The following is a 97,812-nucleotide window of genomic DNA, read 5'->3' on the forward strand; positions in this document are numbered from 1 at the left end:
ACACCATCGGCATCGCCGTCCCCGACCAGGTCGCCGAGCTGAGCGGCCTCGCGGTCGCGGCCGGGATCCCGCTCGAACGGATCGCCCACCACTTCCACGACACGCGCGGAACGGCCCTCGCGAACGTGTCGGCCGGGCTGGCCGCCGGCGTCCGCTGCTTCGACGCGTCGACCGGGGGGACTGGCGGCTGCCCGTACGCGCCGGGTGCGGCGGGCAACCTCGCGACGGAGGACCTCGTGTACTTCCTCGACGCCTCCGGCTGGGAGCACGAGGCTTCCCTCGCCGGCGTGCTCGACGCCGCCCGTTTCATCGCCGACGCGCTCGGCCGGCCGCTCGCCTCGAAAGTCGGCCAGGCCGGGGGCTGGGATGCCGCGACCGGCGCGGCGACGTTCCGCGCCTGATCGCGTCCGCCGGCCGTGCGGGGCCGGGGTTCTTGCTATCCTCCCGCCACGATGAACGGCGCCGTGCTCGTGCTGAACCAGAATTACGAGCCCCTGAACGTGTGCAACCTGCCGCGCGCCTTCCGGCTCCTGTTCGGCGAGAAAGCAGAGGTCATCGAGTTCAATCATCAGGAGATCCGGACGCCCCGTCAGGCGTTCCGGGCTCCGTCCGTCATCCGCCTCCAGCACCAGGTGCGCCGCCCGCGGCCGCGCGTCCGGCTCACCCGCCGCGAGGTGTTCGTCCGCGATCGCCACACCTGCCAGTACTGCGGCCGGCAGGCGACCGACCTCACCCTCGACCACATCGTCCCCCGCCATCGAGGCGGTGGCCACACGTGGGAGAACCTCGTCGCGGCCTGCAAGGGCTGCAACCATCGGAAGGGCGGCAAGACGCTCGACGAGGCGCACCTGCGCCTGCAGCGACCGCCGTTCGAACCGCGCAGCGACGTGTACTCGGTCTTCGTCCCGTACCTCGAAGACGTCCGGAACGAGGCCTGGCGGGATTACCTCTTCCTCGGTCGGAACTGAGGGTCGCGGCGATGACGCCGGCCGTGAGACTCGCGCTCGAGCCGGGCATGGACCCCGGCATCGGGCACGCGATCGACGCGGCGATTCCGCCGCACGTCGCGGCGATCCTCGAGCAGCTCCACGCCACCGGCCACGCGGCGTATGTCGTCGGCGGGAGCATCCGCGACGTCCTCCTCGGACGGGTGCCGGCGGACTGGGACATCGCGACGGACGCCCGTCCCGAGCGCCTTGCGACGATCTTCGCCGGCGCGCGCTCGGACAACCCCTTCGGGACCGTGTTCGTTCCGACGGGCGGCGGGCCGGTCGAGATCACGACCTTCCGCACGGACCGCGACTACGCCGACTTCCGCCGGCCGACCAGCGTGGAGTTCGGCGACCGGATCGAGGACGATCTCGCCCGCCGCGACTTCACGGTCAACGCGATCGCCTGGGGCGGCGCACCCGGCGCCGCGCCGGCGCTCCTCGATCCGTACGACGGCCGGGGCGACATCGGGCTGCGGCGGCTTCGCGCGGTCGGCGCTGCGGACCTCCGATTCCGGGAGGATGCGCTGCGAACGCTGCGGGCGGTCCGGCTCGCCGCGGTGCTCGGATTCGCGGTGGAGCCGGCGACGCTCGCCGCCATGCGGGACGCCGCGCCGCTCACCGCCCACCTCTCCGGCGAGCGCGTCGCGACCGAGATCGAGCGACTGCTCGCCGCGGCCAGGCCGTCGATCGGCCTGCGGCTGGCCTTCGAGACGGGCCTCCTCCCGTTCGTCGCTCCGCTCCTGGCGGCGGAGCGCGGCGTCGCCCAGAACAAGTTCCCGAACGAGGACCTCTGGGATCACACTCTGCGGACCGTCGACGCGGCAGCGACCGCGGATCGGTCGCCGATCGTACGGCTGGCCGCCCTCCTTCACGACGTCGGCAAGCCGGCGACCGCCGCGGACGGGCACTTCCACGGCCACGATGTTGTCGGGGCGGAGCAGGCCGCCGACCTCCTCCGGCGCTGGCATCGGCCGCGCGAGACGGTCGAACGGATCGCCCATCTCATCCGCCACCACATGTTCGCCTATGAGACCGCCTGGAGCGACGCCGCCGTCCGGCGCTTCATCGGGAAGGTGGGCCGGGGCGAGCTCGACGATCTGTTCGCGCTCCGGGCGGCCGACAACGTGGGGAGCGGTCGGCCGGCGGAGGCCGACGGCCTTGGCGAGCTCCGGCAGCGGGTCGCGCGGGAGCTCGCGGCGGACGTCGCGCTCGACCGGTCCGGCCTCGCCATCGACGGAGCCGATCTCGTGCGCGAGCTCGGCCTCGCTCCCGGGCCGGAGATCGGCCGGATCCTCGATCGGCTCGTCGCGCGGGTCATCGCCGACCCTGCGGTCAACGACCGCGATCGACTGCTCGGCATCGCGCGGGCGGTGCCCAGGCGATGATCGAGATCCTCCTCCAGGCCGAGCGGACGCTGTCCATGGGGCGCCTCGACGAGGCGGAGCGCCTGTACCGACTCGTCGCCGACGCGGATCCGCACGACGCGATCGCCCTCGTCGGCCTCGCCCGAGTCGCCGCCGAGCGGGCGGACGACGCCCGAGCGCTGGGCTACGCGCGACAGGCACTCGCGCTCGATTCCCAGAACCCTGCGGCGGCCAGGCTCGTCGAGCGCCTGACGGATCTTGCCGCCGAGCGGGCGCCGACCATCCCGCCCGCTGCGGGCAACGGCCCGGCCCCGGCCGCCGTCCCGGCCCCGGTCACCGCCCCGATCACCGCCCCGATCTCGGCCACCCTCCCGGCCTCGGCCCCGGATGCCGCCCCGGCCTCGGCGCGCAGCCGAGGATTCCTCGCCCGATTTCGCAGGAAGCCCTGATGCGCGTCCTCGTCACCGGTGGAGCGGGCTACGTGGGCTCGGTGAGTGTCGAGGCGCTCGTCGCCGCCGGTCACTCGGTGGTCGTCCTCGACGACTGCTCGACGGGACACGCCGGCGCGATTCCCCCGGGCATCGTCCACCTCCGCCAGGATTACACGGATGAGGCCGCGATGACGGCCGCGCTCCGCGAGCACGACATCGACACGATCCTCCACTGCGCGGCTCGCTCCCTCGTCGGCGAATCGATGCGCGATCCGGCCCGCTACTACCGCCAGAACGTCGCCGGCGGCATCGCCCTCCTCGACGCGGCTCGGGCCGCGAACGTCCGCCGCTTCGTCTTCAGCTCGACCGCAGCCGTCTACGGCATCCCGCTGACGACGCCGATCGACGAGGACGCACCGCTCCGGCCGATCAACCCGTACGGTGAGACGAAGCGCACGTTCGAAGGCGCGCTCGACTGGTACAGCCGCGCGTACGGCCTCCGAGCCGTCAGCCTCCGCTACTTCAACGTCGCTGGGGCGACCGAGGCGAACGGCGAGGACCACGACCCCGAGACGCACCTCATCCCGGCGATCCTCCGGGCGGCGGAAACATCCGGCGAGTTGACGATGTACGGGGATGACTACCCGACGCCGGACGGGACGCCCATCCGCGACTACATCGATGTCCGGGATCTCGCCGCTGCGCACCTCCTCGCGCTCGAGGCGACCGCCGACGCGCCGAGCGCGGCCGTGACGCCCGGCCTCCTGGCCTGCAACCTCGGTGTCGGTGACGGCTTCAGTGTCCGCCAGGTGATCGCCGCGACGGAGCGGGTCGTCGGCCGATCCATCCCGGTCAGGGTCGGCCCGCGGCGGGAGGGTGATCCGCCGGTCCTCGTCGCACGAGCGGATCGAGCGCGGGACACCCTCGGCTGGCGACCGCGTCACGACTCGCTCGAGGAGATGATCGGCTCCGCGTGGGCCTGGCGCCGCCGACACCCGGACGGCTACGGCGATCGAACGGGTGGTCGGTGATGGCGACCGTGCACGGCGACGACGTGATCCGAGGCGACGACGCGATCCGAAGCGACGACGCGATCCGCGGCGACTTCACTGATCGTGGCGAGTTCGCCGGGCGGGTCGCCCTTGTCACGGGTGCCGGGAGCGCCGGCGGCATCGGATTCGCCGCCGCGCGACTCCTCGCACGACGCGGAGCGACCGTGGCGATCGCCGCGACGACGGCCCGCATCCACGATCGGGTCGCGGAGCTCCGGGCCACCGGCTGCAGCGCATCCGGGCATGTCGGCAACCTCATCTCGGCGGGCGTCGCCGAGCGGGTCGTCGTCGAGGCGGTCGCCGCCCACGGCAGGCTCGACATCCTCGTCAACAACGCGGGGATGATCGCCGTCGGCGAGGACGAGGTGTCACGCGACTTCCTCGAACTCACCCACGAGGAGTGGGACCGTGGCATTGCCCAGAACCTCCGCATTCCGTTCGCGGTGACCCGGGCCGCGCTCCCGTCCATCGTCGCCGCAGGCGGCGGTCGCGTCGTCTTCGTCTCGTCCGTCACCGGCCCGCTCGTCAGCAATCCGGCCTCGACCGTGTACAGCGCGGCGAAGGCCGGCATCATGGGGCTGGTCCGCGGGCTCGCCATCGAGATGGGGCCGCAGGGCGTGACGGTGAACGCCGTCCTCCCCGGCTGGATCGCGTCCGGTTCGCAGCTCCCCGAAGAGGCGGTCGGCGGCGAGCACACCCCGCTCGGCCGGTCCGGGACCCCGGACGAGGTCGCCTCGGCCATCGTGTTCCTCGCCTCCACGGGGGCGAGCTACATCACCGGCCAGGGCATCGTCGTGGACGGCGGGAACACGATCCAGGAGTTCAAGGGGCCGAAGGCGGCGTGGTACTGATGCCCGGCGGCACGACACGACCCGGCGGACCGGCGACGGACAGACCGAGGCCGTCGGCGGAGAGACCGGGACCGGGACCGTCGGCCGACGGATCGACGCCCGGCCGGGTCGTCATCGTCACCGGCGGCGCGTCCGGGATCGGGCTCGCGACCGCGGAGCGATTCGCCGCGGACGAAGCCGCCGTCGCGCTCGTCGACCGCGACGCGGCCGGTCTGGACGTCGCCGTGGCCACGATCTCCGCCGCCGGAGGCACGGCGCTCGGGATCGTGGCGGACGTTCGGGTCGTGGCGGACTGCGAGCGGTCCGTCGCCGCAGCCGTCGACCGGTTCGGGCGGCTCGACGCCCTCGTCAACTCCGCTGGCGTCTGGGTCGAGGGACCGTCGGACACGATGACCGAGGACGATTGGGATCGCGTCGTCGACGTGAACCTCAAGGGCACATTCTTCATGTGCCGGCATGCGATCCCGGCGCTCGAGCGGACCGGCGGCTGTATCGTCAATGTCTCATCGGACGCCGGACTGTGGGGCAACAGGGAGGCCGCGATCTACTGCGCATCCAAGGGCGGCGTGACGGTCCTCACGAAGGCGCTCGCAGTCGAGCTCGCGCCCCGTGGCATCCGGGCGAACGCGGTCTGCCCGGGCGACGTCGACTCCCCGATGATCCGGTATCAGGCCGATACGTTCGGCGGGGGCGATCCGGACGCCTATCTCGCCGGCCTCCTCACCGCATATCCGCAGCGACCGGCGCGCTTCATCCGCCCGTCGGAGGTCGCCGAGCTCATCCACTACCTCGCTTCGCCGGCGGCGGCACCGATCACCGGCGCGGCGCTCTCGATCGACTTCGGGCTCACGGCGGGCTACTGATGACGCTCCGCACCGCCGACCTCGACGTCCGTGCCTGGCGGCCGCAATCCTTCGGACGGTCGCACGTCCGGAAGGTGGCAGACCCCCTGATCGAGCCCGTCTGGAGCGGCGACCGCGTGCTGCTCGTGGCCGGAGCGATCGTCCGGAGGCTCGACGTTCTCGCCGGCGGGGCCCACGCGGTCTTCTTCGACGACGAGGGCGAGGAGCTCGAGGGAGCGGCGCTCGACGCCGTCGCCGCCAACCTGCGCGATGCCCTTCGCGCCGAGTCGGTGATCCTCGACGGGTACCTGAGCCGGCAGCCGAACGCACCTCGCGACGCGACACCCGGCCTGGGACTGACGATCCCGACGACGACGCAGGTCATGGGCCAGATGCTCTTCGGCCGGCGGAGCGCCCGCGCCGCGCGAGCCCCGATCCCGGCCGCCGCCACTCCGGTGGACCCGGACGTTCCGCTCGCGTTCGTCGCCGTCGATCTCCTCGCCATCGACGATGACGCCCTGCTCGGCATCCCGCTGCTCGAACGAAAGCGCATCCTCGACACGGCGTTCGACGAGACGAGCCTGCTCCGCCGAAGTCCGTACGTTCGCCCGCCGGTGGACAGCTGGCTTGTCGCCTGGAGGGCGCTCGGTTTCCGCGAGCTCGCCTACAAGGCGGCGAACAGCCGCTATACACCGGGCGCCCCGAACGAGGCCTGGGCGCGGATCGCCATCCCGCTCGACTGAGGACCGAGGGCCGAGGGCGGGAGCGGGGCCGACCGCGGGCGGGAGCGGGGCCGACCGCGGGCGGGAGCGGGGCCGATCGCGGGCGGGCAGCCGGTCGACCACGGGCGGGAGCAAGGTCGACCGCGGATCCTGCCATCCGCTCTCCAGGAGGGCACTCGTCGGCGGAACGCTGCCATATGAGCCGTCGCTCGATCAACTGTCACGATCGATGGCGGTCCCCACGCTCGGAGGACCTGATGGCACGCCACCGATCGCGGACCAGTGCGCGCCTGACGCACATCTGACAGGAACGGCGGTCAGCGGCAGGAATGGCGGTCAGCGGCGCCCCCGCAGTACGCGGGCCGCCTCCGTGGCCGCACTGCGTCCGCACCTCGCCACAGCGCCACGGCCGCACCGCGGCCGCACCTGCCCACACGCGCCCACGGCACGCTGCGGCCACGCGAGTGGTACGGTGACGGCGATGCCCGCGTCCGTCCTCCCGCCGGCCGTTCGCGACGAGATCGCCCGGATCGGCCGTGCCGACATCATGGTCGGCATCCCGAGCTTCAAGAACGCGGCGACGATCGGTTACGTCGTGCGGGCGGCCCAGGCCGGGCTCGTCCAGTACTTCCCGGACCTCCACCCGATCCTCGTCAACGCGGACGCCGGCTCGCCCGACGGGACGGCCCGGGTCGTCGTCGAGACGGAACCGCCGGACTACATCGAGGAGATCCTCCTCGTCCAGCCGAGGAATCGGCTCGCCCGGATGAGTCTCACCTACCCGGAGATCGACGGCGTCGGCGGCAAGGGCGCGGCGCTCCGGACGATCTTCGAGATCGCGGCCGCGCTGCAGGTCAGCGCCCTCGTCGTCGTGGACAGCGACCTCCGCTCGATCCTGCCGGAGTGGGTCGAGCTGCTCGCCGGCCCGATCCTCAAGGGTGGCTACGACTTCGTCGCCCCGCTCTACGCTCGCTACAAGTACGACGGCACGATCACGAACACCGTCACCTACCCGCTCACCCGGGCTCTCTATGGGCACCGCATCCGTCAGCCGATCGGTGGCGACTTCGGGGTGAGCGGCGACCTCGTCCGGCACTACCTCGCCGCGGACGGCTGGACGAGCGACGTGAGCCGCTTCGGCATCGACATCTGGATGACGACGACGGCTCTCACCGGCGGCTTCGCCGTGTGCCAGGCTCGCCTCGGGGCGAAGGTCCACGACCCGAAGGATCCGGGCGCCGATCTTGGACCGATGTTCCGCCAGGTCGTCGGCACGATCCTTCGACTCGCTCGCGCGCATGCCGACGCCTGGCTTCCGATCCGCGGCTCCCATCCGATCCCCGCCTACGGCTTCGAGCGGCTCGCCGATCCGCCGCCGCTCGAGGTGAACACCCTGCGCCTCCTGTCCGAGTTCCACGCCGGTGCCCTCACGATGGCCGACTCGTGGGCCGCCATGCTCGCGACGATGAATCTCGAGGCCGTCCTCACGCTCGCCAACGAGGCGGGCGAGCTCGCCGCGGCCACCCAGAACCGCCTCGGCATCGGTGGCGGCGGTGAGGGGACCGGCTCGGCCGCCGAGGGGACCTCCACGCTCGAGCTCGCCGAGGCGCTCGCTGCGTTCCATTTCCCGGACGACCTCTGGGCCCGCATCGTCTACGACCTCGTGGTCGCCGCCAGACCGGCCGACGCGCCGATCGAGCGGTTCGTCGCGTCGCTCGTCCCGATCTACTTCGGGCGGGTCGGCAGCTTCATCATCGAGAACCGCCAGCAGACGGCCGAGCAGGCGGAGGAGCGGGTCGAACACCAGGCCCGCGAGTTCGAGCTGCTCAAGCCGTACCTCGTGGATCGCTGGAGTGGAGCGGACGCAGCCGCCGAGGGCACATGACGACCAGATCGCCGCTTCCGGTCCGCATCCTCATCCCGGTCGCGAATCCCGCGACGGCGGAGGAGCTCATCCGGCTCGGAGCCGGACTCCTCGAGCCGCGCGGCGGCGAGCTGACGGCGCTCGGCATCGTCGAGGTACCCGAGGGGATGCCCCTCTCGGAGGGCGCCACCCGGGCTCGCCACGCCCGCCGGCTCCTCCAGCGCGTCCTCGACTTCGCGCCGTCCGGCACGCCCATCCACCCGATCGTGCGGATCGGACGGCACGCCGCCGAGGGGATCGTGGAAGCGGCCGCCGAACAGGAGGCGGATCTCCTCATCTTCGGCTGGGGCGGCAAGGCGTCCGCCGGACGCGAGTCGCGCGCCACCCGCGCGGCCGCGATCGCCCGCGACGCGAGCGGCCAGAACGACGCGGCGGGCCCGAGCCCCGCGGCCGGCTCGCACAGCGGGTCGAACAGCCGCGACGCCCGCGGGACAGTCATCTCGCCGACGATCGACGAGGTCGTTCGTGAATCGCCGTGCGACATCGCGGTCGTCAAGCAGCGCGGCGCCGCCGAGATCCGACGAATCCTCGTGCCGGTCCGCGGCGGCCCCCACGCGGAGCTCGCCCTCCGCTTCGCCGACGCCCTCGCCCGCGGCCACGATGCCGAGGTCATCGCCCTCCACCTCGTCCCGCCCGGCATCACCCTCGCCGTCCGGGCCCAGGCGGAACGCGCCCTCACGGCGTTCGTCAGGCAGCACGTGTCCGGCCGCGTCGACGCCCGGCTCCGGGAGGCGGTCAACGTCCGGAACGCCATCCTCCGCGAGGCCGAGAGCGTGGACCTCGTGGTCATGGGCGCGTCGGCCGTCCCCGGCGCCGAGGGGGATGGCACGGCTCATCTCTTCGGCGCCCTCCCGGAGGCGATCGCCGCGCGCGCCCGGCCCACCGTCATCGTGGTCAAGACGCGCGAGCCCATCTCGCACGGGACGTTCGAGCAGCTCGCCGGTCGAGCCGAGTCGCTCGCGGCGGCGGATCGCGCCGCCGAGGAGGCCCGAGCCGTGCCCGCCCGCGTCGAGCGCTGGTTCGGCGAGTCGAACTTCCATCACGCCGAGTTCAGCGACCTGCGGCGGCTCGTGGCGCTCAAGGAGAAGCTCGGCGTGACGGTCAGCCTCGTCCTGCCGACGCTCGACGAGGAGGAGACGATCGGGCCGATCGTCCGCCGGGCGATCCGCGAGATGATGGGCCGCGTCCCGCTCCTCGACGAGCTCCTCGTCATCGACTCCGCGTCGACGGACCGGACCCGCGAGATCGCCGAGGCGGAGGGGGCGCGGGTCGTCCAGCATCCCGACGTCCTCGCCCGCTACGGCAGCTTTCGCGGCAAGGGCGAGGCCCTCTGGAAGTCGCTGTACGAGACGTCCGGCGACATCGTCGTCTGGGCGGACACGGATGTCCGCAACTGGCATCCGCGGATGGTGTACGGAACGCTCGGCCCGCTCCTCCACGAGTCTCGCCTGCAGTACGTGAAGGGCTACTACCAGCGCCCGATCGTCGAGGGCGGACAGCTCAAGGAGGGTGGTGGCGGACGGGTCACCGAGCTCGTCGCCCGACCGCTCATCAACCTCTTCTTCCCCGAGCTCTCCGGGCTCATCCAGCCGCTCGCCGGTGAATACGCCGGGCGGCGCTCGCTCCTCGAGACGATCCCGTTCTTCACCGGCTATGCCGTGGAGATCGGCCATCTCATCGACGTCGCCGAGCGCGTCGGCCTCGAGGGCCTCGGCCAGGTGGATCTCGAGCGGCGGATCCATCGGAACCAGGAGCTCGAGGGTCTGTCGCGGATGTCGTTCGTCATCCTCCAGGCGGTCATGAAGCGGCTCGAGGAACGGCGGAAGGCACGACTCTTCGCCGAGCTCGGGTCCACGATGAAGCTCCCTCGTTCGGGTCGCGGACGGCTCGGACTGGAGATCATCGAGCTCGCCGACCAGGAGCGCCCGCCGATGATCCGGATCCCCGAGTATCTCGAGCGACGACAGGCGGCTGGCGCAGCCGCACCGCTCGTCTCGACGCTGCGGTGACGACGGCGACGATCACCGGCGACCGCACCGTCCTCATCGCGCCGGACTCGTTCAAGGGGACCCTCACCTCCGTCGAGGTCGCGACGGCGCTCGCGACCGGATGGCGGAGCGTCCGACCGGACGATCGCGTCCTGCTCTCACCGCTCGCGGACGGCGGCGAGGGCACGCTCGAGGCGATCGCCGCGACGGGGGCATGGGCGTGGCGGGAAACCACGGCGCCGGACCCGCTCGGCCGCCCGGTGCGGGCTCGGTGGCTCACCACTGCCGACCGTGACGGCGGTCGCGCCGTCATCGAGCTGGCGGAGGCCTCCGGGCTCTCGCGGGTCGCAGCCGGCGAGCGCGACCCGTTCGTCGCGACCACCGCGGGGACCGGGCTTGTGCTGCGCGCCGTGCTCGACGCGGGGATCCGCGACATCGTCCTCGGCATCGGCGGCAGCGCCACCACGGACGGTGGGGCCGGGATCCTCCGCGCTCTCGGAGCGAGGGTGTCGCCGAACCTCGATTCGGTCGATCTCGCGGACCTCGATCCGCGGCTCGCCGGGGTCCGTCTGCGGATCGCCTGCGACGTGACCAATCCGCTCCTCGGCGAGCGGGGCGCGGCCGCGACGTACGGGCCCCAGAAGGGAGCCTCGCCGGCGGACGTCCGGGCGCTCGACGCGCGGCTCGCCGGATTCGCCGACGCGCTCGAACGTGCGACGGGCCGTCGCGAGCGCGACACCCCCGGGGCCGGCGCCGCCGGGGGGACGGGCTTCGGCATGCTCTGCCTGCGGGATCGATTCGCCTCGCTCGAGCTCGTTCCCGGTGTCGATCTCGTCATGGAGGCGACGGACTTCGCCGCCCGGCTCGCCAGCGCCGACATCGTCATCACCGGCGAGGGTCGGATCGACGCGCAGACGGCGTTCGGCAAGACCGCCTTCGGTGTCGCTCGCCGAGCGCGGCAGGCCGGCATCCGCTGCATCGCCGTCGGCGGCGGCGTGGAGGCCGCGGGGGTCGAGGCCCTCGAGCCACTCGGCGTCTCGGTCGTCGCGGTCCACGATGGGCCGATCGCGCTCGAGGAGGCGATCGCGCTCGCGGCAGCACCCCTCATCGCCTGCGGCGAGCGGCTCGCCCGCCTCGAGCGGACACCGCGGACTATTGACTACCCGATCGGACTAAGTCACCATCGCGACGTGACGACCACCGTCAACGTCCACGAGGCCAAGACCCACCTCTCGCGGCTTCTTGCGGCCGTCGAGCGGGGTGAACGAGTCGTCATCGCCCGCGCCGGCAAACCGGTTGCGACGCTCGAGCCGATCGAGGGTACGTTGGGACGCCGCGTGCCAGGCAACGATCGGATCGTGATTCACCCGGACTTCGACGATCCGCTGCCAGAGCTGGACCCCGACTACATGCACCCGGACGATCCTCTTCGAGACTGGCACGCGTGAGAGTTCTCCTCGATACACACGTGCTCCTGTGGTGGGCCTCGGGCGGTGGAGCGAGCCTTTCCACCACCGCTCGCGAGCTCATCGCGGACCCGTCAACGGAGGCACTCGTAAGCGCCGCTTCAGCCTACGAGATCGCGATCAAGTCGGGCGCAGGCCGGCTCGACCTCCCCGACGATTCCACGTCCTATGTCGAAGACCTGGTGCGTCGGCATCGCTTTGGTCCGATCGCGATCGATCTCCGGCATGCCCTGCAAGCCGGAGCGCTCCCCCGGATCCACCGCGACCCGTTCGATCGGATCCTCGTCGCCCAGGCGCAGATCGAGCGTGTGCCGATCGTCACGGCTGACCCGGTGATCTCGCGCTACGACGTCGAAACGATCTGGTGAGCCACCCGCGCGCCGATCCTCGCGCTGGCGCCGCGAAACGAACCGCGCCGCGGCGACGTCCCATGGACCCGGCGAAGGCGTGGGCACGGAGTCTCGCCCGGCGTCGGCCCGGCCTCGTCCCGTACGTCCTCGAGGCGCTCACCACGTTCCACGGTCTCCCGACCTGGCAGCGGCGCCTCGATCCGACGAGCGAGCTCGTCCTCACGATCCTCACCCAGAACAGCGCCGACATCAACGCCGAGCGAGCCTACGAACGGCTCCGCGAGGCGTACCCGACGGGCGGAGCTGCCGTCGCGACGGAGCTCGGCGGCGGCTGGGGCGGCACGGGCCTGCGGCCGGGCGTCACTCCCGACTGGCCGGCGGTCGAAGCCGCGCCGCTCCCCGAGTTGGTCGACGTCATCCGGCCTGGCGGCCTCGCGCCGCAGAAGGCGCCCCGGATCCAGGCCGCCCTCCGCCGGATCCGCGAGGAGCGCGGCGACCATGCCCTCGAGTTCCTCGGCGAGATGACGCCGCTCGACGCCCGCGCCTGGCTCACCGCGATCGACGGAGTCGGCCCGAAGACCGCCTCGATCGTCCTCCTCTTCGGCTTCGGGATGCCGCTCATGCCCGTCGACCGGCACGTCGAGCGGGTCTCGAAGCGGATCGGCCTCATCCCACCGAAGGCGACCGCGGACCAGGCGCACGAGCTCTACCTCGCCCTCCTCGGACCGGCCGAGCCATATGCGGCGCACGTCCTCCTCATCCGGCACGGTAGGCTCGTCTGCCACGCTCGCAATCCCGAGTGCGGTCGCTGCCCGGTCGCACCCCGCTGCCGCCATGTCGATCGACGGGCACCATGAACGGCCGCCGCTCACGATCTGCGCCCCTGCACCGCCGACCTGCCCTCGTCGTTCCCCCCACCGCCGTGCCCACCAGGCGTTCGACCCTCCGCCTCCGCCGCCGCGCCCGCCGCGCCGTCCGTCGCCCGCCATGTCCGCCGTCGCGCCACGTCCGAACCGCGGCCGCGAGCCGCTCCTATACTCCGAGCCATGCTGAGCCCGGGAGCGTCCGGTGCGCGCGGGGCGGTCCAACCGCCGCGGATCCTCATCGTCGACGACGATGCCAATCTTCGCGCCCTTCTTGCCGAGCAGCTCCGCGACGACGGCTTCGACGTCGCCACCGCCCGTGACGGCGCGGAGGCACTCAAGCGGCTCGAGTCGGGCTGGCCGGACCTTCTCGTGGTCGACATGATGATGCCGCGGATGGACGGCCTCTCCCTCGCCCGCGAGGTCAAGGGCCGCGCGGACCTGCCGATCATCGTGCTCTCGGCGATCGACGCCGGCGACAGCAAGGCGGACCTCCTCGACGAGGTCGCCGAGGACTATGTCACGAAGCCGTACCACTATCCGGAGCTTCGGGCGCGGATCAACCGTGTCCTCCGGCGCCTCGGCGATCGGGTGCCGCGCGGCCGGCTCGTCCTCGGTCCCGACCTCGCCCTCGAGCTTCACCGGCGCGAGGCGGTCGTCCGCGGGACGACGGTCGCGCTCACGCCGACCGAATCCCGGCTCCTCTATGCGCTCGCCGCGAATCTGGGTCGGACGGTCGCGACGGAGACACTCCTCGCCCGCGGCTGGGCCGAGACCGAGGATGCCGACCCTTCGTATGTCTGGGTGACGATGCGCAGGCTCCGCCAGAAGATCGAGGCCGATGCGAACCGGCCGCGGCACCTCATCACCGTGCGCGGTGTGGGCTATCGGCTCATGACCGGCGACGACGCGGAGACGGACGCCCGATGAGCCGGCCAGGGTCGAAGGCCGGATGATCCCCGGCGACACCCCCACGGATCGCATCGACACCCTCGGGGATCGGCTCGACGCCCTCGACGATCGCATCGACGCCCTCGACACCCTGGAGGATCGGTCCGAGCGGATCGGCTCGCGGCTCGCGCTCCGGACCCGGCTGACCATCGCCCTCATCGGTGCCTCGGTCCTCCCGCTGGCGATCTTCGGCCTGTTCCTCGTGGTGGCTTCGCGGTTGCCGGACCCGGTCTCGACGATCCCGCGCCTCCTCCTCCTCGCCGTCGTGTTCGCGGCGCTCATCGCCGTCCTCGCCTCGTACCTCCTCGCGACCGGTCTCACCGCCCCCCTCCGGGCGATCGCATCCGCCGTGGACCGGGTCAAGTCCGGCGATCTCTCGACTCGCATCGTCGTCGAGGGCGACGACGAGCTCGCCCGCCTCGCGGAGAGCCACAACCTCCTCACCGCAGCGCTCGAGCGGCGGAACCGTGAGCTCGGGCGGATCCTCGCCGGCATCGTCCACGGCTCGCCCAGGGCGGGCGTCGACTGGCTCGTCGGTTCGGCCTCCAACGATGCCCGGGAGGCCTTCGGCCTCATCGACGCGGAGATCCACCTCGTCGATCCGGCGACCGTGCCGGTCGAGGAGCGCGTGCCCGCCGATCCGCTGCCGGTCCGCGCGGAGCTTCGAGCGGGCGACGAGAAGCTCGGTGTCCTCGTCGGCCACCTGCCGGCGACGCGGACCTGGGAACGGGCCGACCAGGATCTCCTCGAGGTGTTCGCCGCCGAGGTGGGCGCCTCCCTGCGGAACGCCGAGCTGTTCGCCCGCGTCGAAGCCCAGAACGTCCAGCTCCTCGAGCTCGATGCGGCGAAGGACGACTTCCTCCGGGGCGTGAGTCACAACCTCCAGACACCGCTCACGAGCATCCGGGCCTACGCCGATCAGCTCGCCGCCAAGAACCCGGATCGGCGCCTGGAGATCATCGGCGAGCAGGCCGATCGACTCTCGCGGATGGTCCGCCAGCTCCTCACCGTGACCCGCCTCGACTCCGGAGCACTGCGGCCGCAGGTGGAGGTGGTGGCGCTCGGGTCCCGAGTCCGGCGGGCCTGGGAGGCGCTCGCCGCGGACGACGTGCCGTTCACCATCGACGATCGAAGTGATGGATGGCTCGCGGTGACGGACGTCGATCAGCTCGACCAGGTCCTCTGGGCGCTCCTCGACAACGCCGTGAAGTATGGCGCGCGGGGACCGGTTCAGGTCGAGCTCGACCTGGAGCCCGCCGCGGGCGACGCACCGCTCGACCCGGGCTCGCCAGGGGCGCGCCCGGGCATCGGAGTGGTCGAGGGTCGGCTCCGCCTGACGATCGCCGACCACGGGCCGGGCGTGGCGGAGGCGGACCGCCGGCGCCTGTTCGCCCGCTTCGTGCGCGGCAACTCCCAGCAGGCGGAGGACGGCAGCGGCCTCGGCCTCTACGTCTCCCGCGAACTGTGTCGCGCCATGGCGGGCGACCTCGTTCTCGAGCCTGCGGTCCCCGGCCGCGGCGCGGCGTTCAGCATCTGGCTCCCCGCTGAATCGGGCCACGAGGGATAGGGCCCTCGCATCGTCTCCGTTCGCGAGGCGACGTCAGCGATACGCCTCCGGCCGGCGGTTCGCGAGGACGGGGATCTGTCGGCGGACCGACGCGACGCGATCCGTGTCGAGCTGCGCGGTGACGATGCCGACGCGGTCCGGTGCCTGGGCGACGATCGTGCCCCACGGGTCCACGACCATCGTCCGGCCGTAGGCGGGCGCTCCCGGCGGACCGTTGATCTGCGCAGGCGCGAGAACGTACGCGCCGTTCTCGATCGCACGAGCCCGGAGGAGGACCTCCCAATGGTCGCGGCCGGTCCGCTCGGTGAAGTTCGCCGGGACAGTGAAGACCTCGGCGCCGGCCAGTGCGAGCGTCCGGTAGAGCTCCGGGAAGCGAACGTCATAACAGATCGTGAGACCGAGTCTCACACCGTCGACGTCGGCAGTCACCACCCGGTCGCCGGGGCTCACCCGGGAAGACTCGGTGTCGACGGGCCCCGCCTCCACCGCGACATCGAACAGGTGGACCTTGCGATACGTCGCGGCGATCGAACCGTCCGGCGCGATGAGGACGCTCGTGTTGTACGGGCGATCCGGATCCGCACTCGTCTCGGCGAGCGATCCGACGAGGATCCAGCAGCCTCGACTCCGCGCGACCTCGGTGAATGGCGCAGTGAACGGGCCTGGGACCGGACGGGCCGAAGCGCGAAAGCCCGCATCCGGGCCGCGGAACTGGAGGTACTCCGGCAGCGCGACGAGCTGCGCGCCGCCGGCTGCGGCTTCGTTCGTGAGCGCGGCGGCGGTCGCGACGTTCGTGTCGGCCTCGGCGCCGGCATCGAGCTGGACCAGGGCGACGCGAAGGCGGGTCATGCGCGGAGGATGCCACATCGCGTCGGCCGGTCATCGCGGGGGGCGAAGGGCCGTCGCGTCGGCCGGTCATCGCGGGGGCGAAAGGGCGTCGTCGCCATCGACTTCGGGGCATAGGGGTCGATGTGTGCCCCCGGCAGACCTTCAGCGGATGCCGGTGTCGTAGCGCACGTCAAGCGCCGACGCAGCCCCGGCCGCGGCGACGGAGAACGCGAGTGGACGAGGCGTGATCATGAGCCCGGCCACGGGCTGCGGCACGAGGAGATAGTCGCCCGGCGCGAGCGAGAGGCTGAACGCTCCACCCGCGTCGCTCGTGACCCTGGCGATCTCAGTGCCGGACGGCGTCGTCACTACGAGGACCGCACCGGCGACCGGCCGATCCGCACACCCCGAGTCGCCGACGCGTTGCACCGGACACGTCGGTCCGGCGAGGACCGTCCCCGGGACCGTGCGGCCACCGGCGATCGATCCGCCCGCCCCGGGGCCTACGGTGCACGCGCCGACGACCAGGGCGAGTGCGACGGCTATGAAGGCGACTACCGCGGCACGCGATCGAAGGTCCACCCCGATCTGGCGACGACTCAGTTCCCGCATCGTGGCGCCGAGACGTCGAGCGACGGTCACTGGTTCCCGTTCGGTGAGGTGAACGCCGTCACAGGGCAAGATGCAGGCGCAGCGCTTCGTCGATGTCGATCATGATCGCGTTGGGAACGGCACCCAGCCGGTCACCCACCCGCTCGACGGCGATCGATCTGACCTGCTCCGCCTGCGCCTTGGAGTCGTCGGCGAGCCCTGTCTCCGCGGCTGGAAGCAGAACCTGGAACGGGTAGACCCGTTCGCCATTCGACGTCACGGGAACAACGGTGATGACGCCGCGACCCAGCCGTTCGGCCGTCGCGTTGGCTGCGTCGTTGCTGACGATGACCGCCGGCCGCCGCTTGTTCGCCTCGGAGCCGCGGGCGGGATCGAGGTCCACGGAATGGATGGAGCCGCGGCGCATCATGACCCAAGTCCGTCGCCGGTGGTCGTCTCCCAGAGGCTGGCCCCGCCCTCAACTGCCCACTCCTCCCACGCCCCTTCGTAGGAGCCGCTCAGTTCTGCCGTGCGAAGGAGGCGCACGGCTCGATGGACGGCGGCCGATCGAGATTCAAGCCCCTGTTCCTTCGCGTATTCGTCGAGGAAGTGGACGTCCTCGCCGGGCAGGCTCACACTGACCTTCATACGACGATACTACCCGAGGTAGGACTCGGGTAGCAATGGGCGTGGCCCACCGCTGACGCCGTCTTCGCAGAGCGACCGTGTACTGGGCCGGCAATGCGAACCCACCACCGGGCGCCGCCTCAGTACACCTGGTCGTGAGAGCCAAGGTTGACGAGGAACGCGTCGTCGCCGGCCCAGCGGAACAGGACGCGGAGGTCGTCGTCAACGCTGAACGCCCAGTAGGCGTCGAGGTCGCCCTTCAGCTTGTGCGTTCGAAGAAGCGGATCCTTCGGGTCGGCTGCCAAACGGCGGAGTGCGGCACGCAGCATCGACGCCTGCGGTTCTCGGAGCTTCCTGGCCGTTCGAAGGAAGCGACTGGAGGCCGTGAGCCGCAAGTCAGCTCCGTAGCTCGTTGAGCAGCTGCTCGACGTCGTCGAAACGTGACGCCTCGCCGGCCTGATGCTCAGCCTCTGCCTCGCGGACCTCGGCCAGGAAGATCGTCCGGCGAAGCGCGCTCAATTCGGCTTGATCACGTTCATATCGCTCGGGGTTCACGATGTACGCCGCTTTCCGCGAGCGCTGCAGGACGACCGTCGGCTCCTCGGTCGACTGGACGTCGTCGATGACGTCGGCCACCCGCTTCCGCAGATCGCTGATCGGAATGCTCTTCATGACACGGACAAGTGTACGGTCCGATGTACTCCTGTCAATGCGATCATCGTCTGTTCGGCTGCGGGCCAGCGCGCAAACCGTTGCTGCCGGACCTCATCGCCTATACTCGCGCCCGCGCCGACATAGCTCAGCGGTAGAGCAGCTGTTTCGTAAACAGCAGGTCCTCGGTTCAAATCCGAGTGTCGGCTCCACCCTTTCACGCGCGAATTGCCCCACGGCTTGGTCGAGCTCGCAACGCGTCGGAATCGGCTTGAGTTATGCGGATCGCCTTTGCGAGGATCCCGTCGGTTGACTTGAGGTCTCAGGTCAACCGCGGTGGCGCGTCGGTGGGCGCGAGAAAGGCGAGCTGATAGTCGACGGGTGGAATGACGATCCGAAGGCCGCCGACGTCGGCCGACCCGTTCAAGCGCACCAGGTCCGTCTGGTCGTACGTGTACAGGGTCTCGGATCCCGTCACGAGGGCCGTCGCGAGGATCATGGCGTCCGGTGTCTTCAGCCACCGGACATGCCGGCGCAGGTCACGAGCTCGCGCGGCGACGACCGGATCAACGGAGACGAGCGTGATGAACGGGTTGTCCATGTAATCGACGAGGACGCTCTCCTGCTCGTCCGTCAGCAGCGGATCGCCTGCCGCCGGGCCCTTCACCGTCTCGGTGATCGTGACCGTAGAGACGAACACCTTGATCTCGCCGCGCTCGGCCTGCTCGAGCAACCGAAGGACGTGTTCGGCGCGGTCCACCTCCTTAGCCAGGAGCGCGATCCACGGGCTCGTGTCGATGGTGACCACGGGCTTGTCAGGCATCGCGAATCCGACGCACCCAGACCTCAGACGGCACCCCGCCCGTGAGATTGGGGGCAAGGCCGAGCAGCGCCGCGGCACGCGGACGCTGGCGGTCGTGCCGGAGCACCTGGATGGACCGCACCTGAACCCGCTCCGGGCGGCCCAGTCGGTCGAACGTTACGAGCCCGTGGACGCGCACCCGCTCTTGCACGCCAGCCTTCACGTCGTCCCACATGGAGGCGGGGAAGTCGCACCGGACGCGGTGACCGTACAGCGTGTCCCAGATCGCGAAGCTCGGCTGCTTCTTGTCGTGGCCGAACACGTCCTCAAGCGGCCCCTCGACGGTGCTCATGGCGGTCTGGGTCCCGATCTCGACGGGGGCCGTCGTCAACGCCTCGTCCTCGTCAGACAGCTGCACTGCGCTCGTGAGGACGACCGACTGCTCCTCAGCGTCGATGGACACTCGGCTGATGCCGTCGTGCAGCACGCGGACGATGGCTCTGTAGTCAGACCAGGCGGTGTCGGAGATCCCCTCGGGCCGCTCGCCCTGATCGCGGACCGTTGTCATACCTGTGGCGAACTGACTGACCACGTACGCACTGCGATCGTAGAGCGGGTTGATTGGGGCCGCCTCGAGCCCGACCTGCGCGCTGCCAACTTCGAGGTTCCGGATCACCCACCGCATGGTCGGCTGGCCGGTAGTCGCCGCGTCAAGCTCAGCGAGGATACTCGCGAAGTGGCCGACCATCTCCGCGAAGGCATCGAACGGTACGGGCTCGCGAGGGTCCTGCGTTTCGACCTTGAACGTGAACTTGGTTGGCATCGGCGGACTCCCATGCCGAGGTTCGCGCGGGCTCGTGTCACCTTAGGCGACACGTACGCGAGAGTACACGCCGCCGGTCGACACGTGGATCCGACGGCGGCACCCCGTCCCAATTGCCGAGGACGCGGGCGCCGCGCGCGCCGGCCGGGTGATGTCGGGCCGTACAATCCGATCCAGGTTGTCACCTGAGGGGGCGTGGGCGTGGAGGCACGTGGCTGCGCGCTCGTGGCACCGCCAAGCCGGGAGTTCCAACAGTGGCGCCGGAGAACGATCCGTTCGCGACCCTTCGCGCGCCACGCGCTGCGATCCCGTGGGATCGGCCGGCTCAGTCACCGCGAGACGCCACGACGGAGCGGGTCTGGATCGGCGCCGATCCCCACGGGCTGGGCTTCGAGGTAGCCGTCGCGTCATGGTCGGGCGCCAACCCGCCGACTCAGGAGGCGATGCGAACCCTCCACGCCGCCCGGCTCCGCAACCGGGCGATCCCGCTGACCGTCGTGGCGCGACGTGTCGGTGGACATGCCTGGCTCTTTGGGCCACTGGCGAACGCGCCTGTACTTGGTCCGCTGCCGGCAAGGCACGCTGCCCGGATCGTTCAGGCGGCACTCGACGAACCCACAGCGGGGGCCGCGCGCGCCCGGATCATCCAGGCTCGCGACGCCCTCGAGACGGCCGACATCCCGGGGTTCGACTCCCAGGGCCTGTTCGCGATCCGCGAGCTGACATGGGGCGTCCCGCGACGGCCTGACTGGGGGGCCGCCTCGGCGCGGAGCCGCGCGCTCATGGCGACGAGCCCGCGCGGTGCGGCGCTGGTGCAGGGACTCGGGTTCGACAGCCGCACGATCCCCGGCAACGCGCTGCTGCTGAGCGTCCACGGGGAACCGCCGCGCGCGGTCGCGATCCTTCTCCGGGACGACGAGTCGTTCGACGCCGAGAGTGCGCGATTCGCGAAGTCGCCCATCTACCATGGCCTCGAGATCGCCCGCCAGAACAACGTTCGCTGGCTCGTCGTCGCTCGGGGGCCGCAGCTCCGGCTCTACCCGACGGCGCCCGACATCGGCGTCGGTCGGCGCGGGGCGACGCAGACGTACTTCGGCCTCGACCTCGCCCTCCTCGACGACCAGCACGCCGGGTATCTCGAGCTCGCGTTTGGCGCCGCGGCCCTGGCACCCGGCGGGTCAGTCGACCAACTCCTCGATGCCAGCCGCGACTACGCGGTGTCGCTCGGCGAGCGCCTCCGCGAACGGATCTACGACAGGGTAGTCGACTCCTTGTCGACCGCGATCGCCCGCGCGCTCGCGACCGACGCTCGTCTTGACGACCAGCGGCTCGCCCTCGCCTACCGCCTCACCCTGCGGATCCTCTTCCGGCTCCTCTTCCAGGCGTACGCCGAGGACACCCGGCTCCTCCCTCTCCATCGCAACGAGCGATACACGCGGGCCTCGCTCAAGGAGCTGGCCCGCGACCTCGCCGCCCATCCCGACCGGCCAAACGACCCGCGCAGCACCTCGCTCTGGGACGGCCTCGCCCAGGTCTGGCGCGTCATCGACACCGGCGACGAAGCATGGGGTGTCCCGGCCTACAACGGCGGCCTCTTCGGCGCCGATCCCGAGCTCCATCCCGACGGCGCCGCGGTCGCGCGACTTGTCCTCCACAATGACGCCGTCGGCCCGGCGCTGGCCGGCCTACTCGTCGACGTGGCGGTGGATGGTGACCGCGGCCCCGTCGACTTCCGCTCCCTCGATGTCCGTGACTTCGGCACGATCTACGAGGGGCTCCTCGAGTCGGGTCTCTCGCTCGCAACCGAAGACCTCGCAATCGACGCATCGGGCGCATGGCGACCGGCGAGGGCAGGCGAGCGGATCGACGCGGCCACAGGCGCACCGTATTTCCACACGAAGTCGGGCGACCGCAAAGCGACCGGCTCGTACTTCACGAAGCCCTTCGCGGTCGAGCACTTGCTCGGGCGCGCGCTCGATCCGGCGCTCGACGCTCACCTGGAGAAGGTCGCCGTGCTCGTCGGGCGGGGCGATCAGGTCGGCGCGGCACGACTCTTCTTCGACTTCCGCGTCGCCGATCTCGCGATGGGCAGCGGCCACTTCCTCGTGGGCGCGATCGGGCACATCGAGGGGAAGTTCGGTGCGTTCCTCGAGCGCAACGCGATCCCGGGGGTGGAACGGGAGCTCCTCGAACTTCGCGACGCCGCTCTCGCCGCCCTTCGGCGGGTTGGCGTCGAGGAGCCGGAGATCGACCGCTCCGCGCTGCTTGGCCGGCAGATCGCCCGCCGCTGTGTTTATGGCCTCGACATCAACGACATCGCCGTCGAACTGGCGCGCCTCGCGATCTGGGTCCGGACGTTCGTGCCGGGCCTGCCGATGTCGAGCCTCGACCACCAGCTCGTCTGCGGCAACTCGCTCACCGGCATCGGCACTATCGAGGAGGCGATCGAGGCGCTCGATCCCGATGCCCGGACGGGCGCGATGACCTTCTCCGGGGCCGCGATCCGGGCTGCCCTTGACCAGGCGCGGGTCGTGCTGGAGGATGCCGCCGCGCTCAAGGAGTCGACGAGCGACGAGGCGCGCGCCGCCCAGGAGGCGTCACGCCGCGCGCTCGAGGCGGCCGAGCCGGCGCGCCTGCTCTTCGATGCGGCGGTCGCCGTGCGACTCGGGGTGCTGCCGGCCCCGGCCGACTTCGATGCCGAGGGGATCGCCCGGAGTGCTGCCGCCGCCCGGGTACGGGACTCGCTGCGCGACCTCGACCCGGTCCACTTTCCGGTGCGGTTCCCGGAGGTGTTCTTGCGGGAACCGAGCGGCTTCGATGTGCTCGTTGGCAATCCTCCCTGGGAGAAGGTGAAGGTCGAGGCCGACAAGTGGTGGGGTGCGCGCATTCCTGGCCTGTTCCATCTTCCGGTCGGCGCCCGCGATGCTGCTATCGAACGGGCCAAGGGCGACCGGTCCGACCTTGCCCAGCAGTTCGCGGCCGAGATCTCGCAGAACGACGGTCTGCGTGACGCGTTGAGACTCGGCCCATATCCGGGCCTTGGTACCGGCGACATCGACCTCTATCAGGCATTTGCCTGGCGCAACTGGCACCTCGTGTGCTCCGGTGGTCGAATCGGAATGGTCGCCCCACGGAGTCTCGTTGCAGAGGCCGGTGCTGCCGACTGGCGCGAGCTTGTCTTCGACGACGGCGAGTTCGACGAAGTGACACTCCTCCTGAACACAGCGCGCTGGGCGTTTGACATGGAAGCGCGCTACAGCATCGCTCTCGTATCCCTTCGGAGACTGGGACAGGCGGGCGGCCAGGTCACCCTTCGGGGACCCTTCGCGTCGCGCGCTGAGTTTGAAGCTGGCGCACATCGGGCTCCTGCGCGGTTCCCAGCAGCTGAGTTCAGAACGTGGGGAACGGGGGCCTCTTTTCCGATCCTTTCCACCGCGGAAGACGGCGGGGTGTACGTTCAGATGCGGTCTCATCCACGGCTCGATGCGGACATCGGCGACTGGCGCGTTCGCGCCTACGCCGAGTTCCATGCGACCGCGGACAAGCCGCTATTCCACTTGGATACTGTCCCGTCGGGATGGTGGCCGCTCTATAAAGGCGAGTCGTTCGACCTGTGGAATCCCGACACGGGCCGGTACTACGGCGGGGTCGATCCGGAGGTCGTGTTGCCCGTGCTGCTCGAGAAGCGCCGACGAGCCGGCAGGCTGGCCGCCTCTCCCTTCTCAGAGTTCCCGCCTGCCGTCATCGACGACGACTCAACACTCCCCATCCGCGGGGCGCGGATCGCGGTTCGCCTGGTCGCGCGATCGACCGACACGCGTACCGTCCGCGCGGCCCTCGTGCCGCCGCGCGTCGCGCTGACTCATGGCGCCCCATATCTGCTCTTTCCACGTGGCAACCCGGAGGCCGTTGCGTATCTCCTGGCCGTTCTCAGCTCGATCCCGCTGGACTGGATGGCCCGTCGCGCCGTTGAGATGAACCTCACCTATCACGTCATGTACGGGTTCGCGATCCCGCGACCAGCGCCAGGTGACTCCCTCCGCCAGCGAGCGGTGGTCATCGCCGGTCGCCTCGCCGCGATCGACGCCCGCTTCTCAATCTGGGCCGCTGCCGTTGGCGTGCCGGTCGGATCGGTGGGCGACACCGACCGCCCGGATCTCATCGCCGAGCTCGACGCCGTCACCTCGCACCTCTACGGTCTCTCGCGCGAGCAGGTCGAACACGTATTCGCAACGTTCCACCGCGGCTGGGACTACGCTCCCCGCCTGGCTCGCGTCCTCGCCCACTATGACCGCTGGGCGGCAGCTGGCCGATGATCAACCGCCCGTTTCCTCCGGTCTTCGCGACGAACCGTCTCGATCGGGGCGAGAGCGTCGCGGACGAGATCAACCGGCTCTTGCGCGGCCTGCGCGAACAGCTCGCGGTCGCGCCGACGGTCGCGATCGCGACCGCCTACCTCAACGCTCAGGGCTTCGAGCTGCTCGCGGACGAGCTTGAGCGGGCGCCTCGCGTCCGGCTGATGATCGGGGCCGAGCCACAGCAACCGGAAGAGCGCCTCTTCGCCCGGCGCCCGACCGACGAGGAGCTGCTCGAGAAGGCGATCGCAGACCACGAGGCGGGCCTGCGTGACGAACGCGACCTCGCCGGGTTCACCGTCGCGCGGGATGCCGCCGAGCGTCGCATCGTCGCCTGGCTGCGCATGACCGACGCGACGGGCACGCCGCGGGTCGAGGTCCGGCGCTACACAAAGGGCTTCCTCCACGGCAAGGCCTACATCCCCGAGAACGACCTCGCGGGCATCCTGGCTGGCTCGTCGAACCTGACCTACGCCGGGCTGCGCCTCAACAAAGAGCTCAATCTCGGCTACGAGACCGGCACCCACAAGCGCCTCGTCCGCGACTGGTTCGAGGAGCTCTGGGCGGATGCCGAGCCCTACGACCTCGCGGCGATGTACGAGGCCCGGTTCCTGCTCCACGACCCGTGGGTCGTGTTCCTCCGGATGCTTGTCACGATGTACGGGTACCCCGGCGACGACGATGCGGGATACGAGCCCGTCCTGCGGCTGACCGGTTTCCAGCGCGATGGAGTCGCCCGCATCCGGCGCATCGTCGACAAGTGGGGCGGGGTCCTTGTCGCCGACGAGGTCGGGCTCGGCAAGACGTTCCTCGCCGGCGAGCTCATCGCGGAGGCAACGAAGCGCGATCGCCAGCGTGCGCTCGTCATCGTCCCGGCTGCCCTCAAGGAGTCCACCTGGAAGCCATTTCTGGACACATGGGACCTGACCTCGGCCCGCGTCCGGGTGATGAGCTACGACGAACTGCGCCTCGCGAGCGGCGACGACCTCGAACGGCTCGACGAGTACGCGCTGGTCGTGATCGACGAGGCGCACAACCTGCGAAACCCCGCCACCGCCAGGGCAGACGTGGTCCGCAAGCTTCTCTCGGGCGCATATCCCAAGCAGCTCGTCCTCATGACCGCGACCCCGGTCAACAACTCGCTCCTGGACCTGCACACGCTCGTCGGTTACTTCGTCAAGAACGACGCGGCGTTCGCGAGCCGCGGGATCCCGAGCCTGTTCCGGTACATCCGGGAGGCGCAGGCCCAGGACCCGGAGACGCTTTCGCCGGCGCACCTGTTCGCACTTCTCGACGAGGTTGCCGTCCGGCGAACTCGGGGCTTCGTCAAGCGCCACTACGCGGGCTCGACGATCCGCAACCCGGCCGGCCGCGACGTCCCGATCGAGTTCCCGACCCCGCGCGTCGAGCGCATCGACTATGAGCTCGACGCCGCCGGCCACGAGCTCCTCGACGCGGTGATCACCGCCCTCGAGCCCACCGACACCGACGCGGAGAAGTGGCGGCCCGGACAGGCGCCGATGCCCGGCCGCCTCACGATGGCCCGCTACATGCCGAGCCGCTACGCGATCACGGATAAGGTCGAGGCCGTTCAGGTGGTGAATGCGGGCTTCCTCCGGTCCGCGTTGCTAAAGCGGCTCGAGTCGAGACCACGTGCCTTGGCGAACACGCTGGGCGTCCTCATAGACAACCACCTGGACTTCTTGAGCGGGCTCGCGAACGGCAAGGTCCTGCGCGGGAAGGCGCTGACGGCATGGGGCGAAGCCGAAGACGACACCTCGATCGAGGAAGTGCTCGCCGCCCTCGAGGAAGACGGCGCTGAATCCATCAGCGAGCTGAGCGATTACCACGCAGCAGAGCTTCGCGCGGACGTCGAGGCGGACTTGCTCCTCATCCGCGAACTCAAGGCGATCGCCGAGCGTGTCGCGACCGGGCGCGACCCGAAGGCCGACAAGCTGCTGGCCAAGCTCTCGGAGATCGCCGAGGCGGCAAGCCGTCCGTCCCGCGACGGAGACCTGTCGGAGGCCGACCGCCGGAAGGTCATCGTGTTCTCCGCGTTCGCGGATACGATCGAGGACCTCCACCGCCGCGTGAAGGACACCGTTGAGCGCGCTCCTGCGGGGTCACCGCTCGCGGCGTACAAGGACCGGATCCCGGAGCCGGTCCGCGGCCGGAAGCAGGGCATCGACCAGACGTCCCGGGCACGCATCCTCGCGGGCTTCGCTCCCGCGACGGCGGGGCCGCTCACGGCCGCGGGCGTTCCAACCGCGATCGACCGCTACGACATCCTGCTCACCACGGACGTCCTGTCGGAGGGCGTGAACCTCCAGCAGGCCGGGCGCATCCTCAACTACGACCTGCCCTGGAATCCGATGCGGCTGGTGCAGCGACACGGCCGGATCGACCGGATCGGCAGCCGTCATCGCGAGGTCCACCTCGGGTGCTTCTTCCCGGCGACCAACCTCGACGAGCTGCTCGGGCTCGAGGAGACGATCCAGCGGAAGATCGCCTACGCCGCCGTCTCGATCGGCATCGGTGACGTCATTCCGGGCCAGCGCGCGAAGCGGATCGAGGTCGTCCTGGCCGACAACCGCGAGCAGATCGAGAAACTCCGCGAAGAGCGACCCGAGCTGTTCGAGTCCGGAGGCGATTCCGCCGCGTTGTCCGGGGAGGAGTACCGGCGGCGGCTGGCGATCGCGCTCGAGGACGGGCTTATCCGCAGCAGGGTCGAGGACCTGCCGATGGCCTCCGGCACCGGCTTCCGGTCGACGCTGGCAACGGAGCACGGCTGGGTGTTCGCCACCGAGGTGGGTCCCGATCGAGAGGCGCGGTTTGCGTTCGTGGCGGCAACGGCGTTCTGGGGCGTCCGGCGTGACAGCGCCGGCGCCGCTGAGGTCGACGAGAGCCCGCTGCGATGCCTCAGTGACGCCGATCCGGGCGACCGATCGACCTACGCCGAACTTCCGGCACCCGCGTATGACGGAGTGTTCGATGCCTGGCCGGAGGCGCGCGCGGCCATCTGGCGCTCGTGGATGCGCCTGACCGATCCCGCGAACCTCCAGCCCGACGTCCGCGGCGTTCTGCGGCGCGCGGCCGACCTCGTTCGAGACGGCACGTCGGGCCTCAGCATGAACGAGCGAACCCGTGTCGCCGTCGCCCTGGCCCAGCGGTGGCCGCTCCGCATCTCGAGAGAGGTCGGGTGGATCCTCGAGGACGAGCACGCCCCGATCGCCTCGCGCATCGAGACTCTCCGGGCGCTCGTCGACGCCGAGGGTCTCCAGGCGCCTCCGCCGCCCACGCCGCTCCCGCTCATCACCGAGGACGACATCCGGCTGGCAGCATGGATGGCGATCATCCCGGCCCGAGATAGCCGGAGATGAGGACACGCGTAAGATTAGGAGCAGGACATGAACGACACCGAGCACGGTAAGAGCGGCGAGCAGCATCCGACCGAGATCCCGATCACGATCGACAAGAAGCCGTACAAGGCTCCTAAGCGGCTGATGACTTCTAGGTGGTCGGCGAGCATGGCCAACCTCTCGCGGGTCTCGGGGTACGGGTAGCCGAAGGAGACGTACTCGTCGCGCTTCCATCCGGCGCCGATTCCAAGATCAATCCGACCCCCGCTGATCACGTCCATCGTGCTGATCATCTTGGCCGTGAGGGCCGGATTTCGATACGCCGTGCAGGTCACGATCTGGCCCAGCCGGACGCGCGTGGTGACCGAAGTGAGTGCACCGAGGGACGAGAAGCACTCGAAGGTGATCTCGTTGGTCGGCTCTGGCACGGTTGTGAAGTGATCGAACATCCAGATCGATTCGAAGCCGAGTTGCTCGGCCTGTTTGGCGACCTCGACCGTTTGTTGCCATGCCGAGGCGGGTGGCCAGCCGTCGTATTTGCCGGTCCAGCCCTGCGGCACGATGACCCCAAAAAGTCAGTGCGGTTCACCCTTGCTTGGAAGGCGCGCGCGCGTGGGCGAGCGGTTGCGGTGGTATGAGACACCGGAAGAGGTCGGCCACCAGGACTAGGTTCCTGGCGCGAGACCGGCAAGCCTTGGTGCGTTGTTGGCGTGCCAGCCCGACTCACCGGGCGGAGAAGTCTGGGCTGACCGGCGAACCGACGTGCCCGCGCTACTCCTTGATCGAGCCGGTGAGCGCTCCTCGCACGACGTAGCGCTGAGCCGCGACGAAGACCAGCGCCAGGGGCAGCACCATGAGGAGCCCGATGAGCGCCCCCTCGGGTCGCTTCAGGAGGGTGTCCGTCCCAGAGTTGTTCGGGGCAACCATCGGCGTCCCCACCACCAGCGCCTGCAGGCCGACCGCGAGCGTGTAGGACTTGTCGTCGCTCAGCATCACGTAGGGCAGGAAGTAGTTGTTCCAGTTCGCGACGAAGCTGAGGAACGTCAGCAGGCCGATCAGCGTGCCCGAGAGCGGCAGGCACACGTACCGGAAGAGCTGCCATTCAGAAGCGCCGTCCGTTCGCCCGGCCGCCAGCAGATCCTTGGGCAGCGCCGTCGCGTAGAACACGTACGCGAGGTAGACGCCGAACGGGAAGAAGGCCTCGGGCAGGATCACCGACCACGGGCTGCCCACGAGCCCGACGACGTTCAGCTCGAGGAAGAGCGGCAGCACGAGGGCGGAAGTCGGGACGATTAGGGTGATCAGGGTGAGCCAGAGGATCGGGCGCCGTCCGCGGAACCTGGCCGTGGCGAGCGCGTAGCCGGCCGGGATCGCGATCACCTGGCCGAGCACCACAGACGCGACCGTGTACCACACGGAGTTCCCGACCCAGGTGAGGATCTGACCGTGATTGTAGCTCAGTAGGTTCCCCAGGGCGCGCCCGTAGTTGTCGAACACGCCGAACGCCAGCGGCGGCAGGTTTGTGATCTCGTTGTTGAGCTTGCTGGGCGCAAGGGTGAGCCAGACGAGCGGTACGCCGAAGAACAGGGCACAGATGACGAGGAGGCCGACCCGGATCAACCCTGCGACCGACGGGGCTCGGCGTGCGCGGGTGTTGGACGTGCTGCGAACTGCCTGGCTCATGCGATGGACCTCTGCCTCGTGAGGCGCGACGTGGAGAAGCCTCGGCGCCGACCGTCAGGCCGTGTGGCAGGTCGTGGGACGATCGTGACCACGGCTATTCGTCGGTCGCGTCGGTGCGGAAGAAGCTGGTCGTCTTGATCACCAGGATCGCGGCCACCAGGCCGATCGCCAGCATCACCAGGGAGATCGCGGCCGCGCCCCCAAAATCGCCGAGCTCGAACGCGAATGCGTAGCTGAGCTGGTTCGGCGACCAGTACTTGCCGATCGCAGCTCCTGGTGCGCGCGCGAGGAGCTGCGGCTCCACGAACAGCTGGACGTTGCCCGCGAAGGTGAGGATGAACATGTAGATGATGTACGGGCGGACGAGCGGCAGCTTGATGGACCACCCCATCCGTATGGGACCGCAGCCGTCCATGGTCGCGGCCTCGGTGATCTCGCTCGAGATGCCGTTGAACGCACCGTAGAAGATCGCGATCCATCCCCCGGCCCCGGCGAAGAAGAACATGACCGAGAAGACGAACGGGAGGCGATCGCCGCTCGCGATCTGCCCCATCGACCGAAGGCCGAGCGCCTGCAGCAGGGGGGCGAACGGGCTGATGTTCGGGTCGAACATGAAGATGGCGAGCAGGGCGAGGATCGGCCCTGCGACGGCGCCCGGGATGAAGTAGAGGGTGCGCATACCAGCCCCGAGACGATCGTGTCGCGCGTGCACCAGCAGCGAGATCGCCATCACGCCGACGACCCCGAGGGGCACTGAGATCGCCAGGAACTGGCCGATGCGCCAGAACGAGGGCAGGAACCTGAAGTCCGTATAGGCCCGGACGTAGTTGTCCAGCCCTGCCGCGAAGAGCTGCGGCGTCCCGGATCTGAACGAGGCGAAGCTGATCACGAGGGCATACAGCGCCGGACCGATGCCGAACACGACGAGCGTCAGCACGTAGGGCAGCGCAAACAGATGTGCGGGGTGAAGGGCACGCCGGATGCGTTCTTTCATCGCCACCTCGGTGCGATCGGGCGACGGGACCTGCTGGCCCTGTCGCCCGATCGCGCTACGGATCGACTACGGAGTGGTCACAACGTCGTAGCCCTGCGCCTTGGCCCCCTGGACAAGCGCGTCCTGGAAGGCAGGTAGCGACGACTCGATGGTCCCCCCATTGTTCAGGGCCGCGATGACGGTCGACGAGAAGATACTCGCCGTGTCGTAGGTGACGATCCCGAACTTCGGGTCCTCGTACGTGGCGGACTGGATGAGCACCGGGCCCGGGTCGTTGGCGTACAACGGGTTTGCGGCGATCTTCTTGACCCAGAGGGCCGCAGCAGGCTTGTAGGCCGGATACGTCGGGGAGACGTCGACCTGGTAGGCGTTCGAAGTGGCCATCCAGATAGCCAGCTCCGTGGCCAACTTCGGGTTCTTGGTGTGGCGGGAAACGGCCCAGGCCGCTCCGCCCTGGCCCCCGAAGTACGGCTGTGAGTCGGCCGCCCACTTCGGCGGCAGGGCGACGCCGAGCTGACCGGTCGCCGACGTGTAGTACGTGCCGTCCTTCTTGCCGCTGAAGACGAACTCGCCAAACCAGCTCGGTGCCGTGAGTACGAGCAGCTTGTTGTCGTTCGCCGCCTTGATGAAGGCTGGGTCGAACGTGCCGACCTTCGTTACCACGCCGAGCGCGATCATCTTGTCGACCCACTGCGCCGCCCGGACGCACTCGGGAGCGAGGACGTTGATGTAGACCTTGTTGACGCCCAGCAGCTGGCCCGTGGCGCAGCGGCTCGTCCAGAAGTACATGTCCAGGCTGAGCGCATCGCCGAACGTCCCGATGAGGTAACCGGGATGCTCCTTCGCGACCCGCTCGCCGAGGGCCGCGAGGTCCTCCCACGTGGTGGGCACGGAGTAGCCGAACTGGTCCATGAGCGGCTTGTTGTAGTACGTGATGCTCTGAGCCACGTCATTCGACAGACACATGACGCGACCGTCCGGCAGGATGCACTCGGCGATCACGTGCGGATCGAAGCCGTCGAGGATGTCCTTCGACACATAGGGGCGCAGGTCCAACGCCCAGTCGACCTGCGTGGTGGCCGTCATCGCGATGAGATTGGCACCGTTGAAGACGACGTCCGGCCAGCCCTTGTTCACGTTGTTGGCGAGGATGGTCTTGGCTGGGATCTGCGTCAGATCGACGAGCACACCAGTGACGAGGCTGGCCTGGGCCGGGTGGGCCTTCTTCCAGGCCTCCAGGGCCGGCTCGCGCGCGCTGTCGTACCAGATCGTGATCGGAGCGTTGTCGTCGCCGGCGAGCATGCTCGCCGATGGCTGGGCCGCGACCGCGCTCGACCCCGACGTCGCGGCCGGCGCTGACGCGGTCGGAGACGACGACCCGCACGCTCCGAGGATCAGGGCCGTCACCGCGACGGCGAGTAGTCTCTTCATGACCAGACTCCCTTCCAATCAGACCTGCCCATTCGCCCTAGTCGGGGCCTCGGTTGTTACCGGCACCTCGAGTTGTCCGACCCTCTCGGGGGTCGCCGATCGTGGCCCGGCACGCCCGGACCGTGAGGTGGGCCTCACCTCGGCACGCACCGCTGGTCAACCCCAGATGCCACCCCCTCCTGCTGGTAGCCGCCTCATCGTTTGAAGGCCGTTGGGCCAGGCCTCGGTGCCGAATCGGCGGGTCCCAAGACCGCCAGCGCCTTGCGATGGACCGGTCTCGCGCGCTCGGCGCGTGCGCGTGAGTTCGCCCCGGTCACTTGGACCCGGCCCTCCCGCCGTTCCCGGAGTCAGCCCCATAGCGGAGGTATGGCGCCCCGTCGCAAGGCGTCGAGTGCCACACGCAGGTGGCGCTCGCCGTCGGTGACGGAGAACGCAAGATGGCTGGGGAAGAAGCCGTCGAACCGGTGCTCGCCGAGCCGACGAAGCGACTCGATCTGCGCGGTCAGGTCGCAGTCCCACGTGTTCTGGAGGATGATCTCGCCCCCGAAGAGCAGGGCGTCGCCGCTGAAGAGATCCGTCCGGTCGCCGGCGTGGACCAGGAAGCTCAGGTGGCCTGCCGAGTGGCCGGGCGTGCGGATGACCTCGACGACGAGGTTCCCGACCTGGATCCGCTCGCCGTCGGTGAGCTCCCCATCGACGGGCGTCGCCTCGTACCGGTAGCTCCGGTCGTAGCTCCCCTGCTCCTTGCCAATGTCGACGCCCGCCCGCGCCTCGTCACCCGACCGAAGGATGTCCGCCACCTCAGGCGAAGTGACCAGCTCGAGCCCGAGCGCGACTCGGAGCTTCGCTGATCCGCCGGCGTGGTCCGCGTGGGCGTGGCTGATGAACAGCTTGCGCGCGCGATCGAGGCGCGCGCCCGTTCGCTCGAGACGCTCCATCAGCGGCGGCAGGTCGATGCCGGCGCCGGCTTCGATCAGGGCCAGCTCGGTGCCGCCGTCGAGGAGGAAGATATGCGAGTCCGAGGGATGGGTGAGGCTGAAGCCATGTCGCCCGCTCCCGACCAGATGGAGGTAGGCCGTCAGCTGCATCGCGGCCGCTCCATCGCCCACTCGTCCGATCCTCTGGGCCCGCGCCGACCGAGGCTACAGCCAGACATCGCTTCCGCCCGCCTCCGCCGACCGTACGATCGCGTCCGCCACGCTGATCCCCTCGACCGCCTCGTCGACGGACACGACGTCCGAAGGCCGCCTGCTCCGGAGGCAGTCGCAGAAGTGGGCGATCTCGGCCCCGAAAGCTCCCAACCCGTCCGGAGGCTCGAGGAGCCAGTCCGGTGCAGTCGTGGTCTCCCCTCGAACGGTCGCCAGGGGAAGAGACAGGTCGACGACGGCCACGCCCGCGGAGCCATACACCTCGATCCGGTCGGAGTTGTACGGCAGGGAGCCCTCGGGGTGCACCTGCGCGACGGAGACCGACGCGATCGCGCTCGACGCGAGCTCCCCCTGCGCCCATGCCAGATCCACCTGACCGCGGCCCGAATCGCGATGTTGGAGCGCGCGGATCCGGACGAAGCGCGAACCCGTCAGCCAAAGGATGAGGTCGATGTCGTGGACGGCCGTCAGGAAGGCCGGGTGGACGTGAGCGTAGTGGTGTGCGATCGCCACGGTCCGGTCGCGTCGCGTCGAGACCGCGATGACGTCCCCGATGTCGCCGGCGGCGACCCGGGCCTTCAGCGCCCGATACGGAGGAGCGAACCGCAGGAGGTGCGCGGGCACCAGGATTGAGCCCGTCGCATGGACGAGGTCGGCGATCAGCCGGGCGTCCGCGAGGCTGCTCGCGATCGGCTTCTCGAGGAGCACGCCGACGCCATGCTCGAGCGCGTAACGGGTCGGCTCGACGTGATCGTGCTCCCCGGTCGTGACGCTGACGCCGTCTGGCTGGGTCGCGTCGATCAGGCTGCGGGCGTCCGGGAAGATCGCCTCGGCCCCGTAGCGTTCGGCGAGCTCGCGCGCTCGCTCGGCCGTGCGGCTCGCCACCCCCACGATCTGCGCGCCGACGGCGCGGTACGAGCGCAAGTGGGCCTCGCCCATCGCTCCGGCACCGATGACCCCAACGCGAAGACGGTCGGTCATCGCCGCCCGCCCCCCGGCGCGGCGTCGGACAGCAGCGCGAGCGCGATCCGATGCATCACCGCGACGCCGACCCCGATCGAGCGCTCGTCCACGTCGAACGCGCCGTTGTGGAGCGGGACGGGCGTGCCGTCACCCGAGATGCCGAGCTTCAGGTAGAGGGCCGGCGCCCGGCTGGCGAGCAGCGCGAAGTCGTCGACCGTCATCGGCGGTTCGGTCAGCCGTCGAGCCTGTTCGGACCCGAGGACCTCGGTCGCGACCTCCTCAGCGAGGCGAACGAGCGCCGGGTCGTTGAGGATCGGCGGCATCTCGTCGGCCCAGGTGAGCTCGGTCTCGAGGGCGAACGTCGCGGCCACGCCGGCCGCCACCCGCTCGATCCTCCCGCGGAGCCGCTCGCGAACCTCCGGGTCGATCGTCCGCAGGGTCCCGGTGATCTCGGCCCGATCGGGCACGACGCTCTGTGTTGCGCCGCCCCGCACCGTTCCGATGTTCAGGCTCGCGCGCTCGCCCGGATCGAGGCTGCGGGCGAAGGTCTCATAGAGCGCCGTGATGAGTCGGGCGATTCCGAGCACTGCGTCACGCCCGCGGCTCGGAGCCGCCGCGTGTGCCCCGTTGCCGACATAGACGACGCGGAAGGCATCCTTGGCGCCCATCGCGATGCGCTCGTCGATCCCGACGGTCCCGGCCGGCAGATCCGGCCAGCAGTGGAAGGCGAGGATCGAATCCGGGGCCGGATTGTCGAGGACGCCCGTCTCGAGGACCGCCCGCGCGCCGCTCGGCTCGCCGAACGGACGCTCCTCGGCTGGCTGGAACAGGAAGCTGATCCGTCCTCCGGGCAGCGGACCCGACGCGAGTCGCTCGGCGACCCCGAGCGCCACGACGATGTGGACGTCGTGCCCGCAGGCGTGCGCCACCCCGTCCACGGTCGAGGCGTAGTCGACCGCCTTGAGGTCGCTCACCGGGAGCGCGTCGAGGTCGGCGCGGATGACGACATGACGCCCGGGCAGGCCGCTGTCCCGCGAGGCGAGGATGCCGGTCCCGCCGATGCCTGCCCGCACCTCGTAGCCAGCGTCTCGGAGCCGAGCTGCCACGATCCCCGCCGTCCGATGCTCCGCGAACCGGAGCTCGGGATGGGCGTGAAGGTCGCGTCTCAAGGCCACGAGTCCGGGCGGAGTCGCCGGGATCGAGCGAACGGCCGCGAGCGTCATCCCACCCCCTACGTCGTGAAGATCGTGCCGCGGATGGCCGATGCGGAATCGCTGGCGAGGAACGCGAGCACCTCGGCGATGGTCGTCGGGGCCGTCAGGGTCCGCAGCGCCTCCTCGATCGCGCCCGGGTCGGCTCCCTGCGCCAAGGCCTCGGCCAGCGAAGCGCGATAGAGCGGCGTGTCGATGTCTCCCGGGCAGACCTCGTTCACACGGATCCCCTTCGGTGAGAGATGGCGTTCGAGGGTCAGGACCAGTCCGTGCATCCCGCCCTTGCTCGCCCCATACGGGAACGAGCCGCTCCCGACGGCGACGCCGGCCTTGGACGAGACGAGGACGATCGCGCCAGACCCGGCGTCGAGCATCTCGGCTGCGACGTGCTTCGCGACGAGGAACGCCCCCTTGAGGTTCACGTCGACGACGCGGTCCCAGGTGGCCTCGGACAGGCTCCGGATGTCCTCGAGTTGGCCCGCCATGATCCCGGCCGCATGGAGCAGCACGTCCACGCCGCCGAGGCGCGTGACGGCGCCAGCTACCGCGACCTTCACCTCCGCCTCGATCGAGACGTCGACGTGCTCGAAGCCCAGCGCGCGACCCGTCGTGATACCGACTTCGGCGATCAGCTGCGCCGCTGCCGCGTCGTCGCGGTCGAGCACGACGACCCGCGCACCCCGAGCCGCCAGCAGCGACGCGGTTGCCCGGCCGATCCCCGACGCACCGCCGGTCACGATGACGCGTTTGCCCGCCACGATGGCCCCGGCGGGCACGGCCTGCTCGTCCGTCACGACCCGACTACCGCTTCGGCTCGGCGAGGATGCGATCGACGGCGGCCACGACGGCGCCGGCGGCCGGGACGACCACGGCCTGGAGGACCGGGGCGGCCGGAATCCGGACGTCCGGCGCGCCGACCCGGCCGACGGGGGCGTCGAGGTCCCAGAAGCATTCGTCTGCGACGCGTGCGGCGATCTCCGCTCCGAACCCGCCAGTCACATTCGCCTCGTGGGCGACGACGATGCGCCCGGTCCGATGCACCGACGCCGCAACCGGGGCGAAATCGAGGGGCGAGAGCCAGCGAAGGTCGATCACCTCGGCGCTGACGCCGCGTTCCGCGAGCGTCTGCGCGGCCTTCAGCGACTCGCCGACCATCCGCGACCAGGCGACGATCGTCACGTCGCGGCCGTCGCGGATGACCCGCGACCCGCCGATCGGCTCGACCGGCCCATCGAGGGCGAACTGCGCCGAGTCCGGGTAGAGCAGTCGGTGCTCCATGATCAGCGTCGGGTCGTCCGAGGCGATCGCCGAGCGCAGCATCTCGTAGGCGTCCCGCGGGTTTGACGGCAGCCCGACGCGCAGGCCCGGGGTGTGGGCGAACCAGGCTTCGAGGCTTTGCGAATGCTGGGCGCAGGCCCCGGGCGAGTTGCCCTGCTGGGTCCGGATCGTGAGCGGCGCGCGCCAGCCGCCGCGCGACACGTACCGCGTGTTCGCAACCTGATTGATGATCTGATCCATGGCGACCGCGATGAAGTCGCCGTACATGATCTCGATGATCGGTCGCCGTCCACGCATCGCTGCTCCGAGCGCGGCGCCCACGATCGCCGATTCCGAGATCGGGGTGTCGAAGACCCTCGTGCCGAAGGCGTCGTGGAGACCCTTCGTCGCACCGAACGGACCGTTCGGGAGCGCCACGTCCTCGCCGAAGACGAGAGCTTCGGGGTACGTCGCGAGAGCCCAGAAATGGGCTGCATTGACGGCCTGGATGTAGCGGAGAGTGGCGACGGGCTCAAGCATAGAGATGCTCCCGGACGGTCGCCGGGTCCGGGTAGGGGACTGCGCGGGCGCCCTTCACGGCGGCGTCGATCAGCGCGGACACCTCGAGGTCGATCGCGTCGAGCCGGGCCACCGCATCCGGCCCCTCCTCGGCTGCGGCTCGCCGTATTCGCGCGAGCGGCTCTCGCTCGCGGGCCGACGCGACCTCGCCGGACGGTCGGTACGCCTGCAGGTCACCGCTGTAGTGGCCGACGAGGCGTTCCGTATCGGCCTCGATCAGTGTCGGGCCGCCACCCGCCCGTGCCCGCGCGACCGCGTCGTGCACGGCCTTCTCGACGATCGCGGCGTCGTTCCCGTCGATCGTCACGCCGGGCATCCCGTACGCCGCGGCCCGGTCGGCGAGCCGCTCGACGCGGACCATGTCGCGGATCGGGGTCATCTCCGAGTAGCGGTTGTTCTCGACGACGAGGACGAGCGGCAGCGAGAAGACCGACGCGAAGTTGAGCGCCTCGTGCGCCGCCCCCTGGTTGAGCGCACCGTCGCCCACCGAGACGATGCTCACGGCCCCGCTCCCGTCGTGGGCGGCCGCGAGGGCCGCGCCGACGGCCATCGGCATCCCGCCGGCGACGATCGAGTTCTCGCCGAGGAAGCCGTGGGCGGGCGATGAGAAGAACGGCGAGCCGGCGCGACCGCCGTTGAGCTCCGAATCCCGGCCCATAAGCTCGGAGAACAGGGCCACGAGCGGCAGTCCGCGAGCGATCGCCCAACCGTGCCCGCGGTACGTCACGGTCACCGCGTCGCGCGGCTCGAGTGCCCGACAGGCACCGACAGGGATGGCCTCCTGCCCATCGCAGAGGTGGATGGATCCGGGGATCTCACCCGCCGTCTTCAAATTCATGCAGCGTTCCTCGAAGGCGCGGATGGTCGCGATCGCCCTGTAATCTTCTTCGCGTCCGATCGCCACGCCGCCTCCCCTGCTATCCTTCTAGGACGTGCAAGATACCCGTATTGTGGCCTAAACTCAACCCTGAACTCAACGGCGAAACGGACGGCACCTTCGGAGGCTGACCGGCGGCGTCCGAAAGCGGAATGACCGGATTGGCAGCGCAACGGACGGAACCCCGTCCCGGAGGGCATGGACATGAGGATCGAGCAGGTCGAGTCGGTGGTCCTCGGCGATGTCCACCTGGTCAGGATCATCACGGAGGATGGACGGGTCGGCCTCGGCCAGTCCGGCTGCTGGGGCTACCCGGACGCGGTGCACGCCGTCCTGCAGACGTTCCGGCGCCCCCTGATCGGCCGTGACGCCGACGAGATCGAGCGGATCTGGCACTACCTGTACCGGATGGCCCCCTTCCGGGGGAGCATCCTCTCGGCTGCCGTCGCCGCGGTCGACATCGCCCTCTGGGACCTCAAGGGCCAGCGTCTGGGCGTGCCGATCTGGCAGCTCCTCGGGGGCAAGGTGCGGGACCGGATCCGCCTCCACCTCCTCCTGACCGGTTCCGACCCTGAGGCTATCCTCACGTCGGCTCGGGCCGCCGTCTCCGACGGATTCACCGCGGTCAAGTTCGATCCGCTTCCGGCCACCTACTACGACATGGCGCAGGACCGGCTGATCCGCGAGACCGTGGACCTGACGGCCGCTGTCCGTGAGACGGTCGGCCCCGACGTCGACCTGCTGCTCGAGCTGCATCGGAAGTTGACCCCGCTCCAGGCGGCCCCGCTCATCGCGGCGCTCAGTCCGCTCCATCCGCTCTTCGCCGAGGACCCGATCCAGATCGACAGCATCAGCTCGCAGGCAGCACTCGCCCGAGGATCGGACGTGCCGCTCGGAGAAGGCGAGCGACTCCACACGATCTGGGAGTTCCGGGAGCTCCTCGCGCAGGGGGGCGCCCAGTACGTGCGCCCGGACGTCGGGCTCGCTGGCGGCCTGACCCACTGTCGCAAGATCGCCGGGATCGCCGAGGCTTACCACGCCGCGGTCGTCACGCACAACTGCCTCGGACCGATCCTGACCGCGGCATCGGTCCACCTCGATGCGACGATCCCCAACTTCGTCGTCCAGGAGTACACCCTTCTCGATGAGTCGCCCGAGCTCGCCTGCTTCCGGACCGACGTCCGCAGGCGGGGCGGCTATCTCGAGCTGCCGGAGACGCCGGGCCTGGGCGTGACGCTCGCCGATGACCTGCCGGACGCGATCCGGGTCGTCGGGCGGGATGTCACGGTCATCCCGCTCCGGTCGGACGGCTCGGTCGCCTTCGCCGTCTGAGCTCGTTGCGGTTCGGCGAGGCGACGGTGCGTGGGGGCTATGATGCGGAAATGAGACCCATTACGGTCTTTCCTTTGATCGCGCCCCGATGATCGGCGTCATTGGGCCGGCCGACTCCGTCGAGCTGGCGCTGACGATCGCGCGGGAGGAGGGTCTCGGCGACGCCGTCGTCGGCCGCTCGTACGAGTCGCTCGACGAGTCGCCCGCGCTCGCCCGAGAGCTCGACCAGGTCTGCCAGGTCATCCTCTTCACGGGTCGAGCGCCGTTCGTGATCGGCACGCACGCCGGACCGCTCCGCGCGACGCTCCAGTTCGTGCCGCACGCCGGGGCGGACCTCTACCGCACGCTCGTCCTCGTGCTCCGGGAGTTCGATGGCGTCCTCCCCCGCCTCGGCATCGACACGATCGAGGAGCCGATCGTGAACGAGGTGTACGACGACCTCGGGCTCGAGCCGCCGGCTCGGGTCATCCCGCTCGACGCGGAGGCTGACGAGCCGGCGATCAGGAGCGCGGCGGATCTCTTCGACTCGCACCGCGCCCTGTACGAAGCGGGCGAGGTCGATCTGTGCCTGACGTGCGTTGGCTCGGTCCATCGCCAGCTGATCGCGGCCGGCGTGCCCGCCGAGCGGATCACGCACACGCGCTCGGCGATGCGCGAGGCGCTCAGGCAGGCGAGCCTCGCGGCGAGGCTTGCGCTCACCGAGACAACGCAACCGGCCGTCGTGCTCGTCGCCGTCCCGGGTCTCCGGACAGGGACCGAGGACGGCGGGCCGTATGAGATCCAGCGTCGGCGACTCCGCGTCCACGAGGCACTTCTGGACGTCGCCGAGCGCCTGCAGGGTCGACTTGCGGATCTCGACGATGAGCGCTTCATCGTCTACACGAGCCGCGGCGCGATCGAGGAGGCGATCTCCCGCCTCATGGACGGCCACGACGGACCGCTCCGGGCGGAGCGCTTCCCCCCCGAGGCGCGAATCGGCGTGGGACTCGGCGCGACCGTCGCGGCGGCCGAGGAAAATGCCCAGCGGGCGCTCGTCATGGGCGAGCGCCACGGGGACCTGCACGTCGCGTTCCCCGGCGGGGAAGTCATCGGCGCGAGCACCGACCGTCACTCGGCCCGGTACCGGCTGCGCGAGACCGGCGGGACCTCGGTCCGGCTCGCCCGCGAGCTCGGCCTCGGGCCGCTGGCCCTTGCCCGCCTGACCCGAGCGCTTCGCCAGGTCGATCCGACGGCCGTCACCGCATCGGAGCTCGCGCGCGCCTACGGCATCGAGCCTCGATCGGCCCGTCGGCTCATCACCTCCCTCCTGCGAGCGGGGGTCGCGACGAAGCTCGGGCGCCAGGGCGGCGCGCGAGCGGGACGTCCGCAGACCGTGTATCGGATCGACATCGCGCGACTCATCGGGTCGGACGAACCGCCGTGACCGACGACGGATCCGGGGCGCCGCCTGCTCGTGGCCGATCGATCGCGTTCGGGCACGTCGGGCTCCATGTGAGCGATCTCGATCGGTCGCGCGCGTTCTACGGCGGGATCATCGGCCTCGCCGAGGTCGAGCGGTTCATCCGCACGGACGCCTATCTGCGTCACGTGACCGGCTATCCGGACGTGACGCTCGACATCGCCCTCTTCGTCGAGCCGGCGTCGGGCGTGCTCCTCGAGCTCCTCGAGTACCAGGGAGTCGAGCGGCGCCCGGTGGACCCCGCGACGGCCAACCCCGGGACTGGCCACGTCTGTTTCGAGGTGGACGACGTGGACGCGATCCACGCACGCGCGATCGGCGGAGGGTACGGGGCCGTGAACGAGCCAGTGACCCCGACGAGCGGCCGCTGGATCGGCGGTCGGAGCGTCTATCTCGTCGATCCCGATGGCATCCGGGTCGAGCTGGTGCAGCGGGCGCGGCTGGCGCCCGGCAGCACGGGCGCCCCGGCGTCGGCCCCGGCCGGCGAACCCGGGCCGGCCGTCGAGAGCGAGGCGGTCTATCTCGTCGAGGCCGACTTCGCCCCCGGTGCTGCGGACCGCCGCGTTCCGTACCGCGCGGCTCATCTGCTGCGGATCGCGCAGCTGAAGCGGGCGGGGGCGATCATCGAGGCCGGCGCCTACCTCGATTCACTGAGCGCCTCGGTGATGCTCATCCGGGCCGCCTCCCCGGAGGACGCGCGGCGGATCGCGGAGGCCGACATCTACGTGGCGACAGGCGTCTGGCGCGAGATCCGCGTTAGGCCGTTCGGGCGCGTCGTCGGGCGCGCTACGGGAGCGTAGCGATGGCACGAGTAGCCTGGACGGCGCGGCTGCGAGCCGACAGGATCGACGACTACGTCCGCGAGCACGCCAACGTCTGGCCGGAGGTCCTCGCGGCGATCACGGCCGCAGGGATCCGGAACTACTCGATCTATCGCTTCGGCAACCGAGTCTTTGCCTACTACGAGTGCGACGACCCGGACGAGGCAGCCGCCCTCGAGGCCGCGGCCGAGGCGACGCAGCGCTGGCGGAAGCGGATGCTCGAGTTCTGGGAGCCGGAGGTCGCGACCGAGGGCGTCGTCTTCCTCCCGGAGATCTTCCGCCTCGACTGAGCCCGCCTCACGAGGGCCGGCGGTTCACCTCCACGGTGTGGCCCATCCGCCGGAGCAGCGCGCGCGAGCCCTCGGTGATCTGCGCGAGCAGGGCGTCCTCGTCGAGACCCGGGAATTCCCCGCGGTCGAGGATGACGCGGCCGTCGATGATGACCGTGCTCAGGGACTTCGAGCCCGCCGAGTACATGAGGTTCCGGACGAGGTCGGTGATCGGCAGCAGTTCCGGCCGGCGGAGCGTGTGGATCACGATGTCGGCGCGCTTGCCGGCCTCAAGCGAGCCGATCTGAGCCTCCAGGCCGACCGCTTGTGCCCCGCCACGGGTCGCCATCGAGAGGACATCCTCGGCCAGGAGGTAGGTGCGGTCCTGGTGCGCCTCCCGGGCCGTGAGGAGCGCCAGGTTGGCTTGGCGAAACAGGTCGAAGTCATTCGACCAGTTCGCCGAGTCCGATCCGAGGGCCACGTTCACACCCCGGCGCCAGAGTTCCGCGTGGCGCCCGTGGATCGTCCCCCCGTGCCCCCACATCATCGAGCCAGCTGGGGCCCAGGCAAGGTTGGCTCCGCTCCCGACCAGCACGTCGCACTCGGCGTCCGTGAGGTAGTTGGCGTGCGAGAGCGTGAGGTTGCGGTCAAGGATCCCGATCTCCGCGAAATGCAGGAGCGGATCCTTCCCGTAGCGCACCCGGTCGGCCTCCGTGTCGGCGGGACTATAGGCGTGGTGCATGTTCAGGACCACTCCCGCCGCGTCCGCCTGCCGCTTCGCCTCGAGGAGGAGCTCCTCGCTCGCTGTTCCGAGTCCGAGCAGCGCGACGTGGCCGGTGACGAGCGCGTCGGGATCGGCGTTGCGACGCAGCTCGTGGCCCAGATGTGCGAGCGCCTCATCGAGGTTTCGGGGCGCTCGGTCGATGGCGCCCTTGACCCGAACCGGCCCCTGGTCGGGCGTCTCCTTACCCTGCGCGAGGCCAGCGGGCCGGTCCCAGATGAACGGGTCCCCCAGGAGGGCACGGATGCCGACTTCCCGGGCCGCGCGGGCAGCAGCGTCGGGCTCCAGGACGGTCCCGGCTTCCATGAAGCAGGTCGTGCCGTTGCGGACCATCTCGAGCGAGGCGAGCAGGACCCCGAGGTACTCCTCCTCATCGTTCACCGTGTTGTAGAAGACGCGCTCGATCGCGTCGAAGACCTCGTCCTCGGGGATGTGGTCCGGAATGACGCCGCGATAGGTCTGGAACGAGGCGTGCATGTGGGTCTCCACCAAGCCCGGATGGACCGGGGCGCCGCCCGCGTCGATCGTCCGCGCCGGCGCGTACCGCGCTGCGAGCTCCCCGTCCTTCCCGACCTCCACGATCCGTCGGCCGACGACGGCGATCGCGCCATCGGGGACGATGCGGCGCGTGGCGTCCAGCGTCAGGACGTGGCCATGGCGGATCAGGAGATCGACCGATCGAGGATTCACGCCCCTACCTCCTTGCCCATGTCCGCGAACTCGTCGACGATCCGCTCATAGAGGTCCACGGCGCGCTCGACCTCGCGGAGATCGACCCACTCGTCGGCGCTGTGCGCCTGGTCGATGGATCCCGGGCCCAGCACGACGCACGGGATCCCGCCGATCCCCGCCAGGTTTGCCGCGTCGGTCCCGAACGGCACGCCGCGGGCCCGCTCCGGACGGCCGAGGACCTCGCCCGCCGCCCGTTCGGTGGCCCGCACGAGCGGGTGATCCGACCGCATGTCAAGACCCAGCTGTGCGGCCGTCGGCTCTTCCCGCACGATGTCGTCGCCGTTGGCCCGGAGCGTGTCGAGTAGCGCATCGATCTCGCGCAGCGCCGCACCGGGGTCCTCGCCTGGGGCCAACCGACGGTCGACCTCGATCTCGCACCAATCGGGCACCAGGTTCACGGCACTCCCGCCATGGATCACCGCGGGGGTCACGAGCGCCGGTCCACTGAGCGGATGCACCCGAGCCGCAAGGCGCGGTCCGAGGTCGTTCTCGATCGCGAGCACCACGCGAGCCGCTGCCGCGATTGCGTTGACCCCGAGGTTCGCGCGCGACGTATGTGCCGCTCGACCGCGGGCCACGATCCGGAAGCGCACGAGCCCGTTGTGGGTCCGGGCCGGCCCAAGCGATGTCGGCTCCCCGACGATCGCCCCATGCACTGATGGCAGCTGCGCGAGGAGGGCACGCGACCCGCCCATGAGCGCCTCCTCGTCGGCGACTCCCGCGAACACCACCGCCGGCCGGCGCGCCCGGTCCGCAAGCCGAGCCATCGTCGCGACCATCGCAGCGACCGATCCCTTGGCGTCACAGGCGCCGCGTCCGTGCAGCCGACCGTCCGTGCGTCGCACGAGGATCGGCTCCCTCGGCTGGGGCACGGTGTCCAGGTGGCCCTCCAGCAGCAGGCGCGGGCCCGGGGACGCCTCATCGAACCAGGCGACGACGTTCGGGCGCCCGGGAGCGACTTCGTGCACCCTCACGGTGCAGCCGAGGTCCGCCAGCACCGAGGCGACTCGCTCCGCTACCTCGGCCTCGCCCGGTCCGCCGAACGTCGTATTGACGGAGTCGATCGAGACGAGCATCTCGAGCAGCCCGATGACATCCATCGCTCAGGCCCGGATCGGGTCCGCCCCATGGCGGCCCGCCTGATCGAGGCGGAACAGGCGGATCGCTGTCCCGCCGAGGATCTGCTGCCGGTCCGCATCGTCGAGGAACGGGAGCTTGGCGACGAGGTCTCGCTGCGCCCGATACGGGGCCGACTCGGTCGAGAGGGGCCAGTCCGACGCCCAGAGCGTCCGCGACGAACCGAACGCTGCGACCACTCCCTCGGCCCATGACCAGGTGTCCGAATACGGGTACCCAGCCCGGCTCATCGCGTAGAACCCGGAGAGCTTGACGTGCAGGCCCGGCAGTGTGGCGAGTTCCCGGACGACGGCGAGCCCCGCGAGGTCGTCGGCCCGCTCCGGCAGCCCGAGGTGGTCGAGGACGTGCCTAAGTCCGGAGCGCAGTCCACCGGCGAAGGCGATCGGCTCGGTGCTCGCCAGCGGGACTGTCCACTGAACGACAAGGTCGAGGTCGACGGCGGCGTCGATCACGTCCGCCAGCGGACCGCGCTCGGCCGCGAACTCCCCGGCGAGCGACCTCGGAGCGATGCGGACGCCCAGCGCTCCGGCCTCCGCGCAGCGGCGGAGCTCCGTCACGGCCTCGGTCCGCCACGGGTCGATCGCGACGACGGCCGCCTGGCGATCGCGGGACCGCACTGCGGCGCGGAGCACGAAGTCGTTGTCCTCGTGGACGCTCGCGGGGAGGACGATGGCGACGTCGACGTCGGCCGCCGTCGTCGCGCGCCGAAGATCTTCAGGCTCGGCGGCGAGCGGCGACGGGCTGCGCTGGCTCGGATGGACGATCCCATGCGGCCAGATGTGGGCGTGCGCGTCGACGCACAGCGCCGCTCGTTCGGCGCTCGGCGCTCCCCCCGGCTCGTCGGACGCGCCGGTCACATCGACCGCCGCCCGGCGACCCGGTTACGTTCCACTGGCTGACCCATGCGTCGGAGCATCGCCTTGGCGGCCTCGTCGATCCGCGCGAGTAAGCGTGGCTCGTCGAGCCCGGCGAAGATGCCGTCTTCGAGGATCACCCTACCGTCAACGATCACCGTCCTGATCGACTTCGAGCGACTCGAGTAGATCAGGTTGCGGACGAGGTCGAGCGCCGGGATCATCTCGGGACGGTCGAGGGTATGGATAACCAGGTCCGCACGCTTGCCGACCTCGAGCGAGCCGATCCTGTCGTCGAGACCCACGGCGCGCGCGCCGCCGCGCGTCGCCATCCAGAGGACATCCTCGGCCAGGAGGTAGGTGCGGTCCTGATGGACATCCCGCGCCGTGAGGAGCGCCAGGTTGGCCTGGCGAAACAGGTCGAAGTCATTCGACCAGTTCGCCGAGTCCGATCCGAGGGCCACGTTCACACCCCGGCGCCAGAGTTCCGCGTGGCGCCCGTGGATCGTCCCCCCGTGCCCCCACATCATCGAGCCAGCTGGGGCCCAGGCAAGGTTGGCTCCGCTCCCGACCAGCACGTCGCACTCGGCGTCCGTGAGGTAGTTGGCGTGCGAGAGCGTGAGGTTGCGGTCAAGGATCCCGATCTCCGCGAAATGCAGGAGCGGATCCTTCCCGTAGCGCACCCGGTCGGCCTCCGTGTCGGCGGGACTATAGGCGTGGTGCATGTTCAGGACCACTCCCGCCGCGTCCGCCTGCCGCTTCGCCTCGACGATCAATGCCCCCGTCGCCGTCCCGAGGCCCAACAGTGCGATGTGGCCCCGGACGAGTGCGTCCGGGTCGGCGTTCCGACGCAGCTCCTGGCCCATCCGCTGGAGAGCCTCGTCGAGGTTCCGGGGCGCTCGGTCGATGAGCCCCGGGGCGATGTCGTCAGGGGAGCCGGGGATCCGGTTTCCTTGGGCGATCCCCAGTGGATCGTCCTGCAGGCACGCGTCGCTGATCAGGGCCCTGATGCCGACAAGCTCTGCGGCCTCGGCGGCCGCGGACGGCTCGAGGACGGTGCCCGCTTCCATGAAGCAGGTCGTCCCGTTGCGGATCATCTCCAGGCAGGACAGGACGACGCCCAGGTACTCCTCCTCGTCGGTAACCTGGTTGTAGAAGACGCGGTCGATCGCGCTCGGGTCGAACAGGTCGTCCTCGACGACGTGGTCCGCCATGAACCCGCGCATCGTCTGGTAGGACGCGTGCAGGTGGGTCTCGATGAGCCCGGGATGGACCGGTGCGCCGCGCGCGTCGATCGTCCGGACCGCGTGGTAACGCTCCGCGACGATCCGATCGTCATCGATCGCGACCAATCGTCGCCCCGTGATGGCAAGCGCACCGTCCGGGATGATCCGGCCCGAGTCGTCCATCGTGATCACATGGGCATGCCGGATGAGGAGGTCAGCCGTCTGCAACTCCATCGCGTTCTCCTCGAGATCCGAGCCGCGTGTCATGCGTCGTCGGGGGCGGGCAGAGACAGGGCCTCGTCGGCCGTGTCAGCCCACGTGGTCGACGCCGCAGTAGACCAGCTGAGCGAGACCGAGTCGCCGGTCGCGAGGCCCTCTGTTTCCGCGTCGCGCAGGTCGGCCCACACGACCGATCCGTCCGTCGTCGCGGTTCCGATGCGGACGCGGCTTCCCAGATAGACGATCTCGGCGATCGTGCCCCGGAGACCGGCATCCATCCCCGCCCGTTCGGCACCAGCGAGGAGTCGGATCGACTCCGGTCTGACCGACAGTGTCGCCGAGGCACCGCCTGTGATGGGATCCGGGGCGTGCGCCGGGACGATCGTGCCGTCCGAAAGAGCGATCGTGATGGATGGGCCATCAACCGTCGCGACCGTGCCGCGGAACAGGTTGGTCTCGCCGATGAAGTCGGATGCGAACACCGAGGTCGGTCGCGAGTAGATCTCGCGGGGCGTGCCCTCCTGGAGGATCCGGCCTTCGTTCATTACCGCGATGCGGTCGGACATCGCCAGGGCTTCGGTCTGGTCGTGAGTGACGTACAGGAACGTCGCGCCGAGCTTGCGTTGGATCGCGCGGAGCTCGAGCTGCATGTGCTGACGCAGCTTGAGGTCGAGCGCCGACAGCGGCTCGTCCAGCAGGAGCACGGTCGGCTCCGGTGCCAGGGCGCGTGCCAGCGCGGCCCGCTGGATCTGTCCGCCGCTCAGCTCTGTCGGGCCGCGTTGACCGAGGCCGGTCAGGCGGACCAGGTCGAGCATCTCCTCGACGCGCGCCGCGATCCGAACCTTCGACCACTTCCTCAGGCGGAGGCTGTAGGCGATGTTGTCGAAGACGTTCATGTGCGGGAACAACGCCCCGCGCTGGAAGACGATGTTCGTTGGCCGCCGCTCGGGCGGCACCGACGACACGTCGGTGCCGTGGATCAGCACCTGGCCCACCGTCTGCTGCTCGAAGCCCGAGACGATCCGCAACAGCGTGGTCTTGCCGCAGCCGCTCGGCCCGAGGAGCGACACGAACTCGCCTTCGCTGACCGTCAGGTCGATCCGATGCAGGGCGACGTGGTCACCGAAGCGCTTGCCAACGCCGACGATCTCGACTGCCGGGCGGGTCACAGGAGCCTCCGATTCACGCGGCTCGACAGGACGGTGAGCACGACGAGGGATGCAAGGACCACCGTCGCGAGGGCATTGATCGTTGGGCTGATCCCTCGCCGGAGCAACCCCCAGATCAGGACCGGCAGGGTCATGTCGTTGCCGATGTTGAACCAGGTCACGACGAACTCATCGAGCGACTGGGCCATGGCGAGGAGCACCGCGCCGATCACCGAAGCCCGGATGAGCGGCAGCGTGATGTCGATGAACGTGCGCCACGGCGAAGCGCCGAGGTCGCGGGCAGCCTCGAGCGTCGTGAAGTCGAACGTCTCGAGGCGCGCATTCATGGTCAGGACCACGAACGGAAGCGCGATCACGATGTGGCCGATCGCGGCGTTCCGCAGCCCTTGCGTTACCCCAAGGGCGTTGAACAGGACGGCGAGCGCGATCCCGAGCACGAGACCGGGAACGACTGCGGGCACCAGGCTCGCCGTGAGCAGCGCTCCGCGGGCCCGCCGCTGCAGTCGGACGAGACCGAACGAGAATGCGACGCCGAGGGCGCCGGCGACGATCCCGGTCACCACGGCAAGCACCAGCGTGTGGGTGAGCGCATCGGGAAACAACGGGTCGCTAAACGCGATCGCGTACCAGTTGAGCGTGAAGCCTTCGATCGGGAGGCTGAGCCTCGGCGAGGTCGTGAAGGAGAAGAGGACCGTGACTGCGACCGGCGCAAAGAGATAGACGAGCACGACGACGAGGAACAGACGGGCCAGGAGGTGGCTCGGCAGGAAACGACGCCGGCGCGCGGGTGCTGCGCCGGTCGCGAACGAGTCGATCATCGCGTCGCGAGCCTGACGAGGCGGATGAGCCCGAGGTACACGGCGATCACGATCCCCATGACGAGGAAGGCGAGCGCTGATCCGAGCGGCCAGTTGTAGCCGAGACCCTTGAACTGGTCGGCGATGATGTTCCCGACCATGATCCCCTGGCTCCCCCCGATCAGCTGGGGCACGACGAAGTCGCCGGCGGCGAGGATGAACGACAGGGCGAAGGCCACGCTCAGTCCCGGGAGCACCATGGGCACAAGAATGGTCCGATGCAGCCGGAAGCCTGAGGAGCCGAGGTCTCGGGCGACCTCCACATGCTCCTTGGAAACGTTGGACATCGCGGAGAAGACCGGGAGGAGGGCGAGGGGGATCAGCAGCTCGACGAGCGTGATGATCACCGCCCAACTGCTGAAGATCAGGAACGTGAGTGGCTCCTTGACTACGCCCAGCTGGATGAGGATGGCGTTGAGGAGCCCGTCCCTGCCGAGGATCGTCCGCCACGCGTAGATCCGCACGAGATAGCCACTGAACATCGAGACGAGCACGAGGTTCAGCAGGAACTGCGCTCGTCGGCTGAACACGAAGAGCATGAGGTAGGAGAGGACGTAGGCGATCGGCACGACCACGGACGCCGTGGCGATCCCGACGAGCAGTGTCCTGACCAGAACGGCCGCATACGACGCCGTCGTGACCCCGGTGAGGTAGTTCGACAGGGTGACGTCTGGGACGACGTTGAATCCCTGTTGCTGGAACAGGCTGTAGGCGAAGAGAATCAGAATGGGTGCGACGAAGAACGCCAGGTAGAACGCCGCCGCGGGCCCGAGCAGCCGCCGCGACGCCGTCCTTCGTCGAACCCCTGGGCGGCGCGCGACCGCTAACGAAGTCACCGACCGCTGCGCCGTGGCTGCAGCCTACGCGAGCTTGTAGTCCTGCCAGGCCTTCTGCCACTTCACGACGCCGACCACGTCGCCCTCATCGTTCTGTGGGGGCGAGACCACCTGCGTGGCCAGGATCCCGCCCGGCTGGGCGACGAGGTCGTAGTGGTAAAGGGCCTTCGTCGCGGCGTCCATCTGGTCGACGGCCTTGGCGATCGTCGCCCCGGACCCGAGCGCGATGGCGATCGCGCTGTTGTTCTCGGGCGCCATCATGAAGTTCATGAAGGCGTATGCGTTATCGACGTTCGGAGCGCCGACCGCGATCGCGTAGGCGTCCGACCAGTAGTAGGTCCCGTCGGTCGCGGGGCTGGCGGTCACAAGCGTGACCCCCTTCTGCTTGGCGAGAACGACCTGGTACGCCCATCCGCCGATCCCCATCGAGGCGTCGCCGCGGATCAGGACGTCGGCCTGATCGCCGAGCGTGGCGCTGAAGGTGACGACGTTCGGCTTGATGGTCTTCATCGCCGTCATCGTCTGATCGAGCTGGGCCTGAGTCAGGCGGTTCGGTTGGGGCATTCCCAGCGACTGCGCGAACAACCAGGTATTGGCGATCGGATCGTCGACGAGGACGAGCTCACCCTTGTACTTCGCGGCGGCGAAGTCGGTGTACTTCGCCGGAACGCCGTTCCACTTCTTCGGGTTGTAGATGCACGGTTCGTCGCCCCAGATGAGGGGGATCCCGTACATCTGGCCGTTCTTGGTGAGCCACGCTGCCTGCTGGAACGCCGGGAAGAGGCCCGCGGCGTTCGGGATCCGGCTGAGGTCGAGCGGCTGGAAGAGCTCGACGCCGGCGGCCAGGATGGCGCGCTGGAAGTCCTTGTTGTCCGAGATGATGTCCATCTGCCCCTTGCCGCCGGTGTTGAACTTGGTGAGCGGCTCGAAGGCATCGGCGATGAAGGTAGGGTTCATCTTTATGTTGTTCTGCTGGAAGAACGACTTCGCGACGTCCTTGGCGTCCTCTCCGTCATATCCGATGAAGTTCAGGGCTCCGCCAAGCTTCACGCTCGCGGCAGCCGTCGGGGCCGCAGCCGATGCGGCAGCAGCCGTCGGGGCTACGGTCGCCGGGGCTACGCTCGCCGACGATGCGGCCTGATTGCACGCGGCAAGGAAGGCTGAGACGCCCCCGAGGAGCGCCACGCCGCCGAGACCACCCGCCCCGCGCATAAAGGTTCGTCGGGTCAGCAGCTGCCTCCGGAGCTTCGCAGCCAACAGGTCTTCGACGGGGTCGCCCATGACGCACTCCTCCGCTCTATCAGTTGCCCCGCACTGGTCAGGTCGGGGGGATCCTGGCTGGCCAGTTCCGGTCACAATCGTAGCAGAACCAATCGTAACATCATTGGATACGCTAGAGTCAACGCCGGGCGTCTGCGCTGGCAGCGATGTCCCGCATGCTCCGTCTCGCACCACAGGAGGGAATTCGTCCGTGACGCCGCCTGATCGCAGGTTGGCCCGCAGCGCCGCAGGCGATGCACGCGCGGTCGGCGCCCCAGCGCACGGTCATCGGCGCCCGTCGGGTCGGCGGAAGCTCGCGACTCTCGTGCGCGAGCGACTCCTCGCGGACATCCTGTCGGGTCGATGGCGACCCGGCGACCGGCTGCCCACGGAGCCGGAGCTGACGGCCCTGTTCGGGGTGAGTCGAACGCCGATCCGTGAAGCCATGCAGTCGCTGAGCCTGCTTGGCGTCGTCGACATCGCGCCGCGGCGCGGCGCCATCGTCAAGGCGCTGCCGCTCGAATCTGTCGTCGACATGGCGATCCTCTCGGGCGCCATGGCCCCCGAGCGGTCGGTCGGCGACTTCTTCGACTTTAGGTTCGAGACCGAGAGCGCGACCGCGCGGCTCGCCGCCATCAACGCGACGCCCGAACAGGTCGCGGCGATCCGGGTCGTGCTGCGGGAGAACGAGGCGGCGGTCCGCGGCGGCGACCGAGAACTCGCGCGGTCGGTCGACGTCCGCTTCCACGCGGCGATCGCCGAGGCCTCGGGCAACGTGGTCTTCGAGGCGCTCGCCCACGCCCTTAATGGACTGCTCGTCGATCTCCGCCGGGTCACCGGCGGGATCCCCGGCGCCTCGGAGGCCTCCTACGCCGAGCACGTCGAGATCCTCGCGGCGATTACGGCCCAAGACGGTACCGCGGCACAGCGGGCCTCAGAAGCCCACATCCGTAAGACGCGGGCCCGGTTCGAGGCCGCGAGGCCCTCTGGCCGGCTGTCCTCGCGATAGCCTGGCGGACGGAGGGACCGACGGACCACGCTCGGGTCGCCCCGCGGTCAGCGGGTCGCGGTGAATCGCCCCGGTGGACGACGCACCGGGGCGTCGTCGAGCAGGCTCGCTCCGAGCCCCGGCCGCTCGGTCAGGCGCAGGACGCCGCGGTCGATCTCAGGCGGGTAGTCCACGAGCTCCGCGAACATCGCGAGATCCGCCTCCGAGCCCACCGTCTCGAGGACCAGGGCGTTCGGAATGGCTGCCATCAGATGGGATGACGCGAGCGTCGCGATCGGGCCGTTCGGATTGTGGGGGGCATAAGGGACGAAGTACGACTCGGCCAGCGCTGCGATCTTCTTGGCGCCCGTGAGGCCGCCACAGTTGACGACGTCGCACTGGAGGACGCCGAGGCTCCCGGCCTCGAGGAAGGGACGCACGTCCCAGAGGCTCACCAGACGCTCCCCGGCCGCGATCGGGATCGAGCTGCGCGCACTGAGGCGGGCGTATTCCGTGGCCGACTCGGGTGGCAGCGGTTCCTCGAGGAACAGCAGGCGGTAGGGCACGAGCGCTTCGACGAGGCGGACCGCGTTCGGCAAGTTGAGCCGCCCGTGGCAGTCGAGCATCAACTCGAACTCCCATCCGACCTCTTCCCGGGCGGCTGCGAACCAGCCAGCGATCTTCTCGATGACGCTCGTCGGCAGATACTCGGTCTCCTTCAGCGATGGGTCGAGGGAGCCCGGTGTGCCGAAGTAGCCGCTCTCGGTGATCGTCGGATCGGACTTTTCCCCATAGAAGAGCGGGAGCCCGGTCTTGGCGCCGCGGTAGCCCCGGTCGGCGAGTCGACGAAGGCCGGCGGCGAACTCGTCCGGCGTCGATCCGCACGCGACGTGGGCATATGTGAGGATCGAGTCACGGGTCGGTCCGCCGAGCATCTGGTAGATCGGGGCGTTGTAGTACTGGCCCTTGAGGTCCCACAAAGCGATGTCCACCGCGCTGCGACCGGCCGCGTGGAGCGGCCCACCGACCCAGAACGTGTCGCGGTAGAGCTTCTCGAAGTGGTCCTCGGTCGCCAGCGCGTCCTTCCCCACCAGGTACTCGCCAATCTCGATCAGGTTCGCTCTGACCGAACCGTCACGACGCTTCAGCACCGTCTCGCCCGTCCCGGTGAGGCCGCGGTCCGTGTCGATCCTCACGTAGACCGCGTTGGCGCGGCCCATGCTCACGACATCCACCCTCACCCCCGTGATTCGCATCGCACCCTCCGAGCGGTCACAGCGCCGGGACGCCTCGACGAAGTGGTCGTTGTCATGGCACCAATCCGATCGGGTGAAGCAGCTCCCGGACCACGCGCACCTGGTCGGTCGAGAGGTCGTGGACGGGCGACCGCGACGCTCCACCCTCGAGGCCTCGGAGGTGCAGGATCGCCCGGTAGATCGGGAGATCGCCGGCCGGCCCGACCTGCTGGCGGGTGTAGAGCAGCTTGATCGGGAGGATCCTCCTCCAGGCCGCCCGGGCACCGTCGAGGTCGCCGACGCACATCGCCCGGCGCATCGCGACGGCGTCCGGCGTGGCGACGTTCAGGATCCCGCTGATCCATCCGTCCGCCCCGCCGGCGAGCGCCTCGAGCGGGGCCATGAAGCTGCCGTAGAAGACCCTGAACTCGGGCGGCAGTTCGGCCCGCAGCTCGTGCACCTCATGGACGGTCGGAAAGGTGCTCTTGACGGCCTGGAGGAGCCCCGCGGCGAAGAGCGCATGGATCCGCGGGACCTCTAGCGCGGGTGCCGCCGAGTTGGCCGGATTGTTGTAGAGCATGACCGGGATCGGGGAGGCACGGCCTACCGCAGCGAAGTGGTCCATGACCTCCGGCTCCGTCGGACGGAGGAAGTACGGCAGGATGACGATCGCCCCGTCGGCACCGATCGCGGCCGCTCGCCGCGTGACGGAGACCGTCTGGGCGGTCGACGCATAGCCGGTGCCCGCGATGACCGGCACGCGGCCGCCCGCCGCGGCGACGGCGATCTCGATGACCCGAACGCGCTCGACATCGTCGAGCAGGATGAACTCGCCACTCGTGCCCCCGACCACCAGGCCCGTCGCACCCTCGTTGACGAGCCGGTCGATGTGTGTCGCCATCGCCGTGTCGTCGATCCGACCCGACCGGTCGAAGATCGTCAGGACCGCGGGGAAGATCCCTTGCCAGTCGACTTGGCGTTGCACGTCCGGCTCCAGATGGGTGGCTCACCTTCCCGGCGCCGATGCGCTCATATGCCTGTGGGCTCGGCGGTCCGTTGCCAATCATCATATCATTGCGCCGCGGGCCAGCTCCGGCCAAGTCCGGCAGGGTCTGCTCGCGGTGAGGGAGTCGCGTGGCGCGCATCGGTTGGATCGGGACCGGCGTGATGGGAGGCCGGATGGTTTGGCACGTGATGGCTGGGGTCCATCCGGTTGTCGTCCACGATCGCAACCCGACCGCCATCCGCGAGCGTGGCTTGACGACGATCGGCGCGGGCATCGCCGACTCGGCGCCCGCTCGGTACACCTGGCCGCGGATGACAGACGGCGACATAGCGCGGGGCTTCGGGGTGGAGCTCATGATCACGGACCTCGGAATGGCGCTCGAGGCCGCACACGAGGTGGGGGCCGCACTCCCCGGCATCGCCCTAGTCAAGGAGCTCTACCATCTCGTGCCTGCGGCCGGCCATGGGGGGACGGGATCACAAGCGCTCGTCATCGGCCTCGATCGGACAGGGCCCTGCGCGGGGGAGGGGCCGCGTCGTCGGAGCGGAGTTGACCCACAACGGGTGCAGGAGCAAGGGAAGGGGAGCGGGTGGACACGAGTTCAAGCCTGCAGCTGACCGGGCGGTACTGGCGCGCCTTCCCACCGGCGGATCCGCTCGGTCCGGCTGAGGAGCCCCTCAGCCTCCCGGTCGACGAGACGGTGTTCCTCCTCATCGACGTCTACGGCAAGCGCTACGATGACCCGGTCACCCTGCCTGACGGCATGCCAGACTTCTATCGACCGGGCCTTGTCGATCCGTTCCGGGAGATCGTCCGCCACCGCATCGTGCCGGCGAAGGCGGCCGCGAAGCGAGCGGGTATCCGAGTCGTCTACACGACCAACTACCTCTCGCCCGGTCTCTCCGAGGCGAACGAGTGGCGCCGGATGTCGGTTCGGACATGCGGCGTCGATGTCCTCGAGGCGTGGCGTCCTCCGACCCCGATCCTCGAGCACGCGTCGGTCATCGCGCCGGGGCCCCACGAACCGGTCATCCTCAAGCAGCAGTACTCGGGCTTCTTCGAGACGAACCTCGACTCGGTCCTCCGAGGCTACGGCGCCAAGTCGCTCGTCGCCGTGGGGTTCGACAGCCGGATCTGCCTGGCGGCGACCCTCACGGACGCCCTCTTCCGCGACTACCGCGTCGTGGCGCTCCGAGATGCGATCGGGACCGTCGAGTACCCCGAGACGGCGCACGAAGGCTGGGCGTCATTCATGGCGGTCCGGTTCATCGAGTCGAACATCGGCTACACGGCGACGACCGATGACTTCATCGCCGCGTGCGACGCGATCGCCGACGGTCGAGCTGCATCGGGGGCGCCGCGGAGAGGTCGTCCTAAGGGATGAGCGGCGTGCGTTCCGGACCCGGCGTGGCGCTCCTCGGCTACGGCGCGATCGCGGAGCTCCATGCGCCTGCGCTCGCCGCTGCGGGCGCGAAGTTGCGGGTCGTTGCGGGCCCGGACCGTAGCCAATTGGAGTCGTTTGCCTCTCGCCTCGGCGTCGAAGAGATGACGGTCGACGCGGAGGCCGCGATCGCTGCAGACGGCGTTGATGTTGTGGTTGTCGCATCGCCGAGCCCGCTGCATGTCGCGCAGGCTCGGTCTGCGCTCCGTGCCGGGCGGCAGGTGCTCGTCGAGGTCCCGCTCGCCATGTCGCTCGGCGACGGCGAGGAGTTGGTGGGTCTGGCCGCCTCACGTGGGCTCCTGCTGGGCGTCTGCCACACGCTGCGGTTCTGGGAGCCCCTCATGCGCGCCCGGGCGGCGACCGCCGCAACACCTGACTCCCCGGCACTGGTCGTTGCTCGCTGCCTGCAGCGGCGGCACGAGAACGTGGGCTGGACCGGTCGCGCGCGCAGCTGGACGGACGACCTGCTCTGGCATCACGGCGGGCACGTCATCGATCTCGTACTGACCCTCCTCGATTCGCCGGTTGCTGAGGTTCGGGCGGTCGCGGGTCGCTCGCTCGACCGCTCGGGCGCGCCGATGGACTACGCGATCTCCATCCGCACCCTGGTGGGAGGCATCGGATCGATCGCGCTCTCGTACGACTCCCTCGTCGATGCCGCGGACTACACCATCGTCTACCCGGAGGAGACGCTCGTGATCGACGGCGCGCGGGTCCGCACATCCGGTGGCCTCCTGTACGACGGCGACTCGCGGGAAGCGGAGGCCCAGGCGATCGCAGCGCAGGATGCGGCCTTCCTGGCGGCGGTCCGCGGCGGTCCGACGTTTGCGGCTGAGGCGTCGACGCTCCTGCCAACACTTCGCGTCCAGGAGGCGGTCGCCCGGTTGGCGGCCGAGATGCGCTGATGCGCCTCGGGGTCGTCATCCCGCAGGGCTGGGTCGGTGAGTTCCACGGCACAACGCCCGGCAACGCTTGGGCGCGGGTCCTGGAGGTCGCGGAGCGGGCCGAGCGGCTCGGGTTCGATTCCCTGTGGACCTTCGACCATTTCCAGACGTTCTCACAGCCATCCGACGAGCTGACCTTCGAGTCGTTCGTCGCCCTGTCCGCACTGGCGTCCGTCACAAGCCGTGTGCGTCTCGGCCACCTCGTTCTCTCCGCGGGGTTCCGCAACCCGGCCCTCGTGGCGAAGATGATCGCCACCCTCGACGTCGCCAGCAGTGGCCGAGCGGAGCTCGGGATCGGCGCCGGGTGGAAGGAAGATGAGTGGCGGGCGTACGGGTACGAGTTTCCGCCGCTCGCCGAGCGCCTCGAGGTGCTCGGCGATCAGCTCGAGGTGGTGACCCGGATGCTCGGACCTGGTCGCGCCACGTATCACGGGGCACATGCCGGGGTTGTGGACGCTATCAACCTCCCGAAGGGCATCCAGGAACCTCGGGTGCCGGTCATGGTGGGCGGGAACGGCCCGAAGGTCACCTGGCGCTTGGCGGCGCGTTACGCCGATGAGCTGAACCTTGACTCACTGACCCCCGACGAGGTCGCCGGCGCTCTGCCCGTGATCCGCGCACGATGTGAGGAGATCGGTCGAGACCCCGGGTCACTTCGCGTGAGCGTCCATGCATGGTGGGAGTACGTTCCGGAAGCTGGACCCGCACGCGCAGAGATGCTCGCCCGCTATGCCGCGCTCGGCCTGTCACGCGCGATGCTTCTCGTCCCCGGCTCGGCGACCGACCCTGACGCATTGGATGCGCTCGCACGCGACGCGGGCGACGCCGGACTCCAACTCGAACCAGGGGATCCATAGGTCCTCCGGACCGCGCCGTGTGAGATTACGCGTGTCAAGTCCGTCGACGGGTGCTGGCAGACGTGCGCAGCCAAGCGAACGGACGCCAGGGACCCCGTCGAGTCGTGTCCCTAATGATGTGGCGCCCGTGGGGTCAGAAACCCGGATTCGATCGCGGAGCGACGCCGTGGCACTTGTGCATGGGCCCACCGAGTAGGTTCCGCCGGCGAACAGCGCGCCCGGTGACCGGGCCCTCGCCGTCCGCCATCGGTGTCCCGAGGGCGAGCCCGCGATGGGACAGCCCCCGGTTCAGGATCACCTGTTGCTATCTGGCCACATCCGAGTGATGTATGTGTGGACACCACTCGATGAGGAGCCCGCCGCCATGCCGCCACCGACCCTCGCGCTCGAGCCCGCGCCGTACGGTCGACCGGCTGGCGAGCCCGCCGCACCCTCGCGCTTGGGGCGCACGCGGTCGGCGATGCGCGACCGACTCCGCGTCGCTCTTGGCCCCGGTGCCCCCGGCCCGCCCGGGACGAGAGGCGGCCTCACGGTCGGGCGCTTCCTCGAGACCTGGCTGACCGACGTCGTCCGTCTCGGAGTGCGGCCCCGGACGTATGCCTCGTACCGCTACATCGTCCGCCTCCATCTCGCGCCGGGCCTCGGGGCCCTCCCGCTCTCCACGCTCTCACCCGCCGATGTTCAGGCCTTCCTCAACGCGAAGGCGGCGTCGGGCCTCTCGCCGCGGACGGTCGGCTATCTCCGCGGCGTCCTCCGCGGGGCCCTCGGCCACGCCGAACGGACCGATCTCGTCAACCGCAACGTCGCCCGCCTCGCACGGCCGCCGCGCATCCCCCGCCGGCAGGTATCGCCCCTCACGGTCGAGCAGGCACGGACCTTCCTCGGAGCGATCGTCACTGACCGACTGCGGGCGCTCTATCTCGTCGCTCTCGGGGTCGGCCTCCGCCAGGGCGAGATCCTCGGCCTGCGCTGGCGTGACCTCGACCTCGCCGCCGGCACCCTCACCGTCCGCCACGCCCTCGCCCGGATCGACGGCCGGCTCGTCCTCGTCGAGCCGAAGTCCGCCACGAGTCGGCGGGTCGTGCCACTGCCGGCACTCGTCCGCGACGCCCTCGTCGCCCATCGAGCCCGCCAGATGGAGGAGCCAGGGCCGCTCCGCCCGGAGTCAGCGGACGAGTTCGCGGACCTCGTGTTCACGACGACGCTCGGTACGCCGCTCGACGGGATCACCGTCACCCGCCGCTTCCAGCGCATCCTCGCCGCGGCCGATCTGCCGAAGCAGCGGTTCCATGACCTGCGCCATGCCTGCGCCTCGCTCCTGCTCGCCCAGGGCGTGCCGGCGCGGGTCGTCATGGAGACGCTCGGGCATTCCGAGATCAGCCTCACCCTCAACACGTACAGTCACGTCCTGCCCTCGCTCGGCCGCGAGGCCGCCGATCGGATGGACGCGGTGCTCAGTGGGGTGCGCGGGTAGGGCGGGACGGCGAGTCCGGCGATCGTACCCCGCGTGACCGACGATGGCCCGCACGCCGGCGGGCCTCAGGCGAAGCTGAAATCGACCCGCCCGAGGTCGGTCGCATAGACGAGGGCGTCGACGAGGTCGTCGTGCTCGGCGTTGGGAAAGCCGACCAACTCGGCCTCGAGTTCGGCGAGTCCGGGCGCACCGCGGAGGTGGACGACCTTGCCGCCCTCGTAGCGCGCGGCAAGGGCCCGCGCGCGGGTGACCTTGTCAGCGTCGGGCCTGATCGACCGGGCCGGGAGCAGCGTCCGAGCGAGGAGCTCGCCGACGAACGTGCTCTGGTAGGCGACCGCCTCGATGTTGACCGACTCGAGTGGCCGGGGTCGATCGAGGGCGACCGCACCACCGATGAGGTGCGGCGGCAGGAGCCGCTCCGGCCAGAGGAGGCGGGGGCCATCGGAGCGCACCGGCGCGCCGGCCTCGTCGAATCCAGTGAGCCACGCCCGATGGCCCTCATCGAGACGAGCCCGCCAGGCGCCGACGACATAGAGGGTGTGGTCGTCGTCCTCGAGGAGCTCGACCGCCGCGGTGTAGTCGGCCCGCTCAGCGGCCGACGCGGCGAGGTCGACCCCGACCCGATGGGCACCCGCCGGGGCCGTGTCGGTGGAGCGGAACCACTCGCGTTTGACGATGTTGCCGCCCATGCCGGCCGGATCGTTCTGGTACTGCAGATCGAAGATCGCGGAGCCGAGCTCCTCGCGCTTGGCCGCGAGGCGCCGCGCCGGCCAGTACGTCGGCCACAATGCCTGTCCATCGGGGGTGAGCGCCGGGCGGAGGAGGAGCGGCCAGCCCTTCGCGGTGAGTTCAGCATACAGATCGTCCTCATGCCAGCGAGTGCCCAAGACGATGATCTGGCCCGTCGGCGTGAGCATCGGCTCGATGACCGCCCAGAACCGCTCGGCGGTCTTGCGCCGCTGCGCGGCGGTCGTACATTCGGCGGGACCGATGAGATCATCGGCGAGGAGGAGATCGAACCGTGGACCGGGGCGCAGGCCATGGAGCGAGCCCGCGGCGACGGTGGCGTCCTTCTCGGCGTAGTCCTCGGCACCGCGGACGGTCCAGGTGGCCTCGGTCCACTTGGCCGATGCGACACCGCACCGGGCCCACGGAAAGACCTCGGCGAACCGGGGGCTCTCGACGAGCGCGCGGACCGCCCGCGAGCGCTTCACGGCGTCGGTCTCCGATGCGGTGGCGATCCCGATCTTGAGCCTGCCGGCAGATGCCCCGATGCGGCGCGCGAGATGGTGGATCGCCCCGGTCGTCTTGGCATGGCCGCGCGGCAGGAGGACGACCGCTCGGGGATGGCGGGCGGCGAACCGATACGCCTCGCGGAGGTGCTCGGGGAAGCGCAGGTCGGACACGTACTCGGCGAACGCGCCGTCGTCGGCGGCTGCGAGATCGCGGAGGAACGTGCGGTACGTCATGCGGGTGTGATCTCGCCATCGACGAGGACCGGCGCCGCAGCCTCGGCGGCAAGCCGTTCCGCCCATTCCCGGGCGAGCCGGGCCCCTTCCGCCGGTGAGAGGTCGTCGAGCGGGTGCGGCGGGGCGACCGTGGACGCTCCAGCGGCAGCGGCTGCCTGCATCTGGCTGCGGCCATACGACGCCGACCGGCGCCGCTCGAGCAACCAGGCGGACGCGCGCCAGTCGTCGGCCGCCGCCTGGGCGATCTGCGCCACGGAGCGGACCTCGAAGTCGGCCTCGGCCTGCTCGACCCGGGCACGGAGGCGCGCGTCCCCCGCGAGCCAGCGATAGAGGGTCGTGCGGTCGATGCCCGCGTGACCGGCGGCGCCCTCGCGGGTGCTGCCGGCGCGCAGGGCGCTCAGGAGCGCCTCGATCCGCGTCTCGGTGGCCTTCGAGCGACGGCCCATCAGCGCCGTCCGACTCGTTCGCCCGCCGGGGTGGGGCGGCGCGCGATGGCGTCCTCCGCGTCTCCGAACGAGGCCTGCTCGACAGCGCTGCGTCGCTCGAGGAGCTCGGCCGCGAAGACGGCGGCGCCGTCAGAGCAGCGCTCGTTCCGGTCGCTGCCTGGCCGGACTGCGGCGTTACAACGCTCGTCGGTCGGCGCTTGTGGAGTCATGTTGTTTCCTATCACTCAAGCGAAGCGCCGCTCGTGCCGCGCGTGCCCCAACAATCTCGGCTGGCCCGATTCCTGTCGATAGGTCGCGCTTCTACGGCGCGGCGGGCAATCACCGCAGCCCCGGGCATCGGTCAGCCATCGGTGCGCAGCGCTGTCTGCCCGGTGAAGCGCTCCCAGCGAGCGAGCGCCACCTCGACATACACCGGATCGAGCTCGATCCCCGCGCACACGCGGCCGCTGCGCTCCGCCGCGATGAGCGTGCTGCCGGAACCGATGAACGCATCAAGGACGAGGTCGCCGATGGTGCTGCTGTTGGCGATCGCGCGCTCGATGAGGGCGAGTGGCTTCATGGTCGGGTGGAGCGGCGACTCGGCCGGTCGTGCAATCTGCCAGACGTCGCTCTGGTCGCGGTCGCCGCACCAGCGATGCGCTGACCCTTCCCGCCAGCCATACCAGAGCGGTTCATAGGCGCGCTGGTAGTCGGCTCGCCCGAGGACGAAGCGATCCTTCGCCCAGATGATCGTGTCGGACCAGTGCCCACCCTCGTCAGCGAGGATCCGGGCGACGGTCGGCCACTCCTTGCTGCTCATGCAGACATAGAGGGCACCATCGGTGGCGGCGAGGAGATTGCGGGCCCAAGCGTGGACGAACGCCATCCAAGCCGCCGGCTCGAGGGCGTCGTTGGCGATGCGCCTGCGGCGCCGCGCCGCGGGCTGCTGACCGCCGTGGTCACCGAGCCGGACGTTGTAGGGCGGATCGACAAAGGTCAGCCCGGCGCGCCTTCCGTCAAGGACCCGCTCAAGGTCGTCCGCCTTCGTCGCATCACCGACGAGGAGGCGATGCTCCCCGAGACTCCACAGCTCGCCCGGCTTCGCCCGGACTCTCCGCCGTGCCGCATCGAGCGCCTCGTCGAGGTCGAAGTCCTCCGGGCGATCCCGGAGCTCGCGGCTCTCGAGGTTCCGGAGGAGGTCCTTCACCTCGCCTGCACCGAAGCCCGAGAGGGTCAGGTCGACCGACGGCGCTGCCTGAAGGTCGGCGAGGAGTCGCGCGAGGAGCGGCTCGTCCCAGGCTCCCGAGATCTTGTTGAGGGCGAGGCCGAGCAGCCGGGCCTCCTCGACACCGAGGTCGAGCCACATCACCGGGACGCTCGTGAGGCCGAGTCGGCGCGCCGCCACGAGCCGTTGGTGGCCGCCGATGACGACGCGGTCAGCTCGTCGCGCGAGGACCGGCTGCACGAAGCCCCACTCGCGGATGCTCCGCTCGAGCGCGTCGAGCTCGCTGGCCTCGATGCGGCGCGGGTTGGCCGGATCGGGTCGGAGGGTCGCGAGGTCGACCTCCTCGACGGTGAGGAGCGGCAGGGTGGTCGTGGTCATCGGTTCGGTCTCCATGGCGGTCGGTCGGTGCCCGCCATTCCGCGGGCGCTTGCACAACGATCTTCGCCACCCGGGTCGAGAGCCCACCGATCTACGCGGGGAAGGTCGGGCCTGACGAACGCTTCGTCGGGCGCCGAACTCGTCGACCAGAACAGCCATACCGCCACCCTCTCAGAGCGGCGCAATGGGGTCGACTTCTACGCGCCGGAGCGAAGCCTCGGGCCTGACGATCGAGTCGCAGCCCCCACGGCGCTGGCGGCGCGAGGGATCCATGAGGCGACCGTGCGGGAGGAGGCCTTCCGATCTAGATTGGGGCGCTCGCGCATCGTGCTCAGGACGGCAGGCGCTTCGTCTCGTGTAGACGATTGCGTACGCAACTCCCTACCCTCGAGCGGGGCCAGAATCCGTGCTGGAGGACGTTGCAAAACGTTGCAGAATCCTGCCGTCCAGAGCGGACCTCGGATTTCGTAAACAGCAGGTCCTCGGTTCAAATCCGAGTGTCGGCTCCACCTTTTCACGCACGAAATCGTCGACCGCGGCCGGAAGCTGCGGCGTTCGGACTCGCTGTGACCCCGATCTGACCCCTAATGAAATCAGGCCGCGCCAGGGTCGACGTGCGCCTGGGGGATCAGCTGGGAAACGACCCGAGCACCGTTCCGGCGATCGTCGGCCCTGCACGCCGGCGGGTAGACTTCGGCACGAGAGTCCTCCTCTGATGATGTCTGAACACCACCAGCGTAGCGAGGGCTCTCGCTCCCTTGTCAGGCCCGGACCCGTCTCACTCCCCGCCCAGGCCCGGTGTCACGAACGTATCTGGACGAGATCGGAAGCGGCGCGCGTATTGCTGCGTCTGTTGACGCAGCCGATGAGCCGATGCTAGCGTCTGTGCAATCGATTAGGCGGGACGGTCCCAACTGAGCCGTCTCGCCCCACGCCTCAATGCCATCGACGGGCATCGGGCGTGGGCTCAAGGAGATGCGGCTCATCAGCGGTTCCCGACGGGCGATGGTCGGGAGCGGGAGAGCAGCCCCGGAGGTTGGGGAATAGCGATCGGGACGACTGCATGACATCACGGATCGGCCTGGCGGTCATCGGAGCCGGGCGCATGGGCAGCAACCACGCCCGTCTCATCGCCGCGGGGGCGCCCGAGGTGCGGATCGTCGCGATCGGCGACGTCGACGGCCCTGCCGCACGTCGCCTGGCCGACGAGATCGGCGGGGTGATGGCGTTCGCCGACCCGCTCGAGGCGATCTCCGCGTCCGGTGTCGACGCCGTTCTCATCGCCGTCTCGTCCATCCATCACCGCGCGATGGTGGAAGCTGCCGCGGCCGCCGGGCGGGACATCCTGTGCGAGAAACCACTGGCGCTCGACCTTGGCGCCACGGACGCGATGCTGGCAGCAGTCGATCGGGCCGGCGTGCGCCTCCAGGTCGGGCTGATGCGACGCCACGATCCCGACCACGTCCGTGCGCGGGCGCGGATCGTCGCCGGCGAGCTCGGCCGGCCGTTGCTCTTCACCAGCCGGCAGTACGACACGGACGTGCCACCGCCCGGCTTCCTCGACCCCCGAGTCAGCGGCGGGATCATGCTCGACATGGGCATCCACGAGTTCGATTCGGCCCGGTTCCTCATGGGCTCCGAGGTCGTAGAGGTTCAGGCGACCGGCTCGGTCCAGATCTTCCGGGAGGTCGCCACGTACGGCGATGTCGACACGGCCGTGGTGAACCTCAAGTTCGCCTCGGGCGCCATCGGCAGCGTCGAGCTCAGCCGGCGCGTGGCGTTCGGCGAGGATGTCCGCACGGAGGTCCACGGCACCGACGGGAGTGCGTTCATCGGCGGCCTGCCGATCGTCGGCGGATCTGCGTTCGGTGGCAAGGGCGGCGTCCGCTGGGACGCGACACCACCGTCGATGCCGCGCTTCGCAGCCGCGTACACGAACCAGGTGCGCGCCTTCGGGCGGTCGATCCAGAACGACGAGCCCGTGAGCCCCTCCGGAGCCGATGGCCGGGCGGCCTTCCTCATAGCGATGGCCGCGGAGGGCGCCATCCAGGACGGTGCGACGATCGGGGTGGCGGCACCGGGGACATGATGGGCCCGCAGGAGCCCGTCCGGTGGGATCCACTTGTGGTGGTCGACGATCCCTATCCGGTCTATCGTCGGCTCCGCGACGAGGCGCCGCTGCACCACGACGAGGATCGAGGCATCTGGGCATTCTCCCGGTTCGAGGACGTCCAGCGGGCGGCGCGGGACTGGCAGACGTTCTCGAGGAGCGAAGGCAACGATCACGACGACACGTACCAGCTGTTCCAGCCGGCTGGCGACCTCGCCGCCCTTGATCCACCCGAACATACGCGCATGCGCGGCGCCCTCCGTGGAGCGTTTAGCCCATCGGCGATCAAGGCACGGTTCGAACCCGCGGTGCGCCTCACGGCACGGCGCCTGATCGACCGGTTCGCGGATCGAGGCGCAGCCGACCTGGCGCGCGAACTGGCCAGACCGCTCCCGGCCGAGATGGTCTGCACGTGGCTGGGCTTCCCAGACGACGATCACCCGGAGCTGCTGGACTGGTTCGGTCACATGCTCGAGCGGGTGCCGGGCCAGCGGACCCTGCCCGCGTCCGCGCTCGAGGCACGGGACCGGCTGCGGGCCTACATTGAGGAGGTCGCGGCGGACCGCCGAGCCACGCCCCGCGACGACCTGCTGAGCGTGCTGGTCCAGGCGCAGGCGAACGGCACTATCAGTCGGGACGAGGTGCTCGGCTGCTGCGTGCTCCTGTTCATGGCCGGCATCACCACCACATCCGGCCTGATCTCGAATTCCCTCTTCCACCTGAACCGCTTCCCAGACCAGCGCGAGCTGTTGCGTCTGGAGCCGGAGCGGATCACCGCGGCGATCGAGGAGCTCGCGCGCTTCGATGCGCCGATCCAGACCGTCCTCCGGACGGCGACGAGGGATGTCGAGTCGTTCGGCGCGGTGATCCCCGCGGGCGCTCACGTGAGCCTCATATGGGCCTCGGCCAACCGCGACGAGCGCCGCTGGCGGGATCCGGATCGCCTCGACATCACGCGAGCGCCGGAACGGCACGTCTCGTTCGGCGAGGGGATCCACCACTGCATCGGAGCGCCGCTCGCCCGCCTCGAAGCGCGCATCGCCCTCGAGGAGCTGTTCGCGCGAATCCCGACGTATGCCGTCTCGGGACCGATCAGGCGCGTCACCACGCCGACCGATCGCGCCTTGGAGAGCCTGCCGGTCGAATTCTAAGCGAACCCCCTGCGACCGACCGCGACGCTCAGCCTTTCGTCGCCTCGGCGCCGAGGTAATGCCTGATCCGCTCGAACATGAAACGCCACGATTCGACGGCACGCTCCTCCCAGGCAAAGACGCAGCTGGTCAGGATGCCGTCGAAACCGACCCGGCGGAGGGCGCCGAAGCAGGCTTCGAAATCCACCTCGCCCTGACCGATGTCCAGGTGCTGGTGGACCCGGGCCGTGGACCCTGGTGGGTTCACGATGTACCGGAGGCCGGACGAGGCTCGATGGTTGAGGACGTCGGCGATGTGGACCTGAGCGAGGACGGGCGCCGAATACTCGATCATCGCCGCGATGTCGTCGCCCAGGTAGTAGGTGTGCGGGGCGCAGAAGACGTACCGGACCAGCGGTGAATCGATCCCGCGAACCAGGTCGACCGCCTCCGTGTTGCGCTCGATGAAGTCATCCGGGTGGGCTTCGAGGTTCAGGCGGATGCCCTCGCGCTCGAAGATCGGCAGGAGCTCCTCCATCGAGCGCCAGAACTGGGCTTCGCTGCGCGCCGCCTGCTCCGGGCGCCCGTTGAACTCGGAGTTCATCGTGCTGCAGCCGACGTCGACACTGAGCTGGATGGCACGCTTCCAGTAGCGGACGGCAGCCAGCCGCTCATCCTCGTCCGGGCTGGACCAGCGATACAGGGGCAGGATCGAGGCGAGCTGCATCCCGGTGTCGGAGAGCGCCGTCCGGAACTCGGCGACCTTGGCCCAGTCCGCCCGGGGGTGGGTGAAGAACGGGATGAAATCGGGCCGCGGCGACAGCTCGATCGAGTCGTAGCCGATGTCCGCCGCGATCCGGCAGACCTCCGCGAACGGGCGTTCGCGCAGCATGTACGGATCGAGCGCGATCTTCACGTCAGGCATGCTCCCATGTTGCAGGACCGATGCGCGCGCGGAGGGTCGCTCCGCTCGCTGCGATCCGCGCGGCCATGCGCGCGCGGAGTGCCGGATCCCCTACCACTGCCATCGTCTCCAGCCATCGTACGGTGCCGTTGATGACCTGGAGGATGGCCTCCGCATCGCCCCGCGCGAACAGAGGCCGATCCAGTACCTCCACGTACACCGGCGAGGTGTGGGACGCCATGCTGGTGTTGAACGCCGAGTGGATCTCATGGTCGCTGCGCGATCGTGCGGCAACCCACGCCCCGCCGTCGATCTCGATGACGGTCTCGAGGCGGACGTCATCTGTGGCCTGCGGCGCATCCCGCCGAGCGACCACGCGGCCGTTCACGATCAGCTCTACTGAGCCGATGATCGGCTGTGCGGCGCGCGCGCGGACGTGCGCCTCGAGGTGTCCGCCGGACGCCGGAAGGGACAGGACGTCGCCGGGCTCGTGCCCGTCGACGGACAGCTCGATTACCGGTCCGGATGTGGCGAACGTCCGGCCTGCGCGCACGGCGGCGGACCATGCCTCGAATGTCGGGGGCTCGTCCGGATCGAGCCGGGCGTAGGTGCGGACCGCGCCCACCGGTACCTCAGCGGACATCTTGTCGGTGCCGCCCAGGACCGGCACCCGGTAGCCGCAGTTGAGGAATCGGTACCACTCGAGGATCGACGGATTATCGAGACCCGGGGCGAAGCACTGCATCTCGATGGCGTCGATCCGTCCGGCGACGATGCCGGCAGCGATCTCAGCAAAGGGCAGCGGAAAATGCGCCCCGACGACGAGACCGCCCTCGGCGTGGCAGCGATCGGCCCAGTCGCTCAGGAGCTCCGTGATCGCCCCGCCGATGCGACCTTCGGGGGCGCCGCCCGCAGCCAGCGGTACGACCGGGTGCCTCGCCCCGAGCAGCGCCAGGTGACCGAGCATGTTCTGGCGGTTCTCCGTCCCGACGAACACCATGTGGCGACCGCTCGGATCCTTCTGCGAGCCCCAGGGCAGGTCCGGGATGCTCGTGAACTCGTCACCCAGTTGCGTCGCAAGCACATGGACGAACGTCAGGTCCTCCGCCGCCGCCTGGAGTAGTGCGGTCGAAGGGGCCAGGAAATGGACGTGCGAGTCCGACGAACGCCAGCCTGCGGCGCGCAGGTCGATCGGCCGATCGAGCGCGATGACGAGGTCACGGGTGTCGGGACCCACCACCACCGACTTCCGCACGGGCCGGTGATCGAATCCCTTCACGACTTCGACCGTCACGCCCCCGATCGGGAGGTCGATCTGGAACGTGCCCGGGACATACGCATAGGTGTCCCGACCCAGGATCAGGCCGGCGCCGCTGTCCTCGCAGATGCCCGGGTTGATCTCCTCGCGGTGGCCGAGCGGCGGCAGGTACCGACCATCCGATGCAACGAACCTGACCCGGGCCGGCGTCGCCTCATCGTCGACCGACAGGCGGACGTCTACCCGGACAGCCGCACCGGGAAGTGGCTGGATCGTGATCCGGCCGTCAGGGCTCACCGCCTCGGTATCGAGATCGGCGACCCCGACCGCCCATCCGATGAAGCTGATCCGGGCGTCGGGGGCCACCGTGAGATCCAGGACCGAGCGCGTCCCGGTGTCGGCCGGGGTCGGCCCACCACGCCTGGCGGCGTTCGGATGTCCCCAGCCGATCGGACCTTCGGCGCGGGTGCTAGCAGGGGGCTCCCGCAGCGGGCGGGACTGGATAGCCATCCCGAGGTCCACGTCCGGGAGTCCGCGGGCCGGACCCGTGATCAGGAGCTGCCGGCGTGGTGCCAGCACCAGTGGGTCCGCCGTACCGCGGAACAGGGTCAGCGCTGCGATGACGACGTCCGTGCCCGCCCGCCCATCGCCGAGTGGGACGAGGCGCAGTCTCACGGGCTCCGCATTAGCGCCCAGCGGTATCGCGTGGAGCCAGTAGGTAGCGTCATCACGGGCGGTCGGGACGAAGTCGGCGACCCCAGTCTGGGCCGCTCCCCACGAACCGGGAAGCATCGTTAGTGCCCCTGCGTGGCCGGCCGGGGCGTAGCGGCCGGGCGACTGGCGTGGGTGCGGCCCTCGCCAGTTGATCGTCTCGTCGGAGCGATGGCCGATAGCGGCGAAGGGCAGGAAACCCCACCCGATGATCCCGTCGGCGATCTCGAATCGCCGACGCACGTCCACCACCCGGGTGTCACCGTCGGCGAAGGTGATCTCGTATCGGGCGAGTGGCTGGCCGGTCGGCAGGACCCATCCCACCGGTGTCCCGGGGGACCGCTCGCCCCGGGCATCGCGCCAGCTGTCGGCGAAGTGGGCGACCACCAGGTGGCTGGCGAGGCCATGACCTCGCAGATCGATCGTCAGCTCGTCGCGGACCAGGACCCAGCGGCGCCCGGCCGCCCTCGTCCCCAGGTCGAAGGGCAGGCCCCGGAACACGGACGCCCCGTCCGGAAGCCGCTTGAGGGCCCGTCCGTAGAGCGGGTGGAAGCGGGCGCCAACCTCACGGTCCGAGGCGTTCCATTCCGACGACAGGTCGACCGGATGCGCCAGTCGCGTCGCGGACCCGCGGCGCCCGGTGGTCATGACTCCGACCCTCCCCGACCGATATTGACGTGGGGTGAGCCGCGATGATACCTTCTCTGCAATCGGTTGCGCAAGGAGAAACGGATGGGCGTTGTCCGACTCACCGTGGGTCAGGCCATCGTTCGCTACATGGCCCTCCAGTACGTGGAGCGGGACGGCCACCAGCAGCGCTTCATCGCGGGTGTCTGGGGCATCTTCGGACATGGCAACGTGGCCGGCCTCGGGCAGGCCCTCGAGGAGCTCGGGGATGCCGAGGAGATGCCGTATCTCCGGCCGCAGAACGAGCAGGCGCAGGTACACATGGCTGCCGCGTTCGCCCGCCACCGCAACCGCCTGCAGACGTACGCCTGCATCTCGTCGGTCGGGCCTGGTGCGCTGAACATGGTCACCGGCGCCGCCGGGGCGACCGTCAACCGGATCCCGGTCCTCCTGTTGCCGAGCGACTACTTCGCGAATCGGATCCCCGATCCCGTGCTCCAGCAGGTCGAGCATCCGATCGAGCGTGACTCCAGCGCCAACGATGCCTTCCGCCCGGTCTCGCGGTTCTTCGATCGCATCTCGCGTCCGGAGCAGCTCATCGCCTCCCTGCCCGAAGCCTTCCGGGTGCTGACGGATCCGGCGGAGACCGGGGCGGTCACCATCTCCCTGCCCGAGGACGTCCAGTCGGAGGCGCACGACTGGCCCGATCGCCTCTTCGAGCGTCGCGTGTGGCGGGTGCGGCGCCCGCTGCCGGAGAAGGCCGATCTCGCGGACGCGGTCCGCCTCCTCACCGCGGCGAAGGCACCGCTGATCGTGGCCGGCGGCGGCGCGGTCTATTCCGAGGCGACGGCAGAGCTCTCGGCTTTCGCGACCCGCTTCGGCATCCCGGTGGTGGAGACACAGGCCGGCAAGGGCGCGCTCTCCTGGGACCACCCGATGAACGCGGGACCGGCCGGCACCAACGGCGGGCTGGCCGCGAACCGGCTGGCACGCGATGCCGACCTCGTCCTGTGCGTGGGCACCAGGATGGGCGACTTCGTGACCGCGTCGAAGACGACATTCCAGCATCCCGATGTCAGGTTCATCGGTGTCAACATCGGTCCGATGGATGCCCACAAGCTGCGTGGGTTGCCGCTCGTCGCCGACGCGCGCGAGGCTCTGCGCGCCCTCGACGCCGCACTCGCGGCGGCCGGATACGCGGGGACGTCCGCGCCCTATCGGGAGCAGGCGGCGACCCTGAAGCGCGAATGGGACGCGATCGTGACCGACCTGCGCACCGTGAACGGCGAGCCGGGCAATCTCGGGCAGGCCGAGGTGATCGGCATCGTCAACGATGCGGTCGGCGGCCACGCGACGGTGATCTGCGCGGCCGGCAGCCTGCCCGGCGACCTGCTGCGGCTGTGGCGGGTCGAAGACCCAAAGGCATATCACGTCGAGTACGGCTTTTCCTGCATGGGCTACGAGATCGCCGCCGGGTTGGGCGTGGCTCTCGCGGAGCCGGACCGCGAGGTCGTAGTGATGGTCGGCGACGGTTCGTACCTGATGATGAATTCGGAGATCGTCACGGCGGTCGCGGAGGGTCTGAAGCTCACGATCGTGGTCCTCGACAACCACGGTTTCCAATGCATCCTCGCGCTCCAGCGGGCGGTCGGCGTGCCGGACTTCGGCAACGAGCTCCGTTTCCGCGACCATGCCAGCAACCGGTTGACCGGCCCGTATGTGCCGATCGACTTCCGACAGCACGCCGAGGCGATGGGCGCGCTCGCCCTGCACGCCTGCACGCCGGACGAGCTGCGCGACGCACTCGCCCAGGCCCGGGCGGCTGACCGGATCACCGTGATCGCGGTTCCGACGGAACCCGAAAAGCGGGTCCCAGGCTTTGAATCCTGGTGGGACGTGCCGGTCGCGGCGACAAGCGGGCAGGAGGGTGTCCGCGACGCGAGGAAAGGCTACGAACACGCCCGCCGCCGACAACGGACCGATCTGCATTGAGAGCGAGACCGCCGCGGCATCCAGCCTTGCCCGACAGATCCGAGTAGAAAGGAGAAATCCATGCCCGGACCCGGGGTCGAGCTGATCGGTGCCGAGGAGACGGCCGAGGTGTTGCAGGTGCTTCAGAGTGGCTTCCTGAGCCGCTACGGCCCCTCGGACAATCCCGCCTTCGGCGCGAAGGTCCATCACGTGGAGGAAGCGATCGCCAAGCTGACCAACGTCCGCTACGGGCTGGCCCTCCACGGCGGTGGCTCGGCTGCGATCTGGATCACCCTCCTGAGCCTGGGTATCGGGGCCGGCGATGAGGTGATCGTGCCGGGCTTCACGTACGTCGCCTCCATCTCGGCCATCGTCTACGCCGGCGCGACGCCGGTCCTGGCGGAGGTCGACCAGACCTTCGATCTCGACCCGGTGGACGTTGAAGCCAAGATCACCCCGCGGACGGCGGCCATCCTCGTCGTCCATATGCTCGGCGCGCCGGCGCGCCTCAACGAGTTGAAGGCCATCGCCGATCGCCACGGCATCCCGCTCGTCGAGGACTGCGCCCAGGCATTCGGCGCCACCTACCAGGGCAGGGGTGTCGGCGGGATCGGGACGGCAGGCACGTTCAGCTTCAACGAGTACAAGACGATCACCTGCGGCGACGGCGGGATGATCGTCACCGACGACCAGGCGCTGTACGAACGCGCCTTCGCCATGCACGATCAGGGTCACGCCCCGTTCCGGCTCGAATCCAAGTACGCACCCCGCCCGTTTCTGGGCATGAATTTCCGGATGACCGAGCTGTCCGGCGCCGTACTGCTGGCGCAGGTCCGCAAGCTGGACGTGATCACGTCGCATCTGCGGGCCAACAAGGCGATCGTCAAGGACATGCTGATGGAGGTCCCGGCGATCGACTTTCGGACGCTGACCGACGCGGAGGGGGACCTGGCCACCCATCTTGTGGTCGTGCTCCCGTCCGGCGAGATGGCCCGCAGGGTAGCCGAGGAGGTCGGTGCCCTGACCCTGTCAGAGTCGGGCTGGCACACCTACAGCAAGATGAACCATCTGTTGGAGAAGCGGACCGTGTCCGGCAAGGGCTGCCCGTTCGATTGCGGCGACGCCGGCCATAGTCACGGTGACTACCGGGTCGGGATGCTGCCCCGGACCGACGCCCTGCTCGAGCGCTCGATCAGTATCGGGATCGGCGTCCGCGACGCGAACCTGGCGCCGTTCGGGCTCCGGATGCGCGACGGGGAAACCGAGGCTCGAAAGGTCGGGGCCACATTCCGGGATGCCGTGATCAAGCACCGGGCGTGACCGTCGGGGACCGTCGATGATCGAGGCCGTCGTCATCGGCAGGGTCGGAGTCGACTTCACGCCGGCGACGCCACGGATGTCGCTGGCCGCCACTGACGCGTTCGTCAGGGCCGTCGGCGGATTTGCCGGGAACATCGGCACCGGCCTCGCCCGATTGGGGATCGGCACCGCGGTGATCTCCGGGGTCGGCGACGACGGGCACGGCGACCACGTGCGTGCGTTCCTCGCACGGGAAGGGATCGACGTCGGGCCGATCGTGACGCGCCCGGGTTCCAGGACACAGGTCGCCTTCTTCGAAGTCTGGCCGCCGGAGCACTTCCCGGTGACCTTCTACCGGCCCCCACCCTCGCCCGAGACGCAGTTGACGGTCGCCGACCTCCCGACGGAACTGCTCGAGCAGGCGCCGCTGACCATCGTCTCGGGGACACTCCTGGCGACCGAGCCGGCGCGCTCCACGACGTTCCGGATGCTCGAGGGTCGCCTGGCCTCCCGCCACCGACGCCCTGCCTCATGGACGATCCTCGATCTCGACTGGCGCCCGACCCTGTGGGACGACGCAGACGAGGCCCCCGTCGTCATCGAGCGGGCGGCCCGGATGTGCGACGTCCTCATCGGTAGCGACGGGGAGTTCGTGGCGGCGCGCCTTGGCCCGGACGTCGCCCAGGACCCGGGTCCCACTCTGATCGTGCTCAAGCACGGTCCGCACGGTGTCTCGCTGGTGACGAGTATGAGGCGGCACTCCCTGCCGGGGATCGCCATTGAGGTGCTGTGCGGGATCGGTGCCGGCGACGCGCTCACTGCCGCATTCGCGGCCGGTCTCCTGCGCGGTATCGACCCGGCGGTCGCCGTGCAGCGAGGTAACGCCGCGGGGGCGATCGTCGCGTCGCGACTCATGTGCAGCACGGCGATGCCGACCCCGGACGAGATCGACAGGCTGCTCGCACGACTCGCGGCGGGACCGCAGGAGGCGCTCCCGTGACCACGCCCGACCGACCGACGGGACCGGTGATCCATCCGGCCAAGCTGCCGATGCACATTCCACCCGAGTCCCTCCATATCCGCCCCGACGCCGACGGCGCCGTGGCGACGGACCCGGCCCGCTCAGGCTGGCGGTACCTGTCGTTCCGGGCCTTCGGGCTCGACGCGGACGAGACGGTCGTCCTCGATCGTCCGGACCAGGAGGCCGCGATCGTCACCATCTCCGGCGGCGGCGTCGAGATCGCGTTCGATCGGGGTCCCGGCCTTCACCTCGCGGGCCGGCCATCGGTCTTTGAAGGCATGCCGTGGAGCGCCTACATCCCGGCCGGCACGACCGCGCGCATCATCGGCCGGCCACTCCCCGGGCGGCGGGCGGTCGTCGCAGTGGCACAGGCCCCGCTCACCGGACGGACCGGCGTCGCCACCGGGCCGGTCGTCGTGGGACCGGGAGACCTCGAGATCGAGATCCGCGGCGCCGGCAACGCCACCCGGCAGGTCAACAACATCATGATGCCGGGCTTTCCCGCAGACCGGCTGCTCATCTGCGAGGTGTTCACGCCATCGGGCAACTGGTCGGGCTGGCCGCCCCACAAGCACGACGTGGACGATCCGCCGCGGGAGGCAGTCCTTGAGGAGACGTACTTCTACCAGATGAGCCGGCCCGAGGGTTGGGCGATCCAGCGTGTCTACCACCGCGACGGCTCCCGTGATCGGCTGATGCCGGTCCGACACGGCGACCTGGTGATCGTCGACCAGGGCTATCACCCGTTCGCCTCGACCCAGGGCTATGACGCCTACTACCTGAACGCGCTGGCCGGCGATCGGCGCACGATGGCCAACACGGACGACCCCGACCTCGCCTGGGTCCGCTCCCTGTGGCCCGCGATGGCGCCGGATCCCCGGCTGCCCCTCGTTCGGCCGTGACGCCCGAACCGGCCGGCGCCCCCCGTGCGTCGACCGCGACGGCAGCGCCGGCGCGCGCGAGCGCCTCGGCAGTCGGCCGGCGCCGGCGACTGCTCCGCCTCGGCGGCCCACGTGGCGTCATCGCGGGCATTGCCATCGATCACCGGGACAGCCTCCGGGTCATGCTCGAGCGACGGGGAGTCAATGGGCTGAACAGCGCGGATCTCCGGTCTATGAAGCTCCGCCTCGCGAGGTCGCTCGCGCCCTCGGCGACGGCGATCATGCTCGACGAGGAGCTCGGGCGACTCGCGCTCGAGGCCGGGGCCGTCCCCGCGTGGATCGGACTGATCATGCCGCTGGAGGCGCAGGGCTACGAGAGCGTGGGGGAACACCCGACGACCACCCTCCTGGACGACTTCTCGCCTTCCGACGCGCTCCGCTACGGGGCCGACGCCTGCAAGCTGCTGCTCCCGTACCGCGTGGACGACGCAGGCTCGGCCGCCTGTCAGGCGAGGCTCGTCACAACGACGGCCGCCGCCTGCCACGAGCTGGGGCTCCCGCTCGTCATCGAGCCCGTCGTCTACCGGCGACCGGGCGAGACCGCAGGGGCGTACGCCGCCGCGTACACGCGACTCGTGCTCGGTGCCGTGGGAAAGCTCGAGCCCCTCGGCGCCGACCTGCTCAAGTTGCCGTTCCCGGTGCTGGACCGGGGAGCGACGACAGAATCGGCGGCTCTCGAGGCATGCCGGGCCCTGGCCGAAGTCTGCGCTGAGACGCCGTGGGTGATCCTCGGGGCCGCCGTGGAGACCGATACGTTCGTCGAACAGATCCGGCTCGCCGGGACGGCGGGCGCCTCGGGCTTCCTTGCCGGCCGCGGGATCTGGGGCGCCGCACTCGGACCGGACGCCGACGAGACAGAGCGCGTCGCGACCCGAGTGTGTCGCCCTAACCTTGAGCGCTGCCGCGAGATGGCGGAGCGTGTGGCGAAGCCGCTGCACGCTGGCGGGAACGGCTGAGACAGCCGCCTACCACGCATGTTGCCTATCGTCGCGGGAGTGCTCACCGCCCTGTGCTTCGCCATCTCTACGCTGGCGTCGGCGCGCGCAAGCCGTCTCGCCGGAGCTGCCCCGACCGTGGCCGGGGTCATGATCGTGGGGTCCCTCCTCGTGCTGCCGGTCGCCGTGGCGGTGTCGCCGCTGCCCGCCGTCCCAGCGGTACCAGTCGAGACCCTCATCCTGGCGGCGCTGGCCGGCGCCGCGAACGTAGGCGGTCTGCTGCTTGCCTATGCCGCCTATCGGATCGGTGCCGTCGGGATCATCTCGACGATCGGATCGACGGAGGGCGCGATCGCGGCGGTATTGTCCGTCCTGGCCGGGCAGACGCTCGCGGCGGGATCGGGGCCTGCCCTGGTCGTGGTCGTGGTCGGCGTGGTACTGGCAGCGACAAGCGGCGGTCATGAGCTCGAAGACGGCGTCGCGATCAGCCGTGCGCAGTCCCTGCGGGCGGCGGAGTTGGCGGCCTGTGCGGCAAGCCTGTTCGGGCTGGGACTATTCGTGACCGGGCAGGTCAGTGCGACGCTCCCGGCGGCATGGATCATCCTCGCAGGCCGGCTCGTCGGCGTCGCCGCGGTGGGTATTCCACTCTTCCTCACGGGGCGCCTCCGGTTCCCCCAAGCGGCCCTCCCCTTCGTCCTGGTGACCGGGTTCATCGAGGTCGTGGGCTTCGCCTCGTTTTCCGCCGGGGCTCGCGAGAACGTCGCTCTCACCTCGGTGCTCGCCTCGACGTTCGCGCCGGTCGCCGCGGTGGCCGCCTTCGTCCTCTTCAGGGAGCGCCTCGCCCCACGCCAGATAGTGGGGATCGCTTTCGTTGTCGTCGGCATCGCCGTCCTGGGGGTGCTCGCCGCGTCATGAGGAGCCATCCGATGCGCCTGGTCTACAACTCCAACTCGACGATGCACCTGCCGGTGCTGATGCAGATCCGCGTCGCGAGGGAAACCGGCTGGGACGGGATCTTCGTGCGGCAGGAACCTGTCCGGAGGTACCTGGCGCAGGGATACGACCCTGAGAGTCTGCGCGACGCGTTGCAGGGTCTCGAGCCCGTGAACCTCGGCGCGCTCCCCGACGTCGAACGCTGGCGAGCGCATGAGCGGGCGGCGATGCTGCGTGAGGCCGAGGCGCTCACCGAGCTTGCCGTCGACATCGGCGCGTCCCATGTGCAGCTCCTGACCGGCCCCGTCACGCCGGGCGGCTCGTACAGTGGACCGGCCGAGCTGTCCCCGGCCGAGTTGCGACGGGTCACGGCGGACGGGATGCGGGCCGTCGCCGATCTCGGCGCCCCGCACGGGATCCGGTACTACCTGGAGCCGGTGGCGTGGACGCCGCTCGCTCCGCTTGCCCGGGCGGTCGAGGCCGTCGACGCGACCGAGCGTGACAGCGTGGGCCTGGTCCTCGACTTCTGGCACTTGTGGCAATGCGGAACCACGCCGGACGAGGTCGCCGGCCTCGAGCCGCGGATCATCTTCGGGGTCGACTTTGCGGATTCGCTCGGACCGGCCGGCAGGCCAGGGCCCGACCAGCGGTCTCGTTGCGTCTGGCCGGGTGAGGGCGTCATCCCGCTCCGGGCCTGGGTCGACGCCGTGCGCTCCACCGGCTTCGACGGCTGGTGGGACAACGAGCTCTACAGTCCGCTCCACTGGGAATCGGCCGATCCGTTCGCCGTCGGCGCAGGCCTGCTCGAGGTTCTCAGGAAGTTGCTGCGGGATTGACCTGCATTCGGTTATGTTGACGTTGCCAAGACCCGATGCTATGGTTTGCGCAATCGGTTGCAACGATGGAGGGTGCGGTCCAGATGCATGCTTCCCGCCGCGATCTTCCCGCTGCCGCTGTCGCGGTCTAGGCCGAGCCCAGCCGCATGGCAGTGGATGGGAACGGTCCGCGCCGTCGCATCCTCCTGAAGGATGTCGCCCAACGGGCGAACGTCTCCGGCTCGTCCGCGTCTCGCGCCCTCGCGGACGACCCGCGCATCAGCCTCGCCACCCGCCAGGCGGTCAAGACCGCGGCAGCCGACCTGCAGTACGTACCGAATGCGGCAGCCCGCAGCCTCCGCGTCCGCCGGACGCGCACCTTGGGCCTCCTCCTGCCCGATCTGCGCGATCCCGTCCACGGGCAGGTCGCGTCCGCGTTCGAACAGGAAGCACGCCAGCAGGGGTATTGCGTGATGGTCGTGGCCGGCGAGCGGGATCTCGTGCGCGAGCGGCTGGCGCTGCGCATCTTCGCGGAGCACGGGACGGATGGCGTCGCGATCGTGTCGAGCGTGCTCTCGCCCAGGGAATTGCGGGAGCGGGTCGATCCGGACCGGCTCGTCCTCGTCTGGCCGGACCATCGCAGCCTGCCTCGCCGTGACGGTCCGCGCGTTCCCGGGGTGATCCAGACCGATGATGCGAGCGGCGTGCGAGCCGCGGTCGACCACCTGGTAGAGAGTGGTTGCCGACAAGTCGCGTACGTCGCGAGTGGTGTCCGCGACTCGAACACGACCCGCGCCGAGACTGTTGCGGCGACGCTGCGCAGTCGAGGCATCCGCACTCCGATGCACACGTTCGTGGGCTCCGTTGACGCGTGGCGCGCCCCTGGCGACCTCGCCGCCGAGATCGCGGCCAACCTGCCCGAGGCGATCGTCTGTTACGACGACCAACTGGCGCTCGGGCTCATGGATGCGCTCCGGAATCTCGGTCTCCGGGTCCCGGACGACGTCGGGATCGTCGGGTTCGACGGGATCCCGTACGCCGGGATCTCCAATCCCCGATTGACGACCGTGGCGGTGCCGTCCGCGGAGATGGGCCGCATCGCGGCTTCGTCTCTCATCCGGGCGGTCCACGAGGGCGTCCTGCCGGACGGCGTGATGCTGCCGGTGGAGATCGTCGTCCGCGAGAGCACGCGGAGCCTGCCGGTGCGCGGCGGTCGATCGTGACCTCCGTGCCCGATCCTCGATGGATCGCGCCGCGCGACGTCCGGCCGATCCATTGCCGTTGACTCCGGACGGTGGAGTCGGTCCACAGGCCGACCTGGACGAGCTCGCCCGACGCGGCCGACTGCTGGTGGTCGACACGGTCGCGCACAGTGGCGCCGGTCATATCGGCGGGCCGTTGTCGGCCATGGACCTGCTCGTCGCGCTATACTTTGGGGTCCTCCGGATCCGTCCGGACGAGCCGGACTGGCCAGATCGCGACCGATTCATCCTGTCGAAGGGCCACTCCGCGATCGGGCTCTACGTGGTGATGGCGCTCCGCGGCTACTTCCCGGTGGCGGAGCTCGCGTCCTTCGATACCGGCGACAGCCGGCTGCAGGGTCATCCGGATATGACCCGACTGCCCGGTTTGGAGGCGTCAACGGGTTCGCTCGGCCAGGGCCTCGCGGTCGGACTCGGGATCGCCCTTGGGGCGCGGATGCGCGGTCTCGGCGTACACACCTTCGTCATGCTCGGTGACGGCGAGACCCAGGAGGGGATGGTCTGGGAGAGCGTGATGGTCGCCGCGAAGTACGGGCTCGGCAACCTCACGGCGATCGTCGACTGCAACGGCCTGCAGCAGTACGGCTGGCCGCCGGCGCCGGGCGACGAGGGCCGCGGCGATCGACGCGACCCGCTTGCCGGGGCCCGCCTCCGCGATGCGCTGGAAGCCTTCGGCTGGCGCGTGCTCGAGGTCGACGGCCACGACGTCGAGGCGATCGTCGCGGCCTGCGCGGATGCCCGCGGGGCGGCTGCGGGATCGCAGCCCACGGCCATCCTGGCGAGGACCGTGAAGGGGCGCGGCCTGTCGTTCACCGAGGGCCGCTTCGAGTGGCATGCTCGCGTCGCCACAGCCCACGAAGTGGCCGCAGCGAGACTCGAGCTCGGGTTCGAGCACCCCGGTGAGGCAGGGCCGTGACGCGGCCGATGCGCGATGCCTGGGCCGAGACCCTGTGCGACCTCGCTGTCGAGAACCATGACCTCCTCGTCCTCGACGGCGACCTCGCGACATCCACCCGTGCCGACCGCTTCGCCGTCGCGCACCCTGACCGCTTCCTCCAGATGGGCATCGCCGAGCAGAACATGGTCGGCGTCGCCGTCGGACTGGCGACCCTTGGCTACGTGCCGTGGCTCTCGTCGTTCGCCGTGTTCTTCACCCATCGCGCCGTCGACCAGGTCCGGATGCTCGTCGCCCAGACTCACGCGAACGTGAAGATCGGCGCCGCTTATGCGGGTCTGCTGACCGGCTTCACCGGCAAGACCCACCAGGACGTCCAGGACCTCGCGATCATGCGGGCGATGCCGGGTATGACCGTCCTCGCCCCGGGCGACGCGACCGAGTGCGTGGCGGCCGTGCGCTGGGCGACCGGGACGCCTGGGCCGGTCTACCTGCGTCTGGCGCGTGACGCCGGACCGGATCTCTTCGACGACACGTATCTGTTTGAACCCAGGCGCGTGGTCCCCCTGCGCGACGGATCGGACGTGCTGATCGTCTCGACCGGGATGCAGTCGGCCCGCTGCCTCGCCGCGGCGACCCTCCTCGAGACCATGGGGATCTCGGCCGGCGTCCTGCACGTGCCGTCATTGAAACCCGTCGACGCAGCGGCCGTCGCGGAGGCAGCGCAACGCGTCCGCCTCGTGGTGAGTGCGGAGGAGCACACGATCATCGGCGGCCTGGGCGGCCTTGTGGCCGAGATCCTCAGCGAGCGTGAGCCCCGCCGGCTCGTGCGGATCGGCATCCAGGACACGTGGGGCGAGTCCGCCCCGAATGCCTTCCTACTCGACCGACATGGGCTGTCGCCCGAACGCGTTGCCGAGCGCGTCGTCATGGAATTCTCCCGCACGGCCGAGCCGTCTCGTGCCGCGGGTCGGTGAGCGGTCGATGGTAGTCGCCACGGAGGTGACCGGATGAGCACATTCAAGGTGAAGAACCCGAAGAGCATCGGGGTCGCGTTCCTGGGCGTGGGACGAATGGGGCAAACCCATATCCAGACCCTCGCCGGGGTGCGCAACGTTCAGATCGTCGTCGTCGCCGACCCGGACCTCGCTGCGGCCGAACTCGCACGCGACATGGCGCGTGTGGACCGGGCCACGACGGACGCACTGGGCGCTATCAACGACCCTGCCGTCGAGGCCGTCGTCATCGTCACCCCGACGGCAACGCACGCGAGCCTCATCGAGGCGGCCCTTCGCGCGGGCAAGGCGGTCTGGAGCGAGAAGCCGATTGCCCTCGACCTCGCCGAGACCAACCGCGTGGTCACCCTCTGGCGCGAGACGGGCCTGCCCGTCCAGTTGGGGTTCATGCGACGCTTCGATCCCGGCTACGTCCGCGCGAAGGAGCTCATCGCCTCGGGCGAGCTCGGGCGGATTGAGCAGTTCCGCTCGTACTCGCGGGATACTTATCCGCCGTCGGCGGCCTTCATCCGCGACAGCGGCGGGTCGTTCCTGGACATGAGCGTGCACGACTTCGACCTGGCCAGGTTCCTGGTCGGGGAGGTCGAGGAGGTCTCCGCGTGGGGCAGCGTCCTGTTCGACGACCGGTTCGGCGACGGTGGCGACATCGATACCGCGGTCACGATGCTCCGCTTCCGGAACGGAGCCCTGGGCGTCGTCGAGATGTCGCGCCATTCCGCATGGGGCTACGACATTCGGACCGAGGTGGCCGGCGCGGCAGGCAAGGTCGTCGTCGAGGCGCCCCAGAAGACGAACGCGACCTTTTCGCGGCGGTTCGGGTTCGAGGGCGACCACTACGAAAACTTCCCAGACCGATTCGAGGTCGCCTACAAGCTCGAGCTGGAGGCGTTCTTCGCCGCGCTCGGCGAAGGGGTCACGCCGACGCCAGGCCCAGAGGACGCGTTCGAATCGCTTCGGCTGGCCGTCGCGGCGAGGCTCAGCTGGCGGAAGGGCCGGCCAATCCGGCTGGATGACGTCTCCGCAGGGGTCCCGGCGTGAGCCCGGAGGTGACCCGTCACGTGCGCCCCGTGTCGGGTCCAGGGACCCTCCTCGAGATCACGCCGACGAGTGTCGGTTGGCGCTACCTGTCGTTCCGGGTGCTGTCCCTCGCTCCAGGGGAGGCGGTCGAGGGCGATACAGCCGGGAACGAGAGCGCCATCGTCCCGCTCCGCGGCGCAGGCTGGTTCGCCTTCGGCGGCGAGAAGCATCCCGTCTCCCGGAAGGACGTCTTCACGGAGAAGCCCCACGTCGCCTACCTGCCGCCCGGCACGGCATGGTCGATCGGCGCCGTGACTGCCTTCGAAGTCGCGTTCGGCTCCGCACCGGCGTCGGGGCTCTATCCGGCTCGCCTCTATGCGCCCGCCGACCTGCCGAGCTTCGTCCGCGGTGGCGCCAACGTCAGCCGCGGGGTGACCTGCACGGTGGATCCGACGTTCCCGTCGGAACGGCTCATCGCCTACGAGATCCTGACCCCGAGCGGCAACTGGTCGAGCTTCCCGCCTCACAGGCACGATGGGCGGTCCGGCACCAGTTACCACGAGGAGTCGTACTACTACCGCCTGTCCGTGACGGACGGGTTCGCGATCCAGCGTCTGTATACCCGCGACACCGATCTCGACGTCTCGATCACCGTGGCAGACGGGGACTTGGTGCTGGTCCACGAGGGCTACCACACCGTGGTGGCCGCACCGGGCACCAACGCCTACTACCTCAATTTCCTCGCGGGTGACACGAAACCGGTGACCCAGCTCAACGACCCGGCTTACGCGTGGATCACCGATGACTGGGCTGGGCGGCCGATCCCAATCCCGCTCGAGCCCACGTCCTGACCGCGTCGCCGATCGTCAGAGCCGGGTCGCGTCCGGCAGCGATGCACGCCCCCGGCTGCGGAGGGTCTCGAGGCTGGCATCGAAGAACTGCACCATCCGGGCACGTTCGTCCGAGTCTGCCACCGCGGCCAGCTCGGCGACCCAGGTCCGCGCGCCGATGATGATCTGCTCAACGCCCGCCGCGTCTTCCATCGACGGGACGAGAGGTCGATCCCGCACCTCCACATAGACGGGCGAGGTGTGCGCGGCCATGGCGGTCGCGAACGCCGAGCTGATCTCATTCCCGCTGCGTGACCGGGCCGCGATCCAGGCTCCGGCCGCGACCTCGACCGTTTCGTGGAGGCCGAGCTCGGTCGATCCTGCCGCCGCGCTGGTGGCCGCTACAACACGGCCGTTCACGACCAGCTCCAGGACCGTGATCACGGGCTGGGCGGCGCGCGCCTGTGCCGTGACCTCGAGGCGACCACCCGACCGGACGCGGATCACATCCCCCGGCTCGTGTCCCTCCACCGCGATCTCCAGGATCGGGCCGGACGTGACGAAGGTCCGACCAGCCCGGACGGCAGCCGCCCAGGCGTCGAACGTGAGCGGCTCGTCGGTGAGCAGGTGACCGTACGTCCGGACGGCACCGATCGGGACCTCGGCCGACATCTTGTCCGTCCCGGCCACGATCGGCAGACGGTAGCCGAGGTTGAGGAAGCGGTACCACTCAAGCACGGACGGATCGTCCAGGCCCGGTGCCAGCGCCTGGGTCTCGAGGGCGTCGATCTTGCCTGCCACGATGTCGGCCGCGATCTCGGCGTATGGCAACGGAAAATGAGCGGCCACGACAAGCCCGCCGGCGGCCCGGCAGCGATCGGCCCAGTCGGCGAGGAGGACGCTCAACGCCCCGGCCATCCGACCCTCGGGCGGGCCCGCGCTGGCGAACGGCTGGACGGGCCGGTGGGCACCGAGCAGCGCCAGGTGGCCCAGCACGTTCTGGCGGTTTTCGGTTCCGACCACGACGATGCGGCGACCCGCAGGATCGGCCATCGAGCCCCACGGCAGGTCCGTGACGTTCGTGAACAGGTCGCCCCACTGGGCAGCCAGCAGATTCACGAGGTCGACGTCCTCCGCCGCCGCCTGGAGTAGTGCGGTCGATGGGGCGAGGAAATGGACGTGCGTGTCGGCGGTGACCCATCGCCCGGCGTGGAGGTCGATCGTCCGGTCGAGTGGAAGCTCCAGCCGGCCCATCGTCGGATCGACTTCGAGTCGGGCGTGATGCGGCGCGCGGTCGAATCCTCCAACGACCTCGACCTCTACCGCGCCGACCGGCAGCTCGATCGCGAACCGGCCGGGGACGTAAGCATACGTGGACGATCCCAGGATCAGGTCCCCGCCGGTGTCTTCGTAGAACGCCGGGTTGACCTCGTCGCGGTGGCCGACCGGTGGCAGGTAGCGACCATCGGCGGCGGTGAAGCGGACCCGGGCGGGCACGCGTTCGCCAGTGGTCCGATCGACGATCTCCACCTCGACCGGCACGCATGGTGCGGGCAGGACCTCGATCGAGCGCCGGCCGGCAGGGTCGAGCGGCGGGACCCCGGCCAGCAGCTCGCGCCCGGACACACTCCAGCCATCGAGGTCGACCAGGGCGTCGGGCGCGATCGCCAGGTCGACGATGCTGGCGCCCGACGGGGTGCGGTCGGGGTTGGCGCGCGACGTTCCCCAACCCACGATGACGTTCGCGTTCGTCGGCGATGAAGGGGCGACCGGCGCCTGACGCAAGCGGATGATGGTGCCGAGGTCGACCTCCGGGGGGCGTCCGGCCAGACCGTCGACACGCACCGCGAACCGCGGCCCGCGCGCCAGCGGATTGCTCGATCCGCGGAACAGCGTCACGGCGGCCACGATCACGTCGCTCCCCGGGCGACCCGCCGCGAGCGGCCCGAGATGCAGGGCGACCGGCTCGGCGCCCGCCTCCAGCTCGATCGCGTGGAGCCAAAGCAGCGCATCGTCGGTCGGGCTCGGAACGAAGTCGGACATACCGGTCTGGTTCGCCCCGTAAGTCCCGGGCATGATCGTCAGCGACCCCGAGTGGCCGGCCGCCGCGTAACGCCCGGGTACCTGGACCGCATGGGGACCGCGCCAGTCGACGACCTCATTGGCGAGGTGGCTGATCGCCGCGAACGCGGTCGACCCCCAGCCGAGGATCCCGTCGTTGATCTCGAACCGACGCCTGATCGTCCGGCTCGTCCTCCGCCCCGACCGGTCCACCACGGTGTACCGGGCGAGCGGCTCGCCGACCGGGACGACATGACCCACCGCGAGCTCGTCCGGGCGGCTGCCGGTATCGTCGCGCCACGCGTCGCACAGATGGGCGACGACGACGTGGCTGGCCACTCCGCTATCGCCCAGGTCGATCGTCGTCGGCGCGTCGACCAGGATCCAGCGCTGCGCGGTCGAGCCGGGCCCGAGGTCGAACGGAAGTCCGTGGAACACCTGCCGCCCGACAGGCAGACGTGGTAGGGCCGCCGCGTACTGGGCATGGAATCGGAGGGCGACCTGATGGTCGGTCGCGTTCCTCACTGGATCGAGATCGACCGGTCTCGCGAGCGGGCTCGAACGCCCCATCAGAGTGGTCTCGAAGCGGGATTTGGTCTCCGTATTGACGACGCCATGGACCGGACGCTAACATCGTACAAACGGTTGCACAAGAGGCTGCGAGATGTCCGGTCGAACCCCCGCCGCCCGACCATCGTGACCCCGATCGACATACCGGGGCCCCGGGCCACTCGGGCCAGGGGACTGGGACATGGCTGAGTCGACTCCCGCGATCGAACTGCGCGACGTGACCAAACGCTACGGCGACGCAGTGGCCCTCAGGGGCGTGTCACTCGAGATCCAGCAGGGCGAGTTCTTCTGCCTGCTCGGGCCGTCCGGCTGCGGCAAGACCACCACCCTCAATCTCATCGGCGGGTTCATTCCCCTCTCGTCCGGCGAACTCCGGATCGAGGGCCGCACCGTCAACGACTTGCCACCCCACAAGCGCAACGTCAATACCGTCTTCCAGAACTACGCCCTGTTTCCCCACATGACCGTTGCCCAGAACGTCGCCTTCGGTCTGCGGATGGAGAAACTGTCGAGCGCCGAGGTCACCAGGCGGACCGCCGAATACCTCGAACTCGTCGGGCTCACCGGCCTCACTCGCCGGCTGCCAGCCGAGCTGTCAGGCGGGCAGCAGCAGCGGGTGGCCCTGGCCCGTGCCCTCGCCAAGCGACCGGCCGTGCTCCTGCTCGACGAGCCACTCGGGGCGCTCGATCTCAAGCTCCGCAAGCAGATGCAGACGGAGCTCTCGCGCATCCACCGACAGGTCGGCACCACGTTCGTCTTCGTGACTCACGATCAGGAAGAAGCCCTCTCGATGGCGACCCGGATCGCGATCATGTCGGGCGGTCGAGTGATCCAGATCGGCACGCCGAGGGAGGTCTACGACCACCCCGCCGACCGGTTCGTGGCGGATTTCGTGGGCGAGACGAATTTCCTTCCGGGAACGGTCACGACCGAGTCCGGGCGACCCTTCTTCCAGCTCACGGGCGGCGGCCGAGTCGCGGCACCGACCGGTTCAGCCGAGGGGCCGGGAACGCTGATGGTCCGTCCCGAGTTCGCGTCGCTGCGACCGGTGGGCGAACCCGCCGCGGATCCCGGGATCACCGGGCGGATCGTCAACACGGCCTTCCTCGGCAACCACACCCGGATCACGCTCAGTACGTCTGCCGGCGACATCGTGACGGTCCGCCCGCACGGAACGAGTCTCAGGTCAACCCGCCTGGTTGAGGAATTGGGGGAGGAGGTGTGCGTATGGTGGCCCGCCGGCGACGCCGCACTGATCCACGACTGAGCAGGTCGGACTGAGCAGGTCGAACTGAGCAGGTCGAAGGGAAGCACGAGCGAGAGGAGCGTGGAATGAGTGATCCGATGAGGGAATACAGCCGACGGCAGTTCCTCAAGGCGACCGCAGCAGCTGGTGTCGCCGTGGGGCTCGGCGGCGTTGTGGCCGCCTGTTCGACGGCAGCCACGACGGCGGCGCCGACCGCTGCCGCGCCGGCCAGCGCAGCGCCGCCGAGCGTCGCGGCGGTGTCGGCGGCACCCAGCGTGGCGCCAACCGGCACGTTCAACTGGATGACCTGGAGCGATCACTGGTATCAGGCCCAGATGGACGTCCTCGCCACCAACAACAAGATCAAGTCGAGCATCACCAGCTTCAGCGACAACATCGATGCCTACACCAAGGTCAAGCAGGTGGGTGGGCAGATCGACATGGTGTCGGGCGACGCGCTGTGGGTCCCCCACTACTTCGAATCGGGCCTCATCGAGGCCTGGGACATCAACCAGCTCAAGGTCGCCAAGCAGCTCTACTCGGTCGCCCGGTCATTCCCCATCTGGACGAAGCCAGCAGGCTATCTCGGCTACCCGTTCGGGTGGTCGCCGGTCCAGATCTACTACGACCCGGCGCACGTAACACCGGCCCCCAACTCGTGGGATGTCCTGCTCGACCCGAAGTACAAGAAGCGCGTGGTCGTCGAGGATCAGCCGGTCGAGATCATGGCCTACATGGGCAAGTTGGCCGGGGTCAAGGACCCGTACAACATGACCCCCGCCGAGATCGCTCAGGCGAAGGCGCTGCTCATCCAGCTCAAGCCGAACATCCTTCGCCTCGCCCCTCAGAACACCGACACGATCGCCGCGCTCAAGAACGGAGAGGCCTGGATCGCCACCGGCAACCTCGGCACGGAAACTCGGGTCAAGGACCAGGGCGGTCCGCAGCTGAATGTCTTCACGCCCAAGGAGGGGACGATCGGCTGGATGGACTCCGAGATGATCGTCAAGGGCGGCGCGAACCAGAACCTCATCATGCCGTTCCTGGAGCTAGCCGAGCAGGCCGAGTACATCGCCGCGAACTTCATGATCAATCAGCGGCCGCTGTTCAACGAGGCCGCTTACAAGATCCTGATCAACCAGGGCCAGAAGGCTCTGGCGGATCGCTTCCTCTACAACAAGCCGGAAACGGTCCTCACCATGACCCTCAAGGGCCCGGGTTCTTCCACGCAGGGCGTCATCGCCGCCTTCAACGAGGTCTTCGGCGCCTAGTCGTCGGACTGGCACAACTCATCAACCATGACCGCAGAAACCCGCAGCGGAGCCGGCCCGGCTCCGCTGGCGGGATCCTCCCGTGGCTTACGGGCGCGATTCGGACGGGCTGCCCCGTTCCTGCCGGGCCTGTTCGTGCTGGTCTTCCTGTTCCTGACCCCGATGGTCATCATGTTCGTGTTCAGCTTCTGGCGCACGGACTCCGACTTCAACATGGTCCCCGACTGGAATCTGAACAACTACCTTAGGTTCTTCGAGGTCCCCACCTACCTGCGGACGTTCGCCAAGACCCTGATCATGGCCACTATGGTGACCACCGCCGGCCTGGCCATCGCCCTGCCGTTCGCGTACTTCCTCGTGCGCTATGTCAGTCGCCGCATGCAGCGGGCGATCCTTCTGGCGGTGATCGTGCCGTTCTGGACCAGCTACCTGCTCCGGGTGTACGCCTGGCAGGCCATCCTGGGCGAGCACGGCGCGCTCAACCAGCTGCTCATGGGCATCGGCCTGATCAAGCAGCCCTCGGAGCTCCTCGTCTATAACGACCCGGGCGTCTTCCTGGTGCTGGTCTACGTCTACTTCCCGTTCGCGGTGCTCGCCCTGTACGCGGCACTCGAGAAGTTCGATTTCACCCAGCTCCATGCGGCGCAGGACCTAGGCGCCCGCCCGGACCAGGCGTTCCGGCACATCCTGTTGCCCCAGATCCGGCCGGGGATCATCACCGCCTGCATCTTCGTCTTCATCCCCATCCTCGGCGAGTTCCTCACCCCGACGCTGATCGGTGGCGCCCAGAGCAGCCTGATCGCGAACCTGGTGGTGAACTTCTTCCGAGGCGCCCAGTTCCCGGAAGGAGCCGCCCTGGCGATCGTCATCGCAGGCTTCGTGACCGTGGTGATGATCATCTTCCGGAAGTCGCTGCGGGTCGAGGATGTCGTGGCTCGTGGCTAAGGGGATCAGCCCACTCGAGACGATGCCGGTCAGCCCGGTTGCCCGTCAGACCCGCGGCTGCCTGACCCTCCTGGCCGGGGCCGTCCTGGCCTTCCTCTACTTGCCGATCGCGTTCCTCATCCTGTTCTCGTTCGAAAGCGCGGAGACGCCGGGCTTGCCGATCACCGGCCTCACCCTGCGCTGGTACGGGGAGATGCTCCAGGACAGCGCGATTCACACGGCCGTCCTCAACTCCATCGAAGTCGCGGCCATCGTGACTCTCCTGGCCACGATCATCGGGACGATGGCCGCCTTCCCGTTGGTGCGTGGCGGGATCCGCTTCCCCGGTACCGCGCGCCTGCTGTTCACGATGCCGATCATGATCCCGGGCGTGCTGATCGGGATTGGCCTGCTCATCTTCTTCCGGCAGGCGTTGAACCTCCAACTCGGCCTGAACACCGTGATCGCCGGCCATCTCGTCTTCACCACGCCGTTCGTGGTCCTCATCGTGGCCGCCCGGCTGCAGGGATTCGATCGGCGACTCGAGTGGGCCGCGGCCGATCTCGGGGCGAACAATCGGCAGACCCTCCGGCTCATCGTCCTGCCGCTGATCGCGCCGGCGATCATCGCCGGAGCCCTCCTCAGCGTCACTCTCTCGATCGACGAGTTCGTGATCACGTTCTTCACGATTGGGCCGCAGTTGACCCTGCCGCTCTACATCTACACCCAGATCAAGTTCGGGGTCACCCCGGAGGTCAACGCGGTCGCGACTGTGATCCTGGTCGCGACGCTGGGGGCGTTCGCCGTCGGCTCGCTCCTGCTGAGCGGAACCCGCCGGCTCCGGCGCCGGGCGGCCGAATGAGCGGCAGCCGTTGAGCGGGTTGCTCGGAGCACGCTCGGGCCCGGATGCCTCACTGAGGGTGGGATTCCAGGTCTGGGGACAGGCCGCTTCGTGGCACGACCTCATGGCGGCCGGCGAGCGGATTGAGACGCTCGGGTTCGCCAGCCTCTTCGCCAACGATCACCTGATGCCGATCCTCGGCGACGCCGACGGGCCGATCCTCGGCGCACAGGGGCCGGTGTTCGAGGGTTGGATGACCCTTGGCGCCTGGGCGGCACGGACGAAGCGGGTACCTCTGGGCGTGATGGTCTGCGGCGTGGGCTACCGCAACGTGGGCCTCACGGTGAAGATGGCGACGGCGCTCGACCACGCCAGCGACGGCCGGGCAATGCTTGGCTTGGGAGCCGGTTGGCACGAGCCCGAACATCGGGCGTTCGGCTACGAGATGCTTTCGCTGGGCGATCGAATCAGCCGGCTGGACGAAGCGAGCAGGGTAGCCCGCGGGATGCTCAACGGCGAATCCGTCACGTACGACGGCCGCTGGGTGAGCGGCCACGACTTGCGCAACGACCCGCCCCCGGTCCAGGCTCGGATGCCCCTCCTGATCGGGGGCAGCGGCGAGAAGCGAACCCTCCGAATCGTGGCCCGCGACGCGGACATCTGGAACGGCGAGGGCGATCCGGCGACCTACGCCCACAAGAGCGCGGTACTGGACCAGCATTGCACCGAGATCGGCCGCGATCCAGGCACGATCCGGCGGACGGTTGGGATTCAGCCGATCTGCATCCGGGAGACGCGGGCGGCTGCCGTCGAGGCGTTGACCGCGATCCTCGCCAGGCAGGGCGGCAGCGCCGATCGGGCCAGGGCGTGGGCGGGGCGCTCGCCGCTGGCGGACACCCAGGACAGCGTGATCCGACTCCTTCGAGCCTGGCACGCCGCCGGGGCCGAGGAGGCGATCGTCGATCTGCCCACGCCGCTCGACGACGAGACGATCGAACGCCTGGCCGGGCCCGTCCGGGAACGTCTGGCGTGATCGGCCCCGCCACCCGACCCAGTGGAGGTTCAATCTGATGGGAGGTTCAACCTGATGCGCGCTGCGGTCTTCGAAGGTCAGGGCCGGCTCGTCATCCGTGACGTTCCCGATCCGCTGCCCGGGCCGGATGAGGTCCTGATCGAGGTCGAGGCCTGCGGCGTCTGCGGGTCCGACGTGCAGATCATCAATGTCCCACCCGGCCATCCGTCCACCCCACCGGTGATCATCGGCCACGAGTTCGTGGGCTGGATCCGGGCGGCAGGCTCGGCCGTCGGCGATCCGGCGATCGGCGCACGTGTCGTCGTGGATCCTGATCCCAAGTGCGGGGAGTGCCTGCCCTGCCGTTCCGGGCGACCGGCGAACTGCATGAACATCGTCGCCCTCGGGGTCCATCGCGACGGGGCCCTGGCGAGGTACGTCACCACGCCGGCCAACACCGTGTATCCGATCTCGGCGGACGTTCGGACCGAGCTGGCCGCCCTCGTTGAGCCGCTCGCCTGCGTCGTGAACGGAACAATCCGCGCGGCCCTCCGGCCGGGCGAGACGGTCGTCGTGTTCGGGGCCGGTGCCATCGGCTGCCTGTTCATCGCCGTCCTGCGCGCGTCGGGCGCGAGCCGGATCGTGGCGGTCGAGCCCAGCGTCCATCGGGCGCCGGTCGCGCGCGCCGTGGGAGCAGACGTGGTGGTGACCCCGGACGAGTGGGCGGCCCAGCGCCTGGAGCTCATGCCGGGCGGCGCCGACGTGGTCGTGGACGCCGTCGGCAGCGTGCTGCCGCAGGCGATCGAGGCGGCCGCGGTGGGTGCGCGGGTCGTGATCTTCGGGATGAACGGGAACGCCCGCCCCGCGGTCCACCAGGTGGAGATCGTCGAGAAGGGCCTGTCCATCCTGGGTTCGTACATCTCCAACTTCACGTTCCCGGCCGCGATCCGGCTGGTGGAGAGTGGCCAGCTCAACCTGGCGCCCATGATCAGCGCGACGATCCCGCTCGACGAGACGGTGGCCGGGATCGCCCGGATCCGCTCGGGCGAGGCCGTGAAAATCGTGATCAAGCCCTGAGGGATTCGCCAGTCGCGACCGGCCGGGCCCGATCGCCCATTCCCGGAGGAATCTGATGCCCAGCAGCCCCTTTCGCGTCGCCAGCGCCCCCGTCTCCTTTGGCGTCGACGAGATTCTTGTCGGCGACGCCTGGATGCCCGCCCCGGACGACATGCTCGACTGGATGGTCGACATCGGGTTCGAGGGTACCGAGCTGGGATCGCCCGGCTTCATGGGCGATGCCGCCCAGGTCCAACAGCGCCTGACGAGTCGCAACCTGGAGCTCGTCGGCGCGTTCCTGCCCCAGCATTTCAGCCGGGCCGAGAAGGCCGAGGAGGATCGCACCCGGCTGCGGGGCGCCCTCCGGCTGCTGGTGGACGGTTCACCGGCCGGGTCTCACCCGTTTGCGGTCCTGTCCGATCACTTCGACGAACCCGACCGACGGGCATTCTCGGGCCGCATCCAGGACCACCCCGAAACGTGGCTCTCGGAGGCGCGGTTCCAGACGCTCATCGACAACCTCCACCGCGCCTCGGAGATGTGCCGCGCGGAAGGGTTCGAGCCGGTGCTCCATCCTCACGCCGGAACGTATATCGAGACGGTGGACGAGATCGCCCGGGTGATGGACCGCATCGATCCGTCGCTGGTCGGGCTGTGCCTGGACACCGGCCACTTCCGGTTCGGCGGCGCCGATCCCACCCAGGCAGTCCACGACTACCACGAGCTGATCCGGCACGTCCACATCAAGGACTGCCGGATCGCGGTGATGGATGGCGTCAAGGCGGAGGGCAAGGGTCTCGAGGAGGCCCTCGGCCGGGGCGTCTTCTGCCAGCTGGGCCTGGGCGACTCGCGGATCGATGCGGTCATCGCAGCCCTCCAGTCATATGGCTACACGGGCTGGCTCGTGATCGAGCAGGACCAGGCTCTCCGGTCATCCGACACGCCCGAGTCGGTCGTTGCGGTCCAGCGGGCCAATCGCGAGTACCTGCGCCGCCTCGGGATCTGATCCCGGGGACGGCGTTCAGCGGCTGGCAGGGGGCTGTGACAGCAGGTCGCGATACTCCCGGAGATACGACGCCGTGGCCTCGACCACGCGGTCCACGTCCTCTTCGGTGTGGGCGCCCGTGAGGAAACCCCGGATCATGTAGTGCGGGTGGATGTAGATCCCCCGCTGCAGCAGCCAGTTGCGATAGCCACGCTGGACCGGATGGTCCTTGTCCATCGCGAAGCGGGCGAAATCCCGGAAGCGGAGGATCGGCTGGTCCGTGAAATAAATCGTCCAGACACCCGCGATCTCGCGGACTTGCGCCCGGGCGCCGGTCTCATCGATGGCCACCTGGATGCCCGAGGTGAGGCGATCGCCAAGCCGGCGCAGGTGGTCGTGGATCGATCCTTCGAGCACGATGCGGGTGACTTCGAGCGCGACGGCGCAGTTGAGTGTCTGGCCGGCGAACGTGCCGGCGAAGAGCACGTCACCCTTCGGGCTGAGGTGGTCCATCACCTCCGCCCGGCCGGCGAGGACGGAGATCGGGAAGCCGTTGCCCAGCGCCTTGCCCATCGTCGTGAGGTCCGGCGTCACCCCGTATCGAGCCTGGGCGCCGCCGACGCCGTGGCGGAAGCCCGTGATCACCTCGTCGAAGATGAGGAGCGTGCCGGACGCCGTGCATGCCTCGCGCAAGGCTTCGAGGAAGCCGGGTTCGGGCAGGACGGCGCCGGCGTTGTGGAACACGGGTTCGACGATGACCGCGGCGATCGTGTCGCCCTCCCGGGCGAGCAACTCCCGAACGCCGGTCGCGTCGTTGTATTCCCGGACCTCGACGAGGTCGCGAACCGCTGCCGGGATCCCGGCGGACGCGGCGAGGGGCGTCGGCACGCCACCGCCCTCGGCGGTCGCGAAATGGTGGCTCCACGCGACGTAGTCGTGCCAGCCGTGGTAATTACCCTCGAACTTGAGGATCCGCTCGCGGCCCGTGAAGCCGCGCGCGAGGCGGATCGCGTGATACGTCGCCTCGGTGCCGGTGCAGTTGAACACGACGCGCTCAGCGGACGGGATCATCTGGACGAGCCGCTCGGCCAGCTCCACCTCGAGCGGGTTGGCGGTCGAGAACGACACGCCGTGCTCCTCCATGGCCCGGTGGACGGCTGCGTTGATCCGCGCGTCGTTATGGCCCAGCAGGACCGCCCCGAACGACGAGTGGAAGTCGACATATTCGTTGCCGTCGACATCCCAGATCCGCGAACCCTGCGCCCGGACCATAAACAACGGGTATGGGGTCGCACCCCGCCCCTCGCCCTGGACCCCGCCCGGCGACACGGCGTTTGCTCGTGCGAACAGCTTCTGCGACTCCGTCGTCGGAACCGGCCACCCGGCGTCAGCGCCCGGTACGGCAGATTTCCCGCTCCGCTTCAGGTCCGCGGTCGTCACCATCTCTCCCTTCTCGCTATCCGATGCCGGCCGGCAGGACAACCGGTGTCCGGGCTCCGCTCGCAGCCGAGGCGTACAACGCATCGATAACGGCGCTATCCCGGACGCCATCCCTGAAATCGGCGGTTCCAGGCCGTCCTTCCGCGATGGCGCTCAGGAACTCGGCCCACATCGCACACTCCTGGCCGAGCCAGCCGATCGACGTGCCGTCGGTCCCCGCGATGAGCAGCTCTGCGGCGCCCGGGTGGCCCGGGTTCACGAGCACCCGCCGGAACCCGAACGTGAATGGGTCGCCGGGCAGGCACACTCGGAATTCGTCGGGTCGCTCCAGGTCCCAATCGGCCGACCCACGCGACCCGTAGATCTCGATCTGCAACGACACACGCTTGCCGATCGCGACGCGGCTCGTCTCCAGCACCCCGTACGCCCCGCCCTCGAAGGTGACGAGCGCGGCGGCCGCATCCTCGACGTCGACAGGACCGGTCTCGCGCCTCGACGCGCCTGCAGATTCGCCGCCGCGGTTGCCCACGGCATCGGCTCCGGGCAGGGCGCGCACCGGGATGAACGTCGCTGCCAACGCCTGGACTGACTCGATCTCGCCGACCAAAAAGCGGGCGCAATCGACCAGGTGATAGCCCGTGTCGATGGCGATCCCGCCACCGGCGAGGGCCCTCCGGAACCGCCACAGGAGCGGGACGTCCGGGTCGGCACCATAGTCGAGCATGAACGAGGCCCGGATGCTGCGGATCGCGCCCAACTCACCGTCGTGGATGAGCCTGGCAATCGCTCGCACGGCGGGCGACCAACGGTACCCGGCGGCGAGACCGTGGAACACGCCCGCGGCCTGACACGCGCGGAGCATCGTGGCGGCATCTTCCGCCGATTCGCCGAGCGGCTTCTCGCAGACCACATGCTTGCCCGCTGCCGCCGCAGCCAGGACGACCTCCCGGTTGAGAGCCGGGGGCAGGCAGGCGACCACGAGATCGACGTCCGCAGCGGCGGCGGCGGCCCGCCAGTCCTGCGCGACCCGTTCGTAGTCGTAGTGGTCGGCGATCCCGGTCGCGAGTGTCCGATTGATGTCGGCCACGGCGACGAGGCGCGGGCGAAGGGCGAGCCCCGGGTAGAGGTGGGGAAGATTCACCAGGGCCGCACTGTGTGCGCGCGCCATCGTGCCCGCGCCGACCATCCCTATCCGTAGCTCGGACATCACGGCTCCATTCGCGGCTCCGCCCAGCGGCGGGCACCGAGCCTATCACCGTGTTGGAACGATTGCACGGGCCTTTCCCGGCGAGTCCGGAGAGAGCGCGTCAGCCGATAAGCGGCAGGATGAACGCGGCGGCTTCCTTCACGCCCTCGACGGCGGGCTGGTACGGATCCTCGTTCTCGATCGAGAGCGGGCCGTCGTACCCGACCGACCGCAGGGCGGCGATGAAGGACACCCACCAGGCGCGGTCGTGGACGCGGCCCACAGTCCGGAAGACCCACGCCCGGTCGCGCGCATCGTCGAAGGGCGTCGTGTCGAGGACACCGGCGAGCACCACGCGATCGGCCTGCAGCCCGGTGTCCTTGAGGTGCACGTGCTGGATCGCCGGCCCGAGCGCCGCGATCACCGCCAACGGGTCCATCTGCTGCCAGAACAGGTGCGACGGATCCAGGTTCGCGCCGACCACCGGCCCGACCGCAGCGCGCATACGCAGGAGCGTGGGTACGTTGAAGACGAGATGGAGCGGATGGAGCTCGAAGGCGATCTGCCGCACGCCGTTGGCCGTGGCGTGGGCGGCCATCTCCTGCCAGAACGGGATGGCGACCTCCCACTGGCGTGCCAGAAGGGCCATCGCGTCGGCGGGCCATGGATAGAAGACCCAGTCCACCGTCGAAGCGCCGGGGCCGTCCCCGGGTGTGCCGGACATCGAGACCACCGTCTCGACCCCGAGTTCGCCGGCCAGCCGGATCGTGTCGCGGACGATCGCCTCCTGTGCGTGCCCGTGGACAGGATGGAGCGGCCAGGCCGAACAGTTGAGCGCCGCGATGCGGAGCCCCCGCGTCGCGAACGCGTCGGCGAAGGCGATGCGCTTGCGCCGATCGCCGAGCAGCTCGCCGAGGCGCAGGTGGGGCGCCGACGACTGCCCGCCGCCAGCGATCTCGATCGAGCGGCAGCCGATCGCGGCGGCGAGGTCGAGGGCCGCCGCGAACGAGAGGTCCGGTACCGAATCGGTGTACAGGCACAGATCCATGGTCACGCCGCGCTCACGACCGGATATCGGGGTTGGGCAGAACCACGTCGCTCACCTGGTGGAGCAGCTCGTGGTACGACGACCGTCCGGGCGAGCGGACTGAGTGTCATGACGTCCATGGACGGTCCCCTGTCGGGCGGGTTGCAGCCTGTCGTCACGGGACTGAGGCCCACCCATGGTATCGACAGCGGTCGTCAGGTTCCCGCGTCTCAGGGTCCGATACACGCGTAGAGGTAGCGGTGACCGACGATGCCCGGCGTCTCGATGTCGAACCGATACGTGGCCGACGGCAGGATGCCCGGCGGAGCCATCGCGAAGAGGACCGTCCCGCCGGATCCCGCGCTGGGCACCGTGTAGCGCCGGCCCTGGGTCATGCCGCTCAGCAGGACGGCGAGGGACGGCACCCGACTCAAGGCAAGTCCGGCTTGGTCGAGGACGGCTGCGATCACGTGCGCCCGGGGGTTCATCCCAGGGAACGTCACGCCGAGGTACGCCACCCGGCCGGCAGGGAGCTGGACCGCGGCGCGATAGCGCGGCACGCCCAGCGCATGACATACCCCACCTGGCTCACCGAGCCTCTCAAGGGGTCGGACCGTGTAGTTCAACCCCTGCTGGAGCACGAGGAGCGGGCCACCAGGTGACCAGGTCGCGCCGGTACCGTGCTGGATCGACGGCTCTTCGGTGGAGACCAGGGCATCCGGAGCGAGCAAGGCAACGACGGTCCATTCGTTGTCGACAAGCGAGACGTACGCTGCAGACCCCGGTGCGCCGGAGGACAAGGATGGCGACGGGCTCGGGGTCGGATCCGGAGTCCGCGTCGCAGATACCGGGGTAGCTCCCTCGGCGACGGGGGCGGCCGTCGTCCGCGCCGTGGGTGAGAGCACGATCGGGGTGTAGCCCCTCCCCCACGGCTGCCAGATGAGCGCCGCCAGCGCGGCCGCGATTGCGAGCGCCACCCCGACGGGTCTGCCCCTGCCACCGGTCCGGAGGCGCTCGAGCGGCTGCTCAATGCCGACGTGACCGACGATCCCCGTCCCGTTGTCGCCCGTCGCGCTCGATGGCGCCATCCTCCGCTCGGCCTCCGCTTCAGGGCCAGGCCGCCTCGCCTCAAACCCTGACGAGTCGTGCGACATCTCGCAATCTTACGTTGAAGGCTGCGAGTCATCGTCGGCGCGGCCGAGACATCTCGTCGAACCTTGCTCGTGGATCGGCATGAGCGACCGTATAGGACCATCCGGGTGCGGGGCGGTAGCGGCCCAGGGTGCCACTGGGACCCGACGACGGCCGCATTGGTGCCGTCAGGGCTCGCCAGAAGACCGTCGATCCTCTGAGATGTAGTTACGCACTCAACCAACATGGCGAAGGCAGCCGGAAGCTCTGCGCCGTGCTCCGGTACCGGAGCGGTCCGAAAGAACGCCGCGAGGAACAGGCGACCGTCGAGGCGGAGCTCCACCTCGACACGCCGTCCGGCCAGACCCCGACCGCCGTGGTGCTGGAGGGCGTTGAAAACGCTGCAGAATCCGGCCGTCCAGAGCGGACCTCGGATTTCGTAAACAGCAGGTCCTCGGTTCAAATCCGAGTGTCGGCTCCACTTGGCGCCTTCTACGCAACATGGCTATGCGCATCGCGGGACAGGTTGGCCGCGCGTAGCATTCTTGCTGCGGTCACCGTGGCATAAGCGCTACGGAGACCACCTCATCCGCGGTGTCCTGTCCCCGGATCAGGGCCGTCGCGTGGATCAGGTCGGTCGTGGATCACGAGGACCACGGAACGTCGGACGCCATGCCCAAGCGCACGGTCACCCACATCCGGCTGCCGCCGCTATCCTGCCGGCGATGGACGAGAACCCTCCGCGCGCCGTTCCCGGTCTCCGGCCGCTCCTCTCCGGCTGGGCTCCGGTCCTCGGCTGGGCGGGGCTGATCTTCGTCCTCTCGGCACAGCCGGACCTGCGCTTCGCGTCGGACCCGGGGCTCGACTTCGTCGTGCGCAAACTCGGCCACATGGGGGTGTTCGGGATCCTCGCCCTGCTCGCCTGGCGGGCCCTGGCGGGGACGACCGCCTGGCGCCGGCCATGGGCCTGGGCGTTCGCGCTCACGGTCCTCTGCGCCGCCAGCGACGAGTTGCACCAGGGGTTCGTGGCCGGTCGCCATCCATCCGCCACCGACGTCGCGATCGACGCCACCGGCGCGCTGCTCGCCCTCGTGGCCGTCGGGCTCATCCGGTCGGGTCGGGGCTGAAAGCGCTCTCGCAAGTGGCCAGATTCTCGTGCCATGAACGCACGGACGGTCCAGCTGGGTCTCGGAGCCACCATGATCGGCCGGCAGCACCTCGGCGCGACTCCGTTCGTGCGTGGATCCGCCCCGCGACCGCATCCGCGGACCGCGACTCCGCTCCGTGAACGCCGACCACCGGACTTTGCGCTCGCAGGACGGGAATGTAGCCACATTGGGGTCGGACGTAGCCTGAGGCAGCCGCAGGCGGCCGCAGGCGGCCGCAGGCGGCCGCAGGCGGCCGCAGGCGGTCGCGGGCTACCAGTGGATGAGGCCGCCGACGAAGAGCGC

General features: G+C 69.6%; 87 protein-coding genes and 1 tRNA gene (1 of these 88 cut by a window edge). 50 read left to right on the plus strand and 38 right to left on the minus strand.

Annotated elements, in window-relative coordinates; all coding sequences use genetic code 11:
* The 15 genes from IVW53_05080 to IVW53_05150 all read left to right on the plus strand — a co-directional run.
* Nucleotides 1-401, plus strand: the end of a protein-coding gene (locus IVW53_05080) for a hydroxymethylglutaryl-CoA lyase (GenBank protein ID MBF6604939.1). Its footprint begins 541 nt before the window's first position; only the last 401 of its 942 coding nucleotides appear in the window; its start codon lies beyond the left edge, outside the window; it ends in the stop codon at nucleotides 399-401.
* A gap of 51 nt (nucleotides 402-452) precedes the next feature.
* A complete protein-coding gene (locus tag IVW53_05085; GenBank protein ID MBF6604940.1) occupies nucleotides 453-968 on the plus strand; it encodes an HNH endonuclease in 516 nt (171 codons plus the stop codon).
* Between the two features lie 11 nt (nucleotides 969-979).
* Nucleotides 980-2,377 carry an HD domain-containing protein gene (locus IVW53_05090; protein ID MBF6604941.1) on the plus strand — a complete coding sequence of 466 codons (1,398 nt, stop codon included), beginning with the start codon at nucleotides 980-982 and terminating at the stop codon, nucleotides 2,375-2,377.
* Nucleotides 2,374-2,805, plus strand: coding sequence for a hypothetical protein (locus tag IVW53_05095; protein MBF6604942.1), 432 nt, complete (start codon nucleotides 2,374-2,376; stop codon nucleotides 2,803-2,805). Before IVW53_05090 ends, IVW53_05095 begins: the two co-directional genes overlap by 4 nt.
* Entirely contained in the window at nucleotides 2,805-3,818 is a 1,014-nt protein-coding gene (gene galE, locus IVW53_05100; protein ID MBF6604943.1) for a UDP-glucose 4-epimerase GalE, read from the plus strand. Before IVW53_05095 ends, galE begins: the two co-directional genes overlap by 1 nt.
* Entirely contained in the window at nucleotides 3,818-4,690 is an 873-nt protein-coding gene (locus IVW53_05105) for an SDR family oxidoreductase (GenBank protein ID MBF6604944.1), read from the plus strand. Before galE ends, IVW53_05105 begins: the two co-directional genes overlap by 1 nt.
* On the plus strand, nucleotides 4,690-5,553 hold the full coding sequence (locus IVW53_05110; protein ID MBF6604945.1) for an SDR family oxidoreductase: 864 nt from the start codon (nucleotides 4,690-4,692) through the stop codon (nucleotides 5,551-5,553). Before IVW53_05105 ends, IVW53_05110 begins: the two co-directional genes overlap by 1 nt.
* On the plus strand, nucleotides 5,553-6,275 hold the full coding sequence (locus tag IVW53_05115; GenBank protein MBF6604946.1) for a hypothetical protein: 723 nt from the start codon (nucleotides 5,553-5,555) through the stop codon (nucleotides 6,273-6,275). Before IVW53_05110 ends, IVW53_05115 begins: the two co-directional genes overlap by 1 nt.
* Nucleotides 6,276-6,735: 460 nt before the next feature.
* Entirely contained in the window at nucleotides 6,736-8,139 is a 1,404-nt protein-coding gene (locus IVW53_05120; GenBank protein MBF6604947.1) for a glycosyl transferase family 2, read from the plus strand.
* A complete protein-coding gene (locus IVW53_05125; protein MBF6604948.1) occupies nucleotides 8,136-10,187 on the plus strand; it encodes a glucosyl-3-phosphoglycerate synthase in 2,052 nt (683 codons plus the stop codon). Before IVW53_05120 ends, IVW53_05125 begins: the two co-directional genes overlap by 4 nt.
* Nucleotides 10,184-11,614, plus strand: a complete 1,431-nt coding sequence (locus IVW53_05130) for a glycerate kinase (protein ID MBF6604949.1) — start codon at nucleotides 10,184-10,186, stop codon at nucleotides 11,612-11,614. Before IVW53_05125 ends, IVW53_05130 begins: the two co-directional genes overlap by 4 nt.
* Nucleotides 11,611-12,000, plus strand: coding sequence for a type II toxin-antitoxin system VapC family toxin (locus IVW53_05135; protein ID MBF6604950.1), 390 nt, complete (start codon nucleotides 11,611-11,613; stop codon nucleotides 11,998-12,000). Before IVW53_05130 ends, IVW53_05135 begins: the two co-directional genes overlap by 4 nt.
* 62 nt (nucleotides 12,001-12,062) lie before the next feature.
* Nucleotides 12,063-12,839: an endonuclease III gene (locus tag IVW53_05140; GenBank protein ID MBF6604951.1), complete on the plus strand. Its 777-nt coding sequence runs from the start codon at nucleotides 12,063-12,065 to the stop codon at nucleotides 12,837-12,839.
* 189 nt (nucleotides 12,840-13,028) lie between these two features.
* Nucleotides 13,029-13,775: a response regulator transcription factor gene (locus IVW53_05145; GenBank protein MBF6604952.1), complete on the plus strand. Its 747-nt coding sequence runs from the start codon at nucleotides 13,029-13,031 to the stop codon at nucleotides 13,773-13,775.
* Nucleotides 13,776-13,797: 22 nt separating this feature from the next.
* The gene (locus tag IVW53_05150) at nucleotides 13,798-15,363 is read left to right on the plus strand and encodes a HAMP domain-containing protein (protein MBF6604953.1); all 1,566 of its coding nucleotides are present in this window, start codon (nucleotides 13,798-13,800) and stop codon (nucleotides 15,361-15,363) included.
* Nucleotides 15,364-15,396: 33 nt separating this feature from the next.
* Here IVW53_05150 and IVW53_05155 read toward each other — a convergent pair whose 3' ends face one another.
* From IVW53_05155 to IVW53_05180, 6 genes are all read right to left on the minus strand, one after another.
* Nucleotides 15,397-16,212, minus strand: a complete 816-nt coding sequence (locus IVW53_05155; GenBank protein ID MBF6604954.1) for a carbon-nitrogen hydrolase family protein — start codon at nucleotides 16,210-16,212, stop codon at nucleotides 15,397-15,399.
* Nucleotides 16,213-16,353: 141 nt separating this feature from the next.
* The gene (locus IVW53_05160) at nucleotides 16,354-16,803 is read right to left on the minus strand and encodes a hypothetical protein (GenBank protein MBF6604955.1); all 450 of its coding nucleotides are present in this window, start codon (nucleotides 16,801-16,803) and stop codon (nucleotides 16,354-16,356) included.
* Between the two features lie 58 nt (nucleotides 16,804-16,861).
* Entirely contained in the window at nucleotides 16,862-17,212 is a 351-nt protein-coding gene (locus tag IVW53_05165; protein ID MBF6604956.1) for a type II toxin-antitoxin system PemK/MazF family toxin, read from the minus strand.
* Complete coding sequence (locus IVW53_05170; protein MBF6604957.1) at nucleotides 17,209-17,430, minus strand: ribbon-helix-helix protein, CopG family; 222 nt, start codon at nucleotides 17,428-17,430, stop codon at nucleotides 17,209-17,211. The genes IVW53_05165 and IVW53_05170 overlap by 4 nt, the downstream gene beginning before the upstream one ends.
* A gap of 119 nt (nucleotides 17,431-17,549) precedes the next feature.
* On the minus strand, nucleotides 17,550-17,738 hold the full coding sequence (locus IVW53_05175) for a hypothetical protein (GenBank protein MBF6604958.1): 189 nt from the start codon (nucleotides 17,736-17,738) through the stop codon (nucleotides 17,550-17,552).
* A gap of 67 nt (nucleotides 17,739-17,805) precedes the next feature.
* Nucleotides 17,806-18,081 (minus strand): type II toxin-antitoxin system Phd/YefM family antitoxin, encoded by a 276-nt coding sequence (locus tag IVW53_05180; protein ID MBF6604959.1) that lies wholly within the window; start codon nucleotides 18,079-18,081, stop codon nucleotides 17,806-17,808.
* Between the two features lie 116 nt (nucleotides 18,082-18,197).
* On the opposite strand from IVW53_05180, the gene IVW53_05185 reads away from it, so the two are divergent.
* Nucleotides 18,198-18,272, plus strand: a tRNA-Thr gene (locus tag IVW53_05185).
* Between the two features lie 110 nt (nucleotides 18,273-18,382).
* Here IVW53_05185 and IVW53_05190 read toward each other — a convergent pair.
* Complete coding sequence (locus IVW53_05190; GenBank protein MBF6604960.1) at nucleotides 18,383-18,883, minus strand: PIN domain-containing protein; 501 nt, start codon at nucleotides 18,881-18,883, stop codon at nucleotides 18,383-18,385.
* Nucleotides 18,876-19,538, minus strand: a complete 663-nt coding sequence (locus IVW53_05195) for a hypothetical protein (GenBank protein ID MBF6604961.1) — start codon at nucleotides 19,536-19,538, stop codon at nucleotides 18,876-18,878. Before IVW53_05195 ends, IVW53_05190 begins: the two co-directional genes overlap by 8 nt.
* A 590-nt stretch (nucleotides 19,539-20,128) precedes the next feature.
* On the opposite strand from IVW53_05195, the gene IVW53_05200 reads away from it, so the two are divergent.
* A complete protein-coding gene (locus IVW53_05200) occupies nucleotides 20,129-24,001 on the plus strand; it encodes a hypothetical protein (GenBank protein MBF6604962.1) in 3,873 nt (1,290 codons plus the stop codon).
* Nucleotides 23,998-27,420, plus strand: a complete 3,423-nt coding sequence (locus IVW53_05205; GenBank protein MBF6604963.1) for a helicase — start codon at nucleotides 23,998-24,000, stop codon at nucleotides 27,418-27,420. The genes IVW53_05200 and IVW53_05205 overlap by 4 nt, the downstream gene beginning before the upstream one ends.
* A 14-nt stretch (nucleotides 27,421-27,434) precedes the next feature.
* Here IVW53_05205 and IVW53_05210 read toward each other — a convergent pair whose 3' ends face one another.
* The 10 genes from IVW53_05210 to IVW53_05255 all read right to left on the minus strand — a co-directional run bounded on the left by IVW53_05210 (nucleotide 27,435) and on the right by IVW53_05255 (nucleotide 37,563).
* Nucleotides 27,435-27,962 carry an LLM class flavin-dependent oxidoreductase gene (locus tag IVW53_05210; protein MBF6604964.1) on the minus strand — a complete coding sequence of 176 codons (528 nt, stop codon included), beginning with the start codon at nucleotides 27,960-27,962 and terminating at the stop codon, nucleotides 27,435-27,437.
* A 208-nt stretch (nucleotides 27,963-28,170) separates the two neighbouring features.
* The gene (locus tag IVW53_05215) at nucleotides 28,171-29,082 is read right to left on the minus strand and encodes a carbohydrate ABC transporter permease (protein MBF6604965.1); all 912 of its coding nucleotides are present in this window, start codon (nucleotides 29,080-29,082) and stop codon (nucleotides 28,171-28,173) included.
* Between the two features lie 94 nt (nucleotides 29,083-29,176).
* Nucleotides 29,177-30,076: a sugar ABC transporter permease gene (locus IVW53_05220; GenBank protein MBF6604966.1), complete on the minus strand. Its 900-nt coding sequence runs from the start codon at nucleotides 30,074-30,076 to the stop codon at nucleotides 29,177-29,179.
* 66 nt (nucleotides 30,077-30,142) lie between these two features.
* Nucleotides 30,143-31,507, minus strand: coding sequence for an extracellular solute-binding protein (locus tag IVW53_05225; protein ID MBF6604967.1), 1,365 nt, complete (start codon nucleotides 31,505-31,507; stop codon nucleotides 30,143-30,145).
* Nucleotides 31,508-31,854: 347 nt separating this feature from the next.
* Nucleotides 31,855-32,616: an MBL fold metallo-hydrolase gene (locus tag IVW53_05230; GenBank protein ID MBF6604968.1), complete on the minus strand. Its 762-nt coding sequence runs from the start codon at nucleotides 32,614-32,616 to the stop codon at nucleotides 31,855-31,857.
* Between the two features lie 33 nt (nucleotides 32,617-32,649).
* Nucleotides 32,650-33,636, minus strand: coding sequence for a Gfo/Idh/MocA family oxidoreductase (locus IVW53_05235; protein ID MBF6604969.1), 987 nt, complete (start codon nucleotides 33,634-33,636; stop codon nucleotides 32,650-32,652).
* Nucleotides 33,633-34,841, minus strand: coding sequence for an amidohydrolase (locus IVW53_05240; GenBank protein MBF6604970.1), 1,209 nt, complete (start codon nucleotides 34,839-34,841; stop codon nucleotides 33,633-33,635). The genes IVW53_05235 and IVW53_05240 overlap by 4 nt, the downstream gene beginning before the upstream one ends.
* 8 nt (nucleotides 34,842-34,849) lie before the next feature.
* Nucleotides 34,850-35,623: an SDR family oxidoreductase gene (locus IVW53_05245; protein MBF6604971.1), complete on the minus strand. Its 774-nt coding sequence runs from the start codon at nucleotides 35,621-35,623 to the stop codon at nucleotides 34,850-34,852.
* Nucleotides 35,624-35,630: 7 nt separating this feature from the next.
* On the minus strand, nucleotides 35,631-36,626 hold the full coding sequence (locus IVW53_05250; protein ID MBF6604972.1) for an acetoin dehydrogenase: 996 nt from the start codon (nucleotides 36,624-36,626) through the stop codon (nucleotides 35,631-35,633).
* A complete protein-coding gene (locus IVW53_05255) occupies nucleotides 36,619-37,563 on the minus strand; it encodes a thiamine pyrophosphate-dependent dehydrogenase E1 component subunit alpha (protein ID MBF6604973.1) in 945 nt (314 codons plus the stop codon). Before IVW53_05255 ends, IVW53_05250 begins: the two co-directional genes overlap by 8 nt.
* Nucleotides 37,564-37,746: 183 nt before the next feature.
* Between IVW53_05255 and IVW53_05260 the strand changes: the two genes are divergently transcribed.
* From IVW53_05260 to IVW53_05275, 4 genes are all read left to right on the plus strand, one after another.
* Nucleotides 37,747-38,874 carry a mandelate racemase/muconate lactonizing enzyme family protein gene (locus IVW53_05260; protein MBF6604974.1) on the plus strand — a complete coding sequence of 376 codons (1,128 nt, stop codon included), beginning with the start codon at nucleotides 37,747-37,749 and terminating at the stop codon, nucleotides 38,872-38,874.
* Between the two features lie 88 nt (nucleotides 38,875-38,962).
* The gene (locus tag IVW53_05265) at nucleotides 38,963-40,297 is read left to right on the plus strand and encodes a hypothetical protein (protein ID MBF6604975.1); all 1,335 of its coding nucleotides are present in this window, start codon (nucleotides 38,963-38,965) and stop codon (nucleotides 40,295-40,297) included.
* Nucleotides 40,294-41,133 carry a VOC family protein gene (locus IVW53_05270; protein MBF6604976.1) on the plus strand — a complete coding sequence of 280 codons (840 nt, stop codon included), beginning with the start codon at nucleotides 40,294-40,296 and terminating at the stop codon, nucleotides 41,131-41,133. Before IVW53_05265 ends, IVW53_05270 begins: the two co-directional genes overlap by 4 nt.
* Before the next feature lie 2 nt (nucleotides 41,134-41,135).
* A complete protein-coding gene (locus IVW53_05275; GenBank protein MBF6604977.1) occupies nucleotides 41,136-41,444 on the plus strand; it encodes an L-rhamnose mutarotase in 309 nt (102 codons plus the stop codon).
* Nucleotides 41,445-41,451: 7 nt separating this feature from the next.
* Here IVW53_05275 and IVW53_05280 read toward each other — a convergent pair whose 3' ends face one another.
* The 8 genes from IVW53_05280 to IVW53_05315 are packed head-to-tail and all read right to left on the minus strand — an operon-like array spanning nucleotide 41,452 to nucleotide 50,515.
* Nucleotides 41,452-42,894, minus strand: coding sequence for an amidohydrolase family protein (locus IVW53_05280; GenBank protein MBF6604978.1), 1,443 nt, complete (start codon nucleotides 42,892-42,894; stop codon nucleotides 41,452-41,454).
* Entirely contained in the window at nucleotides 42,891-44,036 is a 1,146-nt protein-coding gene (locus IVW53_05285; GenBank protein MBF6604979.1) for a M20/M25/M40 family metallo-hydrolase, read from the minus strand. The genes IVW53_05280 and IVW53_05285 overlap by 4 nt, the downstream gene beginning before the upstream one ends.
* 3 nt (nucleotides 44,037-44,039) lie before the next feature.
* Complete coding sequence (locus IVW53_05290; GenBank protein ID MBF6604980.1) at nucleotides 44,040-44,930, minus strand: amidohydrolase family protein; 891 nt, start codon at nucleotides 44,928-44,930, stop codon at nucleotides 44,040-44,042.
* The gene (locus IVW53_05295) at nucleotides 44,927-46,387 is read right to left on the minus strand and encodes an amidohydrolase family protein (GenBank protein ID MBF6604981.1); all 1,461 of its coding nucleotides are present in this window, start codon (nucleotides 46,385-46,387) and stop codon (nucleotides 44,927-44,929) included. Before IVW53_05295 ends, IVW53_05290 begins: the two co-directional genes overlap by 4 nt.
* A gap of 29 nt (nucleotides 46,388-46,416) precedes the next feature.
* Nucleotides 46,417-47,541 carry an ABC transporter ATP-binding protein gene (locus IVW53_05300; GenBank protein MBF6604982.1) on the minus strand — a complete coding sequence of 375 codons (1,125 nt, stop codon included), beginning with the start codon at nucleotides 47,539-47,541 and terminating at the stop codon, nucleotides 46,417-46,419.
* On the minus strand, nucleotides 47,538-48,359 hold the full coding sequence (locus IVW53_05305) for an ABC transporter permease (GenBank protein MBF6604983.1): 822 nt from the start codon (nucleotides 48,357-48,359) through the stop codon (nucleotides 47,538-47,540). The genes IVW53_05300 and IVW53_05305 overlap by 4 nt, the downstream gene beginning before the upstream one ends.
* Nucleotides 48,356-49,234 (minus strand): ABC transporter permease, encoded by an 879-nt coding sequence (locus IVW53_05310; protein ID MBF6604984.1) that lies wholly within the window; start codon nucleotides 49,232-49,234, stop codon nucleotides 48,356-48,358. The genes IVW53_05305 and IVW53_05310 overlap by 4 nt, the downstream gene beginning before the upstream one ends.
* A gap of 24 nt (nucleotides 49,235-49,258) precedes the next feature.
* Nucleotides 49,259-50,515 (minus strand): extracellular solute-binding protein, encoded by a 1,257-nt coding sequence (locus tag IVW53_05315; GenBank protein ID MBF6604985.1) that lies wholly within the window; start codon nucleotides 50,513-50,515, stop codon nucleotides 49,259-49,261.
* 304 nt (nucleotides 50,516-50,819) lie between these two features.
* On the opposite strand from IVW53_05315, the gene IVW53_05320 reads away from it, so the two are divergent.
* Nucleotides 50,820-51,503, plus strand: a complete 684-nt coding sequence (locus tag IVW53_05320; GenBank protein ID MBF6604986.1) for a FadR family transcriptional regulator — start codon at nucleotides 50,820-50,822, stop codon at nucleotides 51,501-51,503.
* 47 nt (nucleotides 51,504-51,550) lie between these two features.
* On the opposite strand, the gene IVW53_05325 is transcribed toward IVW53_05320, so the two are convergent.
* Both IVW53_05325 and IVW53_05330 read right to left on the minus strand, forming a co-directional pair.
* A complete protein-coding gene (locus tag IVW53_05325) occupies nucleotides 51,551-52,708 on the minus strand; it encodes a mandelate racemase/muconate lactonizing enzyme family protein (protein ID MBF6604987.1) in 1,158 nt (385 codons plus the stop codon).
* Between the two features lie 82 nt (nucleotides 52,709-52,790).
* Nucleotides 52,791-53,702: a dihydrodipicolinate synthase family protein gene (locus tag IVW53_05330; protein MBF6604988.1), complete on the minus strand. Its 912-nt coding sequence runs from the start codon at nucleotides 53,700-53,702 to the stop codon at nucleotides 52,791-52,793.
* 182 nt (nucleotides 53,703-53,884) lie between these two features.
* Here IVW53_05330 and IVW53_05335 point away from each other — a divergent pair, with 182 nt between their 5' ends.
* From IVW53_05335 to IVW53_05355, 5 genes are all read left to right on the plus strand, one after another.
* Nucleotides 53,885-54,340, plus strand: coding sequence for an NAD-binding protein (locus IVW53_05335; GenBank protein MBF6604989.1), 456 nt, complete (start codon nucleotides 53,885-53,887; stop codon nucleotides 54,338-54,340).
* Nucleotides 54,313-55,107, plus strand: coding sequence for an isochorismatase family protein (locus IVW53_05340; protein ID MBF6604990.1), 795 nt, complete (start codon nucleotides 54,313-54,315; stop codon nucleotides 55,105-55,107). Before IVW53_05335 ends, IVW53_05340 begins: the two co-directional genes overlap by 28 nt.
* 5 nt (nucleotides 55,108-55,112) lie before the next feature.
* Complete coding sequence (locus tag IVW53_05345; protein ID MBF6604991.1) at nucleotides 55,113-56,069, plus strand: Gfo/Idh/MocA family oxidoreductase; 957 nt, start codon at nucleotides 55,113-55,115, stop codon at nucleotides 56,067-56,069.
* Nucleotides 56,069-56,965 carry a TIGR03560 family F420-dependent LLM class oxidoreductase gene (locus IVW53_05350; GenBank protein ID MBF6604992.1) on the plus strand — a complete coding sequence of 299 codons (897 nt, stop codon included), beginning with the start codon at nucleotides 56,069-56,071 and terminating at the stop codon, nucleotides 56,963-56,965. Before IVW53_05345 ends, IVW53_05350 begins: the two co-directional genes overlap by 1 nt.
* A 364-nt stretch (nucleotides 56,966-57,329) precedes the next feature.
* Nucleotides 57,330-58,439 carry a site-specific integrase gene (locus IVW53_05355; GenBank protein ID MBF6604993.1) on the plus strand — a complete coding sequence of 370 codons (1,110 nt, stop codon included), beginning with the start codon at nucleotides 57,330-57,332 and terminating at the stop codon, nucleotides 58,437-58,439.
* A 65-nt stretch (nucleotides 58,440-58,504) separates the two neighbouring features.
* Here IVW53_05355 and IVW53_05360 read toward each other — a convergent pair whose 3' ends face one another.
* The 3 genes from IVW53_05360 to IVW53_05370 form a co-directional block, all read right to left on the minus strand.
* Nucleotides 58,505-59,908, minus strand: coding sequence for a hypothetical protein (locus tag IVW53_05360; protein ID MBF6604994.1), 1,404 nt, complete (start codon nucleotides 59,906-59,908; stop codon nucleotides 58,505-58,507).
* Complete coding sequence (locus tag IVW53_05365; GenBank protein ID MBF6604995.1) at nucleotides 59,905-60,354, minus strand: hypothetical protein; 450 nt, start codon at nucleotides 60,352-60,354, stop codon at nucleotides 59,905-59,907. Before IVW53_05365 ends, IVW53_05360 begins: the two co-directional genes overlap by 4 nt.
* A gap of 340 nt (nucleotides 60,355-60,694) precedes the next feature.
* Nucleotides 60,695-61,936, minus strand: a complete 1,242-nt coding sequence (locus IVW53_05370) for a DNA modification methylase (protein MBF6604996.1) — start codon at nucleotides 61,934-61,936, stop codon at nucleotides 60,695-60,697.
* Nucleotides 61,937-62,999: 1,063 nt separating this feature from the next.
* Between IVW53_05370 and IVW53_05375 the strand changes: the two genes are divergently transcribed.
* Both IVW53_05375 and IVW53_05380 read left to right on the plus strand, forming a co-directional pair.
* Entirely contained in the window at nucleotides 63,000-64,025 is a 1,026-nt protein-coding gene (locus IVW53_05375; GenBank protein MBF6604997.1) for a Gfo/Idh/MocA family oxidoreductase, read from the plus strand.
* 38 nt (nucleotides 64,026-64,063) lie between these two features.
* The gene (locus tag IVW53_05380) at nucleotides 64,064-65,197 is read left to right on the plus strand and encodes a cytochrome P450 (GenBank protein ID MBF6604998.1); all 1,134 of its coding nucleotides are present in this window, start codon (nucleotides 64,064-64,066) and stop codon (nucleotides 65,195-65,197) included.
* A 28-nt stretch (nucleotides 65,198-65,225) separates the two neighbouring features.
* Here the strand turns inward: IVW53_05380 and IVW53_05385 are convergent, their stop codons facing one another.
* Nucleotides 65,226-66,092 (minus strand): sugar phosphate isomerase/epimerase, encoded by an 867-nt coding sequence (locus tag IVW53_05385; GenBank protein ID MBF6604999.1) that lies wholly within the window; start codon nucleotides 66,090-66,092, stop codon nucleotides 65,226-65,228.
* A gap of 1 nt (nucleotide 66,093) precedes the next feature.
* Nucleotides 66,094-68,697: a CehA/McbA family metallohydrolase gene (locus IVW53_05390; GenBank protein MBF6605000.1), complete on the minus strand. Its 2,604-nt coding sequence runs from the start codon at nucleotides 68,695-68,697 to the stop codon at nucleotides 66,094-66,096.
* Between the two features lie 84 nt (nucleotides 68,698-68,781).
* Here IVW53_05390 and iolD point away from each other — a divergent pair, with 84 nt between their 5' ends.
* The 12 genes from iolD (at nucleotide 68,782) to iolB (IVW53_05450) (ending at nucleotide 81,632) form a co-directional block, all read left to right on the plus strand.
* Nucleotides 68,782-70,668: a 3D-(3,5/4)-trihydroxycyclohexane-1,2-dione acylhydrolase (decyclizing) gene (gene iolD, locus IVW53_05395; protein MBF6605001.1), complete on the plus strand. Its 1,887-nt coding sequence runs from the start codon at nucleotides 68,782-68,784 to the stop codon at nucleotides 70,666-70,668.
* 60 nt (nucleotides 70,669-70,728) lie between these two features.
* Entirely contained in the window at nucleotides 70,729-71,967 is a 1,239-nt protein-coding gene (locus IVW53_05400) for a DegT/DnrJ/EryC1/StrS family aminotransferase (GenBank protein MBF6605002.1), read from the plus strand.
* 16 nt (nucleotides 71,968-71,983) lie between these two features.
* Nucleotides 71,984-72,946, plus strand: coding sequence for a 5-dehydro-2-deoxygluconokinase (locus tag IVW53_05405; protein MBF6605003.1), 963 nt, complete (start codon nucleotides 71,984-71,986; stop codon nucleotides 72,944-72,946).
* Nucleotides 72,943-73,869: a 5-deoxy-glucuronate isomerase gene (gene iolB, locus IVW53_05410; protein MBF6605004.1), complete on the plus strand. Its 927-nt coding sequence runs from the start codon at nucleotides 72,943-72,945 to the stop codon at nucleotides 73,867-73,869. Before IVW53_05405 ends, iolB (IVW53_05410) begins: the two co-directional genes overlap by 4 nt.
* Nucleotides 73,866-74,864 carry a hypothetical protein gene (locus IVW53_05415; GenBank protein MBF6605005.1) on the plus strand — a complete coding sequence of 333 codons (999 nt, stop codon included), beginning with the start codon at nucleotides 73,866-73,868 and terminating at the stop codon, nucleotides 74,862-74,864. The genes iolB (IVW53_05410) and IVW53_05415 overlap by 4 nt, the downstream gene beginning before the upstream one ends.
* A 117-nt stretch (nucleotides 74,865-74,981) precedes the next feature.
* Nucleotides 74,982-75,758, plus strand: coding sequence for an EamA family transporter (locus tag IVW53_05420; protein ID MBF6605006.1), 777 nt, complete (start codon nucleotides 74,982-74,984; stop codon nucleotides 75,756-75,758).
* 11 nt (nucleotides 75,759-75,769) lie between these two features.
* Nucleotides 75,770-76,612 carry a sugar phosphate isomerase/epimerase gene (locus IVW53_05425; GenBank protein MBF6605007.1) on the plus strand — a complete coding sequence of 281 codons (843 nt, stop codon included), beginning with the start codon at nucleotides 75,770-75,772 and terminating at the stop codon, nucleotides 76,610-76,612.
* Nucleotides 76,613-76,758: 146 nt separating this feature from the next.
* Nucleotides 76,759-77,814: a LacI family DNA-binding transcriptional regulator gene (locus tag IVW53_05430; GenBank protein MBF6605008.1), complete on the plus strand. Its 1,056-nt coding sequence runs from the start codon at nucleotides 76,759-76,761 to the stop codon at nucleotides 77,812-77,814.
* A 19-nt stretch (nucleotides 77,815-77,833) separates the two neighbouring features.
* Nucleotides 77,834-78,769, plus strand: a complete 936-nt coding sequence (locus tag IVW53_05435) for a transketolase (protein MBF6605009.1) — start codon at nucleotides 77,834-77,836, stop codon at nucleotides 78,767-78,769.
* Nucleotides 78,770-78,777: 8 nt separating this feature from the next.
* Nucleotides 78,778-79,725 (plus strand): transketolase family protein, encoded by a 948-nt coding sequence (locus tag IVW53_05440; GenBank protein ID MBF6605010.1) that lies wholly within the window; start codon nucleotides 78,778-78,780, stop codon nucleotides 79,723-79,725.
* Between the two features lie 33 nt (nucleotides 79,726-79,758).
* Nucleotides 79,759-80,802, plus strand: coding sequence for a Gfo/Idh/MocA family oxidoreductase (locus IVW53_05445; protein MBF6605011.1), 1,044 nt, complete (start codon nucleotides 79,759-79,761; stop codon nucleotides 80,800-80,802).
* A gap of 8 nt (nucleotides 80,803-80,810) precedes the next feature.
* Complete coding sequence (gene iolB, locus IVW53_05450; protein ID MBF6605012.1) at nucleotides 80,811-81,632, plus strand: 5-deoxy-glucuronate isomerase; 822 nt, start codon at nucleotides 80,811-80,813, stop codon at nucleotides 81,630-81,632.
* Nucleotides 81,633-81,647: 15 nt separating this feature from the next.
* Here the strand turns inward: iolB (IVW53_05450) and IVW53_05455 are convergent, their stop codons facing one another.
* A complete protein-coding gene (locus IVW53_05455; GenBank protein ID MBF6605013.1) occupies nucleotides 81,648-84,197 on the minus strand; it encodes a CehA/McbA family metallohydrolase in 2,550 nt (849 codons plus the stop codon).
* Between the two features lie 226 nt (nucleotides 84,198-84,423).
* Here IVW53_05455 and IVW53_05460 point away from each other — a divergent pair, with 226 nt between their 5' ends.
* The 7 genes from IVW53_05460 to IVW53_05490 all read left to right on the plus strand — a co-directional run bounded on the left by IVW53_05460 (nucleotide 84,424) and on the right by IVW53_05490 (nucleotide 91,598).
* Nucleotides 84,424-85,509 (plus strand): ABC transporter ATP-binding protein, encoded by a 1,086-nt coding sequence (locus IVW53_05460; protein ID MBF6605014.1) that lies wholly within the window; start codon nucleotides 84,424-84,426, stop codon nucleotides 85,507-85,509.
* A gap of 65 nt (nucleotides 85,510-85,574) precedes the next feature.
* Entirely contained in the window at nucleotides 85,575-86,759 is a 1,185-nt protein-coding gene (locus IVW53_05465) for an ABC transporter substrate-binding protein (protein ID MBF6605015.1), read from the plus strand.
* A gap of 27 nt (nucleotides 86,760-86,786) precedes the next feature.
* Nucleotides 86,787-87,704: an ABC transporter permease gene (locus IVW53_05470; protein ID MBF6605016.1), complete on the plus strand. Its 918-nt coding sequence runs from the start codon at nucleotides 86,787-86,789 to the stop codon at nucleotides 87,702-87,704.
* A gap of 22 nt (nucleotides 87,705-87,726) precedes the next feature.
* Nucleotides 87,727-88,545 (plus strand): ABC transporter permease, encoded by an 819-nt coding sequence (locus IVW53_05475; protein ID MBF6605017.1) that lies wholly within the window; start codon nucleotides 87,727-87,729, stop codon nucleotides 88,543-88,545.
* A gap of 58 nt (nucleotides 88,546-88,603) precedes the next feature.
* Entirely contained in the window at nucleotides 88,604-89,557 is a 954-nt protein-coding gene (locus IVW53_05480) for an LLM class flavin-dependent oxidoreductase (protein ID MBF6605018.1), read from the plus strand.
* 54 nt (nucleotides 89,558-89,611) lie between these two features.
* The gene (locus IVW53_05485; protein MBF6605019.1) at nucleotides 89,612-90,613 is read left to right on the plus strand and encodes an alcohol dehydrogenase catalytic domain-containing protein; all 1,002 of its coding nucleotides are present in this window, start codon (nucleotides 89,612-89,614) and stop codon (nucleotides 90,611-90,613) included.
* Nucleotides 90,614-90,668: 55 nt separating this feature from the next.
* Nucleotides 90,669-91,598 carry a TIM barrel protein gene (locus IVW53_05490; protein MBF6605020.1) on the plus strand — a complete coding sequence of 310 codons (930 nt, stop codon included), beginning with the start codon at nucleotides 90,669-90,671 and terminating at the stop codon, nucleotides 91,596-91,598.
* Nucleotides 91,599-91,613: 15 nt separating this feature from the next.
* On the opposite strand, the gene IVW53_05495 is transcribed toward IVW53_05490, so the two are convergent.
* From IVW53_05495 to IVW53_05510, 4 genes are all read right to left on the minus strand, one after another.
* On the minus strand, nucleotides 91,614-93,020 hold the full coding sequence (locus IVW53_05495) for an aspartate aminotransferase family protein (protein MBF6605021.1): 1,407 nt from the start codon (nucleotides 93,018-93,020) through the stop codon (nucleotides 91,614-91,616).
* A 13-nt stretch (nucleotides 93,021-93,033) separates the two neighbouring features.
* The gene (locus IVW53_05500) at nucleotides 93,034-94,185 is read right to left on the minus strand and encodes a Gfo/Idh/MocA family oxidoreductase (GenBank protein ID MBF6605022.1); all 1,152 of its coding nucleotides are present in this window, start codon (nucleotides 94,183-94,185) and stop codon (nucleotides 93,034-93,036) included.
* A 139-nt stretch (nucleotides 94,186-94,324) separates the two neighbouring features.
* A complete protein-coding gene (locus IVW53_05505; protein MBF6605023.1) occupies nucleotides 94,325-95,251 on the minus strand; it encodes a sugar phosphate isomerase/epimerase in 927 nt (308 codons plus the stop codon).
* 209 nt (nucleotides 95,252-95,460) lie between these two features.
* On the minus strand, nucleotides 95,461-96,318 hold the full coding sequence (locus tag IVW53_05510) for a hypothetical protein (protein MBF6605024.1): 858 nt from the start codon (nucleotides 96,316-96,318) through the stop codon (nucleotides 95,461-95,463).
* 768 nt (nucleotides 96,319-97,086) lie between these two features.
* Between IVW53_05510 and IVW53_05515 the strand changes: the two genes are divergently transcribed.
* Nucleotides 97,087-97,488, plus strand: coding sequence for a VanZ family protein (locus IVW53_05515; protein ID MBF6605025.1), 402 nt, complete (start codon nucleotides 97,087-97,089; stop codon nucleotides 97,486-97,488).
* Nucleotides 97,489-97,812: the final 324 nt, after the last annotated feature.

Source organism: Chloroflexota bacterium (assembly GCA_015478725.1).
Classification (GTDB): Bacteria; Chloroflexota; Limnocylindria; order Limnocylindrales; family CSP1-4; genus C-114.

Bases quoted from the DNA above. Each gene is read 5' to 3' on its own strand.
- IVW53_05490 (MBF6605020.1), top strand. From the start codon at position 90,669: ATGCCCAGCAGCCCCTTTCGCGTCGCCAGCGCCCCCGTCTCCTTTGGC.
- IVW53_05390 (MBF6605000.1), bottom strand. From the start codon at position 68,697: ATGACCACCGGGCGCCGCGGGTCCGCGACGCGACTGGCGCATCCGGTC.
- IVW53_05375 (MBF6604997.1), top strand. From the start codon at position 63,000: ATGACATCACGGATCGGCCTGGCGGTCATCGGAGCCGGGCGCATGGGC.
- IVW53_05145 (MBF6604952.1), top strand. From the start codon at position 13,029: ATGCTGAGCCCGGGAGCGTCCGGTGCGCGCGGGGCGGTCCAACCGCCG.
- IVW53_05365 (MBF6604995.1), bottom strand. From the start codon at position 60,354: ATGGGCCGTCGCTCGAAGGCCACCGAGACGCGGATCGAGGCGCTCCTG.
- IVW53_05090 (MBF6604941.1), top strand. From the start codon at position 980: ATGACGCCGGCCGTGAGACTCGCGCTCGAGCCGGGCATGGACCCCGGC.
- IVW53_05110 (MBF6604945.1), top strand. From the start codon at position 4,690: ATGCCCGGCGGCACGACACGACCCGGCGGACCGGCGACGGACAGACCG.
- IVW53_05500 (MBF6605022.1), bottom strand. From the start codon at position 94,185: ATGGCGCGCGCACACAGTGCGGCCCTGGTGAATCTTCCCCACCTCTAC.
- IVW53_05515 (MBF6605025.1), top strand. From the start codon at position 97,087: ATGGACGAGAACCCTCCGCGCGCCGTTCCCGGTCTCCGGCCGCTCCTC.
- IVW53_05465 (MBF6605015.1), top strand. From the start codon at position 85,575: ATGAGTGATCCGATGAGGGAATACAGCCGACGGCAGTTCCTCAAGGCG.
- IVW53_05445 (MBF6605011.1), top strand. From the start codon at position 79,759: ATGAGCACATTCAAGGTGAAGAACCCGAAGAGCATCGGGGTCGCGTTC.
- IVW53_05435 (MBF6605009.1), top strand. From the start codon at position 77,834: ATGGATCGCGCCGCGCGACGTCCGGCCGATCCATTGCCGTTGACTCCG.
- IVW53_05360 (MBF6604994.1), bottom strand. From the start codon at position 59,908: ATGACGTACCGCACGTTCCTCCGCGATCTCGCAGCCGCCGACGACGGC.
- IVW53_05495 (MBF6605021.1), bottom strand. From the start codon at position 93,020: ATGGTGACGACCGCGGACCTGAAGCGGAGCGGGAAATCTGCCGTACCG.
- IVW53_05285 (MBF6604979.1), bottom strand. From the start codon at position 44,036: ATGGATGTCATCGGGCTGCTCGAGATGCTCGTCTCGATCGACTCCGTC.
- IVW53_05485 (MBF6605019.1), top strand. From the start codon at position 89,612: ATGCGCGCTGCGGTCTTCGAAGGTCAGGGCCGGCTCGTCATCCGTGAC.
- IVW53_05295 (MBF6604981.1), bottom strand. From the start codon at position 46,387: ATGGAGTTGCAGACGGCTGACCTCCTCATCCGGCATGCCCATGTGATC.
- IVW53_05220 (MBF6604966.1), bottom strand. From the start codon at position 30,076: ATGAAAGAACGCATCCGGCGTGCCCTTCACCCCGCACATCTGTTTGCG.
- IVW53_05265 (MBF6604975.1), top strand. From the start codon at position 38,963: ATGATCGGCGTCATTGGGCCGGCCGACTCCGTCGAGCTGGCGCTGACG.
- IVW53_05200 (MBF6604962.1), top strand. From the start codon at position 20,129: ATGCGAACCCTCCACGCCGCCCGGCTCCGCAACCGGGCGATCCCGCTG.
- IVW53_05120 (MBF6604947.1), top strand. From the start codon at position 6,736: ATGCCCGCGTCCGTCCTCCCGCCGGCCGTTCGCGACGAGATCGCCCGG.
- IVW53_05400 (MBF6605002.1), top strand. From the start codon at position 70,729: ATGCCCGGACCCGGGGTCGAGCTGATCGGTGCCGAGGAGACGGCCGAG.
- IVW53_05240 (MBF6604970.1), bottom strand. From the start codon at position 34,841: ATGACGCTCGCGGCCGTTCGCTCGATCCCGGCGACTCCGCCCGGACTC.
- IVW53_05155 (MBF6604954.1), bottom strand. From the start codon at position 16,212: ATGACCCGCCTTCGCGTCGCCCTGGTCCAGCTCGATGCCGGCGCCGAG.
- IVW53_05190 (MBF6604960.1), bottom strand. From the start codon at position 18,883: ATGCCTGACAAGCCCGTGGTCACCATCGACACGAGCCCGTGGATCGCG.
- IVW53_05405 (MBF6605003.1), top strand. From the start codon at position 71,984: ATGATCGAGGCCGTCGTCATCGGCAGGGTCGGAGTCGACTTCACGCCG.
- IVW53_05315 (MBF6604985.1), bottom strand. From the start codon at position 50,515: ATGGGCGACCCCGTCGAAGACCTGTTGGCTGCGAAGCTCCGGAGGCAG.
- IVW53_05430 (MBF6605008.1), top strand. From the start codon at position 76,759: ATGGCAGTGGATGGGAACGGTCCGCGCCGTCGCATCCTCCTGAAGGAT.
- IVW53_05095 (MBF6604942.1), top strand. From the start codon at position 2,374: ATGATCGAGATCCTCCTCCAGGCCGAGCGGACGCTGTCCATGGGGCGC.
- IVW53_05170 (MBF6604957.1), bottom strand. From the start codon at position 17,430: ATGAAGGTCAGTGTGAGCCTGCCCGGCGAGGACGTCCACTTCCTCGAC.
- IVW53_05505 (MBF6605023.1), bottom strand. From the start codon at position 95,251: ATGGATCTGTGCCTGTACACCGATTCGGTACCGGACCTCTCGTTCGCG.
- iolD (MBF6605001.1), top strand. From the start codon at position 68,782: ATGGGCGTTGTCCGACTCACCGTGGGTCAGGCCATCGTTCGCTACATG.
- IVW53_05470 (MBF6605016.1), top strand. From the start codon at position 86,787: ATGACCGCAGAAACCCGCAGCGGAGCCGGCCCGGCTCCGCTGGCGGGA.
- IVW53_05350 (MBF6604992.1), top strand. From the start codon at position 56,069: ATGCGCCTCGGGGTCGTCATCCCGCAGGGCTGGGTCGGTGAGTTCCAC.
- IVW53_05215 (MBF6604965.1), bottom strand. From the start codon at position 29,082: ATGAGCCAGGCAGTTCGCAGCACGTCCAACACCCGCGCACGCCGAGCC.
- IVW53_05175 (MBF6604958.1), bottom strand. From the start codon at position 17,738: ATGCTGCGTGCCGCACTCCGCCGTTTGGCAGCCGACCCGAAGGATCCG.
- IVW53_05425 (MBF6605007.1), top strand. From the start codon at position 75,770: ATGCGCCTGGTCTACAACTCCAACTCGACGATGCACCTGCCGGTGCTG.
- IVW53_05355 (MBF6604993.1), top strand. From the start codon at position 57,330: ATGCCGCCACCGACCCTCGCGCTCGAGCCCGCGCCGTACGGTCGACCG.
- IVW53_05180 (MBF6604959.1), bottom strand. From the start codon at position 18,081: ATGAAGAGCATTCCGATCAGCGATCTGCGGAAGCGGGTGGCCGACGTC.
- IVW53_05370 (MBF6604996.1), bottom strand. From the start codon at position 61,936: ATGACCACGACCACCCTGCCGCTCCTCACCGTCGAGGAGGTCGACCTC.
- IVW53_05225 (MBF6604967.1), bottom strand. From the start codon at position 31,507: ATGAAGAGACTACTCGCCGTCGCGGTGACGGCCCTGATCCTCGGAGCG.
- IVW53_05510 (MBF6605024.1), bottom strand. From the start codon at position 96,318: ATGGCGCCATCGAGCGCGACGGGCGACAACGGGACGGGGATCGTCGGT.
- IVW53_05160 (MBF6604955.1), bottom strand. From the start codon at position 16,803: ATGCGGGAACTGAGTCGTCGCCAGATCGGGGTGGACCTTCGATCGCGT.
- IVW53_05165 (MBF6604956.1), bottom strand. From the start codon at position 17,212: ATGATGCGCCGCGGCTCCATCCATTCCGTGGACCTCGATCCCGCCCGC.
- IVW53_05205 (MBF6604963.1), top strand. From the start codon at position 23,998: ATGATCAACCGCCCGTTTCCTCCGGTCTTCGCGACGAACCGTCTCGAT.
- galE (MBF6604943.1), top strand. From the start codon at position 2,805: ATGCGCGTCCTCGTCACCGGTGGAGCGGGCTACGTGGGCTCGGTGAGT.
- IVW53_05460 (MBF6605014.1), top strand. From the start codon at position 84,424: ATGGCTGAGTCGACTCCCGCGATCGAACTGCGCGACGTGACCAAACGC.
- IVW53_05275 (MBF6604977.1), top strand. From the start codon at position 41,136: ATGGCACGAGTAGCCTGGACGGCGCGGCTGCGAGCCGACAGGATCGAC.
- IVW53_05475 (MBF6605017.1), top strand. From the start codon at position 87,727: ATGCCGGTCAGCCCGGTTGCCCGTCAGACCCGCGGCTGCCTGACCCTC.
- IVW53_05125 (MBF6604948.1), top strand. From the start codon at position 8,136: ATGACGACCAGATCGCCGCTTCCGGTCCGCATCCTCATCCCGGTCGCG.
- IVW53_05305 (MBF6604983.1), bottom strand. From the start codon at position 48,359: ATGATCGACTCGTTCGCGACCGGCGCAGCACCCGCGCGCCGGCGTCGT.
- IVW53_05115 (MBF6604946.1), top strand. From the start codon at position 5,553: ATGACGCTCCGCACCGCCGACCTCGACGTCCGTGCCTGGCGGCCGCAA.
- IVW53_05260 (MBF6604974.1), top strand. From the start codon at position 37,747: ATGAGGATCGAGCAGGTCGAGTCGGTGGTCCTCGGCGATGTCCACCTG.
- IVW53_05235 (MBF6604969.1), bottom strand. From the start codon at position 33,636: ATGACCGACCGTCTTCGCGTTGGGGTCATCGGTGCCGGAGCGATGGGC.
- IVW53_05250 (MBF6604972.1), bottom strand. From the start codon at position 36,626: ATGCTTGAGCCCGTCGCCACTCTCCGCTACATCCAGGCCGTCAATGCA.
- IVW53_05440 (MBF6605010.1), top strand. From the start codon at position 78,778: ATGCGCGATGCCTGGGCCGAGACCCTGTGCGACCTCGCTGTCGAGAAC.
- IVW53_05335 (MBF6604989.1), top strand. From the start codon at position 53,885: ATGGGAGGCCGGATGGTTTGGCACGTGATGGCTGGGGTCCATCCGGTT.
- IVW53_05140 (MBF6604951.1), top strand. From the start codon at position 12,063: ATGGACCCGGCGAAGGCGTGGGCACGGAGTCTCGCCCGGCGTCGGCCC.
- IVW53_05085 (MBF6604940.1), top strand. From the start codon at position 453: ATGAACGGCGCCGTGCTCGTGCTGAACCAGAATTACGAGCCCCTGAAC.
- IVW53_05105 (MBF6604944.1), top strand. From the start codon at position 3,818: ATGGCGACCGTGCACGGCGACGACGTGATCCGAGGCGACGACGCGATC.
- IVW53_05150 (MBF6604953.1), top strand. From the start codon at position 13,798: ATGATCCCCGGCGACACCCCCACGGATCGCATCGACACCCTCGGGGAT.